Origin of the sequence: Paenibacillus sp. FSL K6-2524 (assembly GCF_038005525.1) — a bacterium.
Taxonomy (GTDB): domain Bacteria; phylum Bacillota; class Bacilli; order Paenibacillales; family Paenibacillaceae; genus Fontibacillus; species Fontibacillus anaericanus.
Genome location: NZ_JBBOSP010000001.1, coordinates 2,589,968 through 2,705,310, shown reverse-complemented (window position 1 = coordinate 2,705,310; position 115,343 = coordinate 2,589,968). Strand labels below are relative to the sequence as shown.

The window sequence follows — 115,343 nt, the reverse complement described above, 5'->3', positions numbered from 1 at the left end:
CAATAGTTCTGATAGGCCCGGTCCATCGACACCATACTCTAGTAACTTTGATGCAATCTCCATGACCTTAGGTGTTGTACTGGCATATCGAAATCCTCCAGTATCCGTCAATAATCCCGTATAAATTGCCGTAGCGATTTCTTTATTCATTTGAAGCTCAAGCACTCGAATAAGATCAAACAATATTTCTACGGTCGCAGCTGCATGAGGCACAATTAAGTTAGTAGTCCCATATCCATCATTTGTAGGGTGATGATCAATATTCAAAATTTGTGCATCCTCAGCGAAATACTCCCGAGTTTTCCCTACACGTGAGAAATCAGCACAGTCTACAGCTATTACATGCTTATACTTATGGTCTAAGGGTGTAACAGAAAGGTCAATGATCTGTTCACTTTCCCACAAATAGGCCATTCTCCGTGGAATAGGGCCTTCGTTTACCATAACATAATTTTTGCCCAGACATGAGAGAAGCCAGCCTACCGCAAGGGTAGAACTGACTGCATCTCCGTCCGGCTGTATATGCGACACTACGAGGAAATCATCATGTTCCGTCAGAAATTCAGTACACTGCCGGAACTCCCGTTCATTGGTCTGCATTGCCGTCTCCTTTAAATTCTCATTTTTCTTCATGCGTAATATCGACGAGGAGCTTCTCGATTCGGCTACCGTAGGCAACCGATTCATCGATTTTGAATATCAGTTCAGGCGTATGCCGCAACCGAATTCGTTTTCCAAGCTCTGTCCGCAGAAATCCATTTGCTTTGTCAATTCCCTTGAGCGACTCAGCTTTCTTCTCTTCGTCACCAAATATGCTCAAATATACTTTGGCTTGTGACAAATCATTTGTAACATCTACCCCGGTTACTGTGACAAATCCAATACGGGGATCTTTCATCTCACTTTGAATGAGTATGCTAAGTTCCTTCTTGATTTGTTCACTTACACGGCCGGTACGATTTTTTGCCATATATGACACCCCACCTTACTTCGGTTCAACAGTCTCCATGATGAACGCTTCGATGATGTCGCCCTCTTTAAGGTCACTAAAGTGGTCTAAAGTAATACCACATTCATAACCCTGAGCAACTTCTTTCACATCATCTTTGAAACGTTTGATTGAATCAATTTTGCCTTCGTATACTACAATGCCGCCACGAACGAGACGACTCTCTGCTGAACGTGTAATTTTACCTGATGTAACCATACAACCTGCGATGGCACCCACTTTAGTAACCTTAAACACGTTACGTACTTCAGCATGACCAATAATAACTTCTTTGAAGACAGGATCAAGCATTCCTTTCATCGCTTGTTCGATCTCTTCAATTGCGCTATAAATGACCCGGTGAAGACGAATATCAACTTTCTCTTGTTCAGCAGTCGCTTTCGTCTGAGGATCAGGACGAACATTAAATCCAATTACTATAGCGTTGGAAGCCGCTGCCAAAATAACATCCGATTCAGTTATCCCTCCAGCACCGCTATGAATAATTTTCACACGTACGCCTTCAACTTCAATCTTCTCAAGTGAACCTTTGAGTGCCTCGACTGAACCTTGAACATCACCTTTGATAATGACATTAAGTTCTTTCATCTCACCATCTTTGATGTGTTGGAACAAATCATCGAGTGTAACTCTTGTGTTAACACCTAGATCTGATTGACGCTGAGTAATAGCGCGTTTCTCTGCAATTGAACGGGCTTTGCGCTCGTCCTCAAACACCATGAATGGATCGCCGGCTTTTGGAACTTCTGTAAGTCCAGTAATTTCAACTGGTGTAGAAGGTCCAGCTTCTTTGAGGCGACGGCCTTTGTCACTCACCATAGCACGGATACGTCCGAAACAGTTACCTGCTACGAAGGCATCTCCAACTTTGAGAGTACCATGCTGCACTAGTACACGAGCTACCGGACCACGGCTCTTATCAAGCTCTGCCTCGATGACCAAACCGCGCGCGCGTTTGTTCGGATTAGCTTTATACTCGTTAACTTCCGCAACCAACAGAATCATCTCGAGCAGACCTTCCAGCCCAATTTTCTGTTTAGCTGAAACGTTAACGAAGATAGTATCTCCGCCCCACTCTTCTGGTACTAGTCCATGTTCTGTCAATTCTTGTTTTACTCTATCTGGATCAGCATCCGGCTTATCGATCTTGTTAACAGCCACGATAATAGGTAGACCTGCTGCTTTCGCATGGCTAACTGCTTCTACCGTCTGTGGCATAACACCGTCGTCTGCAGCAACCACGATAATCGTGATATCTGTTAACTGCGCTCCACGTGCCCGCATTGCGGTAAACGCTTCGTGACCTGGTGTATCAAGGAATGTGATTTTCTTACTATTGATTTCAACTTGGTATGCCCCGATATGCTGAGTAATACCACCTGCTTCGCCACTCGACACATTCGTAGAACGGATAGCATCAAGTAGTGTTGTCTTCCCGTGATCGACGTGACCCATAATGGTAACGACTGGAGGACGTTCAAGCAAATCAGCTTCTTCATCAACTTCCTCAATTGTTTCAAAACGGTCATCTTCCACCGCAATTTTCACTTCAACTTCTACGCCAAATTCACCCGCAAGCAGCAAAATGGTTTCGATATCGAGTTCCTGGTTGATAGTAGCCATTACACCAAGTGCAATTAACTTCTTAATAACCTCGGAAGCATCCTTATGAAGCAATTTCGCTGTTTCGCCAACCGTTGAATTACCACGAACGATAATTTTCTTCGGCGTATTATCGATTTTTTCGCGCGGAGGTTGTTGCCCACCTCTTCCGCCACGACCGCCCTTACCGCCACGGTTATTCTTGAAACCACCTGATCTATTGTCATCAAAACGTCTTTGTCCTGACTGACCAGGTCTGCTGCTGTTGCTATTGTTGTTACTGTTACCGTTGTTGTTGCTGTAGTTGCCTTTACGTTGTCCTTGACCTTGGCTTTGTCCTTGGCCACCAGTAGACGCAGTACGTGCCTGCGGCTGAGCGCTGCGATTCGGACCACTTGTTCCTTGACGGGAAGGTCCGGATTGTGAGCTGCTACCTTGACCTGGAGTCCTACTAGGTGCCGAGCTACGATTAGGTTGCCCACTTGAATTTTGTGCTGGGCGTGCGCCCTGTCCGCCACCGTTAGATGGACGATTGGTTCTTTCCTGTGTTGCCTGAGTGCCACTTGAAGAAGTGGCTTGGTTAGAGTTATTTGGTTTATTATTCATACTTACCTGCTTTTCTTGTTGATTTTTGTTAATTACTTGACTATTATTATTTCCTTGAACTTGACCTTGCTCTCCACGCTGGCCAGATCCCTCTCCGGCCGGAGTTTTCGGTGTCTGGCTTCCTCCTGCGGAAGCCGGAGCCGACGAATTAACGGGAGATTTTACAGGAGGTTTTACAGGCGTATCGTTACGTCCTGAATTTTCCCTCTTTGCAGCAGCATTATTCTTAATATCCTTGAAAAATTGTTCCACATGCGTAACGGCGTTATTCTCCATTACACTCATATGATTGTTAACTGGGATGTTTAAACGTTTTAGAATTGTAATAATTTCTTTACTACTCATATTGAGTGACTTAGCATATTCGTATACTCTGAGCTTATCCTTGTTTTCTTCTTTACTCAATATACTCCACCTCCGACGTTTTAACGATGGTTCTTCGAATCATGTCAGCAAATCCCTGATCCATGAGACCAATAACAATTCGTTCCGGTTTCCCTACACTGGCTCCAAGCCGTTCCCGGTCAAATCCGATGATTAAAGGAACTTTATAGGTTCCGCATTTGTCACGAAATTTCTTATGAGTATTAGCGGATGCATCGCCAGCAACGATAACTAGTTTAGCCTCAGCAGACCGAACGGCCTTCAAAACGCTCTCATCCCCGGTCACTACTTTACCTGCTCGCATAGCTAGGCCGAGTCCTGACAATACCTTACTCATCGTCTACCTCTTCCTTATCCCGCTCAGCGAGGAATGTTTCCTCAACTGCTAGAAAATCACGAGCTAGTTGTTCGTAAACCTCTGGACCTACCGTCGCTTTAAGTGCACGGTCGAGCGCTCGGTTCTTATGAGCCAACTTGAAACAAGACTCTTGTCCGCACAAGTAAGCTCCTCTCCCCGACTTTTTGCCAGTCAAATCAATGGATACTTCACCCTCCGGTGAACGGACAACCCGAATCAATGATTTCTTCGGCATCATCTCACCACAGGCAACACATTTTCTAAGCGGTATTTTTCTGGATTTCATCTTCAAGCCCCTCCGTCCCTTGTAATATTAATCGACGGAGATGGAATCTTGATCAAGTTCTCCTTGATGACTTTTTTCTCTTCCGAATTCCTCTTCCGCTTGTGTCTCACTCTTAATGTCGATTTTCCAACCTGTCAATTTAGCCGCCAATCGAGCGTTTTGCCCTTTAATCCCAATTGCAAGCGACAACTGATAATCAGGTACAATAACACGCGCTAATTTCTCTGCCTCGAATACTTGAACCTCAAGCACCTTAGAAGGACTTAACGCATTTGCTACGTATTCCTCAACATCTTCCGAATAACGGACGATGTCAATCTTCTCACCACGTAGTTCGTTTACGATCGTCTGTACACGGTTACCCTTTTGTCCGACACATGATCCAACTGGATCCACCTCATTATTACGTGAGAATACCGCAATTTTGGAACGGAATCCCGCTTCACGAGCAACGGAACGTATTTCAACAACACCATCAAATATTTCAGGAACTTCTAGCTCGAAGAGTCGTTTCAGAAGGCCCGGATGGGAGCGTGACAGCAAAATTTGTGGACCTTTAGTCGTGTTCTCAACCTTAGTGATATACGACTTAATTCGATCACCGTGTTTGAATTTCTCGTTTGGCATGAGCTCATTGATAGGGAGATGTGCTTCAACTTTACCAAGATCCACGTAAACATTGCGCAAATCCTGACGTTGAACAATACCAGTGACGATATCCTCTTCCTTCTCTACGAAGGCGTTATAAATGAGCCCACGCTCAGCTTCACGAATACGTTGTGTAACGACCTGTTTCGCCGTTTGTGCTGCAATACGTCCGAAATCACGAGGTGTTACTTCGATTTCCGCAACGTCCTCAAGCTGGAAATTCGGATTGATCTCACGAGCAGCTGGCAATGAAATCTCAGTGCGTGGATCAAGGACTTCCTCCACAACCAATTTGCGGGCATATACCTTAATCACACCAGTAAGTCGATTCATATCCACTCGCACGTTTTGTGCCGTGTTAAAATTACGTTTGTAGCTTGAGATCATCGCAGCTTCAATAGCCTCGAACAAAATATCTTTGCTGATCCCTTTTTCTCTTTCCAACTCATTCAAGGCATCGATAAAATCCATACTCATTTGCCTCGAGTTCCCCCCTTCAATATCCCGTCACAGGTTAAAAAATAATGGCCAGCCTAGCGGCCGCAACTTTACTATATGGAATGGCATGATTTTTCTTCCCTACTTGGATAACAAGCTCCTCGTTTTCAAAGGAAAGAAGGCGGCCTTCAAATTCTTTCAGGCCATCTACCGATTCATATGTAGTTACAAATACATTACTTCCAATGGCTTTGGTTACATCCTCAGCCTTTTTGAGCGGACGTTCCGCTCCAGGAGAAGATACTTCCAGGAAATAAGCTACAGGAATTGGATCATTCGCATCTAGCTTTTCACTAAGGTATTCGCTAATCCGACCGCAGTCATCAATTTCGATGCCCCCGTCCTTATCTACGAATACGCGTAAGAACCAATTGTTTCCCTCTTTTACATATTCCACGTCAACTAGTTCAAAGCCATTCTCCTCTAAAAAAGGCGTAACCATCTCTTCCACGGCCGCTTTGATCTTCGGTGTGCTCAAACGTACATACCTCCATACAATTCTTTCCTATATACCAAAGATAAAGAGTGGGTTTCCCCACTCTTTAAACAACGGTTCTATCTCCATGATTACCATAAAAATTATAACATAGTCCAGGTACAGTGACAAGTAAAAGACCTTTACCTGAGGGGAAGAGAGCCCCTTTGCATCCCCATTAGAGAAAAATCAAGCATTCACAGTATGAAAAACCACTGGAAATTTATTTTCCTAAAACAAGGAAAGTTGGTTACTTTCTGGGAGTCCATGGAAGCAGCCCATCGTACCTAAGAGTTCAATCACAGTTTTACTCGCCTTGGATTTCTGTTGGAAATCCTCAATAGAGAGAAACTCTCCTTGTTCCTTCGCTGCAGCAATATTACGAGCGGCATTATCACCGATACCCGCAAGTGAAGAAAACGGAGGAACCAAGGCATCTCCATCAATTGTGAATTTGGTCGCATCAGATTGGTACAAATCAATACCTTTGAAGCGGAACCCACGTGCCGTCAATTCTAATGCCATCTCTAGCACTGGCAACATGCCTTTTTCCTTCGGTAATGCTTGGAAACCCTTCTGTTCGATTTCCTCAATTTTACGATAAATAGCTTCATATCCCTGACAGCATAACTCAATATCGAAATCCTCTGCCCGTACTGTGAAGTAAGTAGCATAGTATTCTATCGGGTGATAAAGTTTGAAATAAGCTGTACGCACAGCAGAGATAACATAAGCTGCGGCGTGAGCTTTCGGGAACATGTACTGGATTTTTAGACAAGAATCAATATACCATCCTGGCACCTTACATCTCTTCATCTCGTCAATCCATTCCTGTGTTAAACCTTTCCCTTTACGCACACTCTCTGTAATCTTAAACGCTAACCCCGCATCCATACCTGCTTTGTAAATCAGGAACAACATGATATCATCACGACAGCCGATTACTGTCTTGATATTACATGTCCCCCCCTTGATCAAATCTTGTGCATTACCAAGCCATACCCCTGTACCATGAGATAACCCTGAAATCTGCAATAAGTCGGCAAAAGAACTTGGTTGTGCTTCTACTAACATCTGACGAACGAATTTTGTTCCCATTTCGGGTACCCCGAAAGTTGCGACTGCAGAACGTATCTGCTGTGGAGTAACTCCTAGCGCTTCCGTTGAGTTGAACATGCTCATAACTTTGGGGTCATTCATCGGAATAGTCGTTGGATCTACTCCCGTCAAATCTTGGAGCATCCGCATCATTGTCGGATCATCATGACCGAGAATATCGAGTTTAAGTAAGTTCGCATCAAAAGCATGGTAATCAAAGTGAGTCGTTTTCCATTCCGCATTGACATCATCAGCCGGAAATTGGACTGGTGTAATATCCTCAACTTCCATATAGTCCGGAACAACCACGATCCCGCCGGGATGCTGACCTGTACTTCTTTTCACGCCTGTACATCCAGATGCAAGTCGGTTAAGCTCAGCTCCCCGCCAGCGTTTCTGATGCTCTTCCTCGTACTTCTTCGCGTATCCGAATGCTGTTTTGTCCGCTATAGTTCCAATCGTTCCAGCACGGAATACACTCTTATCACCGAATATTTCTTTCGTATAGTTGTGAGCAGTCGGTTGATATTCTCCTGAGAAGTTAAGGTCAATATCGGGAACCTTATCCCCTTTAAATCCAAGGAACGTTTCAAATGGAATGTCTTGCCCTTCGCCCTTCAAGTTACCACCACAAGAGGGACAAGTTTTGTCTGGCAAGTCAAACCCACTAGGTACGCTCCCGTCAAGGAACCATTCACTATGCCTACATGCTGAATTTGTACAAATATAATGTGCTGGAAGTGGGTTAACCTCAGAAATACCAAGAAACATAGCAACAACAGAGGAGCCTACAGATCCCCGTGATCCAACCAGATAACCGTCTTGGTTTGACTTCTTAACCAAACGTTCGGAGATCAAATAGTTGGCCGAAAACCCATATTTTATAATCGGTTCTAGTTCCTTTTCTAATCTTGCGATAACAACCTCCGGCAGTTCCTCACCATAGATTGATTTAGCCGTATCGTAACAAGTCTGACGAATCTCTTCATCAGCCCCTTCGATGATCGGAGTGAACAATTTATCAGGGAACAATTCCAGCTCTTCAAAAGAATCTGCAAGTACCGAAGTATTAGTCACAACAACTTCATATGCTTTCTCTTTACCTAAAAACTCGAACTCAGCTAACATTTCCTCCGTCGTGCGAAAATGTGCATCAGGTTTCTTTTGATCTTTGAGTGGGCTAAATCCTGTAATCCCGTGAATCGTAATATCCCGGTATATTTTGTCCCGTGGTTCGAGATAATGAACATTCCCCGTTGCAACGACAGGTTTTCCGAGTTTAAAACCAATTTCGCAGATCTTAGTAACAGCCGTTTTTAACTCTTCAACGCTACCTACAAGGCCTTTGTCAACCAGATGCATATACATCGTAAGTGGCTGGATTTCCAAAATATCATAGAATTCAGCTACTGCTTCCGCTTCTTCAACCGATTTATTAAGCACTGTTTCGAAGAATTCACCCTTCTCGCAACCCGACAGAACCAATAGTCCTTCACGTAGTTCCGTTAGCTTCGATTTAGGAATACAAGCGACTCGTTTAAAATATTCCGTATGAGACATCGATATTAGCTTGAACAAGTTCTTCTTCCCGATCATATTCAGCGCATAAACACCACAATGAAAAGGACGCGTATTGGATATCTCTTTACCAACCTTATCGTTTAACCGCTCAAGTGTCTTAATACCTTCAATCTTAGCCGCATCTTCAATCAATCCATTCAGAATTTCTCCAAGTGCAAGCGTATCATCGATCGCTCGGTGATGATTTTCTAGAGATACTTTATATTTAGTCGCCAGTGTATTTAGGCGGTGGTTCTTCATTGTAGGGAATAACATCCGTGCTAACTCGAGCGTATCAAGAACTGGGTTCTCCAATGGAGGTCGACCAAACTCTTTCAATTTGGCATTGATAAAGCCAACGTCAAACCGAGCATTGTGGGCAACCAACACAGCGTCGCCAGCAAAATCAATAAACTGCTGTAATACAGTTTCCACTTCGGGCGCACCTTTGACCATATCATCCGTAATGTTAGTCAACTGCTGAATATTATAAGGAATGCGTACGTGAGGATCTACAAAAGTAGCATACCTATCTACTTCTTTGCCCTCAACCATTTTCACAGCAGCGACTTCAATAATCTTATTCTGAGTGACAGAAAGGCCCGTCGTTTCAATATCAAATACGATATATGTCGTTGTTTTGAGATCTTCTTCCCGGGGGTTAAGAACAACCGCAACATTATCATTTACAACATTGGCTTCAACACCATAGATCATCTTGATCCCGTGTTTCTTGGCTGCCTTAGCAGCATCGGGATAAGACTGAACACCACTATGATCGGTGACAGCAATTGCTTTATGTCCCCATTTTGCTGCTGTTTTGACGTATTCGCCTATAGGAGTAACCGCGTCCATCGTACTCATAGTGGTATGCAGATGGAACTCAACGCGTTTCTCAGCAGCTTGGTCCTTTCGTGCTGGGGGTGCAGGAACTTCACACAGATCAGACGGAATCATTACTAACTCAGGAATCGTCATAAAGCGATCCATCTCTACCCGACCTCGGGCTCTTACCCATTTCCCATTCGCAAGTTGACCCATGACCTTCAGGTCCTCTTTATTCTTAGCGAACATTTTCATTTGTAGAGAATCAGTAAAATCCGTCAGATAGAACATAAAGAGCGTATTTCCGTTACGCAATTCTTTACTGTCCAGACCAAATATCGTTCCTTGAACCGTTATCTTCTTCTCTTCATCCTGTATTTCTTGCATAGGAACTGCTTGTTCCTTAATATCATAGCCAATCTGGAGCTTAACAACTTCACCGTTATCATCTTCTTCAGGTAAAGCATCCACTGCATTACTCTCCATCAATTGCTGGATTACTTCGCGTTCTTCATCAACAATCTGTTGTTGAAACTCTTCAAACGCTTCTGCACTTTTTGCTCCTGTTAGCAGCTTGACCCGCAATTCAAGTGAGAAAAAACGCTCGAAATATGTTATTAGGGCTTGATCTATATTTTTCTTACGGGCTAGTTCCAGCGCCATTGAATCACTCAGCGTCACCGAAAGTAAATCGTTCTCCACTTCAATAGTCGCCCTCGCCATCCATCCATTAACCGAAGGTACTTCCTGTTGCACCCACTCGATGAATAACTTCCAGTATTCAGTCACGATATCATTCGTAGACAATTCTGTTCCATAGCGAAATTGAAAAGAAACTTGGGCAATATGCGCCATACGTTCCTGAACTCGAAGACAGAATGTACGATAAGCCTGTGCCGGTACAAGCTTGTCCTTGCGAATGGCGATTTTCCAATCCCGATTACTGCGGTTCACTTCCACTTGCTCAATGAACCCATCGAGAAAATATGGATCGATCAGAGATTCTGGGATTTCCGCCTGCTTCATCAACAGCTCAAACCTAGTTCTCTTATCCCCAATTTCGGTCATGTATTCCCCTCCTAGCTATAAGTGTGGTGTATTATTAGGGCAATCGGTGACAAAAACGAACGCTAGCATATAGCTCCTCCGGCTTCGAATCACACCTCTAACCCCTCTCTTACCACACTTCAAAATTTCTTTTTAACAGTGTAATGCTCGTCCTAAACTTGACTTCGCTTTATTAATTGTGGCTTGAAAACCAAAACTAGCGATTGACTATTAGTCGAAATGATTGCGAAATGGCGTTCCAGCCACATTTGCTGTTGGAATGGCTGAGAGTCTGTAACGGAACTCAGTGACCTTATTTGCGGTTTATTCCACTAGTCTGGATTGTAACGGAACCTGCAGACGTTATTCATCATTATTCATGCGTTAGAGCATCATTTGGAAGAAATAAGATCTTTCAGTTCCGTTAGAATTTTTTTTGACCCTCCAAACTCAAAATAAGGGCTTCTAATTCCCTTAGACCGATGTCTAACTGCGTCAAACAATGATTAGGGGCTTGAGCCTTAATTTTAAATTACTTGCAGCAATCCGTGCCGCAAGGGAAATTCATATAAGTCCATTATACGACCTGCTCTATATTACTGTACTTACATCTACAAAACTTACATCTGGTGAGTTAGGTCTAGATTTTATTATAGCGGCCGCAGGCATGCAAGGGCGCAATAATTTCCATTACCACTTTTTTATTGTTAGGTGAATAGATAGTGAAGCAGGACCGTTTGAATCTGGAGAAGCTAAAAGCTTTCTATTGGAAAGTTACTTCGGAAGCATTCGCTCCGTTCGCCTTTGTAGTTGGATTGTAACCTATAGGGTGTTATAAAATAAAGACAATCCAACTACAACAGCGATCGAAGGATCAAACGGTTTGCGTAGCGCGACTAATTCACAGTTCACTTAAAAAAGCTTCCGACAGATGGCCGACAGGCGTTAATACCCATCGACAACTCACTGCCGGAAGCCCTCCTTGTATCATATTCGCTTGCTCTTGCGTCCAACATACCAAGACTCAAAAACAGTCATTAATAGAGGTTGTTACTAATAGGCTCTGGCAAAAACAACGGTATCCGTAGCACTTTCTCCACAAACAAGACAAGTACTTTTCTTAACTGCCGGTTCAAACGGAATGTTACGGCTCGTTGCGCCTGTCTCATCCTTCACGTGACGCTCACAAGCATCAGAACCACACCAGCCAGCTAGCGTAAATCCACGTTTCTCTTCAATGCTAGCTTTCATTTCTTCAAGTGTATCTACAGAATAGAAATGATCTTCCCGGAATGCTTTCGCACGTTCGAACATTTCGTTATGCACCTGATCTAGCATAGCCTGAACTTCTTCTACCAACTGATCTTGTTGAACGATCTTCTTCTCGCCGCTCACTCTGGATACCAGTACGCAGACACCATTCTCCATATCACGAGGTCCCAGTTCTAAACGAATCGGTACTCCACGCATTTCATATTCGTTAAACTTCCAGCCCGGACGAACGTCAGAACGGTCATCGATTCCTACGCGAATTCCCGCTTTCTTAAGCTCAGCGAACAATTCATCACTACGTCCAACGACTGCATCCCGAGTCTTTGGAGGTCCAATCGGAATAATCATTACTTGCTTAGGAGCCACCTTTGGTGGAAGCACAAGTCCACGATCATCGCCATGAACCATAATAAGCGAACCAATTAGGCGCGTGCTCACTCCCCATGATGTTGTATGAGCATATTCTTGTACATTATCACGGTTCAGATATTGAATATCGAACGCCTCAGCAAATTTAGTGCCCAGATAATGAGAAGTTCCTGCTTGTACAGCACGACCATCTTTCATCATAGCTTCGATAGAATAAGTGTCGACTGCTCCCGCAAATCTCTCCGAAGGCGTCTTCTGTCCAACGATAACTGGAATCGCTAGATAATTCTCTACGAAATCACGATAGATCTCCAGCATCCGCATCGTTTCTTCACGTGCTTCTTGTTCGTTCTCATGCGCCGTATGACCTTCCTGCCATAGGAACTCACTTGTCCGCAAGAATGGCAATGTGCGTTTCTCCCAACGGACCACGTTTGCCCACTGATTAATCAGCATCGGCAAATCTCTGTAAGATTGAATCCATTTGGAGTACATATGACCAAACATCGTTTCCGAAGTCGGTCTAATGGCAAGGCGTTCCTCCAACTTCTCTCCAGCAGCTTCTGTAACAAAAGGAAGCTCAGGATTAAAACCTTCCACATGCTCCTTCTCTTTCTGGAAGAAACTTTCTGGAATAAGTAGCGGGAAGTAGGCATTACGATGTCCTGTTTCTTTGAAACGACGATCTAGCTCTTGTTGAATATGTTCCCAAATTTCATAACCGTCCGGTTTAAAAACGATACAACCCCGAACTGGTGAATAATCCATTAAATCTGCTTTTTTAATCACATCGATATACCAACGCGAGAAATCTTCTCCTTGCGGGGTAATCTCTGTTACGAATTGTTTATCCTCATTTGCCATTAGTACTCTTGTCCTCCCGTAAAAAACACAATATTATCCGTTAAATAATCGTAGTATATCATTATATGTTACGGCAATCATCAGCAAAAATAACATCGCGAACCCAATGAAATGCACCATACCCTCACGGTTTGGATCAATCGGTTTGCCGCGTACAGCCTCGACACCTAAGAATACGAGTCTACTTCCGTCCAAAGCTGGTATTGGGAACAAGTTGAAAATCCCCAAGTATAAGCTTAGAATAGCTGCCCAATAAGTAAGTTGAGCTATCCCCTGCTTAGCAATTTGACCAGTAACTTCGAAAGTACGAACAGGGCCTCCTAAATCATCCATCGAGAATTGATTAATAAGCTGCCCAAACCCTTGGAAAATAAGCTTGGTCGTGTTGACCATGTCTTTCCCTGCAAAGGTGAATGTCTCACCCAATGAGGCACTACGAGTTGGGAAAAACGTTATAATAGTACTACCTACTTTGGCAGTTCCTTGATCTTCTACGGCACGAGGGATGATAGAAAACGACAACGTTTGATCATCGCGCTTCACTGTCCAGATCATTTCTTTATCCTTGGATTCAGTGATTAATTCAATCATTCCGGCCGCATCTGTACCCACAGGTTTTCCGTTAATTTTCTCGATAATATCGCCTTGCTGCACGCCTGCCTCAGCAGCCGGCATTCCCTTCATCACTTCGCCAATTTGTAAATGGCTAGGTTTATCAAGAGCAATTCCTGCCATTTGTATGTGCAGGGCAAACAAGACAAATGCAAGAATAAAATTCATTACTGGTCCTGCAAGAATGGATATGAATCGTTGTCCAACCGTTTTACTGCCATATTGTCTGTCTCTTGGTGCAATTTGCGTTTCCTTACCTTTAGCTACGAGCATAGCCTGTGGATGAACAGGATACGTAATGCTCTCTCCATCCACATCCAACTTCACATGTAGATTATCGACCAAGTCAAAATCTAGTATTTCGCCACGAATGACATTCTTACGACTATCCAGGCGGTCTAGATAGAACTTCCGGACTTTTCCTTCTTCCAATCGAAGCGAAACGGTTTGTCCGTTCTGAATCGCAACGAGTTCTGGATCTTCTCCAGCCATACGGGCATATCCACCAAATGGCAGCAGTCGAAGCGTAAACTGCGTTTCATTTCGTTTATAAGAAAATATCTTAGGTCCAAAACCAATCGCAAATTCCCGCACCAGAATACCTGCCCGTTTGGCAAAGTAATAATGCCCCCATTCATGCACCGTCACAATGACGAAGAACATGAGTACTGTCAAAAATATAATTCTCAGCAATTCCAATCGAAAGCATCCTCCTTTTGGCCACAGATCGTCCAACGTTCTTATAGATTATCATTATTCTCCGATCTGACACAAGAGAATACCGGCGTGGAACTTTTCTTTGCAGCGACAAAATTTTACAATGATGCAGCGATTTCTCTGGCCCACTGGTCAGTAAATTGAATCGTTTCCAGATCAGGATTAGACACGGAAACATGTTTAGAAAGTACACTTTCAATGACATTTTCAATCTGCAAAAATGGAATCTCTCGGTTCAAGAAACGAGCAACAGCAATCTCATTAGCTGCATTGTACACTGTTGGCGCTGTACCACCTATTTTACCACACTCGTAAGCAAGTCTTAAACAAGGGAAGCGTTCGTAGTCCATTTCACGGAAATGTAACTTGCCAACCTCCGCCAAGGATAACCGTTTGGATGTTGATTTAAGTCTGCTAGGATAGGAAAGTGCATACTGAATAGGAATGCGCATATCGGGTGTACCTAGCTGTGCAATCACACTTCCGTCACGATATTCAACGAAAGAGTGGATGATGCTCTCAGGATGCAACAGAACTTCAATCTGTTCATACGGAAGTCCGAATAGCCAATGGGCTTCGATTACTTCCAATCCTTTGTTGACCATCGTGGCAGAGTCTATTGTTATTTTGGCGCCCATAGACCAATTTGGATGTTTTAATGCATCCTCAACGGTTACCTCACGCAACTGTTCGCGGGTAAGATCCCTGAAAGACCCCCCAGAAGCAGTTAGAGTAATCTGCTCAACCTCTTTGATATTCTCACCGTTTAGACACTGGAAAATAGCAGAATGCTCACTATCCACCGGAATCAAGGAAACACCTTTCTTCCTTGCAAGTTCAGTCACAAGATGACCTGCGGTGACAAGGGTCTCTTTATTAGCAAGACCGATCGTTTTCCCTTCGGAAATAGCTGCTAATGTAGACGGTAATCCCCTGCTTCCAACGATAGCAGTAACGACGATCTCCGCATCGGTACCTGCCGCGATTTCAACAAGTCCTTCTTCGCCATAATAAAGTTCTATCCCCGCAGGTAGATCTGACTTGATTTTATCGGCTAGTTCTTTATTTCCAATCGAAACCTTCTTGGGGCGAAAACGAGTTACCTGCTCCATGAACAGATCAATATTGGATCCAGCTGCCAGACCAACAATTTCAAATTGGTCAGGGTGCTGTAACGCGACATCTAATGTCTGAGTTCCAACCGACCCCGTGGATCCAATCACCGCTATCTTCTTCATAACGCACCTCTCATATCTTTAATGACTTCCTCATTTACCAATCAGTCTCTATCTAATAAGGAAGCAACATTAGAATATGTACGAACGGAAATACCGTAATCCAGCTATCACAGCGGTCCAATATACCACCATGCCCCGGTAACAACTTGCCGGAATCTTTGATCCCGTAAGTCCGTTTATAAGCAGACTGCACTAAATCACCAATCTGGCCAACAACAGCCGCAGAGCCACCTAATAACACGGCCCGTCCAATTGTAAGTAAGCCGCCCGATGCAAATGAGAATATCACAGCCGCAATAATAGCAAGCAGAATACCTCCGATCGCACCTTCCACCGTTTTGTTGGGGCTAATTGCTGGCCAAAGCTTATTTCGACCAAATCTCCGTCCCGTAAAATAAGCGCCGGCGTCACTGCTCCAAATAGAGGACAACATCAGAAATGTCCAGAAAAGCCCGTGCCCGTCTGGCGTATTTCTTGTTTCGATAATATAAGAAAATCCCACACCAATATATACCATACCCGCAAATAATAGGGATATTTGTCCGATGGGAATCTCGTTTTTTGTAAAAACTGTAACCGCAAGAAACAGCAACAGCAGCAACCATAAAAATTGCATTTGTTGCAATGGCATGGTAAGGCTTAGACTTTCCCACGGGAAAGTCAAGTAGAGAACACCCAAATATCCAAGGATCGCCGCTCCTCCCAAAGAGGGCAGTTTAATCATGCGTACGAACTCATAATATCCAATTAATGCCATGACCATAATCAGTGAGTGGTACCCAATTCCCCCGATCAAACACAGGCCCAGAAAAAAAGCGCCCGCGATTATACCTGTAATCAACCTTTGCTTCAAGCCTCTACACCTTCCATCATGCTAAGATAACCCACCATATCGGCGTGTACGCCGCTGGTACTCGGCGACGGCCTCTATTAGATGTTCACGTCCAAATTCCGGCCAGAATAAATCCGTGAACCACAACTCACTATAAGCCGTTTGCCAGAGCATAAAATTACTTAGTCTAAGCTCGCCTCCGGTACGAATCAGTAAATCAGGGTCTGGTAATTCGGCCGATAATAGAGCGGATTGTACCATATCTTCCGTAATATCTACTGAACTTACTTCACCAGCTTCTATCTTTCGGGCAATACCCTTTAAGCTCTCAGTAATCTCCCGCCGTCCACCATAATTTAGAGCAAAATTTAGAATAAGTCCTGTATTATCTTTCGTACGGAAAATCGCTTCTTCCATCGCTTTAATGGTATGTTCAGGAAGATCCTCAGTATGTCCCATCATGCGAACCTGAACACCTTTTTGAATTAATTCCTCAAGTTCCAACGCCAGAAACTCTTGGGGAAGTGACATCAGGAAATCTACTTCATCCTTAGGACGTTTCCAATTTTCCGTAGAAAATGCATATAAGGTTAAAATCCGGACACCCAGATCATCCGCTGCAATAGTTGCCCGCTTGACCGCTTTCATCCCATTACGATGACCAACGATCCGTGGCAAGCCAAGTCTGCGGGCCCAACGACCGTTACCGTCCATAATAATGGCCACATGTTCGGGAACATTATCAGGTGATAGTTCAGCAATTTGTGGGCTCTTCCCTTTTTTCCACCAGGATTGAAACAACTTAATCATTCCTTTTCCTCCAGCCGGTGATGAAAAGAGACAAAACCCCACCGTATTAGGAGGGGCCGCTTTATGTCTCTTAAACTTCCATAATCTCTTTTTCTTTCGCTGACAAAACTTTATCTACTTCAGCAATAAACTTGTCTGTCGCTTTCTGAATATCTTCTTGATATCTGTGAGATTCATCTTCAGAAATATCACTTTTCTCTAACTTTTTGATATCATCATTAGCATCACGACGAATGTTCCGAATAGCAACTTTTGACTCTTCCCCAAACTTCTTCGTCATTTTGACTAAATCAACCCGGCGCTCTTCCGTCAATGCTGGTATAGATAAACGAATCATAGTACCATCATTTGCTGGTGTCAGACCAAGATCCGACTTCTGGATCGCCCGCTCAATTTCCGATAAGGACGATTTATCCCATGGCTGAATCATCAAGGTGCGAGTATCTGGTGTATTGATGTTTGCAAGCTGATTAATTGGAGTTGGAGTTCCATAATAATCAACCTGAATACGATCGAGCAACGAAACGCTTGCTCTCCCTGCACGCAAACTTGCAAGATCTCTCTTCAACGCTTGAATAGCTTTGTCCATGCGCTCTTCGGCATTTTTCTTAACCGATTGTGGCATCAATCTACACTCCCTTTAACGATTGTTCCGATTTTTTCACCCAGAACAACTCGTTTAATATTACCTTGTTCGGTAATGGCGAATACAATGAGTGGAATGTCATTGTCCATACAAAGAGACGAAGCTGTAGAGTCCATGACACCCAGGTTTTTGTTCAGCACTTCCATATAAGTAAGAACTTCATACTTCTCAGCTGTTGGATCAACAAATGGGTCAGCAGAATACACACCATCTACTTTGTTCTTAGCCATCAAGATGACTTCTGCCTCGATTTCAGCGGCACGTAGTGCTGCAGTCGTATCGGTAGAGAAGAACGGATTACCTGTTCCTGCGGCGAAAATAACGACGCGCCCTTTTTCCAGGTGGCGAATCGCCCGTCTCCGGATATATGGTTCGGCAATTTGATGCATCGCAATCGAAGTTTGCACTCGCGTTGGAACTTCAATTTGCTCTAAAGCATCTTGTAATGCGAGTGAGTTCATGAGAGTAGCGAGCATACCCATGTAATCTGCTGTAGCACGGTCGATCCCCTTAGCACTACCCGCAATACCTCTCCAAATGTTTCCACCGCCACAAACTATTGCGACCTGGACGCCGAGCTCTACCACTTCCTTCACCTGCTGAGCGATAGACGAAATGGTATCCGCGTCGATCCCAAAGCCGTTCTGGCCGGAAAGCGACTCCCCGCTGACCTTTAAGACAACACGTTTAAAAACTGGCTGTTCCAAATTATACCCTCCACTTTGAATGCACCTTAAAACCATCATAAGGTTAAAAAAGAAGGAACACAACGTGTTCCAACTTTCTAACATTCAATTATAAGAAATCTTTTTTTGTTTTATTCATACGAAGCACTTAGTTGCTTATTATTGGTTAACTTGTGACATAACTTCTTCTACGAAATTATCTACTTTTTTCTCTAGACCTTCGCCAAGTTCGTAACGAACAAAACGACGGATAGAAATGTTTTCACCGATTGTGCTAATTTTCTCATTAAGCAATTGTGAGATTGTTTTATCTGGATCTTTAATAAAAGATTGCTCCATCAAGCAGAACTCTTCGTAGTATTTACCAATGCGACCTTCAACCATTTTTTCAACGATTTTCTCAGGTTTGCCTTCGTTCAAAGCTTGTGCTTTAAGAATTTCTTTTTCCTTCTCAATATCTGCTTGAGGCACTTCTTCACGGCTTACATAACGAGGGTTTGATGCAGCGATATGCATCGCAATGTCGCGAGCGAATTCTTTGAACTGATCTGTCAGAGCAACAAAGTCGGTTTCACAGTTAACTTCAACTAGAACGCCGATACGTCCTCCAGCGTGAATATAAGATTGAACTACACCTTCAGTAGCAATACGTCCAGCTTTGTTAGCTGCGGCACCAAGACCTTTTTCACGAAGAAATTCGATTGCCTTTGTAATATCATTATTAGTTTCTTCAAGTGCCTTTTTGCAGTCCAACATACCTGCACCAGTTCTTTCACGTAATTCTTTTACTGCTTTTGCATCAACTGCCATTGTTAAGTACCTCCATATCAATTATATGTTCTAGATATAGAATCATCTAAAGAGAACAGTCCCCGTCGATCCTTGGGGCATGGAAACTTTAGTCAGTCTATATAGTTTGTATGAATTTCCAGGTTTTATCCTTTAAAAAAAAGGGTAGTGAGAGGTTTGACACCTACCAACCACCCTTTCTCATTTAATTTATTCATAATAAGGCTTAATTACGCTGTTGTTTGTTCGCCTTGGTTTCCTTCGATTACGGCATCAGCCATCTTAGCAGTCAACAATTTAACCGCACGAATAGCATCATCGTTACCTGGGATAACATAGTCGATTTCGTCTGGATCGCAGTTTGTATCAACGATACCTACGATTGGAATACCCAATTTACGAGCTTCAGCAACCGCGATGCGCTCTTTACGAGGATCGATAATGAACAGGGCGCTTGGCAGACCTTTCATGTTCTTGATTCCGCCAAGGAATTTCTCAAGACGATCTTTCTCTTTGCGAAGAAGGATAACTTCTTTCTTCGGCAATACTGCGAAAGTGCCGTCTTCTTCCCATAGTTCCAACATTTTCAAACGATCAATACGTTTTTGAATAGTTTGGAAGTTAGTCAAAGTACCGCCGAGCCAGCGTTGGTTAATGTAGAATTGACCAGCACGTTCAGCTTCATCTTTAACTGAATCTTGAGCTTGTTTCTTAGTACCCACGAAGAGAATAGTACCATTGTCTTCTGCGATACTTTTAACGAAGTTATAAGCTTCGTCAACTTTCTTGACCGTTTTTTGTAGGTCAATAATATAAATTCCGTTTCTTTCAGTGAAGATATAACGATCCATTTTCGGGTTCCAACGACGTGTCTGGTGTCCGAAGTGTACGCCTGCCTCAAGCAGTTGTTTCATGGAGATTACAGCCATCTTCACGCACCTCCTATAGTTTGGTTTTTTTGATGCTTCCTCCGCAGTTTTCATCTTTCACTATGACTCCCTAATATAGAGAGCACCCATTGCGAAATCATCCTGCGTGCGTTATAACACCGTGAACTAATATACCATATATGAGAAGTCGATGCAACCAAAGTTGAACTAAAAAAAGCCCCATTAGGGCTTTTAATGTCCGTTCAAGTAATTCGAATTACTTTCCTGACGATTTAAGTGTAATTTTGGAAATTATAGAGTTAAAATCTTCCTCCTTCGTAAACTTGTAGGTTCCCACCTGCAATTTACGATTGATTCCTTTCGCAGAGGCTTTTTTAATAAAAGCAGTCTCATCACTTATGACTCCTGCTTTTTTCAAACCACTTGCAACACCAGCAAGCGTTGCTCCACTGCGAATTCTGTATTCCACCACTACCGGTTCCGGTACTTCTGGGGATTTAGGAGTATCAATTTGGATCTCTTCCTCTTTTTTTATACTCGAGGAATCGGTTTCAGTTTTTGGTTCAACTGGAGAATCTGGTGTGGTTGGGGAATCTGGAGAACTCGGTTGAACAGGGTCTTCAGTCGATCCTTTCTCGACGTCTCCATTGCTCAGGACATCTTCCGGATATTTCGCTCTCCACTCGTCCTCCGTGAGCAATTCCACTTTATTATCAACTACTTTGAGGTTTAACTCAGCTGCAGCTTGTTGCACCTCTTTGACAGTCGTTAGTGCCTTGTAACTCCCCTGACCAATCATCATGATCTGTAAAAGAAGCGCCCCAATAATCAAACCAATACCCAGGCCTAACATAAAATGTCGGTTTTTGATCATCGGGACTCCTCCCTTTTAGCCAACTGCAAAATCAATTGAACCTCACCACGCTGCATTCCGATAGACTTAGCAATCATATCAATCGACCTTCCACTTTCATACATAGCGAACAATTCCGCATATCTGTCATGGATTGTCTCCTTCGCCTCTGGATCAGGATCAGGAATATCTGATATCACTGGTGCTACTTCAGCCGCAACCTCGATCTCTGCCATTCTATTGATAAGCTGGTCCTCTTGTGTAGACAAATGAATTATCCCTGCAGACTCCGTGAAATTACGAGAACCCGTTTCGAGTATCCCGAGTCGGGACTCACTTTGATGTGTTGAATGCTCCACTTCCACCATACGACCTCGTAATTCAGCAACTTGCTCCTGTACTACTAACTGTTTGGTAGTAAAGTCTTGTTTCATCTGTGTCACTAGATCAATGAGTTCTTTGTTTTCTTTCTCTATTTCTGCCATATACTGTTCAAGCGTTGTCTCCAGCTCAATCGCAACATTGTTCCTTGTACCAGTAGCTGTGTTCCGCGCTGGTAGAAGAAAACTATAAATAACTGCAGCAATTCCAATGAGCACTATATAGAACCATGGATCTCCAAATGACAATGTTATCCTCACCTTTTGACTTCCTAGATTAAAGCGAAAAATCAATATGCCGTCCTTTATAAGGATGCTCCGCAGGATGCTTCTTGTCTCGCTCTTCCTGTTTCTCTTCTGTTTGTTCTCGTTCTTGCTCTTGGTTGAAGGAGGCATTTCCTTCTCGCCTTACGGTCGTATTATGGGCACTCTCGTCAACATTTGCGCTCCGCCGACGTTCAAGTTCACTGTCCTTTATATTCTGTCCCGCCAGCAGAGTCTGCTCATTTAGAGGTCGTTGTAGTTGATCCTGTTGAATACGGCCCGCTTCGCTAGTGCGCGGGATCGCGATTTGCATTTCTACGGATTTCATATTCATGAGACCACCTCATAATAGGAATTGAATACAAAACCATTTCCTTTCAGGCGCCAATTCTAGATATAAGACGACATAGAAATGTCCCCTTCACTATAGTAGAAAGACATATGCGAAATGGGCTCTTTAACATATTTCGTATACCGCCCAATAACGATTTTTGATCCACCATAGATCATTTTAAGAGCTTCCACTCTTGCTCTTCCGGTATCCTCCAGCGTCTTCTCGATGACAAGCATGCGTTCCTTCATTTCATTTAGTTCCTGCACATTCGACTTCTTGGTCGATCCGAGCTTGGAGCGCATCTCCACTTTATCTGGTGTCAATCTTCCAAGTGAAGCCAATTGATCCAGTAGTGTAAGCGCCTTCTCCGTTTTATCCATATTGGCCAATTGATCCTTGACTTGCTGACGTAAATCAAGCAGTTCATTACGCAGTTCCGGAAGAACCCCAACTTCAATAACTGTTGTTGTTGACATCGGATTTCCAATGATTCTAGCACTTACTCTCTCACCAGCCTGAATACTACCACCAACAATGAGACCTTTTGTACCATTACATATTACATCCCTACCAGCGCGGATATTAGAGTGCATGATACTCTGAGAGACGATCACATCTTCCCCAGCCTGGACATTTCCATCTTGGATGAAAGAACTTTTTACAACATGTCCGGCTTTAACAAGTCCTTTGTTATAGCCAATAATCCCTCCAGTGATTTCAATAGAGCCCTCTGCAAACAACTCAGCCCCTTCTACACCACCAATTACACGAATATCCCCTGCCGCAGTAACTTTGAATCCCGTCAGAACATTTCCTCGTATAACAACCGTACCTACAAAATCGATATTACCGGTGCCATAATCGACGTTACCGTTAATTTCATAAATAGGGAAAACATTCATCTTTCCTTTATCCGTCATCGTCACTAGACCATCAATTGCTGCATACATCGCAGTCTGTTCTGGATTCAATACGACATTTTTCCCGAGTTTGAATATGGCTGGTTTCCCGTCTTTACATGGAATGGCTACTCCAGTCACTGCCATTCCAGGGCGACCTGGAACAGCAGGAACTAGTTCCGCGATAATCTGTCCTCTGCGAACATTGTTCAATCGCGTAACATCCTTGTAATCCACTTTACCATCGTCATCTTCAGCTGGCTTATGTTGGTTATCATCCATTCGAACTGCATAACGAATACTCCCGTTTCTCCCATCCATAGGTTCGCTCCCAATGGCTATCGGTGTCCTACTGAAGAAGTATTCGCTTGGATTAATTGCAAATCGTTCTACGATGTCTTGTTGAATACCATGTTTAACACCATTTGCCTGAAGAAAATTGCGTAACACATCCGCTGTACAAGCGAAATTTTCTTCCTTCTTCAAGAATTGCAAGTAGGCAACTGTCTTATCTTCATTCAACGTTACACTTATAATCTCACCAATCGGTTCCATAATAAGTCCCCCTTTCATCCATAAAACTGTCCTACTAATCTTCCTGCATCAGTAAATCACGATGTTTCTCCAAACTACCCCGCAGACGCAAAATAGCTTTAGAATGAAGTTGTGAAATTCGAGATGGTGACAAAGACATCACTTCTGCAATTTCACTGAGCGATAAATCTTCGTAGTACAACAAGGAGACTACTGTACGTTCCTTTTCAGTCAGTTTCTCAATTCCTTTGGTAAGAGAATCTTTCAAATAAAACTCTCGGACCTTATGATCCGGGTTCTTCGCTTTTTCATCCACTAAAAGCGTGAGTCTCGTTTCCGATTCTTCTTCACGGATGGGATCTTCCAAAGAGCAAAGCGTCATCACGGCAACTTCCTGCAACATACTTTGAAACTCTCGCACACTAATATTCAAATACTCGCTCATCTCAGAGTCAGTTACTGAGCGAAGATATCGTTGCTCTAATTGTTGGTAGCCCTCTTCTAGCTTTTTGGATTTTTCTCTAACGGAACGAGGAACCCAATCCCCCTGCCGTAATCCATCCAATATAGCTCCCCTAACTCTCCATGAAGCGTAAGTCTCAAACTGCAGTCCTCGCTTATAGTCGAATTTCTCGACGGCATCAATGAGTCCCATAACACCGTTACTGGACAAATCATCTTTAGATACATTCTTCGGAAGACCTACAGCCAGCCGTCCCGAAACATAATCGACAATAGGTAAATACTTCTCGATAAGTTGTTTCTTGGCCTCAATATCACCATGCTCTTTCCACTTTTCCCAAATCTCAACGAAATTCAGAGTAGATCCCTTCCGTTCGTTCAATTGCCTTCACCCTCCTTATTTTTCTGTCAGGTGACGAACGACCTTAACCAGTTCTTCTGTATCTGTGTCGTCAGTTGTCTTAACCAATTTTGGTGGGTTTAATGGTGCAAAATCATTGATATGTGCTGAATTTGCCGGAGGATGCTTCAACAGATCATTTAATTCATCACTCTCATCCGGCGTGGTTAGATCAAAACTACCACCTTTACCTTGCTCTTCATCTGCAAATATTTCTTCCTCTTGTACCGAATTATTCGGTAATTCTTTGAGAGATCCAAATATCCAAAATGCAGCATAAAAGAGTACAAACCAAACCGCAAAAGCAATTAATCCACGAATCAAACTCGTCATAAACAAGTTATTACCCGAAGAAGAAGCAAATGTAATTAAAAATCCGATAAAACCAATTAACCAACAATATTTCAATTTTCCTGTCATGGCTACAATTCCTTTACACCCTTTTGTACGCTACGTATATATAAAATACCCGATTCACAATTCAATTCAATGGTTCGACCGTAATTTCCCCCCGTATCTTCTGCAAGCAGTGGGATACCTAAATCAGAAAGCTTCATTTTACAAGATTCCACATTTCGAGGGCCAATTCGCATTGAATCTCCTGTACCTGCAAACGAAAACATTTGTGAACCACCAGCCATCTTAGCAACAATACGACTTTTCGCTGCCCCGATACTGAGCAATTGCTCTAGTAATGCAGGTACAGCTGTGTCGGCATACTTAGCAATGTTGAGAACACCCTCACGCGCGATGTCCGAAGAGGGAAGCATCACATGCGCAAGGCCAGCCACTTTACTAAGCGGATCAAAAAGAGTCAATCCCACGCAAGATCCGAGTCCAGTTGTGCGAATCAATCCCTGCCCAGTAATAATGTTTAACTCGGCCATGCCGACCTTTACAATCCGCTGTTCATCAATCATGATTCATAGGCACTCCCAAGGCAATGAAGATTTTTCTGAAAGAATCGGGATCAGGTATAAGGAAAAACTGTCCTTCCACCTCATGATTTCCTTCGATAAATGTCGTATCAATTACGAGCGCGGAATCCCCCATCTCACCAAACTGCAGAAGTCCGTAGCCGAGTATCGCCCCTGCCATATCCATGGCAAGCGCAGGTACTGTTGGGATCATCGAGAGTGAAGTGAAATCAGCCAATGAAGATAAATAGGATCCTGCTAGAATATTGCCAATCTCTGAAAGGGCTGACCACTCCATTTCAGAGAATTCTTCCCCGCTTTCGACTTCGAGTCCTGCCAGACGATGCAGTAAATTCTTTGCCGCATCAGGGCTGAGGATGAAGAACAGGTTACCCGGCGCATCCCCCTCCACCCGGAAGAAGACAGCAAGTACAATATTCTCAGCCCCACCCACGCGGTCTGTAATTGCTTCAAAAGGTAGCATTTGCACTTTAGGAACTGCCATGTCAATAGGCTTGTCAAGTATTCTTGAAAGAGCTGTCGCGGCATTGCCAGCTCCAATATTACCGACTTCCTTCAGTACATCCATTTTGAAATCTTCCATGCCTTCAAACAGATTCACCACATTTACCCCTCTAAGCTTTCCAATTGAATGATTTCATTCCGATTAAGTACCTCGGATAAATTCAACATAACAAGAAGCCGCTCTTCTGAAATACGGGCCACACCTTGCAGATATTTCGCTTTGATTCCTCCAACAACATCCGGTGGTGAATCAATGATGTCTGTATTAAGATCAATAACATCATTAGCGGAATCTACAATGAAACCAACTTCCATTTCATTAGCAGAAACAATAATGATCCGTGTCTGATCGGTATGATCGGCCTCCGCTATGCCGAAGCGACCGCGAAGGTCAATCACTGGAATAACTACACCACGAAGATTAATTACCCCTTTTACAAATGCCAGTGTTTTGGGAACGCGTGTAATCGGCATCATACGCTCGATCGTTTGTACTTTATCCACTTCAATTCCGTATTCTTCTTGTCCCAACTTAAAAACGATGACTTTAATTTCAACTCCCATGAAATTCCCTCCTTAATGATCCCGTCAGACGTGATTTAAGCCTGTCCGAGTATAAATCGACCATCGACCTATTTAATGAAAGCATTCGAATCAATAATAAGTGCTACTTGCCCGTCTCCTAGAATTGTGGCACCAGCAATCCCCTGAATCGAAGGTAGATACTTACCAAGATGTTTTATGACAATTTCACTTTGTCCAATGAAATCCTCCACCGTCAATGCCGCCAATCTGTCACCTTTATGAATGACAATAATCTCTGTTTCCTCTTCACTGTCCTCATCAAAATCTTTCACTTGAAAAAGGTCAGCCAATGAAAGCAATGGGATATGAGTATCACGATATGGGATCATCGTATAACCATGGACATTACGGATTTGGTTCCGTTTGATTAGACCCGTCTCAATAATAGAGGACAATGGGATCGCGTATTTCTCAGAGCCAACCTTGATCAACATCGCAGAAATGATAGACAGCGTAAGTGGAAGTTGAACAGAGAATTTAGTACCTTTACCTAGCTTAGAAGTTACAGATACCACGCCACTAAGCGAGTTGATCTTTGTTTTGACAACGTCCAAGCCAACTCCACGACCAGAGATATCAGAAATGACTTCCGCTGTACTAAATCCAGCAGCGAACAGTAACATATAGACCTGTTCATCCGTCATTGCTGCTCCTTCACTCTCTGTAACAATGCCGTTCTTCAATGCTTTTGCCAAAATGATATCTCGGTCTATGCCGCTACCGTCATCCTCAATTTCGATGAAGACATGATTACCACTATGGAATGCCCGTAGTTCAATGATTCCTGTCTCCGGCTTACCAGCAGCAATACGTTTCGCTGTGGGTTCAACGCCATGGTCAACTGCATTACGTAGAAGGTGAACAAGTGGATCACCAATCTCGTCAATTACGGTACGATCTAGTTCCGTTTCAGCACCTATAACTACAAGATCAATTTTCTTGTCCAACGATTTCGCTAGGTCACGAACCATCCGAGGAAAACGATTAAATACGGTATCAACTGGTACCATCCGTAATTTTAATACGATATTCTGTAGATCACTGCCTACACGGCTCATATGCTCTACCGTTTCCGTTAAATCTGGTCGTCTTACTTCATCGGCTAATTGCTCAAGCCTTGAACGGTCAATAAGCAATTCACTAAGCAGATTCATCAGTACATCAAGTCGTTCAATATCAACTCGAATGGTACGTGAAGGAGCTGCTGCCGTTCCGCCTGTCGCACGAGCGCCATTTTTATTCTCTTCAGTCACCGCTAACTTCGAAGCAGGTTCCGCAACAATAGGTTGAGTAGTTGGCTCAATAGAAGGAGCCGACGTTGCACTAGCTTCTTTGTGTCCAAAAGACAGTTGACTTAATGTTTCTTGATCAAGTGCAACAACCTCAGCAGAATCAATTTCCGATAAATTTAGAATCATGCTCTTCATTTCTGAAGAATCTTTCTGAGTTATGTAATAGAGGGAAAAGCTCCGATCGAATTTCTCTTGTTCTATTTCCTGTACTGACGGATGGGATTTGACAACTTCCCCATAACGCTCTAGCAAGTCAAACACTAGATATGCGCGTGCAGCTTTAAGTTGACAATCCTGCCGAATTGCGACTTCAATGAACATCACCTTATGGCCCTCAGCAATGGATTGCTCCAATACTGAATATTGGTATTCATCAAGTTGAACGGCAGTGCCCTCATGAGATGAAGATGAAGTTACATTTGCTGGAGTACTGCTTGCTGCAGTAGTCATATCTCCATTCACAATTCCTTGTAAAGCGGACACGATCGAACTAACATCTGCCTTACCTTCTCCACCCTGAGTAATATCCTGTACCATCGATTGTAAGGCATCAAGACTTTGGAATAACGTATCAAAAATAATTTCCTGCATCTTCAACTTATCGTTACGTACTAAATCTAATACATTCTCCATTTGATGCGTCAAAGAAGCTAAGTCTTCAAAACCCATTGTTGCGGCCATCCCCTTAAGGGTATGGGCGGAACGAAAAATGACCTGAACGATACTAATATCGTCCGGATGCTGCTCTAGCCCCAGCATATTTTCATTTAATGACTGTAAGTGATCATTCGACTCATCGATAAACATGGATAAATATTGATTCATGTCCATGGTGAGGCACCTCCTTCAAGAGATTCCGTTATTTCACTACTTGTACCAGCTTAGGACCAATCTCATGTAACGGTAAAACGTGGGTGACGCATTTTAATTCAATCGCAGAGCGTGGCATTCCGTATACTACACAGGTTTCTTCACTCTCGGCAATGGTCGAGGTCACACCATCATCGTACAACTGTTTCATAACCTTCGCCCCATCACTACCCATACCGGTCAAAAGAACAATATGCCGTTTCAACGAGTGTAACGGTCTTAGTGATTCATACAAGACATCTACTGATGGCCTGTGCCCATTACGAAGTTCTTGCTTCGATAAAGTCAGCCTGTGCCTGCCTTCATGACCTTTTATGACATTTATATGAAAACCACCAGGGGCAATGTATGCCGTTCCGGTGAGCAATTCCATTCCTTCTTCCGCCTCCACTACGTTCAAAGAGCATAAACTATTTAAACGCTGAGCTAACGATTTCGTGAAATTTGCGGGCATATGTTGCACAATAACTATAGGAGCTGGGAAATCCGCAGGGATTCTCTCGAGCACTACTTTCAGCGCCTTAGGCCCACCTGTAGAGGTACCGATCGCTACCAAATCTGTGAAGCTTGTATGTGTACTAGGTCCAATCTCATTCCTTGCAACCATGTCCTTAGATTCTACTTTGGAAGTTAATAAGTCGCTAGGATTCATCTTCGTCGTAAGCTCTTGGCGCTTGCGCTGACTAATAGGATCAGGTTTGTCCTTCTTCGACGTTCTCCCGACGATTTGTCCGATGTAATCACGAAGTTCCTCTAGAACCGGATTTATCTTCGTAAGACTTTCATCCGGATTCCTCCGTGTCGAAGGCGACAATGGTTTATGAACTGAACCTTCCTGACTATCTACCTTTTTCGTCGTTCCACCATTTCGGACAATATCTGTCTTAACTGGCTTCTTGACTACTGAAGGTACATTCCTAGACTTTAATGGAGTCAAGGGCTTAAACAATTCCTGTGGAATTGGAGAAAGGAGTTCCTTTTCTATGATTTGGATAGCCTCTCGTGCTGCTCGTCTTTCTTTCATGAGCATTGCTGCCGCAATTTGTTCCCTAAGATCTCGTCCGACTTGCTCGATATCATGGGAACTGGTCGAAGAAGAAGGCTTACGGATGAAATCAAATGCACCAAGTTCCAGTGCCATAATGGTTTCTCTCGTGCCCTGCTCATTAATACCAGAGAGCATAATAACAGGAAGTGGGTGTCGCTCCATAATAATTTTGAGCGCCTCCAACCCATTCATATCCGGCATTTCCACGTCCATAGTCACCAGGTCTGGAGAGAATTCGGCAATTTTCTCCACGGCTTCAAACCCGTTTCTTGCTGTAGCCTCAACTTTAAATGATGGATCCTGTTCAATGAGATCCGACACAATTTTTCGCATGAACGCCGAATCGTCAACCACCATGATTCGATAAGGCCCCATTGTTCCACCCCTGTTCTTAGTTAGCAGAATCATTTCGTGCGTTTAAGCCATTTATGCATAAATCCTTTGATTCCCGACAAGGTTTCTCTTGGTTGAAACCGTGGAACATCTATATATTTCATTGCTACACTATATATATCTTGTGCAGCAGGACAACCAGGGAATGCAATAGAAAAGGGAACTTGCTTCTTTACTGCCTGCATTACATGAGCATCATCACTCATATAACCTAGCAAAGGGATGTTTATATCCAGAAACTTATTAGCAACCAAAGAAATTTTATCGGCAACTTGTCGTGCTTCACTCTGGTCAATAACTCTGTTGACTATCAATCGGAAGGATACGTCCTCCTCCAGCCCGTGAACCACTTTAATCAATGCATAAGCATCTGTGATCGAAGTAGGTTCTGGGGTTGTAACAACTAAGCACTCATCAGCAGCCGTTATGAACTTAAGTGTTTCTTTTGACAAACCGGCACCTGTATCAAAAATGATATAATCCATCTCTTCTGAAATCTGCTCAATTTGCGTGGTGAAATAATTTAGATCAGATTCAGATAAGGAGAATAAATCGGCCATACCGGAGCCCCCGGCAATAAAAGGTAAAGAATGAGTTCCGAGTTCAATAATCTCTGAAATATCTCTTTCTCCTTTTAATAAATGATACAAGCTGTACTTGGGTCTGACTCCCATAAGCACATCAATATTGGCCATTCCGATATCTGCATCAAACAAAAGAACTTTTTGACCTAATGATTTCAATGCAAGTGCAAAATTCAATGTAAAGTTAGATTTTCCTACCCCGCCTTTCCCACTACTCACCGTTATGATTCGCGCGGATTGTCGGACCAAAGGTTGTGAAGCAGGCTCGTCATGTGATGAAACAAGTTTTCTGAGCGATTGGGCTTGATCACTCATCATGATTTTTCGTCCAAGAGCAAGTTAGTTAACATTTTTAGATCAACAGAAAGTAGGTCATCAGGTACATTCTGCCCGTTTGTAATATATGAAGCTTTCAAAGGAAATTCATTTAACAGATTGTATAATGGACCGATGCTTTCAGTCTCATCAAGCTTTGTAAAGATCACCTTTTGCAGTCCATGTCTACTAAAATTCTCCGTTATTCTCTTCATATCCTGAATCTTAGATGTCAAGCTCAGTACCAGATAGGTTTCACTTTGTTCAGAAGGACTAAATAAACTGTGAAGCTCCGCGACAAACAATTCATTCAGGTAATTTCTACCCGCTGTATCCATTAGGATCAGATCACAACCTGCAAGACGTTGTCTTGCACGCTGCATATCCCCCGGCGATTGTACAACTTCCAACGGCACATTCAGGATTGAAGCATAGGTCCGAAGCTGTTCGATCGCTGAAATACGATATGTATCTGCAGTGATAAAACCGACCTTCTTATGCGCACGAAAGATTTGATCCGCTGCCAGCTTAGCAATTGTCGTCGTTTTACCTACACCTGTTGGTCCAGCAATATAAACAATTTTTGTCTGCTCACTTATCCCTGCACCGATGTTATCACTCAAAAACGACCCTACTTTAATTCGAATCAACTTATTAAGTTCTTCATCCGTCAATTTCTGATCAAGAGCTACCCATTCGTTATAAACAGCTTCAATCCATTCATCTGCTAATTCAGGAAGTATCTCATGCGATTGAAGTTGCTCCTGAAAAACGGATAATGCAGCAGGGAGTTCACGAACTCCTTCCTGCTGCCTAGCTAACTTGCTCATCATGGATTTCATTTGCTGAATCTCTTCAAATAATCGATCCTCTTTAGTCTCTCTATGGAGATGTGGAGCCGCAGTAGCCGAAGGTACGGTCTCCTTAGGTTGCGAATCGAGAAAGAGTGATAATCTTTCGTCTAACTTCTGCTGTTGTTGCTGTTGTGTATTATCCACAGTAGGCGAAGCTCTAGAGACCTGAACAACACGTTCTGAAGCCGTGGACATTTCGAGTGAAGCCTCTACCGGTCTCTCCTTCAGCCCGATTGCAGAGGAAGAGTTTGACATCATCTCAGAGGATTTGCGGTACGCCTGTGGTATGGCCTGCCTTGTAATAGGAGGAGATGCCGGTACCGAAGGACGCTTCATTTCGACCTTTGGCGCTACCTTTTCCGTGCTCTCTGATGCCGCAATAACTTCTATTTTCTTCTTCTGAAACATCCCTAGAAATCCGCCTATTCTCAACTCCTTCGTGCTGAGAATTACAGCGTCGGATCCCAGTTCTCCTCGTATCTTCTGCATTGCATCGGGCATTGTGTCAACGATATACCGCTTCACTCTCATAAGTTCACCACTCCGACACTTTGAATTTCAACATTGGGTTCAAGTTCACTATATGACAATACCGGAATATCCTGCATACTCCGCTCAATGACCTGCCGTAAATACATACGAATAGTCGGAGACGTTAATACGATCGGCTGTTGTCCTGATTGAATAAGTCGGTTGACCTGCTCATTCAACTTCTGAAACATGGTTTGAGTTGACTGAGGATCTAGTGCTAAATAACTCCCCTGATCACTCTGTTGAACGCTCTCAGCGATTTTCTTCTCTAGCATCGGCCCTACTGTGATTACTCGCATCGTCTCTCCCTGTTGTGTGAATTGTTGCGTAATTTGTCTTGAGAGTGCCTGTCTGACGTATTCCGTCAGAACATCAGGGTCCTTGGTATAGGTGCCATAATCTGCGAGAGTTTCGAAAATAGTGACCATATCCCGAATCGATATTTTTTCGCGAAGCAATTTAGCAAGAACTTTCTGAACCTCTCCGATCGATAGAACAGAAGGTATTAATTCGTCGACAAGAACCGCGTAATTGTCCTTGAGGTTGTCGACCAATGTCTTCGTTTCTTGACGACCAAGCAGTTCATGCGCATGTTTCTTGATCATTTCCGTCAAATGCGTTGCCACAACAGATGGCGGATCTACTACCGTATATCCTGATTGCTCGGCCCGATCTTTGGTAGATTCGTCTATCCATAGTGCTGGTAACCCAAATGCAGGTTCTTGGGTCTCGATTCCTGTAATGGAATCATCCTCCATCCCAGGACTCATTGCCAAATAGTGATTAAGTAGTAATTCACCGCCGCCTACGACATTTCCTTTAATTTTAATGACATATTCGTTCGGTTTTAGTTGAATATTGTCGCGAATTCGAATTACGGGAACAACAAGTCCCATTTCCAAGGCACATTGACGCCGGATCATTATAATTCGATCCAATAAATCTCCACCTTGACTAGTATCCGCTAATGGGATAAGTCCATATCCAAACTCGAACTCGATCGGATCTACTTGTAGTAGATTGATAACGCTCTCGGGACTCCGAACCTCCTCGATTTGCTGTTCCTCCTCTTGCTGTTCCTGTTCAACTTGTTTACGGTTCAAGTTCTTCTGCATTCTTAAGGCAGCAAACACCATTATTCCTGCGAATGGTAGAGTTGTCCAAGGACCGATAGGTGTAAATAGACCTAATAGAGTGATCGTTCCGGCAACGATATAGATGAGTTTAGGATATGTGAATAGTTGTGAAGTAATATCGTCAGCCAGATTCCCCTCTGACGAAGCACGTGTAACTATTAAACCCGCAGCTGTCGAAATAAGTAATGCCGGAATTTGACTGACGAGTCCATCGCCAATCGTAAGAATAGAATATGTAGATAGTGCATCTTGAAACGCCATCCCATGAATCGTCATACCGATAATGAAACCGCCGACTAAATTTATAACTAGGATGATAATACTAGCGATAGCATCGCCTTTAACGAACTTACTTGCCCCATCCATGGCTCCGTAGAAGTCCGCTTCTCTCTCAATCTTGCGGCGGCGATCCCGAGCCTGCTGTTCATTGATCAGACCCGCGTTAAGGTCAGCATCAATACTCATCTGCTTGCCGGGCATTGCGTCCAAGGTAAATCTGGCTGCAACTTCTGCTACCCGTTCCGAACCTTTGGTAATCACTATAAATTGAACGACCACCAAGATTAGGAAGACAACAAAGCCGATTACGGGTTCCCCTTGAGATACCCACTCCCCAAAGGTAGCTACAACATCACCGGCTTTTGCTTGTCCTAGAATCAACTTGGTGGTCGAAACGTTTAGCGCCAACCGGAATAGGGTTGTTATTAACAGCATCGCTGGAAAGATGGAAAACTGTAATGCTTCCTTCGTATTCATTGCTACCAACAATATCATCAACGATAGCGAGATATTGATAATTAATAGAATATCCAACAACCAAGTTGGGATCGGAAGAATCATTAACAGAACGATGCCGATTACACCCATTAGGATGAATAAATCTTTTGCCTTCTTCACTGGTCCGCCTCCGATTCCCATCAAGATTTACTCTTACCCTTCATTCTGTATACATAAGCCAATACTTCAGCCACGGCCTGGAACAAATCCGCAGGGATAACATCCCCAATTTCTGATCTTTGAAACAGCGCACGTGCTAGTGGCTTGTTTTCCATTGTTATAACGCCATGTTCTTTAGCAATCTCTCTGATTCGCAGAGCCACATAGTCTTGACCTTTTGCCACAACTTGAGGGGCATCCATTTGTGATCCATCATACTTCAGTGCTACAGCAAAATGTGTTGGGTTCGTAATAATTACATCCGCCTTTGGCACATCCTGCATCATCCGCTGAAGCGCCATGCGCCGTTGTCTTTCCCGAATTTTACCCTTGATGAGTGGATCGCCTTCCATCTTCTTGTACTCATCTTTGACATCTTGTTTCGACATTCTCATTTTTTTTGCATGATCATATTTCTGATAAATGTAATCTATTACCCCTAATACGAACAATGCAACGGCAATTTTTATGCCCAAACTCATCGTTAACTCAGCCGTAAAATTGAATGCCGCTTCTACTGTAACTTGACTGAGTGAGGAAATATATCCTCTTGCACCCCAGACTGTTGAAAATACGAGATATCCTATCACTGTCAATTTTAAGATAGACTTCAAGAATTCAACGACGGAGCGCATCGAAAAGATATTTTTAAAACCCTCTATCGGATTCAATTTACTGAATTTCATTTTGAGTGATTCGCCACTCATTATAAATCCTACTTGTGCGTAACTAGCAACAGCAGCAACTACTACTACTACTAGAAAAATCGGAGCAAGTACTAAAAGAATCTGGATTCCATAGCTTCTGAACATTGTCATTACATTCTCTGTCGTTACATCCATACTCAAACGGTGATAAAAAACATCCGAATACAAAAAAACGAGTCGAGTTTTTATGTAACCACCAAACGCCGACAGGCTAAGAAAGACGGACAAAAGTATAAGTGCTCCCGATACATCCTGACTCTTAGCGATTTGACCCTTTTTACGGGAATCTTGTTTCTTTTTTGGCGTAGCTTTCTCTGATTTCTCTCCAGAAAACAATTGCAAGTCTAGGCGATACCGTAACATCCTCTTGATTCCTCCGATCCCTACTTTGGCCGATCCCCAATGGTACCCAGTAATTCCTGCAACGATTTGAACAATACAGTGAACAAATGTTCAAACGTATAGGTGAAGGTGGTAACCAACAAGAGTAATACACTCAATCCAACAATTATCTTCAACGGCATACCGATCACGAAGACATTAAATTGAGGGGCCGAACGAGCCAGGAAACCGAGCGCAACGTCTGTGAGAAAGAGCGCAACGACAAGTGGCGCCGCCATTTGAAACGCGAGTAGAAATGATTGACTAAATGTCCTGATTAGAAATTCCGCCAAATTCCCACTGTAAATCCGTTGAAATAGATCATTTGATAAAGGAATCCAGTTATAGCTCCTAATCACAGCGTCCAGCAAATAATGATGCCCATTCATGCTTAAGAACAGCAACGTAGCAAACATATACTTTAGATTCCCCAGAACTGGTGCAGAAGCTCCGGTCATCGGGTCTACTACATTCGCGATCCCAAATCCTATTTGGATATCGATGAAAGAACCAGCAATTTGAATAACAGCAAACATTAGAGCTGCCACATAACCTATAAGTAATCCGATTAACACTTCTCGAATTATAAGTAGCACATACGTCAGATCCATCGGAATAGCTTGATCGCTTCCCTGAATTAAGAGAATCAGAAAGGCGACCATAGCGGAAAACCCGACTTTGAACGTATTAGGTACCGTTTTTGATGCAAATATGGGTGCTACTACAAAAAATGCTGTCATTCGACAAAAAATAAGCATAAAAACGGATAATCCTTGCATCATAGTCTCCATCATCACTTCAGCCTAACCGATAAAACTTGATAGATTGTTTAGTATTCCATAGGTAAAATCAACAAGTGTTGATAAAATCCATGGACCGAATAGTAACAGTGCCACCAATACAGCAATGATTTTTGGTACAAAGGCAAGCGTCTGCTCCTGAATTTGCGTTGTTGCCTGAAAGATACTAACCATTAAGCCGACAGCCAGACCAATTAAAAGCATCGGAGCGCTAACCTTCAGCACGGTAAAAACGGCTTGTCCGGCCAAACTAATAATAAATTCCGAACTCATCACCGTTCCCCCTCAAATAAGAAGTAAATAGCCTCGTCAAGTATTGAAGCTGACCAACAAAGATTTGACTATCAAATACCAGCCATCAACGAGTACAAACAACAAAATTTTAAACGGCAGTGAAATCATAACCGGAGGTAACATCATCATCCCCATAGCCATCAAAACACTGGCAACAACAATATCTATAATCAGGAACGGAATAAATATCATGAATCCCATTTGAAAAGCCGTTTTCAGTTCACTAATCGCAAATGCAGGGACCATCACTGATAGAGGAATATCCTGATAACTTGCCGGCTTCTCCGTTTTGGTGTAGCTCATAAACAATTGGATATCCTTCGGACGAGTATTGGTATACATGAACTCCTTCATCGGTACGGTTGCTTTATTCAGTGCTTCCGTCTGACTAATCTCCGCTTTAAGATAAGGTTGCAAAGCGACCTCATTTATCGTGGACAAGGTAGGACTCATAACAAATAGTGTCAGAAATAATGCCAATCCCACTAAAACCTGGTTAGGAGGCATCTGCTGGGTCCCTAATGAGCTACGAACAAACCCGAGTACAATAACTATTCTCGTAAAACTAGTCATCAACACAAGGATCGCTGGTGCGATACTAAGTACGGTGATAAGTAGAATGATGGACAAGGAGCTTGTACTCGGCTCCCCTCCTGAATCTCCGATTTGAATTCCGATATCCGGTATCGGATTCACTGTTGTTGCCGAGGCTACGGTAACTGCAAACATGCTCCATAACCCAATCAACAAGCCAACGATAATGAGCTTCTTCTTCATGAATCCCTCGACCGATCTATAGATTGTTCTTCTTCATCTTTCAACAGTTCTTCCATTTGCCTTGTCCGGCTCGGCATTCTTTGCAACTGTGATTGAAACACCTCATGGAAGGACGAACTCTCCAGTTCCTCCGCCTCCTGTGGTGCCTTGCGGAATCGTGAAATGAAGCCGGACACCAACGATGTTAAAGCAGGATACTCAGCGTTTTCTTCTTGAAATGCTTGATGAATCACGGCAACTTCATTCGGATCAGAAATTTTGTCAACAAGCGAGATGTTCTCACCTACTCCGACAAGATACACACTATCTCCTACTTGAATAACCTGCAGAGACTTGTTAGGCCCGAGACCGATAGCTCCCATCGTTTGGATCGATCGGCTCTGTGACATAAAACGACTTCTTTTCCCTAGGAAACGGACCAGCAATATGATTAGAACAACAATAATTGCTAACACGACGATGACCGTCACTAAGTTACCCCAAATATTTATATCATACGATGGTAGAGCATCCGGCTCAATCTCAGGCATGGACGTAACCTACAATCCAAGTGTCTTGTTAATAGCTTCGACAACCCGATCAGATTGGAAAGGTTTAACGATGAAGTCTTTAGCGCCTGCTTGAATCGCATCAATAACCATCGCTTGTTGCCCCATTGCAGAGCACATAATCACTTTTGCATTTGGATCGATCTTCTTGATTTCTTTTAGTGCAGTAATTCCATCCATTTCAGGCATCGTGATATCCATCGTAATGAGGTCTGGATGTAATTCTTTGAATTTCTCGATGGCCTGCGCACCGTCTTGCGCTTCACCCACAACTTCGAATCCGTTCTTCGATAAAATGTCGCGGATCATCATTCTCATAAAAGCAGCATCGTCTACGATTAGAATTCGGTTTGCCATTGATTAAAAATCCTCCCTAAACTTCTACTATTGTAATTTCTGTATGCGGTCCCATTGGCTAACAATATCAGTAACACGAACACCAAAATTTTCATCAATAACTACGACTTCACCTTTGGCGATAAGTTTATTGTTCACCAGTATATCCACAGGTTCACCTGCGAGCTTATCTAGTTCAATGATTGAACCTTGAGATAATTCCAAGATATCCTTAATTTGCTTCTGGGTCCTTCCTAATTCTACGGTGACTTTAAGGGGAATGTCCATCAATAAATTTAAATTATTGTCGTCTACATTCGCGAATCCTGGAGCACCCAAATTAGAAAACTGAACTGGTTGAATATTTAAGCTACGTCCTTGCATTCCACCATAGTGTTGAGGCTCGTTGTAAGGGCGCTCTACAGGGACATTGTAATGAGCCTGTTGTTGCATAGGTGGAGGCGATGAGTACGTTGGTGACTCATATACCGGCTGTGCTGGCGCAACTGGCGTCGCTGTAGCAGCGACTTCATTCTGTGATGAATCTGCAGAAGATCCATTAATAAGGCTATCTACCATATCTTTGGAGAACTTAACCGTAAGAAGCTGCATGATCGTCGAATCAATCAAATCTCCGATAATTAACCTGAACGATACCTTGATCAGCGTTTCATCGGGAGGAAGACTGCTTACCCCGTTTCCGTTGGACATATTAAGAATGTCGATTCCCGGTGGTGAAATATTTACAAACCGGTTGAAAATTGTCGACATCGATGTCGCGGAGGAACCCATCATTTGATTCATCGCTTCTTGAACGGCGCTGATATGAATTTCATTCAGTTCCTCATCTTCCGGATTCCCTTCTCCACCAAGCATAAGATCTGCAATTACTTGAGCATCTCTTGTCTTGATAACTAGTGAATTCATTCCTTCAAAGCCATCGACATATTGCACATGGATCGCCACATGGGGTTTGGGGAACTCCGTTTCAAATTTAGAGCGTGTAATAATAGATACTTTAGGGGTAGTAATATCCACCTTCTTGTTCAACAACGTTGAAAGAGCTGTTGCCGCACTGCCGAACGTGATGTTACCAATCTCCCCCAGGGCATCTTGTTCTAAAGCTGTTAAATAGTCATCTACCGTTGGTTCAGAAGGTGTATCATGATTCGCCTGCTTGAGCAGAGCGTCTATCTCCTCTTGAGACAAATAATCTTTACTCGTCAAATTCTTCAACTCCTTCGCTAACAATTTCATCGATTTGAATGGCGATTCGGTCTTTAATCGTGCCAGGGCTACCGATATATTTCAATCTATCTCCTATCATAATGGACAGTCCATCTTGAACAGGCTTATTCAAGGAAATTACATCACCTGGTGATAATCCCAAGAATTCTTGAATTGTAAGCTGTGATTCGCCAAGCTCAGCAATAATCGGTAATGTTGCTCTGTGTACACGATTTCGAAGTGCCTCTACCTCTTCAGGAATACGCGACTTCTTCTGGGATACAAACCAATGATGAACCGAAAGCTTCGGCATAATCGGCTCTATGACTACATGAGGGATACATAAATTTATCATCCCTGTTGTGTCTCCGATTTTGGTACTCAATGAAATGAGCGCAATCGTCTCATTCGGAGAGACAATCTGCATAAACTGAGGATTTGTCTCTAATGCTTCCATCCGCGGTTTAATGTCTATAATTGTCTTCCAGGCTTCTTGCAAACTCTCAAATGCCCGGCTAAATATACGTTCCATAATAATCGTTTCTATCTCGGTCAAAGATCCGATCTTGGAAGGAGCTGTACCAATTCCCCCAAGCAGCCTATCTAACATGGCATAAGCAACGTTGGGATGAACCTCAAGTACCATTCTTCCTTCTAAGGGTTCTGCTTCAAAAATATTAAGTATCGTCATCTTTGGTATGGAACGAATGAACTCGTCATAAGGGAGTTGCTCCACCTGCACTACGCTAATCTGCACAAAAGTACGAAGTTGCGCCGAGAAGTAGGTGGTGAGATAACGAGCAAAGTTCTCATGAATCCGGGTTAAGCTGCGGATATGATCTTTGGAAAATCTCACCGCTCTTTTGAAGTCGTATGCTCTTATTTTCTTTTGCGTTTCTTCCTTCTTAAGTTCTTCAGCATCCATTTCGCCAGAAGATAGCGCGGCGAGCAGAGCATCGATCTCGTTTTGCGATAATACATCTACCAAACATCTCACCCCCTCAAAGAATTTATTCTATCGATATCGTCTAGATCGTTGTAATAATGAAAGCAGTAATATCGATTTGAACAAGTTTTCCTTCTGGGAGCGACTTGTTGATAAGATTCATTAATTCGGAGCTTAAATTATCTTTACCTGTAGCTCCATTCAATTCCTCTGGCTTAGTGTCTGCAAGCGTCTTAATGATAAGTGGCTTAATCTTAAAGTCTTTGATTTTGTCAAAAGCTTCCTTAGAAGTTTTGCGATCCAATTGGAAAGCGAAATCTATTACTACTACATAGCTAGGATCCGACAAGTTCGTCTTGATCCCATCTATTGTTGAAGTTACTTCAACAATTTCATCCGCTGACAAACCTGATGGTACAGTTACATCCTGGACGGCGGCTCTAACCTCATTACCTGGACTAGGCTGTGTTAAAGGTCTTATCAGCAAGACGGCGGCCACTACGATCAGCGTAATTGATAATAAAATCGTAATTAACCATGGCAGCATTTTCTTCATGACCATTCCTCCGTTTGTTGCACTTTAATAGTTGCTGCATGTATACCAATTTCAATGGAATATTCCTTCACCCTCGCGATAACTTCAGCAGCCTTCTCGAGAACGATAATACGCTTGCCATTAACAAGGGTTACGTATGTATCCGGTGTTTCTTCAACGGTCTCGATCATCATTGCGTTCAACCACATTTGTGAGCCGTTTAAACGTGTTATAGAAATCATGATAACCCTCCCATCCTGGTAACGGGAAAATCCCGCTTCTTATCGAAAACACCGTTTGAATCGTCTTATAAAGGAGGCGAAGGAGGAGATAAATCCTCCCCCGCTGTTCCCTATCTTAACGTTTCAAATTGACAACTTCCTGCAATACTTCATCCGAAGTAGTGATAATACGTGAGTTCGCTTGGAAACCACGTTGTGCCACGATCATCTCAGTGAATTCACCAGTCAGGTCAACGTTAGACATTTCTAACTGACCAGAAATGATTGCACCTGTGCCAATTTCAGCATTATTCGCAGTTGTTGGCTCAAGTTCACCTTCAAGATTTGCGTTTAAAGTGATTCTGTACAAGTTACCACCAATTTTCTCTAGACCTTCGGGATTAGTTACTTTAGCTAAGCCGATTTGTTGGCCTTCTCCTGTTTCACCTGTGTTTAATTTCTGAATGATCATACCATTCTGCGCTACGGAGAAAGCAGTCACATCATCACCAATGATGACTGGCTCGCCTCCAGCATCACATACAAGTAGACCATCAGAGGTAACTAACTGCCGTGCTGCATCCAGATGAAAGTCACCAGCTCTCGTAAGGAAAGGAACTTCTTGATCCGCTGACAGCTTCACTAGAAAAAATCCATCTCCGTCGACACGTAAGTCAAGCGGGTTATTCGTGGTCATCGCACTTCCGCCCGTGTGCAACGTATCAACTGAACCGATGGAAACACCTAACCCGATTTGCTTCGCATTCGCACCTCCGGATTCTGCCTCTACTGGTGGGGTAACACCGGAAACCGTCTGACTCATAATATCCTTAAACATTACTCGACCAGATTTAAAACCTACTGTGTTTACGTTAGCAATATTGTTTCCGATTACGTCAAGTTTCGTTTGAAACCCGCGCATCCCAGAAACGCCCGAATACATTGATCTTAACATGCGTTCTCATTCCTCCCAGGAATTAAAATAATAGCTTGAGCCGCATCAGTCGATCCGCGACTCATGGCTTTCCGTCTCCGGGCCAGCCAATTATGAAATAATAACTGCACTATCGATTTTCGTAAAAACATTGTCTTTCATGCTATTACCATCCATCGCTGTAACAACTGTACGATTATCCACATTTACAATGAGGGCCATATCCTTCATCAGAATGAGAGAATCCTTCGCTCCCTTAGCAGCGGCATTATCAATAGCATTTTCGATCTGATTCAATTGTTCAGGCTTTAACTCAATACCTCTTTGTTCCAAGCGCTTGACCGCATGGTTACTGAAATATACGAGTCGATCTTGCAGCATTTCCTTGAAAGAGGTTCCTTGTCCAGCGTTAGCCTGACTGTTCTTTGTTGGTTGTAACGTATTCGGCTGAATTCTTCCGGGATATAACTGTCCTACTTTTATAGGATTCATGATTCTCCAACTCCGTTGGTATCACTTGGTACATCCGGTGCTGCTGGCTCTTCCGGTACTATTGGTTCTTCAACTTCAGTAGCATTGTCCACCTGTACAATCTCGTCGATCGGAATTTCCTTCTCACCAACTTTAACGTAGTGAACACCGCTTCGAACGACGATTGAATCCACAATTCCGCTTGCCTTCTCGGTAATCACTTCTGCTTTACCAGTTTCAATCGAATAGTCACCAGTCTTCGTTTGTATAGTCCAACTGACTTCCTTCCCGATCAACCCGGAATTATTCCCAAGCGACTGACTCATAACCGACAATTGATCATAAATCTTTACAAGTTGTTCAACTGAAGTAAACTGAGCCATTTGAGCAACCATTTGAGTGTTATCCATAGGTGATAACGGGTCCTGATTTTGCATTTGGGCCATCATCAACTTTAGAAAATCATCCTTACCTAAACTAGAACTCTTTGCACTAGCTTTGGCCACATTTCCTGCTGAGTAATTAGGCCACGATACATTGGTTGGTATTACATCCGCCATGAGGCTACCTCCTTTCAATTAGGCTTTTGCAACGAAGGAGCTACCATAGTTTACTTCTTTTGATCTTACTTCTGTGATCCATTCGTTCCATTCCTCACTCAAATCACTAATTAGCAAAGCATCTTCCTCTTGAATCTCACGACGCTTGCCTCCCTGCTGTTGCCCTGTCCCTGTACCATTACCAGGTTGACGCCCATCTTGGTACATGTGCGAAGACAACGAGGAATTCTGTGTTACTTCCAACTTAGTAACCTGAAGTCCCTGGGCTTGAAGTGCGGACCTGAGTTGACCCATCTGCTGCTCTAATGATTCCTTAGCGAGTGCAGTTTCGGTTACGAACTGGGCTATCATCTGGCCATCACGCATCGTAATCTTCACATCCACTTGTCCCAAATGCTCCGGATATAGGGAAATCTTAGCTTCGGAAATACCTTGAAGTTTAACAATATCCATTTTGCTGACTAGAAAACCGCTCATCTCTTTACTGAAGTTCTCAACAGGTACAGGTGCAGCAACCGTTTTTGGTGGTGTTGTTCCTGCTTGACGTAAGGTCAGTTCCCCTGCTGTAACAATATTTCCAGAATGTAAACGACTTTCGCCTTCAGAAGTAGCTTCACTATCTGTTGAATCGGAAGCTTGAGAAGTTACGCCTGTTACAGAAATGATGGTATCTTTACTCTGTACCGTCTGGGTACCGACAATATCTCGAACAGCTTGTTGGTTATTGCCTCCAGTTGTAGCTTCAGAACTCTTGCCAAGAGCGGCTGCTAAGACAGAGAAATTATTATTGTTAGACTCTTTCCCAACGGTAGGGTTCAGCTCAGTTTGAACGGATTTCAGTGAATTCAGTACGCTTTGAAGAGACTGAATAACCTCTCGCGCTTGACCTAGACTACTTGCTGCCGTCGATTGCTGACCATCTGCTGCGGATAGCATCTGTACTAAAGCATCTTGAATTGCGAAACGCATCGTCTCAGAGTGCTGTGCCAAAAGAGGTAACTCAGAACCCTCAACGCCTTCTTGGTCATTTTCAGTTGACCCATTTTGCGGAATTAAGGTTTGAATACCTTGAAGCCAGCCTTGCAAAACTTCTAGAAGTGAAGGATTTTCTGATAGCGCTTCGTCCATTTTATCAAGTTGCTGTAGTAAGTCTTCAAGCAAGGTATTTATCGTGTCACCTTCGCTCTCTGTGCCAGTACCTTCAACATCAACTGTTGAATTCAAACTAGCTAAAGTCAAAGCTTGAGCTGAAGTTTGACCCTCCGCAGACTGAGAATTACCCATCATCATCGATAAAAGTGTTTGATCAAAAGCTTGTACTGTGGCCTGACCTGATTCAACTTTACCACTTGCACCATACCAGAGTCCGTTCGTAGCAGTTCCAGTTGATACATTAGATAGTATTTGACTCATCTTTTTCACCTCCTTTCACGTTGTTATCAGTCACTCTATTTACTAACAAGCTTGTTAAGTATTTTAGTTGTTTGAGCATCGTCTACCTTAGTCATGGCTACTAAAATATTTGACCGGGTCGTGTCATCGACCGAATTTAATATTTTTAGCGCTTTATCCGGACTAATCTTGTAAGTTTGTAGAATCAGTGTTGCGGCGGAATCCGCCGACATGCTAGCAAATGTCCCGCTTAACTGTTGATCACTGAGGCCCGTGCTAACTTGTGTACTCGCCGCATCCGTTTCAGCGTCCTTCTTCAACCTTGACTGTAATGCAGCAATGGCTAGATCTTCTGAAGGTTGGACATCTTTGAGTTTAATAGAAATATCAGCTGCTTTTTGAGCGTCCATCTTCTCAAGAATAGCTACCTTACTTTCGTTATTCATCATACTGAGCATTTGAAGTGTCTCATCGGTCGTCAATTTTTCTAAAATAGCGGCCGCTTTCTTTGGGCTCATTTGCGCGTATAACTGCGAAAGCTTCTTAACCTCTTTCTGATAAGCAACTTGTTCATCAGCAAGTTCTTGATTAGCAGTTACCTGCTGATCCGCTTCTAACTCTGCTTGAAGATCCTTCAATTTACTCTCTTGCTCCACAACCTGAGCATTTGCTGCTTCAAGATCGGCTTCTTGCTTAGTTACTTGTTCTTTTAGCTGTTTAATCGTAGCATCCGTACTCGCTTGCTGTTTCTTATTATCTTCCTCTTTGTCCTTCGTAGTATCCTTTTTATCCGTTATCGCAACTTCAGGGTCAGGTACGAAATTTTTGATAATAGGTATTGAGTTCGCAAATTCCTGTAATGTTGCACGGAAAGGCATATTAAACAACGTCAGTAGAACGCCAAGCAAAACAACGGTAAACAGTATCGGTGTCACAAAGAATAAAAATCTTGAAAAACCACTTCCTGTTTCATAATCTTCTTCCAATTCTGTCTGTGCCATCCTATCCCCTCCTTCGCAAGCCCATTCTTATCGCCCGCTACAGCTTTAACGGGCTCTCATGGCAAACCGGACCGTAGCCATCTCGTCCAGTTCGTTTTGTTCCCGAAGAAGCATTTTGTGCTGAAATTTGTCTTGTTCCTTCTCTTTTGCCTTTAACCATACTTTCTCGTCTAGCATTTTACTGTTCAAGAAACTTTTTTTGTTCTCAACATGGATCTCAGCACGTTTTACATCTCTTAATTTGCTTGTAATACATTGCTCAAGATAATCCACATACCGTTGTAGCTCTTGTAGCTTAATTACGGAGGCTTTGTTCTCCATCTCCGATTGAATCACGCTAAAAGTAGCTCTCTTGTCCTCGAACAACCTATCTAATGATCTTTGCTCCGATTGCAAATGACCCACGGCTGCAGAAAGCATCCACTCTGCCTGAGTCTTCTCATTCGATTTCAAATCTACTACTTTTTGATAAACATAACGGAACCTCATTCTTTAAGGGTCAGCTCCTCGCAAATTCAGAAATCAAACGTTCTTGTACTTCTGTTAACGTTACTTTCTCATTCACTTTCTGTTTCGAGAAATCCCAAATGCTATGTATATAACTGATCGCTTCATCAATCTCAGCATTGGAACCTTGTTGATACGCTCCAATGTTAATCAAGTCCTCCGAGTCCTTATACACCGCGAGTAAACGTTTCAAGTTATCCGCTGCATCACTTTGCTCTTCCGTTACGATATCTTTCATCACACGGCTTATGCTTGCCAATATATCAATCGCCGGAAAATGTCCTTTGTTCGCTATATTTCGATTCAACACAATATGACCGTCTAGAATCCCCCGTACCGCATCGGCAATCGGTTCATTCATGTCGTCACCGTCGACAAGTACAGTGTAGAAAGCTGTAATCGAGCCCGTGGGCCCTGTTCCTGCTCGTTCCATTAACTTCGGTAATGCCGCGAACACCGAAGGGGTATAACCACGCATAGCAGGAGGTTCACCAACAGCTAGTCCCACTTCCCGTAGTGCCATCGCATATCTAGTGACGGAGTCCATCATCAGCATGACATTTAATCCTCGGTCACGGAAATACTCTGCGATACTAGTCGCAATTAGTGCTCCTTTTATCCGGATCAATGCTGGTTGATCCGAAGTTGCAACAATGACTACGGAACGCTCCAAACCTTCCGGCCCAAGATCGCGCTCAATAAAGTCAAGCACCTCACGACCACGTTCACCAACCAACGCGATGACGTTCACATCCGCCGCAGTGTTACGAGCGATCATCCCCATCAAAGTACTCTTACCTACACCTGAACCAGCAAAGATTCCGACACGCTGTCCTTTACCGATCGTAAGTAGACCGTCTATGGCCCTAACTCCTATACTTATCGGCTCAGCCACACGCGGCCGGTTCAACGGGTTCATCGGTTTGTTATAAGTAGAATAGTGATTCATACGCGATGGGATGATGGAACCATCTAGTGGTTGTCCAAGCCCATCGAGTACTTTACCTAGCAATTCCGATCCTACCTGAACGCTTAGAGGTTTACCTGTTCCAACCACATCACATCCAGGCCCAATCGCATGCAACTCTCCAAGGGGCATCAACAGCACTTTATTGTCACGGAATCCAACAACTTCGGCCTGAAGCGGCTGTGAAGATTTGCTAGGATAAATGTAACAAACATCACCTATACTAGCGTCCGGACCCTCTGACTCAACCATCAGCCCAATCACCTGCGTCACTTTCCCATTAATCCGTACAGGATCCAACTGCTTAAGGTGATCAATATATCGCTCCGGATCAATTCTCGTCATGTTGATGTCCTCGATCCTCAACCTGCAACGATATACGTAACAGTTCCTTTTTTATCTCCGACAATTGTGTATCCACTCTAGCATCCACACTACCAAACGATGATCGGATAACGCAGCCACGGTCCTTCACTGTAGGATCCGGTAAAATCTGCAATTCAGCCTGTGAGTCGATGGCTAAACTTAGTTCTTCTCTAGCCGCTTGAACAAAAGCAAAATGTGATGGTGAAACACAAAGCGTAAGAAGGCCCTGCTCACGTTTACGAGAAAGATTTCCCTTAATTAACTCCAGCGTGTACTCCGGTTCTAAATCCAGTTGCTTATCAATGATCTTCTCCGCAATAGCGCAGCTAAGCTCAACCAGAAAGGGCTCTGCTTCTTGAATGATTCGGCCTTTCTCGATATGCGCCTCTTCCAGCACAGCAGTCGCCTCGGCCATCATTACATTGATTTTGTTTTGTAACGTTTGTTCCGCCTGGACTTTGCCTTCTTCATACCCTTGACTGAAGCCTTCAGATTTGAGCGCTTCGATCAAATCTTCGTCCTGTACTCTTCGCTCTTGCCACCACGTCTCAATTTGCTCCTTAGCCTCAGCGAGCAAACGCTCGCTTTGTTCTGAAGCTTCTCTCACTTGACGTTCAGCAAAATCTTTGGCATCACTCAGCATTTGCCGTCTTGTTTCTTCAGCGGCCAAATCTTCGACCGTGACCGCAACCTCGGCAATGGCCGTTGATTCATCATCTAATTTTTGTTCATCAGGGGACAGGTAAGTCTTGCCCAAATTGAGTTGTTTCAGAATGTCCACCGGAACGTACTGGGACACCTTGATCAAATTAGACAATGATGTCATCTCCTCCGCCGCGTGCAATTATGATCTCTCCAGCCTCTTCCAATCTGCGGATTGTTGCTACGATACGTGTCTGAGCTTCTTCCACATCACGAAGCCGCACAGGTCCCATATATTCCATTTCTTCTTTGAAGGTCTCCGCCATCCGTTTAGACATATTGCGGAAGACTGCTTCGCGAACTTCTTCACTAGCCACTTTAAGCGCAAGTTGCAAATCTGCATTCTCAATATCACGGATAATCCGTTGAATATATCGATTATCCAAGTTAACAATATCTTCAAAGACAAACATGCGTTTCTTGATTTCTTCAGCCAACTCAGGATCCTGAATTTCCAAGGAATCGAGAATCGTTCGTTCTGTACCTCGGTCGACGCCATTCAGAATTTGAACAATCGACTCGAGTCCGCCAGCACTTGTATAATCCTGAGTTACTGTAGCAGACAATTTCTGTTCCAGCACCCGCTCCACTTGAGAAATAACTTCTGGAGACGTACTGTCCATCATCGCTATTCTTCTCGCTACTTCAGCTTGTTTATCTTGAGGGAGCGAGGACAAAATAATAGCCGCTTGTTCAAATTGAAGGTAAGACAGGACAAGAGCGATCGTCTGAGCATTCTCGTTCTGTATAAAGTTGAGAATCTGGTTAGGATCCGCTTTACGTGCAAAATCGAAAGGTCTAACCTGTAACGTTGCAGTCAAGCGATTAATAATGTCGAATGCCTTGGATACACCAAGTGCTTTCTCCAAAATTTCTTTGGCATAGTTAATGCCGCCTTGCGTGATATATTCTTGAGCGAGACAAATCTGGTGAAACTCCGCCATGATCATCTCTTTCTCGCTAGCGTCCACTTTTCGAACATTGGCGATTTCCAACGTTAACTGTTCAATCTCCTCATCGCGTAGATGTTTGAAGATTTCTGCTGAGACCTCTGGACCTAGTGTAATTAACAAGATCGCGGCTTTCTGTTTTCCGCTTAAACCTTGAGACGTTGCTACTTTCGACATTGCTATCACCTCTATTCCTCAGACAACCAGGTACGAAGCAAGTTGACGAATTCATCAGGTTTCTTCTTCGCCAGCGTTTCCAGTTGTTTGCGCACTTGGTTTTCGTTTGTAACACTTTCGAAGTTAATGGAAGGAAACTCTGAAAGAAGTGGTTGTGCAATTGCTTCTTCTTCAAACTCTTCCTTGTTCTTCCGACGACGGAACACCAGCATTCCAATACCTGCTCCGGCAAGAAGTATAGCTGCGCCAACTCCCCATAACCATGGGTTAGACAAACTCAATACGCTTTTATTCACGACATCACTATGAAAAGGTTGTGAGAAAACAGCAACTTTTTTAAGTAATTCAGCGTCTGTATATGTAGAACCTGAGTCAGCTAAGTATGAACCAACGATATTGCTAAGAATATTCTCAATTGCCGTTTGTGTAGTAGGATCTAAAGTTGCTTGTCCTAAAGGTGGTTCAACGGCCACATTAATGGTTAAATCTTTAATAACATATGGACTGGCCACAATATCTCTCGTAATTCGGTTAACCTCGTAATTAATTGTCGAGGACGATTTATCAGAAGTTGAACCGCCCTGTGTATCCGTTGTTGGATATCCCGGTACATCCTGGGTTCCAGTTCCCGGAACACCACCACTAGCATCACCTTCGCCAGTGTAACTTTCTTGGAGTTTCTGGGCACTAATTTCGATACCCTTCATATTCTCCAAGTCAACAGGAGTAACAAGATTATCTTTTTCACTGATTTGGTCGAAATTCAATTTCGATGCTACAAGCACTTCGATTTTATCTGGACCTGTCAGTTTGGATAGGAATTGTTTAACACTTTGTCGTACATCGCTCTCAAATTTTTTCTGCAGAGCCATATTCTCCTGTACTGCAGTTGTTAGCGAACCAGCTTGTCCGCCTCCTTGACCTGTTGGTAACAGAACAGTGTCATCACTAGCAGATATAGATATATTCTCTACAGGCAAGTTAGGAACAGATGTCTTCACCAGATTGAAGTAGCCATCAACTGCTTCCTGCGTGATTCGATAGCCTGGTTTGAACTTAATTACTATAGAGGCTGATGCTTTCTCCTGCTCTTCTACAGTTGCGAAAACGTTCTCTGAAGGAAGATTAATCAACACCTTCGCCTCGCTGACTCCCTGCATCCGTCCAAGTAACTGTTCGACTTCACCATTTAGAGCACTTTTGTATTTAACGTTGAACTCATTATCAGTTGTTCCAATCAATGATGAGCTTTCGTTAAATATCCCCCAACCGATCGAACCATTTTGAACGATCCCTTGAGATCCAACATCTACCTTAACACGAGCTGATTGTTTGCTCGGAACTGAAATACTTGTTCCATCAGGTCCTAATTTGTAAGGAACTCCACCAGTTTCGAGGTAGTTAATGATACCTGCAGCATCTGCAGAGTCCAAATTCGTAAAGGCTACTTCATACTCCGTCTTGGAGAATTGAACCGTCAGTAGGATTACTGCGATAAGTATAAATGCAAGCGATGATATCAAGAGCGTTCTCTGTTTTTTGCTAAAATTGTTCCAGTACCCGGTTATTCTCCCCAGATACTGGGTGATTCTCTCATTCACATTTTCACCTCATTCGAAGCTGCTATAGTCTATTAAATTTGCGTACGCATAATCTCTTGATAAGCTTCTATCACTTTATTTCGGACTTGCGTAGTAAGCTGCAAACTTAACAAGGCTTGCTCCGAAGCGATCATTACCTGTTCGATGTTGACTTGGCCTAGCTGAAATTGCCCATTTAATGCTTCTACATTTTTCTCTTGAGCGGCTACGCCATCTAGTGCATCGCTCAAATAAGAACTGAATCCCTTTATCGTCTCGGCTGGAGTTGGAGACGAAGATTTATTAAGTTGAGCAACTCCGTCTAGCGGCTTAATAGCATTAAAATTGATCGCTTGAATCAACAGACAACACCCCTATCAAAGTTATAGTATCTATTTCCCTATTTGTAATGCTTTTGTTATCATCGCTTTTGTGGCATTCAGTGCTGTCACGTTAGCATCATAAGAACGAGTTGCTGAAATCATATCTACCATTTCTTTTAATGTGTCGACATTAGGCATATAAACATAACCTTGGCTGTCTGCATCTGGATGAGTTGGATTATAAACCGGCTTGAATGCAGATGTATCATCTTCGATCGACGTTATCTTGACCCCTTGGCCAATTTGCCCTGAATTCATTGCAGCACCCAATGCACTGCTGAAGCTTTGTTGCTTAGGCTCCATAACTACTACCTTACGGCGATACGGTACCGCCTTGCCATCTACCACACTCGCTCTAGTTGTCTCCGCATTCGCGATGTTCGAGGAGATGACGTCCATTCTTAGACGTTGTGCAGTTAATGCAGAGGAACTGATATTGAAGCTATTACTAATATTCAATGCAATGATCTCCTCTCAATACAGTATTTTTACTTAGAAATTGCTGTTTGTTTCATCTTGATTTGATAATTAAGTAGTTCTATGTACGAGTTATATCGAAGCTGATTCTCAGCTAGCAAACTCATTTCACTATCAATGTCCACATTATTCAAGTTATTGTTCATCGATGTGGTCTCATCTGTGATCACCTGAGAATCAGGAATACTGCTGTTTGAAGGCCCTATGACAAAATGCCTAGGATTTGTCGTTCTACCACGTAGTGTTGGCATCTCGTTATTCATTTCATCTTGTAATAAACTCTCAAAAGATACGGATGAACGTTTAAAGTAGGGGGTATCCTCATTCGCAATGTTATTTGAAATAACACTCTGCCTAATATTAGCAGCGTCAATTGCGGCTTCAAGCCTTTGGAATCCCACACCACTCAGTATTTGCATTTACATCTCCCCCAATGTTTTCCCAAAATTGCCATCTCCACTTATTCAACAAAACAAGCCATAGTTCCTCTTTTATTCGACAAAAATTTCTTTTTTTTATTTCCACAAAGGTAAGTCTGTTGAAAAAAACACATTAATGTCGTATATCCTAAGTTTCTAGCAGATTCGACATTATTACAATAAGAAAAAAGCCCTATCTTTAAAAATCCTAATGAAATTCCATTCATTTTAAGTAAATATTTGGTTAAATTCTTTATAAAAAAATCAGATATTTTTAGGAAAGAAAATACAAAGGCCGTTAGACCAATTTCTATAGGTCTAACGGCCTTATTTTTTTGTACTGTGATTTTTCTAACAAGTCCCAATCTACAATATGAACTGGCTTAAGTCCCTGTCTTTAGCGATATCGCCTAACTTTTCACGCACATATTCCGGGGTGATAACCATGCTATCAAGCGTAAGCTCCGGCGCTTCAAATGATAAGTCCTCTAACAATTTTTCAAGGATTGTATGAAGTCTTCTCGCACCGATATTCTCCGTATTACTATTTACAGTGGCTGCAATTCCAGCGATCTCCCGTATTGCTTCCGTTGTGAATTGGATATCAATATTCTCGGTCCGCAGCAACTCAGTATATTGCTTAGTTAACGCATTCTTTGGCTCCGTAAGAATCGAAACAAAGTCATCTAGAGATAAGCTACTAAGTTCAACCCGAATCGGAAACCGCCCTTGGAGCTCCGGAATCAAATCGGAAGGCTTAGCAACATGGAAAGCACCTGCGGCGATAAACAAAATATAATCCGTCTTAACCGGTCCATATTTCGTCATCACGGTTGAGCCTTCAACAATAGGTAATATGTCGCGCTGTACCCCTTCACGTGATACATCCGGACCAGAACCTTGCCCCTTGCTGGCTACCTTATCTATTTCGTCGATAAAAATAATCCCCGACTGTTCAACCCGCTTCACTGCTTCTTGAGTTAGATCTTCTTGATCAATCAATTTTGCAGCTTCTTCTTGAGTGAGCACTTTCCGTGCTTCTTTGACACTAAGCTTGCGCTTCTTAGTACGACGTGGAAGTAGGCTGCCGAACATTTCTTGCATGTTCATGCCGAGTTGATCGTTACCTTGACCAGCAAACATGTCCATCATACTAGGTGCATTATCCTCGACTTCGACTTCTATCACATCATCCTCAAGTTGACCAGATAGTAATTTAAACCGAACTTGACGACGACGTTCGGTCAAGCTACTATCTTCTTCAGCCTCGTCATGTGTTGGAGTCGTAGTATTTTGATTATTGCCAAACAACATCTCAAAGGGATTTCGCCCGCTCTTTGACTTGCTATCCGAAGGAACAAGAATATGCACCAATCTTTCATTAGCCAGTTCTTCCGCCTTATCTTTTACATTCTCCGTACGTTCCAACTTAACAGATCTGATAGCAGTTTCAATCAGATCACGTACCATGGATTCGACATCTCTTCCAACGTAACCGACTTCGGTAAACTTAGTAGCCTCCACCTTAATGAACGGGGCCCCAACAAGCTTGGCGAGTCGACGGGCAATTTCTGTTTTACCAACCCCAGTTGGACCAATCATCAATATGTTCTTCGGTACGATCTCATCTCGTACATCTTCGCTTAAGAGACTACGTCGATACCGATTACGTAGTGCAACAGCGACTGATTTCTTGGCCTGCTTCTGTCCTACAATGTACTTATCTAATTCAGCAACAATTTGTCTCGGTGTTAAATTTTCGTTTGTCATGAGACGTCCCTCCTGAAAGGTTTATTGATTGAGATAAATTCTTTACTCTCTTTCACGCAATTAGAAACGGCTTCGTTGTCTTTATAAGTACGAGCTCGAGAAAATTAAGTTGCAATTACTTTGCAATCCCTCATTCAAAAAAAGTCCGGAAACCCGGACGGTCGATTGATAATCCCAGTCTACGCGAAAACAGTAATCGCTAGGTAGGAGCTTTATATCATAATTCTTCAACAATAATATTACTGTTAGTGTACACACAGAGCTCAGAGGCAACTTGTAGAGACTCACGGGCAATATCCTTAGCTTCTAGATGCACAGCATGACGTTTAAGAGCTCTAGCTGCTGAGAGGGCGAAATTCCCCCCTGAGCCTATTGCCAACAGATCATCATCAGGCTCAATGACCTCTCCTCCGCCGGAAATGAGCAACATACCAGAATGATCCATAACGATCAGTAGTGCTTCTAGCTTACGCAGTACCCGATCCTGTCTCCAATCTTTAGCAAGCTCCACTGCAGCTCTCTGCAGATTCCCATGATGCTCTTCTAGTTTCCCTTCAAACTTCTCAAACAACGTAATTGCATCACCCACTGAACCCGCAAAACCGGCAATAACTTGACCCCGGTACAATCTACGAACTTTCTTGGCTGTCTGCTTCATCACAACGCTTTCACCAAAGGTAACCTGCCCATCACCGGCAATCGCACCTTTGCCATTATGACGAACCGCACAAATCGTAGTGGCATGAAAAGTTGGAATCATAGAACATCGCTTCCTTCCATCTCTTGTATACTCTTAATCATATTCTATATTTAGAGAACCATTCAAATCAAATTGCTACGCGCGATAAAAGCAGACATACTATCCAACGCACGATGAGCAAGCGCTTCTTTCTTTTCTGCTTTCTTACGGTAGCGAGTATCTAGGTTAGGAAATAATCCAAAATTCGCATTCATTGGTTGAAAATTCTCAAAGTCGGCAGTAGTTATATATCTTGCCATACTTCCAAGCGTTGTATCCTCAGGGAAAACGATCCCTTCTTCTCCTAATGCAACCCGTGCTGCATTAATCCCTGCCACCAGACCAGAAGCCGCAGATTCTACATAGCCTTCAACACCGGTCATCTGACCAGCAAAAAACAGCTTAGGTTGACTCTTCAACTGATAAGTCGGCATTAACAATTTCGGCGAATTAAGGAACGTGTTACGGTGCATGACACCATACCGTACAAATTCAGCTTTTTCCAATCCAGGAATCATGGAGAAGACGCGGCTCTGTTCCCCCCATTTGAGGTGAGTCTGGAACCCAACCAAATTATATAACGTTGCTGCCGCATTGTCTTGACGAAGCTGAACGACAGCATGCGGAATTTTCCCTGTGCGTGGATCAGGTAAGCCTACCGGTTTCATCGGACCAAACAGCGCCGTTTGTTTTCCTCTGCGCATCATGATCTCGATCGGCATGCAGCCTTCAAAATAAACTTCTTTCTCAAATTCTTTGAGTTGAGCTACCTCAGCAGTGATGAGTGCTTCATAAAAAGCATCGAATTCTTCCTCATTCATCGGGCAGTTGAGGTATGCCGCTTCTCCTTTATCATAACGAGAAGCAAGATATACTTTATCCATATCGATAGATTCTTTGTCCACAATCGGAGCAGCGGCATCATAGAAGTAGAAATAATCCTGACCTGTTAGCCGTTGAATCTGTTCTGATAATGCAGGAGAAGTTAATGGACCCGTAGCGATGATGACAATTCCATCATGTGGGATTTCTCTGATCTCCTCTTTCACTACGGTAACCAGGGGATGCTCATGCAACATGCGGGTAATTTCACCTGAGAAGCCGTCGCGATCCACCGCAAGCGCACCACCTGCAGGTACGGCGTTGCGATCTGCCGCACCAAGCACGAGCGAATTCAGCATGCGCATTTCTTCTTTAAGTACACCAACTGCATTAGTTAAGCCATTCGCCCGCAGAGAATTACTGCAGACGAGTTCAGCAAATTTATCGGTATGATGCGCTGGGGTTTTTACAACCGGACGCATTTCATATAATGTCACAGGAATCCCTCGGCTCACAAGTTGCCAGGTAGCTTCGCTCCCCGCCAGACCAGCACCGATAACGGTAACCTTATTTATTGAATCTGTCATAATGAATAACCCCCAGTTGTAGTTTTTTATTCGTCGGAGGCGTCGTCGTTCTCTTCAATAAGCTCCACATGATCGCAGGCCGTACATTGTAACTTAGCGCCCTTCTTATTCCGCTTCTCTATAAGCATTGATTCGCATTTTGGACATGGCTTCGTTGAAGGTCTATCCCAAGATACAAAGTCACATTCAGGATAACGGTCACAACCATAGAAGACTCTACCCTTCTTACTACGACGCTCTACCACATGCCCGTCACTACATTTAGGACAAGGTACCCCAATATCCTTAATGATCGGCTTGGTATTCCGACAGTCCGGAAACCCTGAACAAGCTAGAAACTTACCAAAGCGTCCTAGTTTATAAACGAGATGTCGTCCACATTTCTCACAAATCTCGTCTGAAACCTCGTCCTCAATTTCAATTTCCTTCATTTCTTCTTCCGCAACCTCAAGTCGCTTTTCAAACGTTTCGTAGAAATCACTCAGGACCTTGACCCAATCCTCAGAACCCTCTTCCACATGGTCGAGATTTCCTTCCATGTTAGCAGTGAACTCAGCATTGAGAATTTCTGGGAAGAATTGTTCCATTTGCTCAATGACTAATTCACCAAGCTCTGTTGGCATAAACTTCTTCTCTTCTATTGCTACATAACCACGTTTCTGGATCGTCTCCAAAGTAGGGGCATACGTACTCGGACGACCTATTCCTAGCTCCTCCAACGTCTTCACCAGACGAGCCTCCGTATATCTTGGTGACGGTTGAGTGAAATGCTGCTTCGGATCAATAGCCTCAGTCTTGAGTTTATCTCCACTTTTTAGTGGTGGCAGGAATTTATCTTCATCCGTCGTTCCGTCGTCATTACCTTCTACGTAAACCTTCATAAACCCCGGAAAACGAATTTTGGAGCCAACCGCACGAAACGTCGTTTCTTCAGCTGCGATGTCAACGGATAAAGTATCAAGTATAGCTGAGGACATCTGACTAGCCATAAAACGTTCCCAGATGAGCTTGTATAAACGGAACTGGTCACGAGTAGTAACCGCCTTAACCGAATCAGGATCACGCAAAGCCGAAGTCGGACGTATAGCCTCATGCGCTTCCTGAGCATTAGCAGCTTTCTTAGAATATTGACGAGGTGTTTCTGGGGCATAGGTTTCACCGTATTTACCTACGATGAATTCCTTAGCTTCTTCTTGGGCAGAGACTGCAATCCGCGTCGAATCCGTACGCATATAAGTAATTAGACCGACCGTGCCTTCTTTCCCAAGATCCACACCTTCATATAATTGCTGAGCAACGGACATCGTCTTAGCCGCACGGAAGTTTAGCTTGCGAGCTGCCTCTTGTTGCAGTGAACTCGTAGTAAACGGTGCTGCTGGATGCCGGAGACGTTCCTTTTCTTTCACATTCGTTACATTAAACTTAGCGCCCTCAATCGACTTCAGAATTTCGTTAACCTGAGCTTCGTTTGTGAGCTCCAACTTTTCACCCTTATAATGATGAAACTTAGCTTCGAAAATAGATTCCTTAATTTTGAGCTTAGCTGTTATACTCCAATACTCTTCTGGAACGAACTCTGAAATTTCATTCTCCCGATCAAGGATGATCTTAACTGCTACCGATTGCACGCGACCGGCAGATAGACCCTTCTTAACCTTCTTCCAGAGCAACGGACTAATTTTGTAACCAACAAGACGATCTAATATCCGTCTGGCTTGTTGAGCATTAACAAGATCCATGTTGATTTTACGTGGAGTCTTGAATGCATCCTTAACGGCTTCTTTGGTAATTTCATTAAACACAACACGGCATGTTTCTGTCTCATCCATATCAAGCGCATGAGCCAGATGCCAAGCAATTGCCTCACCTTCACGGTCCGGGTCAGCTGCTAGATATATTTTCTTAACCTTTTTACTAGCATCTTTTAATTCCTTTAATATAGAACCCTTCCCACGGATAGTAATATACTTTGGATTGAAGTCATTTTCCACCTCAACCCCAATTTGACTCTTGGGCAAATCGCGAACATGACCCATGGAGGCTTTCACGATGAATTTGCTTCCTAGGTATTTACCTATCGTTTTCGCCTTGGCAGGCGATTCTACGATGACGAGAGAATCCGCCACTGGTTCATCCTCCTCTCAAACATATCAGATGTATTTATCTAAATATCATATAACCAAATTATTACGCAACTCTCAGTTGGAATGAACTATATTAGTTTATAAACAGAACCGGGTAGTTGAACCACCGCTTTTTTCATGATTAAAGATAACAGAACTGAATGTAAAAGTCCAAAATCCCATGCCGATAAATTCATCAGCTCATCAAAATTACGGATTCCCTGCTCCAACATATGGTATATGCGCTGCTCCTCATCTGTCAACTTGCAATCTGCCATACCGTCACTCGTATCTTCTTTCCCCCCTGACCAAAGACCATATTCTTCTAAAATATCTCTTGGTTCCGTTACGATTTTGGCACCTTGCTTAAGTAATTCAAGACTTCCTCGGCTTTTTGGAGAAGTAATTGGCCCTGGAACAGCGAAAACATCACGGTTTGCCTCAAGCGCGCGATCAGCAGTAATTAGGGAACCACTCCGTGAATCGGCTTCAACAATGACAGTTCCGCGAGATATCCCGGCAATGATTCGGTTTCGTTGTGGGAATAAACCTGGATGGCTCGCAGTACCCATAGGATATTGAGATAGAATCAGTCCATTTTCTGCAATTCGTTGGTATAAGGCTGTATGTTCAGATGGATAGGCAATGTCGATGGCTGTACCAAGTACAGCTATTGTGGATCCACCACAGTTCAGCGCGGCTTCATGACACACGCCATCAATTCCCCTAGCCATCCCACTCACAATGGTAACGCTATGAGCACAGAGCTCCGTAACAAGCATCTCACCAACCTTACGTCCATATGCGGTCGGAACACGAGTGCCTACCATCGCAATAGATAGCGTGGATAACAGTCTTATATTACCTTTAGCATACAGAATCCAGGGAGGTTGATCTGTTTCCTTCATTAGTATTGGGTATTCGTCATCAAAATAAGTAATCACTTGGATCCCCTTCTTACTCATCCTATCTAATCGCTCCTGAACCCAATGAGCAGTAAAACGTGTCGCCATCGTCTGTGCTAATTCCGCACTTAACCCCCTCTGCATCCAATCCTCAGGACTGAAATCAAAAGCATTCACCCAATCATCATCCCTAGTTAATATATTTGAAATTTTCTTCCACCCTAAACCTGGACTATCATCTAAACCTGCTAATATCCATTTCTTCTCCACTTCGTGTTCCTCCATTCATTCACATGGTTATATTGCACAATCAAAAATCCTATTTTGTAAAAAAAATCCTTTAAAAAACAAAAAAAGCAACCTTCTGGCCCGAATGGACCCAGAAGGTTGCTTACCTTTGCTTCATTATATCAGTCTTCTATTACTGTGTCGTGCACAAATTAAGGATTCCCCGCTCTTCAAGTACGCTAACTAGAGTAGAGCCCATCTCTGATGGTGTTGGAGCTACTCTAATTCCACATGATTCCAATTTTTTGATTTTCTCTTCGGCAGTTCCTTTGCCTCCTGAGATGATAGCACCTGCATGCCCCATCCTTTTACCCGGAGGTGCGGTTACACCACCAATAAATCCTACCACTGGTTTCGTCATGTTATCACGAATCCAATCAGCCGCCTCTTCTTCGGCTGTTCCCCCGATTTCTCCGATCATAATGACAGCCTTTGTTGCGTCATCTTCATTAAAACGACGTAGGATATCAATAAACTCCGAGCCTTTGACCGGATCACCACCGATACCAATCGCAGAGGACTGACCAATTCCGCGCGTAGTTAACTGATGAACCGCTTCATACGTTAGCGTTCCACTTCGCGATACTACGCCTACATGACCTGGTAAATGAATGTAACCAGGCATGATCCCTATCTTGCATTCTCCTGGTGTAATAACACCCGGACAGTTAGGCCCAATTAGAACTGTTTGCTTACCTTCCATATAACGCTTCACCCTAACCATATCTAACACCGGAATTCCTTCCGTGATACAAATGACAAGGTCGAACTCCGCTTCTACCGCTTCCAGTATAGAATCTGCAGCAAAGGCGGGAGGAACATAAATAACACTTGCGGTAGCTCCCGTCTTCTCTTTCGCTTCGCGCACGGTATTAAAAACAGGTAAACTAACTGTCTTGCCATTTTCTAGCGCAATATCAACTACAGTGCCACCTTTGCCCGGCGAAGTTCCGCCAACCATTTGTGTGCCGTAATCCAGGGCGCCCTTGGCGTGAAACAGTGCGGTTTTTCCTGTAATCCCCTGGGTGATGACTTTTGTATTTTTATCGACCAAAATACTCATGATAAGAGCCTCCACTTCATGGTTAAGGTGATTATATTATGACTGCCTAGACTGCCTCTACGAGAGATACGATCTTCTGGGCTCCATCAGCCATCGAATCTGCTGAAACAATAGCTAGACCTGAACCTGCTAGAATTCGCTTGCCGAATTCGACATTTGTACCTTCCAGCCTGACAACTAAAGGACGATCCAACCCAACTTGCTGAGCAGCTTCCACAATACCAGACGCAATCACGTCACATTTCATAATTCCTCCAAAAATGTTGACGAATATCCCTTTTACTTTAGCATCAGATAAGATGATCTTAAAAGCTTCTGTCACCTTCTCAGCCGTTGCACCGCCCCCTACATCTAGGAAGTTAGCCGGGTCGCCTCCATAGTATTTAATAATATCCATGGTTGCCATCGCTAGACCAGCCCCGTTAACCATGCATCCGATATTACCGTCCAAGGCGATATAGCTCAAATCGAACTTGGAAGCTTCAATCTCTTTCTCATCTTCTTCTTCTAAATCACGAAGCTCCAATATATCCTTATGACGGAACAAAGCATTGGAATCGAAATTCAGTTTTGCGTCCAGCGCCATAATGTCGCCGTCCCCTGTTACGACAAGTGGATTAATTTCAGCAATCGAACAATCCTTATCCACAAACGCTTCGTATAATGCCAACATAAACTTTGCAGCTTTGTTCACAAGTTCATTCGGAATATGAATAGCGTAAGCTAATCTACGAGCCTGATAGGCCTGAAGACCTATAGCAGGATCAATCACTTCTTTAAATATTTTCTCAGGTGTAGCTGCGGCAACCTCTTCAATCTCCGTTCCGCCCTCTTCCGAAGCCATCAGAACAACACAGCCAGTTCCCCTATCTACTACAATACCTACATAGTACTCTTTCTTGATGTCACATCCCTGCTCAACGAGCAGACGTTTAACTTGTTTGCCTTCTGGGCCCGTCTGATGTGTCACGAGCACCTTGCCTAGGATTTCCTCGGCATAGCTGCGTACTTCATCCAGATTTTTAGCCACTTTGACGCCACCGGCTTTTCCCCGGCCCCCAGCGTGAATCTGTGCCTTAACTACCACTACCGGGCTTCCCAACGCTACCGCTGCTTCCACAGCTTCATCCACCGTAAATGCTACTTGTCCTTTTGGTACGGCAACTCCATACTGCTTCAGTACTTCTTTTCCTTGATATTCGTGGATATTCATGATTATAATCCTCCGATCAACAGGCGGTTTTAGGGATAAATGATGAAACTCAGATCATTGTATCATGTTTTTAAAACGCTTTCCTTAAAAAGTTCATGATTTATACACAACTTTTTTGTATCATTCTCATCTAATATTGAGATCAATTCCTAACATCAGATGAAACTATTCATTTGTAGTAACCTTAGCATATCTATCAGCACTCCCTTTTAACTCCTGCAAATTTAAAATTCAACTCCAACTTCACCTTCATTTACATTCCTAGTTACTATATCTATTTGAGATGAATCGCTCATAAATTGTCTTATTATGACGAAATTAAATATTGTGAATTTTCCTCTTGCATTTTATTTCTACTTTAGAATTAACTCTGTTATTTTGGCTCAAAACCAAAAACAGCGGTTGGCAGACCCAATAGCGGGAAGCAACGTTATGTTTGGGAGGATGTTACCTTCACTGTTAAAGGAGCTGCAACTATCATTCTACTCTTGACTTTTAAGAGACAAAAACCTAGAATACGGTCAAAGACAATACTCATGAGGAAGCACCTCTGTATCTCTCGTTCGGTGAGTTCTAAATCACTATGAGCAGAATCAGAAGAAGGGGTGTTTTTTTGTTATGTATGGAAGATTATACAGTGCGTGTTTATATGGTATTGATGGGGTAATGATTGAAGTTGAAGTAGACTTGTCGAGTGGCATTCCCCAGACGAGTATCGTAGGATTACCAGATTCAGCTGTGAGAGAAGCCGTGGATAGAGTGCGAGCAGCCGTCAAAAATTGTGGGTATACTTTTCCCTTGCAACGGGTCACGATCAACCTAGCACCTGCTGATCTCCGGAAAGAGGGCTCAGCCTTCGACTTGGCAATAGCACTTGGTATTCTTGCTACTAGTGATCAAGTCATTCTTCCGCCCAGCGAACGACTTCTTATTATTGGGGAACTATCTCTCGATGGAGCATTACGTCCAGTTCGTGGTGTATTGCCGATGGTAGATCATGCTTTTCGCCAGGGGATTAACTCTGTGCTCTTGCCAGCTGACAATGCAGAAGAGGCATTGCTCATTGAGGGTATGAAGGTCTATGGACTACGACATTTAAATGATCTTCCGCCTTTACTTACTAACCAAACAACTCAAAAGATGTCCCCGCTTGTTCTAGATTCACTAGCCCATCTTGAAATCAACAGGACAAAGCATCCTCGTCCTTTCACGTGTGTAGAGGAATCTATTGAGGATTACAGTGATGTCCTTGGACAGCGCCATGTCAAAAGGGCTCTAACCATCGCTGCAGCTGGCATGCATAACATCATGCTGATTGGTCCACCAGGCACTGGAAAAACGATGCTCATCCGTCGGCTACCTTCTATTCTCCCCCCGCTCTCGCAAGAGGAATCACTCGAGGTCACCAAGATTTATAGCTCCGCAGGGAAATTCAAAGGATCCGAGAGTGGATTGATCACACGTCGTCCTTTTCGCTCACCTCATCATACGATTTCTGCTGGCGGGTTGATTGGTGGTGGGGGTATTCCAAAGCCCGGTGAGGTTAGTCTTGCCCATCAAGGTGTGTTGTTCCTAGACGAGTTGCCTGAATTTTCGCGAAATGTTCTCGAAGTGTTGCGTCAGCCGCTAGAGGAGCATAAGGTTACGATAAGCCGTTCACGGGCATCTTTTACCTTTCCAGCCCATTTTTTACTTGCTTCTTCATTAAATCCGTGTCCGTGCGGTTACTTGGGTTCAGAACCCCCGCTGCCTATGTGTACATGTAGCCCTTTTCGTATTGCTCAATACCGCGAACGCATCTCGGGTCCTCTATTAGATCGAATCGACATGCATGTAGAAGTTCCTCGCCCTGCCGATTGGCAGAACGATAGCAACCCGCTTACCAGTGCTGAAATGAGAAGCGAAGTATATGCAGCCGGAGAAATTCAATTGCAGCGATACAAAGGCCAGCCCTTCTCGCATAACAGCGAGTTATCTGGAAGCACACTCCGTAAATTTGCCAATCTGAGCCGGGAAGCAGAATTACTATTGAAATCATCCTTTGAAGCGCTGGGACTCAGCATGCGAGCCTACGACCGAATCATCAAACTATCCCGAACGATTGCTGACCTTGAAGGGAAGGACTTCATTGCAACGAATCATATAGCTGAGGCGATCCAATATCGTCAGCTTGATCGACGAAACAGGGATTTGGTGTAAGTGTAGGGGCAGGGGCAAGTTCATTCCATAAACATAGGCGGGTTTAATTCGGACCAAAAACATATTCAGCGCTGTATGGAAACAGTAGATGGTATAGATCGAAGTATAATTTAATCATCGTATATTGACTATTTACTATTAATAAAAGTCCGCTAAAATGCTGCAATAATATGTTCTAAGGTTAAGCTGTCATCTCGTTCAAAAGTAATAGCCATTACGTCAAAACGTATGTTAGCGTTACTTTTCCGAACACTATGTAAATACACGGCCGTGGTATCACGGACCTGCTTCATTTTACGAACCGTTATGGATTCAGACGGCGTGCCAAAAGACGACGCATAACTACTGCGGCTACGAACTTCCACAATAACTATTACGTCATCTTGTAGGGCGATTAGATCAATCTCACCAGAACGGCAACGCCAGTTTCTCTCAACGATCTCATATCCTTGAGCGATTAAGTAATCCGCCGCTGCTTGCTCGGCTAATTGCCCTCTGGCTTTGCGTCCATCTGGTATTGATGCATGCTTAAAATCATCCCTCACGAGACGCCCTTCTTTCCGCAAATTTGTCGGAACGATAGATGAAACTGAGGATTTCAGCTACCAAAGAATACAACTCAGGTGGAATTTGTTGATCCAAATCGAGCTTAGAGAGCACTTCAACTAGAGCGGGATCCTCTTGTACTGGAATCCCATGCTCCTTTGCCTTCTCCATGATCCTCTCCGCTAAAAGCCCACGACCCTTAGCGATAACAACAGGAGCTTCACTCTTCGAGGGCTCATATCTCAAAGCCACAGCTCTTTTGAAAGCGAGGGAACGTTCTTCCTTGTGCTCGCTCATACCCGGTAGTCCACCCCTTTATAAGGAGTCGGTGTATAAGAAACCGACAAACCTAATTCGCTTCCTACACTTTCTTCACTATCAGGCTGAATTAACGGTTCTGCTTTCATCGAAAGCAAACGATAGCCCGTGGCTTCAAGTGCACCCTCAATTTCGTCTTGTCTTGATTCAAGAAAGGCGCCGGTAGCTTCATGTTCACTGTATATTTTCAATAGAACCTTCTTATCAGCCACTTGTACATCGACCATAATTTGTCCCAATGCTTTCATTTGCAGGTCAAACCACAGCCGACAATTAGCAGGATCCATTTCCCCTTTATGGCCACGTCTCGATTCAATATGAACGGAAGCGGTTTGCTGTCCATCCGGTCCAAAAAAGGGCAGGAACATGGTCACTTGAGCAAAGGGCGAGGTTCGGTCTGTATTAAGAAGTAATTGCTGTCCAGTCAACTGATGAATCAATTGACGTGCTGCTTCTTGCAAGGGAGCTGGTATATCATCCGCTGCAGCAATCTGCAGCAGGAGTCCCTTCAGCGTCTCTTTGGCTGCACCTGTGCTTGCCACGACATCCGGCGCATTATCTAGTAGCGCCGGATTCAAAGCCGCTGTAGTGGCTGCGGCTTTGTCTGCACCGCCAAGCGGGAGCGTGGCGGCTGGCGTGTTTGGTGCCGCCACGCCATCGTCTGTGGCGGCGGCAGTGGCCCCGCCGGGCGCATTCGCGCCCCCGGCGGTGGCTTGAGGCGCCGCGCCTGCGGCAAGCGGCGCTGACCCCGTCGCCGGCGCGCTAGGCGCAGCCGCGCGCAGCGACTGCTGCTCGTGCTCCGCACCGAGCAGCTTCAGCACGCGTCCCACCCACGGCTCCGCCTCCGTGGTGGGACGCGTGCTTGGTGAAGCGGCCAACTGGCCCGCTTCACCTGGCGCCGCAGGCGCTGGTGCTGCCGCTGCTGCGCTGGCAGCGGCCTGGCTGCTTCCCGCCGGGGAATTCCCGGCGGCAGCACTACCTGCCGGACCCGTTGCTTGCGGGTCCGCCCCAGATCTTGTCATTCCAGCCTGCGGGTTTGTCATGTCTGCCTGCGAGTTCGCCCCCGGCTTTATTATTCCCGCTCCCTTTAGATCCGCACCAGATCTAGCTAAAGCTTCCTGTGGAACAGCCGCACGTAATTCAAGCAATACATTCTGTAATTTCACTAATAAACTTTCAGCGCTCTTCTCCCCACCTAACGCACCTTGAAGAAACAATGCATTTGCGCCAGCTGTTGATGAAGCATTCATTGAAGCACCATTAGCACCTGTAGCTGTCGCCGCTTTAGCCGAGGACGCTTCAGCTGAAATATTATTTTGAGTGAGCAGATTATCCCCATTCGGAGCTGTCAATGTATTCCCTACAGCTCCACGCCCTCCTGCTACATCTGCTTTTGCACCATTCATTACATCCTGACGTAATAAATTAGCTATCCCTTCTTCAAGGGAAGATAACAACTCATGAAGTGGTGGTCCAAATACTGCCTGATGCAATCCTGCCACGGTCTCTCCCGTTATAGGTAATCCTCTGCCATTAGCAATGCCTGCAGCTTGAATCCATTCCGAAAGTGGAACCTCCACCGGCTTGTGTACTAACGTCTGTAGAACTTGCGAGACACTCTCTTTCGTTAACGGTAACCCGTTAGCCTGCATCTGACTTATCATTTCCCGGTTAGAAGCGGTATTCTCCAGACCCAGCGTCTTCAGAACCTCACCTAAAGAAGTCGCCGACATTTGCGTCCCAGAAAGTGACCCCATCGGTTTCAGGACCGTCAATCCTTCTTCACTTGGTTGTTGTACTTGAAGTAGCGTCGTCTGTCCAGGTTGCAGCGGGGTTTCCAATGTTGCGTGAAGCTTCACACCCTGAACTTGAATAACCGCCTCCTGGCCGTCGTCAGAAACACTTAGCACGGTACCCCTAACGACTTGACCTGTCTTTAATTCCAAAGTCTTTGGTGTCCCAGCCTTGGTATCTCCCACCAGGCTACGGACCAGTGGTCCAATATTCATCAACTCACCCCTCACAGACAGATTTATATGAAAACCCGCCTTAACAATGGCGGGCTCTTAGAACAAAGTTTGCTCCTGAAGAAATAAATTAGTTAAAAAGCTTTTGCGATGCATAGGCGTCGCCCCAAAAGCTAAGATTTGTTCGCGATGTAACTTCGTAGCATACCCCTTATGTATGGCGATTCCATACTCTGGATAAAGCGCGTCCCATTCTCCTTCGCAAAGTCGATCCCTCGTTACTTTAGCGACTATCGAAGCGGCTGCAATCGATTGACTGTTTGCATCTCCTTTAATTACAGACAACTGTGGAATTTTCACATCCACCTTCTCTGCATCAATTAGCAAAAAATCAGGAGTAACCTTAAGTTGTTCTACTGCCTGCTTCATTGCCAGCCTTGCCGCTTGCTTGATATTGATTCGGTCTATCATTTCTGAGTCTACTAGCCCAACCCCCACTGCCAGGGCATGCTCCATAATCATATCGTATAATAAATCGCGTTTCTTCGGGCTTAATTTCTTAGAATCATTTACACCTTCTAGTATAAGACCCTCTGGCAAAATAACCGCAGCGGCTACAACATCTCCGAACAGGCATCCTCGCCCCACCTCATCAATACCAGCTATATTTGAATATAAGGGCCAATACTCCCTCTCATAAGTCAGCAAATCACTCATAGTTCCTCCTAAAAGTTTTGTTAGCTTTACTTCAATGATTCATCTTCGTACAAAACTTACATCGTAAGCATCCACTAGTTTTGTTAGCTTTACTTCAATGATTCATCTTCGTACAAAACTTACATCGTAAGCATTCGCTTAGTTTTGTTAGCTTTACTTCAACGACTCTTCTACGTACAAAACTTACTTCGTAAGTATTGGTATACCAAAAACCTCTTTAAATCTTACTTATCTTGAACAAAATTATCAAGTGGTAGAGTTCTTGTCTATAACCCTATTATCGGCATAACACCTTTATTCTTATAGAGTTTATCTTGATTAACTGAAACATTGGCATAACAGATGCGGTGAAAATGATTAAAAGGAATTTCTCCATCTAATATGAATTATTTCCTACCAAAAGTGACTTAACTGGAATATCTCCATCAAAATTAGTCTCTTTCATGAAAATGAGATGGAGATGGTTCAATTAACTGGAGCTATTCCATTTAATTGAAGAAAAAAATGGTTTCTTTAGCAATTTAGCAGTAGTAATTCCATCTAGATGAAATCTAGATGAAATTTCGATCAAATATTGAATATAGAATCTTCACCTTCGTAGATGCCGGATATGATCAACAGCTTTCAAACCGAATTTAAACAGCGCGCACCGATAAAATATCGACGCGCGCTGAATTTTTTTGATTGCCCCGTCTACTACAGCGGGAACATTCTTTAAGTTTGAATTAGCAGTAATATAATCGATGATAAACTGAGACAAGTACTAATTAACCAAAGAATCATGACTGTTTGCCGATGCGTCAATCCTGCGCGGAGTAACCGGTAATGCACTTGACTTGCATCTGCCACATAAATCGATTTTCCTTGTGAAAAACGCTTGATGATAACAAACAAATTATCAAAAATCGGAACACCTAGCGCAAGAACAGGAATAAACAGCGATAATACCGTGGCTTGCTTGAATGCTCCGTCCAGCGCGATAACAGCTAATATAAAACCGACAAACGTTGCCCCTGCATCACCCATAAAAATTTTTGCAGGTGCCTTGTTATATCGCAAGTAGGCAAGGGTTACACCGACGAGAATAATGGCCATAATCGCTGAATTTGATTGCCCTTTGGTTATGGCTACGATGAATAGCGTAATCGCCGAAATTGCAGAGAGCCCCCCAGCTAGTCCATCCAAACCATCTGAGAAATTTATAACCGTAGTTACACCGAAAATCCACAATATAGTTAATAAAAACTGTAATATCCCGGGAAGAAGTACATATTCGCCTGAAAATGGGTTAACAAATCCCGTAAATGAAATACCCGAAGCATATACAACTACTGCTGCCATAATTTGAACTACCAGTTTGGGAAGAGCCGGAAAATCTTTGCCTTTCGTCTTGTACCAGTCGTCAAGAGTACCAATAATGAGCAACATCATTCCACCAATAAATATAGCTAACGTTTCCATATTAAACTCTCTACCAATGATTAAATACGTAACAAAAAAACCAATAAAAATAACATAACTCGCTGTAAGTGGGATCGGTTCACGATGCAGCTTGCGCTCTACATCCTTCCGCGGCTTATCTACGAAATCAATCCGAAATGCCAATTTAGCAAAAGGTGGAATAAGTATATATACAATAAGAAACGACAACACGAACGAAATTAAATATAAAATAATAACACCCCATCATATATAATCAACACGATTATACATTCTCCTGAGAAAATTGTCGATATTCCCTATGAATGTCTCTCTGTAAAATAGAATGACCGCCCACTATCAGGTGGACGGTCAACATGATTTAAAATGGTGCTTCCATCGAAAAAGTTCCCATTTTACCTGCTCGTAATTCACGCAAGAACAATGAAGATGCTTTCTCTAGGTCGACACGCCCTCCGCTTACAATACAGCCACGTTTACGACCGATCGCTTCCATTATGGCTACGATCTCATCTGGCGTATCAAAATCTCGGGGTTGCTCCCCTAAATCGAACCGTTCTTGCATGCGTGGCCAATAATACTTGGACAAATACTTTACAGCAAAGAAGGCAATATCCTCAACATTAAGAATCTCTTCTTTGATTGCACCAGTAACAGCAAGTCGATAACCCACATTCTGGTCTTCAAACTTCGGCCACAAAATCCCTGGTGTATCCAGCAATTCCATGTCTGTGCCCACTTTAATCCACTGCTGCCCTTTCGTAACCCCAGGGCGATCGCCCGTAGCTGCAATATTGCGTCCAGCCAGCCGATTGATCAATGTGGATTTACCTACATTCGGAATTCCAACGATAAGCGCACGCACTGCCCGTGGGTTAATACCCTTCGCGATCTGTCTGTCGATCTTGTCCTTCAGCAGTTGTTTCGCAAGCTGAGAAATTTCCTTAATCCCTTGACCGCTTGAAGCATCCGCTGCAATCGTTAGATGCCCTTCATTCTTAAAGTACTCAATCCATTCGCGTGTTACAGAAGCATCTGCCAAGTCTGCTTTGTTCAACACAATTAAGCGTGGTTTGTTCTGTAAGATGTCGTCGATCATCGGATTTCTGCTGGACAATGGAAGACGAGCATCAAGCAGCTCGATTACCACATCAATAAGCTTCAGCTTATCCTGAATCTGACGGCGAGCTCTGGTCATATGCCCGGGAAACCATTGAATTGTCATATTTTTTCACCTCTAGTTCCCGTTTATGCTCTTCTTTCGAATTACATTAGTGTGAGACAAATTTCATATCTTTAAGGGGCCAGAAAACTAAATCCGCACGCCCAACAATATCTTCAAAAGGTACAAATCCAATACGTCTGCTATCCGTACTGTTAGAACGATTATCACCTAGTACAAATACGTGACCCTCAGGTACCTTGCCATCTTGAAACTGTTCATTCGGGAAGTTAGCTTCGGTATTGTACAGTTCATTATTATTATGCTTCTCATCTACGGCTTCTTTAATGTATGTCTCATCAACCACATTTCCATTAACCGTAATGGTATCGCCTTCGACTTTTACCGTATCACCAGGAACCCCGATGACCCGTTTTATAAAATCACGGCCTTCAGATGGTACATGAAAAACAATGACCTCTCCATGCTCTGGTTGTCTGACATCATACAGAATTTTGTTGACGATGATTCTTTCGCCGGTATGAAAATTCGGCTGCATCGACGGACCGTCTACTATAAATGGAGCGAAGAAAATCCAGCGAATCAGCAGAACCAACGCAACAGCGATTACGATGGCTTTCAACCACTCTATCGCCTCATTTTTCTGTTTCTTGGGCGGGTCTTGGGGAGTTCCCGAATGGCCCGAATGCTCCTGTTGAAATTGCTGCTCCATAGATCGGTAACCTCTCTTTGTCATAAAATATGTAACAAAATTCGGTTTCTAAAAATAATAAAGGAGCTTGAATAAATACAAGCTCCCCTTGATCGTTAATGAATTAACGACGCGCTTCTTTAATTCTTGCTGCTTTACCACGAAGTTCACGAAGATAGTACAACTTAGCACGACGCACTTTACCGCGACGAGATACTTCGATCTTTTCGATTTTTGGGGAATGGATTGGGAAAGCTCTTTCCACACCTACACCATTCGAAATTTTACGAACAGTAAAGGTTTCACTGATTCCACCGCCATGACGCTTGATAACGACACCTTCAAACAATTGGACACGTTCACGAGTTCCTTCAATAACCTTAACGAACACTTTCAAAGTGTCCCCAGGACGAAAACTCGGAATATCTTTGCGAAGTTGTTCTTGCGTAATCGCTTGTAAAATATTCATATATGACTTCCTCCTTCCACTCAGGTGTTCTTGCCTCTTCCAGAGAAACTCATGTTCTTCTCCTTCATTATCCGCAGCGGACCACCGAATTCACAACAAAAGCAATTTTACCATACTTTCATCAGCATATCAAGGCATTTGACTCATTATTGTCTTTTTACTGGACGAATTGTGCATGTTATGGCTACTCCTCTGAAGAAGTTACATTCAAATTTTGGGTAAATTTATGATATCAGCATCCGTCACTAATTTTAAGAAATATTTAGCTTAGTTATTTTGACCCGCATAATAATTCAGAATATCATCAACCGTTCTTATACGATCCTCTTCCTTGTGCCCGTTCTCTTGTGTTTGTTGCTCTTGTTGTTCCAAATGTTCCATTCGTTACTTCCTCCTACTCAACTTTAACAAATCACTTCAAGTAATTAGTTCAAGCCTTCATTAAGTTATTACCCAATAGGAGTCCATATGCACCTCATGAATTAATAAAGACAATATGTTATCTTATTCCCGAAGTATCAATAATGTGCTTATCCTCTTCAAAATAATAAAAAGAACCGCATATATCACGGTTCTTGAGTGTACGTATATAGACTAATTAATTCGGATCTACTTCATTCTCATGTTCTACTTCAAATTGCACCAGCCATTTTCGATCCTGTGGGGATAATTCCACATGATCTAGTAGATCAGGTCGACGCAGCCAAGTCCGTCGTAGCGCTTCTCTACGCCGCCATTCCTCGACATTAGCGTGATGTCCACTGAGCAGTATATCAGGTACTTTCCAGCCGCGAAATTCAGCAGGACGTGTATAATGTGGATATTCAAGTAAGCCAGTGCTAAAAGAATCACTTACGGCACTATTCTCATTACCAAGTACTCCAGGTAGCAAACGTGCGACACTGTCGATGATTACCATTGCAGGTAATTCGCCACCAGTCAAGACATAGTCACCAATCGACAATTCATCGGTCACAAGGTACTCACGAATCCGTTCATCATAACCTTCATAATGACCACAAATAAAGACAAGATGGTCTTCCTGCGCCAGCTCTTCTGCTTTCTTTTGAGTAAACTTCTCCCCTTGAGGACACATCAAGATGACTCGCGGGGGAGAGGATGATTCTATTGCCGAATCCAACTCCTCTTTCCTTCGGGATAGTACATCTTCCACAGCCGAAAAGATCGGCTCCGCCTTCAGTACCATCCCCCCGCCTCCACCGTATGGCGTGTCGTCCACCCTATTGTGCTTGTTCCCTGAATATTCTCGGAAATTAATCGCATTCAGAGATACAATGCCTTTCTCCTGTGCTTTACCAAGAATACTGCTATTGAATACGCCTTCAAACATCTCAGGAAACAAGGTCAGGACATCCATGCGCATTTTTATAACAGTCCTTCCATCAGGTGAACCTTCACGAGTTTATTCTGCACATCCACGTCAAGTACTACATCATCAATAACCGGAAGAAGAAGTTGCTTTCCAGAAGGTAACTTCACCACCCATACATCATTTGCCCCTGGACGCAGAATCTCCTCAATCACACCAAGATCCTCATCTTCATCGCTCACGACACGGCAACCGATAATTTCGTGGTAATAATATTCATTCTCCGACAACTCAACCGCCTGCTCTTTAGGAACTTTCAATTCGGTTCCCTTATACTTCTCTACATCGTTTATATTGTCGAAACCCTCAAACTTGACGATATATGTTCCATTATTGGAGCGTGCAGAAACTACAGTAACTTCAATTTTTGTTTTCTTCTCAGCATCAACTATTAAGAGGCGGCTTTTAGGCGCAAATCGCACTTCCGGAAAATCTGTATTTAAGAGCACTTTTAACTCGCCCCGGATTCCGTGTGTATTTACGATCTTTCCAACCGTCAGTAATGATTCAGACATAACACCCTCCTCCACCCTTCAATGTATTTTCAACGTATTTATAGTTTCTTATTATAGCCCGTTATATAACACATATTAGCGGCCAGGCTAATTGAATTCCTCTTAATCCGGTTGCTCCCTGCTTCAGCATGTACGAAAAAGGGCTAGGACAGCATCCTAACCCTCTTTCGTATATCATTAAGACATGATGTCCACGGTAACCCGTTTGTCCATCTTTACGGCTGCCGATGCCACAACCGTGCGGAGCGCCTTGGCGATTCTTCCCTGCTTGCCAATCACTTTACCCACATCATCAGGATGAACGGTCAGTTCATATACAATCAGGTGTTCTTTCTCCACTACTTCCACACGGACATCGTCCGGATGATCAACAAGAGCCTTCGCAATAACGCCGACTAATTGTTCCATAAGAGACCCTCCGAATCAGCAATTATTTTTGCTGTCTAAGCTCATGAAATTTCTTCATTACGCCTGCTTTGCTAAGCAAGTTGCGAACTGTATCAGATGCTTGCGCACCTTCTTGCAACCATTTCAACGCCTTCTCTTCATCGATGTTCACTACTGCCGGTTCTGCAACCGGGTTATAGTAACCAATTTCCTCGATAAAACGGCCGTCACGCGGGGAACGAGAATTCGATACCACGATACGGTAGAAAGGAGCTTTATGAGCACCAATACGTTTCAAACGAATACGAACTGCCACGAAATTCACCTCCTTCAAAGAATCAAAATTTTAATGCTATCATTTCATCCGGATTAACGGAATGGAAACTTCATACCTTTGCCAGCTTTACCTTGCAATTGCTTCATCATTTTGGAGCCTTTTCCTTTAGGGCCCATCATATCTGAGAATTGCTTCATCATCCGGCGCATTTCATCAAACTGTTTGATCAGACGATTTACATCCGCAAGTGTCGTACCGCTACCAGCAGCAATCCGCTTACGACGGCTCTGGTTGATCATGTCAGGATTTTGTTTCTCCTGTTTCGTCATAGAATGAACGATCGCCTCAACTCGGTCCATCTGTTTCTCATCAACCTTAACGTCCTTCATTTGCTTCATCTTACCCATACCAGGGATCATATCCATGATCTGATCGATCGGTCCAAGCTTCTTAACCTGAGCCATCTGCTCCAGGAAATCATCGAACGTAAATTCTGCATTACGCATCTTCCGTTCCATTTCCTTAGCTTTCTCAACGTCTATCCCCGCCTGAGCTTTCTCAATTAGGGAGAGCATATCGCCCATACCGAGAATTCGGGAGGCCATACGTTCAGGATGAAAAGGTTCAAGTGCATCGATCTTCTCACCAAGCGCTGCAAACTTAATCGGGCAACCGGTAACAGCTTTAACTGACAGTGCCGCACCACCGCGGGTATCACCATCTAGCTTGGTTAGGATCACACCGGTTAATTGAAGCTGCTGATTGAAGCTTTCAGCCACATTAACAGCATCTTGTCCAGTCATAGCATCTACCACAAGCAATACTTCATCAGGTTTAGTTACTTCATGAATTTGACGAAGTTCTTCCATTAACTCTTCATCAACATGCAAGCGACCTGCAGTATCGATAAGCAAGTAGTCATTACCGTGATCTTTAGCATGCTGGAGCGCCTGCCGTGCAATCTCTACCGGACTATTGCCTTCTGGCAAAGTAAATACCGGTACATTAATCTGCTCTCCAAGCACTTGCAACTGTTTGATTGCAGCTGGACGGTAAATATCACCTGCTACAAGCAGTGGTCTGTGATTACCTTTAAGGAGTAACTTGGCTAATTTAGCCGAAGTGGTCGTCTTACCAGCACCTTGTAGACCCGCCATCAGGACTACAGTCGGTGGACGGTTGTTCTTGGCCAACTTGGCTTGGCTACCACCCATCAGTTCGGTCAACTCTTTATTCACGATATCGATGATGACCATGCCTGGTGTGAAGCTGTCCATTACCTCACTGCCAACGGATTTTTCTTTCACTTTGGCGATAAAATCCTTGACCACTTTAAAGTTGACGTCCGCTTCAAGCAGCGCGAGGCGTACTTCCCGCATCGCTGCATTCACATCGTCTTCCGATACTTTGCCTTTTCCACGCAATTTGCTAAATACACCTTGCAACCGGCTCGTCAATCCTTCAAATGCCATTTATCCGTCACCTCCGTCTTAAAGTTAACTTCCCTAATAATTCATATTATAATTGCTCCGCCTGACGGAGCAGGTTCTTTATTGTTTCTTTATGTAAATGTGACATTTCGGTATTATTCAACAGTTCTTCTAACTTAGCAAGTAATACACACCGTTCTTCATGCTTCTGAAGTAATCCAAGCTTCTCTTCGTATACTTCAAGCATCCCTTCAGCACGTTTGATATGCTCGTAAACGGCCTGACGGCTGATTTCAAACTCTCCTGCAATTTCACCAAGCGAGAAATCATCATGAAAATAATATTTAAGGAACGTTTGCTGTTTTTCAGTCAGCAATGTCTCATAGAAATCAAACAACAGGTTGATCCGATTAGTCTTCTCAAGCTTATTCTCTTGACTCATATGGGCACTCCCTCCGTCAAGGAAAAACACTTTACAGCGTACCAACGACCCTTATCATAACCTATAGAAAAGTAGGATGTCAAGTGAAATCCCTTAACATCCTTTTAACCTCAAAAATTTTGTTTATTAGCTCGGCAACAGATACAGTATTATCGCAAAGAAATGAGTAATACTCGCCGCTAACACGAACAGATGCCACACCGCATGGTGGTATGGGAAAGCTCTCCAAACATAGAATACGGTACCCAATGAATATAGAATACCTCCCGTGATTAGCAATACAATTCCCTCAAAAGGTACCGACGCCGTTAACGGTCCCCATGCAATCACAATCAACCACCCCATAATGAGATAAAAGATTGTCGACATGAACAAGAACTTTTTAACGAAGAATGCTTTGAACAACACTCCAAAGATAGCAATCCCCCAAACAACTCCAAAGAGACTCCATCCTAGCGTTCCTCGAACAGCCACCAGCATAAAAGGTGTATATGTCCCAGCAATAAAAATATAAATGGAGGAATGATCGAAAAATTCAAACAAATCCTTCACTTTACCTTCCTTAAAGCTGTGAACCAATGTAGAGCTTGCATACAGTAGCAACATGCTGACTCCATAAATTGTAAAAGTAACAACATGCCACGCTGTTCCTTTGAGGCTGGAGAATACAATCAGCAGCACGAGACCTGCCAAACTAAGCACTGCACCAATTCCATGAGTAATTGCATTAGCAACTTCCTCTCTACGTGGATAAGTATGTGTATTGGCCATGCTATCACCTCCTAATTAGTGAAGAGAAGAAGAGAATTATTCCTCTTCCGCTACCTCATTGTCTCGAATCAGACCAGCAAACAGTCCATGGACGAATTGTTCTGAATCAAATGGTTGCAAATCATCCATCTTTTCACCAAGTCCAACAAATTTAACGGGTAGGCTTAGTTCCTGACGGATTGCGATGACAATACCACCCTTGGCCGTACCATCCAATTTGGTTAGAACCAGACCTGTCACACCGCTCTTCTCACCAAACATTTTGGCCTGACTTAGTGCATTTTGTCCCGTTGTAGCATCAAGTACCATCAGCACTTCGTGAGGTGCACCGGGAATTTCCCGCTGAATAACACGATAAATCTTGTTCAGTTCTTCCATAAGGTTCGACTTGTTCTGTAACCGGCCAGCCGTATCACATAACAGAATGTCTGCACCCCGCTGTTTGGCTGCCTGTACGGCATCAAACATAACTGCCGCTGGGTCAGATCCCGACTGTTGCTTAATGACATCAACACCAACTCGCTTACCCCATACTTCAAGTTGCTCAATCGCACCGGCACGGAACGTATCTCCAGCTGCCATAATAACTTTCTTACCTTGTTGTTTATAGAAATGAGCAAGTTTACCAATCGTTGTCGTTTTCCCGACTCCATTCACGCCGACGAATAGAATCACGGTAATACCGTCCGGATTCAGATTCAGTTCTCTGTCTTCGTCGCCACGTAGCAATTCTGTCAGTTTCTCAGAAAGAATCGGTTGTAACGCCGCTGCATCCTCAATTCGCTGACGTTTCACTTCTACACGCAAATCATCAATTAGCTTGAGTACAGTGTTTACACCGACATCAGCTCCGATTAAGATCTCTTCCAACTCTTCGAAAAATTCCTCGTCTATTTTTTTGTGGCGACTAATTAGATCCGTAACTTTTTCGACAAACCCTTTACGACTTTTTTCTAATCCATCTTTAAATTGTTTAGTGACTGACTCGGTTTTTGCTGCGATACTTTCTTTCAGTTTCTTGAAGAAACTCATGGTTTTCCTCCTTCGATTTTCCCATCCCTCCCAAACCCTCCCTTATCGTAAGGGAGGGCCCCCAAGGGCCTGCTGTCCTCTGGACTCCCGCTTTTAATGTGAATGTGGGAGGGAGAGAGGCGCTCCTGCACGCTGTCCCCTTTGGGGATGCGCTTTATGTTGGTACGAGGTACGCTTTTCCCCCTTCGGGTACGTCTTACTTTTGGCGCCCCCGTGTTACCAGTTAAACATGTTGGATAATCCTGCTGCTTTCGGCGCTCCCTTGACGGCTCTCTGCTATGAGTCGCTTGTCGCCCTTCGGGCACGCTTTACTACTGTGCTCCCGCAAGGGCAATTGCTACATTACCACTTCGTGCAATGTGTCGCTGTCCCCTTTGGGGGATACGCTTGAAGTTCTTAGAGCTTTTAGGGCAATCATAGCTACTTCGTGCAATGTAGCGCTGTCCCCTTCGGGGATACGCTTCAAGATACAACACGATCGTTAAGGCAATGTAGTTAACAACAATGCATGTAAGTAACTGCATAATATAATACAGCTACTCACATGCACATATGAATTTACTAAGTATGCGATATGCTGAGTCTATGTTGTATTAATTATGACAGACTCGAACGGGTCAGGCAATTTCCACGGTTTCTTCGTCTTCCAATCTGACAGAGACGAGTTTGGAGACTCCGCCCTCTTCCATGGTGACTCCGTAGAGAACGTCAGCTTCTTCCATCGTTCCTTTACGGTGAGTCACGACGATGAACTGGGTCTGCTCCGAGAATTCACGTAGGTACTGTGCGAAACGGATTACGTTCGCTTCATCAAGTGCTGCTTCAACTTCGTCAAGCACACAGAACGGAACGGGCTTAACTTGTAGGATGGCGAATAGCAATGCCATAGCGGTTAAAGCACGTTCTCCACCAGAAAGGAGCTGTAAGTTTTGCTGCTTCTTACCTGGAGGTTGGGCTACGATGTCAATCCCTGTCTCTAGCAGATTTTCCTGATCGAGCAGGATGAGATCTGCACTCCCACCACCAAATAGCTTCGAAAATACGATACCGAACTCACGGCGAATGGCATCAAAGGTCACTTTGAATCGTTTGGACATTTCCTCATCCATTTCACGAATCACTTGATACAATGTCGTCTTCGCTTCGATCAGGTCATCCTTCTGCTCGTTGAGGAATTCATACCGTTCAGATACACGTGCATACTCCTCTATAGCTCCCAGATTGACATCCCCAAGCGATGTGATACTTCGCTTCAATTCCTTCACGTCGGCCTGTACTTGTGGGATATCATCTGGTACCGCATAACGCTGTTTCGCTAATTCAAAACTCAGTTCATATTCCTCGCTGAGCTTACGCAGGATGTTATCGAGTTCCACATCCAGACGATTCGCTTGAATTTCGATTTGACGCAGCTTATCTTCCACAGCTTTTAATTCAAGCCGCTGCTCTTTGGTTTCACTTTCGCCATCTTCAAGCTTCTTAACCAGCACAATCCGAGAAGCACGCTCCATCTCGAGTTTTTCACTTGTCCGGTTTTTCTTTAGCTTAAGATCGTTCATATCTTCGCGTTGCTTAACGGTCTCAAGCTCATTATGCTTCAAATCAGCTTCGATGGATTGCAAAATTTTCTGATTCTGCTCCAACTCACCTTGTTGAATACCACAATCTTCTTCAGAACGACGTAATTGGTCACGAAGAGAGAAGCATTCTTGTTCTAGCTTGCCCTCACGGACCTTGAGTCCGGTCAATAGATCTTGAAGTTCTTCCTTGGCTGACTCATTCGCTTTGCGAGCAAATTCAGCCGCATGAATCGATTGATGGATCGCTTGTTCTTCTTTCTCCAGTTCAACCTGTTTGGCAGCAGCTGCTACCTTTGCTTTCTCGAGCTCTTCTAATTCTTTAAGGTAATGACCCTTTTCTTGACCATAAAGTTCAAATTGCTCCGAGACATGTCTCCATTCATGCTCCACTTGCTTCAGTTCGCTCGCCACCGTCTGTTCTTCCGACCGCTTAAGGTCACCGGCTGTACGCAAGTTTTCTAGTTCGCCTTCGGAACGCTCCATTTGCTCGCGCACATCAATCAAGCTCTTGCGCAACTTACCGAGCATGTCATCACTCTCAGCTATATCCGTCGCAAGTTGATCCAACTGACGTTTGCGCCCTAGCAAATTACTGTTCTTGCGATGCTGACTGCCTCCCGTCATGGAACCGCCTGCGTTAACGACATCCCCCTCTAACGTAACGATTCGGAATCGATACTGACAACGCGCAGCCATTTTGTTCGCACATTCCAGATCGCTAGCAAATACTACATTACCTAGCAAACTGCCTACAATATCAGCGTAACGAGCATCGTAATTAACCAATTCAGCCCCAATACCTACAAAGCCCTCTGCATCCTCCATGAGCTTCTTATCTGAAGCAGATATTTGCCGTGGCCGGATAACATCAAGTGGTAGGAAAGTAGCCCGACCCAGTTGGCGCTGCTTCAGAAATGCAATGGCTTGCCGAGAGACCGTCTCATTCTCCATTACGATATGTTGCATTGCTGCACCAAGAGCAGTCTCTACTGCTAATTCTAATTTCTCCGGTACACGAATTAACTCGGCCACAGCTCCATGAACACCACTAAGAGCCGATTTACGCGAAGCTTTCAAAACTTCTTTGACACCAAGTACAAAACCGTCAAAGTCATCTTCCATTTCCTTCATCGTATCACGACGAGATACTAGACCTTCACGCTTCTGCTCCCATTTACGAATTCCATTCTGATTATCTTCTGTAAGCTTCTGTAGCGACTGGTAACGTTCACTTTCTGATATATATTTACCACGCAGACTAGCAATTTCTTTACTGAGTACTTCGAGAACTTGCTCCAGTTCGCTTTTCTTTCCTTTTAAGCGCTCGAGTTCATCTCGCCATTTGGTGCCTTCTTCTTCCGAACGCGACATCCGGCGTAGAACGCCTTCCTTTTGCTGCTCGGTATAGTGGATCTCATTGCGGGCTTGTGCCATTTGATTCATAACTTCAAGTAATTGGCCTTTGAGAGCTTCTTCTTGCGCCTGGCTAATGCCTCCCGTTACTCCGAGAAGCTTTGCTTCCTCTGCTGAAAGCTCAGTCTGCAGTTCCTTCAACCGTTTCTCTGCTTCAGCAAATTTTTCGGCCAGCACATTCAATTCTTCATCACGCTGAGTATAACGCTCTTCACTCACAGATAAGGACTTCTGTAGTTGATCCCGGTTCTGAGTTAAGTTCTTGGCACGCTCTTTCAGTACCTCTCCATAACCTTCACTTTTCTCGAAACTCTCACTATATTCTAGCAATTGTCCTTGTAAAATCTCGATTTGATCTTCCAATTGACGCAATGCCAGCCGGTCACTCTCTAGCTTAGCATCATGTGCAGATACTACCGTAGACAATGCTAGCTGCTCTTCCTGTAACGTGGCCAACACGCCATTTGCTTCGCTCCAGGATTCGTGAATCTGCTCGATCTGATACACATATAGGGAAATTTCCTTATTCTTCAACTGCTCACGTAAATCTTTGTACCGCAATGCTTTCTCTGATTGTTCCTTGAGTGGATTAATTTGGTCTTCCAACTCACTGACAAGATCATGAATACGCAGCAAATTCGTTTCCGTTTCGTCTAATTTGCGTCGAGCATCCCGTTTGCGGCTCTTATATTTCACAATACCTGAAGCTTCCTCAAAAATACCCCGCCGATCTTCGGACCGCGTACTAAGAATCTCTTCAATTCGGCCTTGTCCGATAATCGAGTAGGCTTCTTTGCCGATACCCGTATCCATAAAAAGTTCGGTAATATCCTTAAGTCGACAGGATTGTTTATTGATCAAATATTCACTGTCACCACTTCGATGAACCCGTCTGGTCACCGTTACTTCATTAAAATCTAGCGGCAACACATGATCGGTATTATCAAGAGTAAGAGAGACCTCCCCATAATTCACCGCTTTACGAGCATCACTGCCCGCAAAAATAATGTCTTCCATTTTCCCGCCGCGTAGTGATTTCGCACTTTGTTCCCCAAGAACCCAGCGGATACCATCGGAAATGTTACTCTTACCACTACCATTGGGGCCAACTACGGCGGTTATACCGCGTACGAATTCCATTTCCGTCTTGTCGGCAAAAGATTTAAAACCTGATAGCTCAATCCGTTTCAAAAACATACGTTCACGATCACCTCTAAAGACTATTGTAACATACTAAAAGCACTATGGAACATGCTAAGAAATCACCTATACCTTACTTTTTCTACTCTATCGCCCTTGAAAACTATCTTCGGGTTTGCTAGTGTGGTAAACAACAAACTTGTAAGCCTTCCCACACTATTTTTTACATCAAAAGGAGCCCATGATAATGAACAAATTGCAGCATAACACCGTGCGTGTACTCTCTTCTGTATTATCGGCAGCAATGATATCGATTTGCACGATGTGGGTAGCTCCCGCTTCCGTCCAAGCCAGTCAAAGTCAAACCCAGTTGGCTAGAGAAATTCCAATAGAAGTGTCGATAGAAGGCAGCATCCCGGAATGGTCAACTACTCCTTTCGTACTTAACGGAACAACCTATGTCCCCCTGCGGGAAACTGCACAATTACTTGGAGCAACTATACGATGGAATACAGCAAATCGCGCGTCAGAATTGAACATTCATGGCGACATCATACTACATCGACCAGGAACAGCTGTCTTCGATGTAAATGGATATAAACTTCAAGCTCCCTCTGTTTCCCTAACTAGACAAGGAACCACGATGGTGCCTCTCAAGTCGTTAGCCGATGCGCTAAAGGCCACTGTCAAATATACAACTCAACCCGTTAAAACAATCGATATTTCACAGGATCCGGTTTCAATGTTAACTAAGGAAACCGAAGACGTGGACAATTATTTAAAAACACAAGGCTATTCAGGAATGGTACTCGTGGCCAAGAACGGCGAGGTTCTCCTACGCAAAGGTTATGGCTATGGGGATGAGAACAAACTGAACCGCCCCGACAAAGAAACGCGAATCGCTTCATTAACCAAATCTTTTACGGCTGCTGCGATCATGAAGTTAACTGAGGAAGGAAAATTACGACTAGACGATACTTTAGAGACTTATGTTCCTGGTTTCCCTGGTGGGAAAGAAATTACGTTACATATGCTACTCTCGCATACATCTGGTGCGCCAGCCAATTTCACACGAACAAAAGGTATGACTCTTCAACAGACCGTAGATGAGCTTAAGAAAAAAAATCTCAATTTCAAGCCAGGCACTGACTTCAAGTACAGCAATGGTGGTTATGTGCTACTTGCCTACATCATTGAGCATACATCCGGAACTAGCTATGGTGAATATCTGAATCAGTCATTTATAAGTCCACTTGGAATGACACACACGGGTGAAGCTACTCCAACTAAGAACATCACCAAAGGTTATGTGGAGTCAAAAGGACAATGGAAGCTAGCCGACTATTACGTCTCACAATCTGGAACCGGCACCCTATATTCTACGGTTGATGATCTTCTGAAGTGGGATAATGCGCTAAACACCGAGCAATTACTTAGTCAAGAATCTCTTGAGCAGATGTTCACTCCTTATTCAAGTAAAAATTATGGATACGGATGGATGATTAAAAACCTTGATGGCGATAAGATCGTCTTTCATAACGGTAGCGGAACAGGATACTCTACAGGCCTTTCAAGAGAACCTGATGGTGGCATTACCATCATTCTACTTGGTAACCATGCCGGTATGGATATGCTGAATCTACTCGACGGTGTGCGAGACAACGTTCACTAATTCCTAAACATACAAAGTCCCCGCCTCTAATTTGAACTCATTAGAGACGGGGACTTCGTATTTCATTGTTTGTTTTCTTGTGTTGTCTTCAACCGATCCAGCGCCACAGCAGCAGCCTGCTGTTCGGCTTCCTTCTTGGAACGTCCAGATCCCCGACCAAGTGCAAGACCTTCCATGAACACTTCCGAGACAAACTCTCGTTCATGAGCGGGTCCCCGCTCTTCGATAACACGATACTCAAGAATACCCATATTGTGATGTTGGGTTAACTCCTGTAATTCCGTCTTAAAATCAGTTGTCTGTAATCTACCATTTAAAGTGAACTGAGAAAAAACATAACTATGAAGGAAAGCGACGACCGCATCCAAACCTTGATCCAAATATAACGCACCTACAAATGATTCGAATACATCCGCCAACAGTGCGGGGCGAGTTCGCCCCCCTGTTAGCTCCTCACCTTTACCTAGCAGAACATATTGTCCAAACTGTAGGCTTTCCGCAAACTTGACCAGAGAGGGCTCACACACAATCGCAGCACGAAGCTTCGTCAGTTCACCTTCTGGTCGATCTGGGAATAGTTGATATAAATGCTCCGAGACCGTCAATTCAAGGACGGCGTCACCAAGAAATTCAAGACGCTCGTTATCCTCATTTTGACTGAATCGATGTTCGTTCACGTAAGATGCATGGGTAAAGGCCTGTTTCAATAGTCCTTTATTTTGGAATACAATTTGAAGTTTGTTCTGTAGTTGCTTCAGATCTCCACTCAACAGACTTACTCCCTTATGCTTCGAATTTCTTCAGAATGATCGTGGCATTATGCCCACCAAATCCGAAAGAGTTAGACATCGCAACTTTAACATCACTGTGTCTGGCTTCATTTGGAACATAATCCAAATCGCAATCAGGATCCGGATTCTCCAGATTAATAGTTGGAGCAATAATTCCATTCTGAAGTGTAAGCCCACAAATAACAGCCTCTACACCGCCTGCAGCTCCAAGCAAATGACCTGTCATTGATTTCGTTGAGCTTACAGCTAGCTTATAAGCATGATCGCCAAAGGTCCACTTAATTGCTGTCGTCTCCGAACGATCCCCTGGAGGTGTAGATGTACCATGAGCATTAATGTAATCTACTTCCTCTGGCTCAATCCCTGCAGAACGAAGGGCCATTTTCATTGCACGTGAAGCCCCATCCGGATCAGGATCCGTCATATGGTGAGCATCTGCACTTAACCCATAACCGATGACTTCAGCGTAAATCTTGGCACCACGTTTTTGTGCATGTTCGAGTGACTCTAGAATTAGAATTCCGGCACCTTCGCCCATAACGAAACCATCGCGCTCCGAATCAAATGGACGGCTTGCTCTCTCCGGTTCGTCATTACGTGTTGACATAGCTCTCATAGAGCAAAAACCAGCCACCCCGGTCGGACGAATCGTCGCTTCCGCACCGCCGCAAATCATTACGTCGGCATCACCATTCATAATCGTTCTGTACGAATCGCCGATGGAATGAGTTCCGGTCGCGCAGGCCGTAACTGTTGTACTATTAGGGCCTTTTGCCCCTGTAAGAATCGACACATGACCGGAAGCCATATTTGCAATCATCATCGGAATGAAGAAAGGGCTGACCCGTCTAGGTCCTTTTTCTAACAAAATACTGTGTTGATCTTCTAAAGTTCCAAGACCACCGATACCTGAACCAATCATCACGCCTACGCGTTCTGGATCGGTTTGCTCGGCGATATTTAAACCGCTATCTTTCAGAGCGCTGAATGCAGCTGTAGTTGCAAACTGCACAAAACGGTCCATTTTTCGCGCTTCTTTACGATCAATGTAATCATCAGGGTTAAAATCTTTAACCTCTGCCGCAATTCGAGTAGTGTACCCACTAACATCGAATGCATCAATAAGCGACACACCTGATTTACCTTGTACTAGGTTATCCCAGAACGTATCTAAATCATTTCCAAGGGAAGTTACAACCCCCATACCAGTTACCACTACTCTATGCTTCAAACACATTCACCTCATATAGACTTCATGTGTAATATTAAAAATAAACTGTGTCAACAACAACAAAAATTCTTTGCCTAGATGAGGAGAAGTCCCGCCTGCTTATATGGAGGTACGGGACTCGAAATGACTTTAGGTATGAGATTGTATGTAGTTAACAACTTCACCTACGGTCGTAATCTTCTCTGCATCTTCATCTGAAATTTCCAGATCAAATTCATCTTCCAATTCCATTACTAATTCTACAACATCGAGCGAATCAGCTCCCAAGTCATCTTTGAAAGACGCTTCAAGGGTAACTTCGGCTTCATCAGCGCCGAGGCGATCCACAACAATGCGTTTTACACGCTCTAATACATCGGACATCCGGTTCACCTCCTCCATGGTATTATACGAGAATTAAAGTTAAAATGCCAGAAGCGAGATTCAATTTCACATATACATCCCGCCATCAACATGCAATGTCTGGCCTGTCATATAAGATGCACTGTCAGACGCTAGGAACAGAGCAACCTTGGCAATTTCTTCAGGTCGGCCTAGCCGAGCCAATGGAATACCGCTTAGTAGACCCTGCCGCAGCTCTTCAGGCAGTTCATCCGTCATATCCGTCTCGATAAATCCGGGAGCAATACAATTGACAGTAATATTACGTGAAGCCAGCTCGCGTGCAGAGGCTTTAGTTAGCCCAATCACTCCTGCTTTAGCCGCAACATAGTTCGCTTGTCCTGCATTACCTAGCACACCAACAACCGATGAAATGTTAATAATTCGACCAGAACGTTGTTTCATCATGGGACGGGTCACAGCTTTGATACCGTTAAACACGCCTTTGAGATTCGTCTCAATGACATCATCAAATTCTGCTTCTTTCATCCGCATAATTAGATTATCCCTTGTAATGCCAGCGTTATTCACTAGAATGTCAATTCGACCCCAATTATCGATGATCCCCTTCACCATGTCATCAAATTGCTCGCTGTTTCCGACATGTGCCTTAACAGCATAAGCTTTGACTCCAAGCGCCTCAATTTCACTCACAACTTGCGCTGCAGCTGCTTCATTTCCTGCATAATTCACGCAAACATCAGCACCAGCTTCAGCAAGCGCAAGGGCAATACCACGCCCAATGCCTCGTGATGCTCCAGTTACTAATGCCGTTTGACCTTGTAGTGGTTTCGTCATAATTTCCCCTCCTTTCCTAAAGTCAACTTTAAGCTAACTGTTAAAATAGTTTAACTATTCATTTTGATTGCTACGATAGCGAAATCACTTTCATTAATTTAACTTATATTTCCAGTGCTGCTGCGGTTGCTTCCAGACTTTCCAGGCCGTTTACATTGAAGATACGAACACTCTTGTCAATTTTCTTGATCAGACCGGATAACACGCTACCAGGGCCAATCTCGACAAAGGTATCCACACCTTGCTCGATAAGCCAAGAAACGCTGTCATGCCACAATACAGGAGAATACACTTGTTCAACAAGCAATCGCGATATATCGGCTCCACTATGAACTGGGCGGGCTGTAACATTCGCTACGACTGGGAGGACGGAATCTTTGATTGTAACACTCTCGAGTTTCTCCGCTAAACGCTCCGCTGCAGATTTCATCAAGGACGAATGGAATGGACCACTAACTTCAAGTAGGATCGCACGTTTCGCTCCGATCTCCTTGACGCGTTCAACAACCTGATCGACGCCTTCCTTACTACCAGAGACAACGATTTGACCAGGACAATTAATATTAGCTAGTTCGACCGGATTACCGCCAGCAGTAATATCAGCGCATAAACCAGCAAGCGCTTCACGCTCTCCACCAAGAACAGCCGCCATAGCACCCTTTCCACCAGGAACTGCTTGCTCCATGAACTGGCCGCGAGCACGTACGATGGATACTGCATCCTCGAACGAAAGTACTCCAGCCGCTGTCAGAGCGCTGTATTCGCCCAAGCTATGACCCGCTACATAATCAGGTGCAAAGCCCTTTGCAGCAAATGCCTCATATAACGCCACACTAGTTGTTAATAAAGCTGGCTGTGTATTGGCCGTTTGCTTCAATTCGCTCTCTGGTCCTTCAAAGATCAGACGGGTAAGCGGCAGGCCGGTAACCTCGTCAGCTATGTCAAACAACCGCCGCGATGACGGCAAAGCTTCATAAAGATCTTTGCCCATTCCTACACTTTGAGAACCCTGTCCAGGAAAAACAAAAGCTATTTTACTCATCCGATATTTGACTCCTTATCCTGTCGTAGATTTTACTACTAATCCGTGTTAAAAAAGTCAGCTTTTCAGCACCAAGAGCCTATGCTTCCGAAGAAGCGTTTTTTCAAAACTCCTCAGTTGAATGAAGCTTGAGGCCGAGGAGCGGAATATATCTCTTGATATCCTTCATGATCAAAAGATGACTTTTTAAACAACCTCTACCAGACGAGCACAGAGGCTCCCCAGGTAAGACCACCGCCGAAGCCAACAAGCAAGACAGTATCGCCTTCCTTAATGCGACCCCCTTGCGCAGCCTCAACAAGCGCTAATGGGATGGACGCTGCTGATGTGTTAGCATATTTGTCCACGTTGACAACACATTTCTCTTCCGGCAAATTAAGCCGTTGCATAGCAGACTGAATGATACGAATATTAGCTTGGTGAGGAACGAATAAATCGATTTCCTCCTTGGTCTTACCCGCCTTGCGTAGTACTTCCTCAGTCGCTGTTCCCATAATACGAACCGCAAACTTAAACACTTCTCTACCGTTCATATAAATAAAATGTTTACCTTCTTGAACAGTTTCCGTTGAGGCAGGTAAGCGTGAACCGCCACCTTCGAGTTTAAGAAGCGGTCCACCTGCTCCTTCAGCACCGAGATCAAAAGAGAGGAAGCCACGACCTTCAGGAACTTCGCCGAGAACTACAGCTCCAGCTCCATCGCCGAACAAAACGCATGTGTTACGATCCGTATAATCAGTAATTCGGGATAAAGTATCAGCCCCGATAATGAGTGCGTTGTTATACATTCCCGTCTGAATGAATCCATTTGCCGTAGCTAAGCTGTAGACAAACCCTGAACAAGCAGCAGACAAATCGAACGCAGCTGCTTTCTTAGCCCCAAGTTTTTCTTGTAAGATGCAAGCTGTCGAAGGAAAAGTTGTATCTGGCGTAACCGTCGCCACGATAATTAGTTCCAAATCTTCAGCTGCAAGTCCAGCAGATTTCAGCGCCTGAATAGCGGCTTCATACGCTAGATCAGAGGTCGCTTGTTCGGGTGCAGCAATATGTCGTTCCCGAATTCCCGTCCGCGATACTATCCATTCGTCATTGGTATCCACAATCGTTTCCAATTCCGCGTTCGTTAACACCTTTTCGGGAACGTACATACCTGTCCCAACTATACCCACCGAACGTAATTTCATCATTCTGTCACTCTCTTCCCGCTAATTTCATTTGATATACTCTCTGTTAAACGTCCTTGAATCGCGGTTCTAGCCTGCCGTACTGCATTCTTAATGGCACCGCCGTCCGAGGAACCATGTCCCTTAACAACAAGACCACTAAGTCCAAGGAGTGGAGCTCCGCCATGTTCTTTATAATCAAGAGTTTTCTTCATATTACGTAATGAAGGCATCAATACCGCAGCGGCCAGCTTATTCTTTAATGATTTGCTGAATTCTTTTTTTAGAAGTGAGAATATCGTTCCCGCTGTACCCTCAAGTGATTTCAACAAGATATTACCAGCAAAACCATCGCACACGAGTACATCGCAAGCCCCAGTTAATACATCACGAGCCTCTACGTTACCAACGAAGTTGATCGGCATCTCCTGAATAAGCGGATAAGCAACCTTTGTCAGTTCGTTGCCCTTCCCTGGTTCCGTTCCAACATTCAACAGTCCTACACGTGGGTTCGCAATACCGTGAACTTTCTGGCGATAAATACTCCCCATTAATGCGTACTGGGCCAAATGCTCGGGCTTCGCATCCATGTTCGCCCCAAGATCAAGTGCCAACACACCACGTTCATCCACCGTAGGTATCATTGGCGCAAGTGCGGGACGCTCGATCCCTTCCATCCGCCCAACGACAAGTAAGCCAGTCGTCATCAATGCCCCAGTGTTGCCTGCGGAGATCATTGCGTCGGCCTTACCCTCTCTGACCAGACGTCCGGCTACAACCATGGAAGCATCCTTCTTCCGGCGAACAGCTTTGACCGGCTCATCCTCAGGTTCAATCACTTCCCCCGCATGATGAATCCGCAAATTAGGCGGCGCATCCAGAATTAATGGTTCCAATGCTTCCTTGTCCCCCACCAGAATGACCTCTATATCGCTCCATTCCTTGGCCGCAGCTAATGCACCCTCCACAGTACTCTTTGGAGCGTGATCTCCGCCCATGGCATCAATGGCGATCCGCATGATGACTTCCTCCTTCGTGATTCTCTTCTCCGGTTGATCGGTAGATAACAAAGTTTCCTTGGAACACCATTTCCTCACCAACATAGGTAAAGACCTCAACCTTGGCTTTTCCCCGATTGCCGGATACAGGACGAACATATGCTTTTGCTATACATTTCTCTCCCAGATGAACAGATCTCACGAAGCGGATATCCGCTGAAAAAGTCAATGCGATTTCGTCGTTAATGACAGCTACCGCCAAGGAGTTAGCTTGTGCAAACACATGATGTCCACGCGCGATTCCTGTACGAGAGAAAACATGTTCTTTGGAGATTTCAAATATTGAAATCCCGCTCTTATCCAACTGAAGGTCAACGATATCCCCGATTACTTCATGCAAAGGAAGGGAACGAACCTGATCATAAGAGCGTTCAGCCATAAGCTTCATTCGTTCTCTTAGCTCTGGTATCCCAAGCTCCATCCGATCAAGTCGGATCGTCTGAATACTAACCTTTAATTGCCGGGTTAATTCCTGATCCGTCACAAAGGGATTTTCTTCAATCATTTTGACGAGCTGCTGCTGTCTCGCCCTTTTGGGCAAACGTTCGATGGATATCACCTCCGGATGAATAAGTTATTTATATAAACAATTTTATCATTTTTAAGTTTTACATATTAGAACCTGGTACTAAAAATTAGTATAAAACATCTGTCCACAAAAAGAAAGCACAATCGTTCTGAGACAAAAAAAAGTAGCACCTCACCGAAGATGAAGTACTACTTTGAGTTTAAACATATCTCAAGACTATTGCTTGATGATTTCTCTTGCTTTGTATGTTCCGCAAACTTTGCATACGTGGTGAGCAAGCTTCATTTCTCCGCATTGTTCACATTTTACCATGCCCGGCACAGCCAATTTAAAATGCGTGCGGCGTTTGTCGCGGCGCGTTTTGGACGTTCTCCGTTGAGGTACTGCCATGGTTCCCACCTCCTTATTCAAATAAACCTATTCGGTAATTTTTTCATCTCATTTTTTGAAAAAATCGCTTAGCGCTGCTAATCTCGGATCTATACGATCTTTATTACAGTCGCATTCCCGTTCGTTTAAGTCAACCCCACAATTTGCGCAAAGCCCCTTGCAAGAATCGCTACATACGGCGACAAACGGAAGATTTAGAACAAAGGATTCTTCGATATATGGAGTCAAGTCCACACTGTCTTCGGTAACATACCGGAGTTCCTCTTCTTCATCCTGCAATTTTGTCACGGGAGTGTCGCTATGTTTGAAGCTTTCTTCAAATTCGATATCGACTTCGCGTTTCAAAGGCTTCAGACATCGGGAACAAGACATATCAAGTTCCACAGACAAGGTGCCGCTGACATCCACAATGCCACCTTCCGCAGATTTTGCCTGCAGATCGGCTTGAAGCGGTCCCATACCAATAATGTCCTTACGCTCTTCGACTAAACTGCTAACATCCAAAGCCTGATGGAGTTCCACCGGTCCTTCAGATGTAGCTACTTGACGAAAATTAAAATTCACGAATATCACTCCAAACAAACAAAATTTATTATACCGATTTTTAGCCAGTTTTGTCAACAACAAAGCATAGTTTTCTATCCAGATTCAGAAATCTTACTTCTTCGTGTTATATTACTATTATTGCACAAATCGGGCGAAGAGTAACAATCTCTGTCGCAAAAAGGTGGAAGTTGTTTTGAATATCACGGGATTGATTGTTGAATATAATCCACTACATAACGGACATGCCTATCATTTCGCAGAAGCAAAACGTCTCACAAATGCCGATGGCGTCATCGCTGTCATGAGCGGCGATTTTCTACAACGTGGCGAGCCAGCACTCGTAAATAAATGGGCGCGAGCAGAAATGGCGCTGCACTTAGGTGTGGATCTCGTGCTTGAGCTTCCAGTTGCCTTTGCGGCGCAGCCGGCAGAGTGGTTCGCTTACGGCGCAGTTGCCTTACTAGAGGCCACTGGCATCGTCACAGATCTGTGCTTCGGTAGTGAAGCTGGCCAGCTTGAAGCGCTGCTACCGCTCGCAGAGCAGTTAGCAGACGAGAGCGATGCACTAAGGGCCGCTCTCGCCGAGCAGCTCGCCACTGGGGCGAGTTATCCCGCTGCGTACGCCGCTGCGGCCGCAGCCACACTTACCGCAGCTGGAGGAGATACCTCCAGCGAAGCCATAGTAGCGTTGTTAGCACAGCCTAACAATAGCTTAGGCCTGCAATATCTTATCGCGCTACGAAGACTGAGAAGCCGCATCTCGCCCGTTACGGTACTGCGAAACAGCTCGAACTATGGCGATGTCCTGCCAGGAAATGCGAACATCGCTAGTGCCACCGCCGTGCGGAGGCTCATCGAAAGTGATGGACTGGCCGCCATTGCCCCCTACGTTCCGCATTTTACTGCAGAAATTCTCGCGCGAGAATTTGCAGCTGGACGCGGACCAGTAACATGGGAAAGCTTCACAAGGCCGTTATTTCACCGTCTTCTACTGAGTTCACCGCAAGAATTAGCCGGACATCACGAAATGACCGAAGGCCTGCAATATCGCATCAAAAAAACGCTATATGAGCTCGAGAAGCCCACCGTCAGCGCGCTCCTCCAACAACTCAAAACAAAACGCTATACACTAACTAAGCTACAGCGCACGCTACTTCATGTACTATTGCAGAATGAGCGCTCAGAGCTATCCAGGCCCGCTCTTGCGGAGGGTCCAGGTTATCTTCGTGTCCTCGGATTCAGCGCCAAAGGACGCAAGCTACTCAAGACCATGCGAAAAAGCGCGTCGCTTCCCATCGTCACAAGAGCTGCTGACTTAACTCATCCCCATTTGGAACTTGACCTCAAGGCCTCCTCCGTCTACGCTAACGCCATGCGGGAGAGAGATCAAGACTCCATATTTCGCGATTATCGTCAGCCGCCGATCATGCTTTAGGTGTCAGTTCCTCTAAATATTTTAGCGCATCATCCACATTTTTAACTGGCACAAGTGTCATCTTACTTCCGATTGCTTCTGCTTTCGCTTTGGCATCATTATAGTTCGACTCTGGCACAAAAAATATTTCAGCGTGTTCTCGGTCCGATGCAACGATTTTGAACTGGACTCCACCAATCGGTCCAACCGTTCCATCTACTGACATCGTACCGGTCCCCGCGATGCGGTAACCTTTACTAAGATCACCAGGAGTCAACTGATTATAGATTTCGAGCGTAAACATCAGCCCAGCGGATGGCCCGCCGATTCTGGTATTAGCGAATTCGACTTCTTTACCACTTTCTTTAGGCATAACTTTACGAACTTCTCCTATGCTGACACCAAGCCCCGCTTTAGTAGTTCCACTATCCCCACCGATCTCCACTAATTCAACCTGCTGATTCAAAATTTTTCCATCTCGCTTGAGCTCCACAGAAACAGTTTCTCCCACTTTTTTTCCTTTTAATAAAGATGCTAAATCCTCTAAACGGCCTACAGATGACCCATTTACTTTAGTGAAAATATCTCCAGGAAGAAAATCCCCCTTAGTTTGAATCGTCTTGGACAACCCCACGATAAATACATATTCAGGCACTATTTCATATGGAACATCCGCTTGATTATAGGCTGCAACAATCGCATTGGACTGTGAGCTGCTCATATAATATTTCTGTTCTGTTGCATACTCCTTTTCATCTCGATCAGGTTCTTTACGGATGATCTCAGCGTGAGTATTAAATTGAGACGTAACTAACATCGCTAAATTGGCGTAACTGACGGACACCGTCGTGAGCATAAAGGTCCCTTTTTCCTCAGGATCTGCATCCTGCACAGTGACCATTGGCTTGATCTCCTCTGCAGTCCCCGGCTGGTTAATCATATAAGGGGTCGGCATATAAACAACCACATAAACTAGGATGATAATTGTGAGCACATAAAGTCCGGATTTAATTATTCTTGATCTGGATTGGCGCATTGTATGTTCATCTCCTTCATGCAGGTAGAGTATCCCTTGGTCTGTTAAATCCGAGTTAAGCATAAGCATGTACTAATAGAGGTCGTACTTATAGCTTACGTTTACATATACGAAAAATGTCTGTACAAAAGAGGGGAATTACACATGAATCGTGATAACTCCGTAACTGGTAGCCACCGCTTAGCCTTAGCGATGACGATTGGACTTGGGGCCATCGCTGCACTGCTTGTCTTCAGTATCGTCTACGCGCCAGCCGCGGCCTTCCAAGCATCTGGACAAGGACTGACCATTTGGTGGAGAATCGTATTTCCGGCTATGCTGCCATTTCTCGTTATATCTCAAATATTGCTCGCTGGCGGTTTTGCGCAAGGCCTCGGGACGCTACTAGATCCTTTTACAAGGAAGGCACTCGGTTTACCTGGTATCGCCGGTTGGGTTCTTCCCCTTGGTATGACTGCGGGATTTCCAGCAGCCGCAGAAGCTACAGCAACGCTCTACAAGCAAGGGAAAATCTCCACCTTAGAGGCAGAGAAATTAGCTGGTGCGGCGCACTTTTGCAGCCCTGTGTTACTCATTGTTGTTGTCGGAACGGGATTTCTAGGTGTTCCTGGACTTGGGCTACTCCTACTGATTGTGCATTGGGCTGCAGGCCTTGCTGCTGGAATGACGCTACACTTCCTCACGCCTTCAAAGCAAAAAAAAACTACAACAAAAGAACTTAAAACTCAAGAACAAAGCAAACGAGCATCATCCAGGCTCAAACTTGCTATACGAAATATGGAAGAGGTTCGTAGAGAAGACGGTCGTGGCTTCGGTAAACTATTAGGCGACTCCGTCACCTCAGCCGTGCAAACCATGATGGTCACCGGTGGGTTTATGCTTATTTTTGCGGTCGTTATCCAAGTGATCTCTTCATTTCTCCCTACAGAAATACTAGCATTCCCTATTGCAGGATTATTAGAGGTCCACCTCGGAGCTTATAGTGCTACCAAGTTGGATTTGACACCCGCTTTACAATCAGCCTTACTGGGTGCAGCGCTTGGGTGGAGCGGTTTGTGTGCTACCCTTCAAGTCCGTGCCATTCTTGGACCTATCGGAATCAAAGGACGTTATTTCCTAATCAACCGTATGCTCCATGGGATCTATGCCTATATTTTCACATTACTCCTTTGGAAGCCCCTAACCTTACTCACAGGAGTGCTACCCGTAAATAAAGAGATCGAACGTAGCGGTGTCTTGACCAAAAGTATCGAAGCCATACTGCCAAATTGGAATCAAGTCATGGCTATATTCGAATGGCAAGTTTGGTTACTTGGTTTGCTTGTTGGTTTATTTCTCTTGTTGGGTCTCTTCTGGCGAAGACATATGGATACGTAACTTAACTTAATTAATTATTAGTTAGTTGATTTCCGTCATACTTATCCTTCAGCGCTTTCTCTACCACAGCCGGAACTAAATCACTAACATTCCCTTGAAAGCTCGCAATTTCCTTCACCATGCTGGAGCTAAGATAAGAATATGTAGGATTCGTCATCATAAAGATCGTCTCTACCTCACTGTTTAACTTGTGATTAGTTGAAGCAATTTGGAGTTCATATTCGAAATCTGTTACCGAGCGAATACCTCTGACAATAACATCCGCTTGTTTATAAACCATATAATTGACCAAAAGATCGCGAAAACTGTCAATCTCCACATTCTCGAGATGACTAGTAGCAGAGGTGAGAAGCTCTTTCCTCTCCTCAACAGTAAACAGCGGACTTTTACTCGTATTATTCAGAACAGCCACAATTAATTTATCAAACTGCCGGGAAGCCCGCTGGATGATGTCCATATGCCCTTTGGTTACCGGATCAAAACTACCAGGATATACCGCCACTCGTATCTCATTATTTTGCTTCTTCATGTTGAAACTCCCCCTTGCTCGGTCAAGACCGACTCTTTCTCTTGTTCGTATGCATAAATTGAAATAGCCACTTCGCCATACTCAGCTTTACGCCATATCGCAAATTTTCCGAAAGTATCCGGATATACAAATGACGACTCATGTTCGAGCACGATCGTTGCTTGATCTTCTAACAAACCAAGACTATCCATCTGCTCCATAAGCTTGTCCCCATGTTTCAATCGATACGGCGGGTCTAGAAACACTAGATCAAAAGTGATCTCTCGCTTAGCTAATGCTTTCAGAGCTCTTTCCGCGTCATTCTTATAGACTTCAGAGCATTCTTCGAACTTGGTTGCCTTTAAATTTGTACGGATAATATCAATACTTTTGTACTCCATGTCAACGAAGACTGCCCGTTCCATCCCACGACTAAGCGCCTCAATCCCAAGGCCACCTGTACCCGCAAATAAATCAAGTACCGCTCCACCTTCAAAATAAGGACCTATCATGCTGAACAATGCCTCTTTGACCTTATCGGTTGTCGGACGAGTCCCCGTACCTGGAACAGCCTTTAATGTCCTGCCCCGAGCACTTCCTGAAATAACTCTCATTTCTAATCACACCCTTTTTGAACACACACTTTTTAAAATACCTAACCTACACCAACACAACTGTCGATATCGTACCATAATCCAAAGCGGATTTAAAAACGCAATCATTATAACATTATTTAGGCTCTGAAGGTATAAATCAGCACAGTGCGGACACACTTAAACTATCGACATCACCAAATGTCGTAGACAACCGCGGAGAAGACTTACGTTTCCCCATAAGCTCTTCATCCGGTTTCTCCTCTCCCATGAGGGCGCTCTGCAAAGGGCGCCCAATTTTTTAATTCAACAAACCCTTTATTCATAAGGTTTTCTTCTGATAATATCGACAATATCCTGGAACAATAGATATATGGGCGTTCGAGAGCTTGAGGAGCTATGCGAAGCGGGTGAGTTGTATTTAAAAGAACACGGATACGAAATATAGCAGGTATCATCCCCTTCAAGTAAAAACTCTAGTTAAACTCAAACAGGGCCGTTCATGGATGGAAAGTAGAGGAAGATAAAATACTACGTTTAACTACTAACTCGTGGGTAAGCTGTGGGTAAATGAACCAAAAACAGACCGTAGAGGCATAACGCCAAAGCGGTCTGTTTTTATTTTGTATATTCTTTTACTCTGCATTAACAACCGCCATTATATCTATAAACGGCACTTTATGTATCTCGCCTATTACATCGGCTATGTGTACGCTCTGAGTAAGTGAGTCCATATTAGTTATCGTACCTTTCAAGTCGTCCTCCCAACGCCAAATAGAAAACGTCAGGACCGTGTTACTCTCTTTCGCCTCCGTAAGTCTTTCGGCTAATTCCTCTAGCTCCAGATAATCCCTCTTAGGTCTTGATTCCTTATACTTCTTACTGGGTTTTGGAACAGAATACATGTGATCGCCTCCTGGTTGTATTTACAATTGCCCTTTTAGGTATCTAGCCAACTCGGATATATATTGAGATAGCTTTAAACTGATCTCTGATTTCATAGCATCGCGCGTTATCCCAAATACGTCCTGATATCCCCTACAGTGGTAGTGGTGATTTATTACAAAGTCCTCGTACTTGATTTCTAAAATTCTTATGTCTCGCTGCTTTAACTCCCTTTTTAAATTACGTGAGTCTTTAATAATCTGATCAAGTATCCTTTGCCCAGCCATCAGATACAGACGTTTTAAAATGTTGGTTGAATACTCGATATCATCTAAACTCTTCTGTACCATACTTTGCAGATGCGGTAACAAAATATAATCGCGAATCATCGTGCGTTCCTCGGCTGTTATGATATTGGCAATCTTACTCATTACATACGCCTCCAATAATACGAACATCTGTTTGTATTATATGCGAATGTACGTTCTTTATTCAAGAAGAAAATCTACCCTGTCACCATTATTTCATACAAATCATATCCTAGTATTGACACCTTCAACCACCTACCCGTCAACCTCCAAAGAGTATTGTTAGACCCTCCAGCGAGCAACAGCTGGGGGTTCTACCTATGATCTTTCCATTGCGCTATTGTGTCCCGTTAGTGCAACAGTCAATCCATTAGAACATTATTAATATCAATACACAGTTACAATCACCCAATCAAAGGGAGAGCAGCGTTCATAACATAACGTGTACTTATAATTAGGGAGGTGCTTATATGTCCGGTATAGTTGGTGGAGCTTTTACAAACACAGGTACAATCCTTGTATTGTTCATCTTATTAGTAATCGTCTCTTGCGCTTGTGTAGGTTTCGGTGGTGTTGGTGGTCTCGGTGTTGGCTGTTAATGCCGATAAAGCGTTTTAACGTCTAATGTGGATAATGAAATAAAGAACAACCCCACTAGCCTATACCTGTGGGGTTATGTCAGTTTATAAATTAAACCCAGAACTATTCGGCTTCGTTGGGTTCGACACGATCCCCAAGGTTGTTAATAGGCCAAGAACAACGTTTACTATCGTCATAATGTCTTGTTGCATAATATCCGAAACTTCAAACGTTTCTGTCAGGTGCCCAACAAGTTGGACTAATAGCAAAGCTTGAGATACAACACTTACCCATAGGGCATAGTTGCGCCATCTTTTCTTATTCATGATTATTTAGCCCCTTTCTTTAAAAGCCCGAGATTATGAAGCATTTGAATAATATTTAAATCGATTTTCGATTTATCCGACGAAGTGGTAATAGCACCGGATTTCTTGGCTGCCTCAACCGCTTCTGCATAGCCGGATGCATATGTTTCTTTGCCTGTTATATTCAGTCTCTTCTCTAGCGCTGCAATTTGCTTTGCTTGTTCCTTTACCGTAGTTTGTAAGGCTGTGGACACATCTTTTTCTGCTGCTGTCATCTCTTCATCCTCCTTCGTAATATCAAGCTTTAAATCAGTACCGTATCCTTTGTAATTAAATTGTAAATGAGGGCTATCCCAACCCCAATCGCCACCCCACTCAAACCCCAACCTCTTAGCCTCTGCTATTGCCTTTTTAATGCCCGCGGCTCCATACCCGTTATAATCTGTAGCGCCTGTAGCAAGGACAGGCACAAAGTCCAGCGCTTGACCTACTATGTGATAACTCTTAAGCGTCTTATTGTGTACATCTATCGGGTGCTAAGAAGTGTTTTTCTCAGAACCGTTGAGTGGAAGGTAATAAAAGAAAGTCCTATGGACGGCGTGAAAAAACCTAAGGAGATACCAACTAAAGAGATTCAGGTTTATGATGAAAATGACGTCAAACTTTTATTTAAAGCTCTAGATGATGAACCATTTTTATTCCGAATGTTAATCACTTTGGCTATCTCTACAGGCATGCGGCGTGGCGAATTAATTGCTTTAGAGTGGAGTCACATTGATTTAATCGAGGGTACTTTAAGAGTCGTACAATCCATTTCAATTAAAGACAATGGGAAACCAGTTATAAAACCTCCTAAGACAAAAAAATCAATTCGCACTATATCATTACCATCTTCCAACTTAGAGATGCTGAAAAAGTATCGTATGCATTACCTCCAAGAAAAAATGAGAATTATGGATCGTTGGAAAGAGAAAGAACATGAATTTGATTTTCCAAACGCGTACGGAGGCGCATTATACTTCAACCGACCAACTAAGTGGTGGATTGAATTCCTTGATTATAACGGCCTTAAAAAAATAAGGTTTCACGACCTCAGACACACCTCAGCGACTTTGTTAATTAATCAAGGTGTCCATGCAAAGATTATTTCTGAGCGATTAGGTCACGCAGATATCACTACCACCATGAATGTTTATGGACATGCTCTACAATCGGCAGATAAGAGCGCAGCCGACAAACTGGATACATTATTCAAGTCATCTTTATAAGTTGTAGACTGATTGTAGACCAAATGTATAATAAAGGTTCAGAAAACACGAAAATGTTTAACAGTATTCAATAATCGAAGCGTAATAAAACATATCTATTATCACTGTTTTGCAAAGCCTTATAACTGAGTCCTCTCTTCTCCCATGAGGGCGCTCTGCAAAGGGCGCCCAATTTTTTTGTGTGAAAATACCATATAAACCAAGGCTTTATTGGATTTATTTTAGTTAAAACTCATTCAGGGTGGCAATTAGGTGGCATTTGTCATCGTTTCCGTATGCCTGTAATCATTTTGTATAATACTGCTCTAACAAAAAAAACGCAGTCCTTAAGGGCAATGTCATTAAGTTAAAGCATAGGTCCAAAAATTAAGAAAAGAGCAGGTTATCGAAAAGATAGCCTGCTCTTTTTTTTGCGCGAAACTGAGAAATAGAACTTGACAAGTAGATTGAAATGTGTGGCGTAGCCCCTTGAAAAAACGAGGAGGTTACGCCAATGAATGAGTATGCGAATTCACTAAAAGAAACGCTGACATCCCTTCTACGAGAAATGTCAGCCGCACCAGCACCTTATGTCAAAAACCCTGAAAAAGACTTTACCCGAAAGAAAAAGCTACCCTTTGAAACGGTTATGCAACTCTTGATCTCCATGGGTGGGAACAGCATGTATAAGGAACTCTTAGAATCGCAAGGCTATGACGTAAACACCGCGACCACTTCTGCTTTTGTCCAGCAGAGAAATAAAATCCTGCCTTCAGCTCTGGAATTCTTGTTTCACAAATTTACGCAAACCTATACGGATATCAAGCACTACCGAGGGTATCGATTACTTGCTGTTGACGGTTCCGATTTGCATATCGCAACAGACTCTGCGGATACGGACACCTATTTTCAAAGTCAGCCGAACACGAAAGGCTATAACCTTCTGCATTTGAATGCAGCCTATGATTTGTGCAGCAGACTTTACGTGGATGCCATTGTTCAGCCACGAAGGTTGTGTAACGAGAGAAGAGCACTAGCAGATATGGTTGACCGTTCCTCCATTAAAGACAAAACCATTGTTACTGCCGATAGAGGTTATGAAAGTTACAACAATTTTGCGCATATTGAACGCAAAGGGTGGAACTATGTTATTCGGGTAAAGGATTTAGATTCTAATGGTATTCTTTCAGGCTTGCGTTTGCCCTCTGGTGGAACGTTTGATATGGACGTTTATCTGACACTCACCAAAAAACAAACCAAAGAGATCAAGGCTCATCCCGAAATTTACAAGTTCGTCCCTTCCACGTCTACTTTTGATTTTTTGGATTTGCATGAGAACTTGTTTTATCCCATTTTTTTTCGGGTTGTTCGTTTCGTCCTGCCGAGTGGCGCTTATGAAACCGTCATTACGAATCTTTCTAGCACTGATTTCCCACCCGATGAACTCAGGTCTATTTATAACATGCGATGGGGTATAGAAACCTCTTTCAGGGCATTAAAATACACAGTCGGTCTGACGAGTTTTCACGCAAAGAAGCGAGAGTCCATCACCCAAGAGATTTTCGCAAGAATGATCATGTACAATTTCACTGAAATGATTACCTCGCACGTAGTCATTTCTCAAATGAATAAACGGCATCAATACCAAGTCAACTTCACGGTCGCCGTTCACGTTTGTAGACATTTCCTGCACTCAAGAGACAATGGATCCCCGCCCGATGTTGAAGGACTGATTCGCAAAAACATTTTGCCGATTCGACCCATTCGCCCAGGGCAGAAGAATACGCGCAAAATTCGCTATAAATCAGCTGTTAGCTTCGTTTACAGAGTAGCATAATTCGTTTCACATGAACATTTTTTAAGCGGGTATTTCATCCGCTTTGTTTGCTGTACGCTTTTTTTCTTGCTTGCGCAAAAAAAAACGGCACAGTTCTTTTACCCATGCCGTTTCGGATTTCATTTTTATTCTCGGTTTCGTTTTGAGCTTATCTTAATGACATTGTCCTTAAGGGTCTGCGTTTTTTGATGCCGCCTAATTATTCAGTCATCAATCTAAGGGAACTAGTAGCCCATATTTTGAGTTTTGAGCGCCGAAAAAAATCTAACCGATTGAATGACCTTATTCCTTCCAATTGATGCCCCAATGCATGAATAATGACGAAATAACGTCTACTGGTTCCGTTACAATCCAGAACAGTGGAATAAACCGCTAATTACTAATCACAACATCGTTTTACATATTTTATCTTATAAGGAGGATATTTGTCTTAATTTGCCGAAATTCATAATACCACATTTGATTCCGGTGCGGACGGGACAATGCTGGGTTTCCGCTTTACGGTCGTGGTGCACAGCGAACGTCTAATATAGATATATAAATATTAGGGGCTGTTCGATTTGTGTGAACTTTACAACAAAATTGAAGAACTCCGCTTGGAGTTAAATAAACTCGCTGTGTATGGACGCCTAGCTGACCAAGAGTTAGTAATTCTTAGCCAAAAACTTGATAGATTGTTAAATGAGCTCCAAAGAGGTAAACAAGCAAAATGAAATAAGGGAGTCGCGGATGCGGCTCCTATATTATAGAAATAACACGCTCATAATGCGCAGAAAAAAAGAGGAATTGAACAAAAATATCCCACAGCTGGATTGGTAGTATGGACTTTTTTCTTTAACAAAGACCACTAGGGGCCACTAGCGCTCCTTCCTCATAATATTTGCAGGAAGAATACGATTACTTGTCGAATTGAAAGTTGGTGAGAGTAAAGTTGCTACTATTTTTATGTTTTTATTTTCATTTTCAGGTTTCATATTTTTGATTTATGACTTACTTTGGTGAAAAAAAACATTCCCAAACATTCTGACGAAAAAAAGACCACTTAGGATATTGGTTAAACCCCAATACTGTATACAATGAAAAAAAATAAAAGCCCTATTAACTGAACTATTTAATGAAAAAGCGGCAGACCAAGAATAAAATCCTGGTCTGCCGCTTCAATGATTCCACTATCGTTTCTCGTTAGTTTAATCATACCCTTAATTATGTTCAAGCTTTCGCTAGTTCCTGTTTGTAGTAAAGAATGAGCTAATTTCTATTTAGACATTTGATTAAGGTAGCATAAATTGACTGTGAGAAATTATTATGGAATCATGAGTAGGGTGATGAGATGAGGAAATTAATAAGTAAAGAAAATACGGATTGCTCAGCTGGTAATAGAGGAGGTAAGCGAAAAGGGGCAGGTCGCAAACCAATAGGAACAACTCGAAAAATTTCATTAACTTTACCGCAGGAATGCTGGGAAGAAATAGACCGCTACTGTCACAGAGGGGATTATTCTGTTTCCGAAATACTAAGGTCCATTATAGAAGATAACCTTAATAACGCCGATTTCTTATGAGTAAGTAAGTGTGGGAGGCTCATGTTATGCTAGAAGGCAATTTAAACTTAGATGATGGAGTGCTTTTTTACGCAGTTTCAGGGAATGGCGATCCTGTTGTTCTGATACATGGAAATTTTAATGATCATCAAATTTGGAATGAACAAGTTGATTCATTTTCCACACATTATAAATTAATTCGATATGATTTAAGGGGATATGGCCTTTCCAGTACACCAAAATCCTCTTTCTCCAATAAAGATGATTTAAAAGCACTGATTGATACCTTGAAACTTCATAACGTTACTTTAGTAGGTTCCTCCATGGGTGGCGCCATTGCTATCGACTTTACTCTTACTTATCCTCATCTAGTCAAAGCTCTTATTTTGGTTTCACCCTCCATAAACGGCAATCCTTACCCTATGAATATGATGTGGCAAGGAACAAAAAATTATATCAATCTTCGTTTGAAAGGACGTAAGAAAGCCATTGAGTCATTCATAACGAATCGTTTCTGGCAGTACTTCATTCCTTCCATAAAAAAAGAAGAAGCTCGAACAAAATTGATCAATAATATTGAGAACCCTAACAATTTCTGCAGATTCTCTCCGAGTCTCTCAGTGGCTGTTAAACCATATGCTTTTAATAGATTACACGAGATTAATAAACCGACCCTTATTATAATATCTGATCAAGATCATTCATTTAACAAAAAAACTGCGGAAACCTTACATAAAAGTATAGTATTGTCATCTAAAATAATCATGCAAGACTGTGGCCATCTCCCGTTTATCGAGGCGCCGCGTGAATTTAATCAAGTAGTTCTTGATTTCCTATCGAAAAGAATATGATCATAATGATTCTACTAGGACATTCCAAAAATGATTTGAATGTCAAACGAAAACGTAGCACAAATGTTCGTATAATCCGAATAATAATGGTATAATAGTGGCATAATATTGATAAATTAAACATCAAGGAGTTTTGCCAAATGAGTCAAAGAGTTCCCTACTATGAAGTTGCACCTGATGCAATGAAAATTATGATGGACATGGAGATGTACACCAAAAAGTCTACAATTAATCGAACTACAAGAGAACTTATCAAAATTAGAGTCTCTCAGATTAACGGTTGTGCCTTCTGTATAGATATGCATACATCCGAAGCTCGTAAAATGGGTGAAACGGAACAACGAATTTATTGTTTAAATGTTTGGAATGAATGTACTTTTTATACACCTGAAGAGAAGGTTGCTCTCGAACTATCTGAGCATATTACTTTAATCCCTACAAAAAGAGTTCCTGATGACCTATATAAACGAGTACGTGAACAATATGACGAGAAACAATATGTTGACCTTGTTCTGATTATCAATCAAATCAACAGTTGGAATAGAATTTCTATTGCAATGGGCAATACAGCAACTGAAAAATAATTACTCTCAATGAACACCTTAGGGTGTTCATTTTTTTCTTCTTTTGCTACACCTATGTCTCTACTTCGCCTTTGACTTTTCTACGATCCGACCGAATCCGCTTAGTGAAACGTTAGCCGTAAAGGTAGGCTTATCAGAACATCGGCTATTAGTGGATATTTGTAGCTACAAGGCTAATTACATTTTTACAGGGGAGGAGCAACTACGCTTCTTCCCCTCTTTTGGTTGTATACCATATTTAAACCTTCGAAATCATTATTTTAGCAGAGACAAATCCATCGTTGCCAAGGTAACCATACGCTCCGTAGTCCGTGAAGGTGGCTGTAAATCCACCAATCTGTTTGAGACTACCGTTTTTGAGAACACCTTTAACCGCAATAATGACTGTATTGGTTTTATTCCAAGTACTATCAGGGTATGCCATATTAAAATCAGTTATATTAACTACATCGGCCTTCACTTCGAGCATGGCCGGCACTGTCTTACCCATGAGAGTCATATGGCCATCATCGGATATCGCCGCAATATCAGCCCAATTCTCGACTTTCGGATCCGTGTTTTTATTCAGTTTACGCCATACCCATGCGGTTCCAGGTCCTTCGAGTTTTGCTCGTCCAGAATTTGGATTGAAATAACCCCCGTCGTACCAATCTAGCGGACTGATCATCCCCCAATAAAATGAGTTATAACCTCGTTCATCCATGTTCCACATGCCGTGTTGCGCATTCCACATCGTACCATTGTAAGCATATCCATAGTCTGTATATTTCTTGGTTGCATCCTTGCTGCCACCGGAAAACTTCCCGAAAGAAACCCTTTTAAACGGTGATGTACCACTTCCATCAATCTCAAATCCAGATCCACCTATCGTCATACCACCATAAGCATCGCACATGAAATGGTTATTCCAACCTAGCATGATACCGAACTCACGCCATGAACCGTCTGGTTGGAGCGCTCCTATATCCTCACCCGTTTTCTCTCTAGCAGGATCATTTGGACCGTAAGCTTTCTTACCGTTGGCCTTCCACAGGTTCATTCCCTGATTGACAGTATCACCAATAGACTCTTCCCCCGGATACGTACCACCTGCCTGGTATTGCCATCCAAAACTAAAATTATCAACATTAATTCGCTTAAATCTTTTGGTTGTGTAATCATACCGAGCATTCACTAAGATCCACATCTCTGAAAACGCCACTCCACCCCGAACACCTGTAATGACAGCAAAGTTATAGGGTGAATAAGCCTGGTCAGACCACTCTGGAAATATAGATAACCCTTGGTTTATACGCATGCCTGTTTCCGTTTCTGAAGCGATCACCATGCCTTCTGTCATATTTGAAGATGAAAAGGCGACGACGACGTGGTCGTTTACATTGGGCGACAAATGTGAAGCAAAGGGAAGTTCCATCGAAACGGAATGATCATTTGGAAACGTGATCTTTACTTTATGCAGAGCTGTATTAATAGAACTGACATAACCCTTTTTAAGCATCAATACACCTCCATCGGTTCGCCACGGATTGATTACCCGCATATTATAGTAATGATTACTCATTTAATAGAGTATGGATAGTGAAACCATAACGTGCATTTATCTGTTCCGTAAACTTCATAAACAGACATTACCCCGCCCTTAGTAAATCAAACATTAGTGATTTTCGTTACACGTTGGAATTCCTTCACTTTTTGTAATCAAATTTATATTTTAAACTCTCTTAGGTACATAGCCGTTACCCCTAGTCCGTTTCTCCATAAATTAATAAGTAAAAGGAGGAATGTCTTAGTGGAAGCCTATTATAATTGCTTACGTTGTATGAATAGAAGGGTACGTATTTTGACGATACACGGTGAGCAACATGAAGGAGTTATCACAAAAGTAGACCGAAATAATGTTTATTTAAGAACGGGTCCAAGAGGCGACGTGCAAACTTCAGCTTTCTTCCCATTTGGTGGCGCCAATGATATTTTGACGTTAAGTCTGTTCACCTTACTTGCAATAGCTTTGATTTAATTCTCAATATCATCACCATCTGACAAAAGCACTTGTGAAGATCTCTTCACAAGTGCTTTAACACGTCCACTCTTAGATTTTTTTACTTAAAATGGGCTATTGCCGTGAGCACTATGGGTTAAAAACCATAAACTGAAATTAAGTTACATTCACCTAGGAGGTTATCCATGGACGCAAATTATTATCAACAAGTCAGTTGGAGTTGCATGAACAAATATGTAGGCATTCAAACAACCGATGGCAAGTCACATGATGGATTTATTGCTCACGTAGATCAGGATTATGTGACCCTTGCCATTCCAACCGATGAAATGGTAGATCGGTTGACAGGAATGCCCGCTGAGGAATCTACTTATAGACAGTTTGGTTTCCATCCAGGTTTTTTCCCTAGACGCAGATTCTTCCATCGCCGCATTCCATTTTTCGGAATTAGAGATTTATTCTTACTTCCCTTCTTCTTTTAGATAAAAGGGAATTTACCGCTTTTCTTATTGACAAAAGCACTTGTGGAAAAGTATTCCCAAGTGCTTTTGTCATAAATTCACCTCTTTGCGGGAAGGATATAGATAACCCACAAGGAGGTAACAGGAATGGAAGATCTTAAGCAACTACTCCTACAGATAGAGCAATTACGCCAACAATTAAATAATTTGAACACTAACAATAACTTAACAGATCCCGAGATCGTAGTTGCTAGTCAAATGTTAGACGCTGTACTGAATGAGTACTATGGTCTAATGAAGAAGAAATCTAAAGACAAATCTAACTAGGAATATCCAAAATTAGATTACTTACTGAATCAATAAAAAATACCCTATCTATTACAGAAAGGGTATTTGCAAATAATATATTCAAAAAGGGGGGTACCTCTATAATAGATTCATAATATTAAAATAAGATTACCGCTATATTAAAATATAATAAAAAAGTGTTAACAGTATATTATTAACCGATCCCAGAACTATCATCCAACTTTAGGTTTATTTATTGAATAGTCCCAAACGGTACAACACTGTAATCAAACGGTAAAAATGAACACTTCCCTTCGCGGGCGTGTTAATAAGCGGATTCTTGATATCGAATTTAACAGCGGCCGCAATTGCCTCAGTAGCCCATTCTGGAGTACTCATATTACTTCTATTCTCTAACTGGGCGATACGATCTGCTTGTTTTGTCACCATATCCTGCAAAGCCTGAAACTGCTTCTTCTCCTCCGCCGTCATCGGCTCATCCCCCTCCTTCACATCATACGAATAAAGGTTATACTTATCCATCATGGCGATCAGCTTATTCGCATAATATGGGTCCGTAGCATACCCAGCGGCTGCAACTGCCTTTGCTGCTTCTTTACCACCTTTACGAAGGACATTAATATAACGCTTATTCTTTAACAACCGAGTATGATCTGCCACTGACTCATCCCAAGAGTTATACTTGCGGAAAGCGGCATTAACCTTATAGGGTTTCCCACCACGATATTCGGTCGTAGACATGATCACACTACCAGCAGAACCACTGCCTTTAATTCCGAACAGATTGTTAGCTTGCAAGGTAAGGCCGCTAGCACCCCAGTTTGATTCCAGAGCGCCCTGAGCGATAGTTAAAGCGGCCGAAACACCACTATCATGCCAATCCCTCACTGCAGCCGGTGCTATTTTGGCGATAAAAGCGTCACTATTCATCTCATCACCTCCATTATATTAAATGAAGATACGAGAATTAGGGTTTGTACATCTCTCCCTATTTTTTTACTATTCTAATATATTATCTGGATGGGCTACTTGCTCTAATTTATGTTGAATATGTTGTTCACTACCAAGATAGTACTTTTCGAGTGGTCGTAGTTGTTCATCTAACGTATATACTAATGGAATTCCAGTTGGAATATTAAGATCGGTAATCTCTTCATTACTTAAATTGTCCAGATACTTAATTAACGCACGCAAACTGTTACCATGCGCTGCAATAATGACATGTTTGCCCTGCTTTATCTGGGGTGCAATCTCCTTCTCCCAATAATCCTCCACCCTAACAACCGTATCCTTAAGGCTCTCGGCAAGTGGAATCAACTGATCGGGCACATCTCGGTATTTATCTTCATGACGAGGAAACCGATCGTCGTCCTTGGTAAGTGCCGGAGGTTGGATATCATAACTTCTCCGCCAGAGCATGACTTGTTCTTCTCCGTACTTTTGGGCAGTCTTCAGCTTGCTAAGTCCTTGTAAAGCACCATAATGGCGTTCATTGAGCTGCCAGGTTTTATGAGTTGGTATCCATAACAAATTCATAGGTTCGAGAATGAAATGTAACGTTTTGATAGCACGTTTTAAGTAAGATGTATACGCAACATCAAATACTAAATTTTCATCTTTGAGTAATTTCCCTGCTGCCGTGGCTTCTGCGACCCCTTTATCGGACAAGTCTACATCCGTCCAGCCTGTAAACAGATTCAATTTGTTCCATTCACTTTCTCCGTGTCTTACCAGCACCAGTTTATACATTTCCTCTTCATTCCCTTCCCTTATCTGATTTGCTCGTATAATAAAAGCGCACCCTTCAGCCATCCATTTACTCTGCTAAATATCCTTTTGCAACAGCATCTCCAACAAGCCAGACAGCATAATCATAGAGCGCCGGAACAGAGATAGCCATTTTAGTAATACGCGCAAGTACTTGAGAACTCCTAACACCATGTCTTTGCCATGCGGCACCAGAAGTATAGTAATTATGTAACAAAGGTTGTAGACGATCGATCGAAGCAGCATAACGAGATTCCATCGTATCCCCGGCTTCAAATTCAAGCCAAAGTGAAATCAATTCATCCCTTTGATCATCGGGGAGTAAGCCGAATAATCGATTTGCCGCTAACTGCTCACGCTGAAACTTATCGACGTGCCCGGATTCGTCATATGCGAATGTATCACCTGCGTCAATTTCAACAATGTCATGAATAAGCAACATTTTTAATACTACCGTTAAGTCTAGTCCAGGCTCCGCTGCATGCTCCAACATAATCATCCCCATCATGGCTATATGCCATGTATGCTCCGCATCATTCTCTTGCCTAGAAGCATCCATTAACAGAGATTGCCGCAACACATGCTTAAGTTTGTCAATTTCCCTTATAAATTCAATTTGTCGATGCAAGCGGTTTGATTCGTTCACTAGTAATCTCTCCCTTTGTATAAATATCATTCGAATATATCACAGATCCCATTCCGCTACGAAAGAAATCATGAATATATCCCCCTAATTTAGGCTGTGCTATAATGATAAATAATAATGAAAAGTGGAGGATAAAATGAGTAAGTTCATGGTTCTAGTTTTTTTATCCTGGCTAACAGGTAGCCCTTTGCTTGCACTGGTTATTGTACTCGTAATTGTGTATTTTATTGATCGGCGTTTTATTGGCTTACTACCCAGCATTTCCAAGCCATTCCGTCGTTCCCGAAACATATCACGACTACGCCAACAAATAACTCTAAATCAGTTTGACGTCTCCTCCAAACGCGAACTCGCCAGACTTCTGCTCGAACGGCGTAAATTTGCAGAAGCGTACGATCTTTTACAAGCGGTGCAAGCGTCCTCCGAATCGTCGGCGGAATATTGGAATGATCTTGGAACGGCATCCCTCGGTTTGGGACGCATCGAAGAAGGCGAGACACATATTCTTCGTGCACTCCAGTTGAATGAGCGGGTTAAATATGGTGAGCCTTATTTACATCTTGCTTCGGCTTACCGTACTGTCGATCCCCAGAAGGCGTTGCAGTATGCAGCCAAATTCGGCGAAATTCAATCCTCATCTAGTGAAGCCTTTTATTTGCTTGGTGTGCTGTATCAATCACTTGACCAAAAGGTCGAAGCAAAACGCGCACTGGATGAATCCATTGCCATCTACCGAACTCTCCCGAAATATAAGAAACGCCACGAACGGAAATGGGCCTTACGTAGCTTCTTTAAACGTTCGTCCTTATAAAAATAGACCGTCAATTCCATTAACGGAGATTGACGGTCTATTTTATTCTTCGCCGCATCGTTTAAATGATACTGCACGAGAGTTAATTAGCTATCCCGCCCACTCTGGTCTGGAATTAATCTTCACTCTCTTCATCAACCTCATAGAGACAACGGAACTGTTCTAAGCCGTTGTCAGCAAGGGTTGAACTCATAACCTGAAATCCCACATTACGGAAGAACTCGGCTCCCTCTTCATCAGTAACCGTAAAGACTGCCGAAGGTTTCTTTTCAAATATAATCTCTAAGATCAGGCCACGACCATAACCTTTCAACCGATCTTCTGGCTGAACAGCAAGATGAATAATTTCCAGCTCACGTGCACTATTCATGCAGCCACCAATGAGGCCCACATACTCATCCTCATCAACAAACGCATACAATTCATAATCTTCGTTCGAACCATATAGTTTTAATGCTTGCTCCAAAGCTTCCGGATCAGAGAAAACAGCAGATTCCAAGAGCTCCCTAACAGGCAATTCACCAATCTTCGAAGTAACTAGAGTTAGCAATGTATCCCTCCTTCCTATATCAGGTATTTCTTAAACTCAATACGTTCGCATGACACTTTATCATAAATGAGCTTTAAACTCCACCTATTATGTAATTAACTCTTGCATTTTATTTATATCCGACTATAATAATCGGTATACAGTGATAATAGCGTAAAGGTGATGATACCATGAATCAAACACTCCATAGTAACACTGAGCAAATTAATGATTATTTAGATTTATTAAATTACGCCAAACAAATAGGCGATACATCATGGCAAGCGGAAATTGTAGCGACTCTGAGCAAGCTAAATACGCCGAAGACATTTCAGGAAACGTCCGACGCAAATGAACTGCTCTGGAGACGATTTGATCAAATCAATACTTCATTGGTAGAGTTGTTTAATTCCATACGCGAAACACAAGATAATGTTTATAAACAGCAATTAGTAGAAAAAATGTGGGGATTGAAGTTGGAGAGGATCTCTATATCTCGTCAAATCAAAAGTGATTATTTTCAGACAGAGGATTTATGGTTTGAGGAATAGAAAAAGGCATGCAGTTGACTGCTCTGCCCGATGAAATCGTTTCTAGCAATTTAACGGATTGCCATGAAACATAGAAGATTCTATGAATATATAAATTTATGACAAATTAGCATGTGTTATTACACGGAAGTTTGTTTCATTTCGCGCATCATCTTCATCATCATAGTCATCATTTCATCGCAGTCTTGCATTTTGTCCATCATCATGTCCATGTCCATTTCCATGTCCATCATGCTCATTTCAGAACAGCATTCCATCATCATCTTCATACTGTTCATTTTACACATCATTTCGTCCATAGTCATGGTCATCATCATTTGCATACACATTTTATCCATCGTTTCCCCTCCCTTCTGTATTATTATTCCAACAATTTAAAATTACTATATTCCCATCCAAAACTCAACATAAAGTTGGATGAACTATTGATTTTTTTGTGAACCCATAGTATAATACCAACTTTTCTCATAATTCCAGTGTGTTTTATGTTAATTACATATAAAAAAAACAGTATAATGAGATCCCCTCACTATACTGTTCAAGAGCTTATTATTTTTCATTAATCTCTGTACGTCCGTCTTCAAAACCGATAATAACCGTATCCGTAATTCCCACGAATAAACCATGCTCAACAACACCCGTTATCGCCTTGAGTTCCTCAGCGAGTGTCGCCGGGGATTCGATCACGCCAAAAGCAGCGTCTACAATGTAATTCCCGTTATCCGTTACATATAGGTCGTCGCCATTTTTCCGCATTTCAAAAGGAACATCATATCGGTTTCTCAGTAACTTTAACGTCCATTCATAGGTGAAGGGGACAATTTCAATCGGTAATTTGAATTGTCCTAGAGAAGCAACCACCTTACTACTATCCGCAATGACAATAAATTTGTCACTATGCATGGCTACCAGCTTCTCACGAAGCAAAGCTCCACCCCCGCCTTTGATCAGTTCCATTTGTGGGTTAACTTCATCTGCACCATCAATTGCCAAATCCAAATGATCGACTTCCGAGGCGCTTATAAGCGGTATATTATATTTCTTAGCTAGCTCTTCCGAAGCATTTGAAGTAGCAATAGCACGGACTTGAAGACCCCCATTCACCATTTCCCCAATCTTTTCGATCGCATAATAAGCTGTAGATCCTGTTCCGAGACCAATTGTCATCCCGTCTTTAACAAACTCAGCAGCACGGTATCCCGCCACTTGTTTTGCATTCATATTTTACCCCTCCTATATGTATTATCACTATTTTTGTATTCGAGGTGTTTCAACGTCTATCATATCAAATTACAAGTATAAAAAGAACAGCATGTCCAGTTACGGACATGCCCCCAATGATTATTGTTTCTCAATAACTGCCTTGATTCCTTCAAAACTGTCATCTTCCACCGGGTTCCCATTTACAAATATTGTTGGTGTCCCTCCAACTTGTGAATCATCCGCAATTTTGATATCAGCGTTGATATTGTCGATATATTTCAGGCTATCCAAATCTTGCTCAAACTGCTTCAAGTCGACACCCGGGATATTCTGCTTCACCAAATCCATTATAAATTCCTTAGTAGCCCATGTGTCATTCTTATTGCCCTGTTGCTCCATCATTAGTTTATAATATGTCCAGAAATAATCTACATTCTGTTGGTATAGCGACTCACCAGCAAGTGCCGCAGCTGTGGAATCCGGGGCTAGGAAAGGAAGATCCACAAAATAAAATACTGCTTTACCTGTATCTAGATAGGCTTTCTTTAACTGAGGGAAAACGTCCTCCGTCCAGTGTTTGCAAGACGGACATTTGTAGTCAGCAAACTCTACGATTACGACAGGAGCCTTTTGATCTCCAATATAAGGTTGATTTGAAGTCTCAAATCCGTTCAACACCTGCTCTTGCACGCTGGCAGGGGTAAGAATTTCGCCTTCTCCTTTGTCATAGGTCAATTTAATGACTAACAGGACGGCAACCAGTAGTACGACTACTCCCCCTAACAAGAAAAACGACCATTTACTACTTTTTTTACTACTTTTCACAATTCTCCTCCTCACCACTCATAAAAATACAATTTGCCTTGATTATAAGTGTTGAAGAGGTTATATACTAGAAGCAATTGAGGCGAAAACAGACCACATTTTGACAATATTGTGTTTTTATATAATCAAGTTTGATGTATAGGTTTCGGTGTTTTGGCGACTACACCTCCATCTTTACCTTTTCCTGACTCAGGTTTAACCATTAGTAGCAACAATATTACCGCAATCAGAGAGACACCTGCAAAAACGAAGAACAACGTCATATGACCTGCAGGGATCAGGAGAGAAATGACCGGTGGCCCTAACGAAACGCCAATAAACCGCATACTGCTATATATTGAAGTGATGGTACCTCGAAGTTCTTTGTCAATACCTTCGGTAATTAGAGCATCTGAACTTGGAAGAACAATACCGATGCCTGCTCCACACACCACAAGACAAGCAATAACGAAAAAAATATTGTTAAAGAAACCAATCCCGAATAAAGCTGCGGTAGACATTACTAATCCAACCACACCGCACCATTTCATCAAATTCTTGTTCTTACCCATCTTCTTACCTGTGATGTAAGAGGATAGGCACAGGGCTGCCAGGGGTATGGCCAGTACCAACCCTTTAACAACCCCCTTCAAACCATGCTTCATTTCTAGCTGCTCTGATAAATAAAACAGCACTCCAAATAGTAAAAACATGCAGATACACCCTATAGCAAATATAGCGTATAACCAACGTCCCTTCTCCTTAAAGACACCTTTCACCGAATTCATGAATTCCTTAAGAGATTTTAACTTCCCTTTTTTCTTCGGCTCCTTAACTAAGAATAGAACCAGCAATAAAGAAATTAAACAAAGTACCGGGATAGCAAGAAACGGGATGTACCAAATCCATGCACCTAAAAGCGCCCCCAGAATCGGGCTAAGTACCTTACCAAATGTATTCGATGTCTCAATGAGACCGAGGCCCTGACTAACTTTATCGTCATCATCGAACATATCCCCAACGAGCGGTATCACAATGGGAAAAGCTCCAGCCGCTCCAATTCCCTGCAGGAATCGCCCCGCCAAGATGATCCAGTATACCGTCATTCCATCCCCAATCCACGAGGCCGCTCCCGAGACGCCCCCACCAATGCCTGCAATAATCAGACTTGGGATAATGATGACTCTGCGGCCATACTTGTCCGAAAGATAACCTGCAATCGGTATCAGCAGAATAGCTACAACGGCATACACCGTAATAAGCATACTGACCTGAAAAGAAGAGATATGCAGTTCACGGGCAATTTGTGGTAGGATCGGAATCAACATCGAATTACCCAAAGTCATAATAAGCGGAATGGATGCAAGTGCAAACAAACCGCCTTTCTTATTATCCATTGTCAGCCACCTTTCCCAACGTGTAAACATGAGATACCCGTTAGTGTGGTTGAAATGAAATAAAATATTCTGCCTTTAATTATCTCCGCGAATTAACAACGGACGTAAGTCGAAGGATCTGCCTCCAGAATGAATCGACTAGGCTCACCAACTGAATAAATGTGCAACAGATGCATAGCTCTTGTACAAGCAGTATAGAATAGCTTCCTCTCAGCTTCCCTCGTGTATTTCAGATTAGAACCGTCATAAATAAGTACTGCGTCAAATTCCACACCTTTTGCCAAATACGCCGGGATGATGTGGATTCCCTTTTCAAACGAAAGAGTTGTCTTTTTGATCAACTTGACAGGTAGTTCAGGGGACAGAATTTCAAAAGCCCCTAAGCTTTCAGCAGCCGTCTTACAGATGACTGCTATAGTCTCATATCCTTCGGCACGAAGTGATTCTATATCATCTTGAATACGAGCATTCAGGGCCTCAGTACCCGATACAATCCGTATTTCCGGCTTCTCACCAGCTCGGTCAAACGGGATGATGGACTCACCACCATGAATCATCCCCTTAGTGAGTTCAACGATTTCACGGGTAGATCGATAACTTTGATGGAAGGTGATTAATTCACTCTCATCTTCACCATAAAGATCACTCAGCACTGTTGATTGCTGTAGCACCGAAGCATGCGCATAAATCGCCTGGTTAAGATCTCCTAGCGCTGTCATCCGAGCACGAGGAAACAATCTTTTTAAGAAGAAAAGCTGGAACGGAGAATAGTCCTGTGCCTCATCAATAATGACATGCCTTATATCCGTATTTGAGCGGAAACCTAGAATTAGCTCCTTCAGATAGAGGAATGGTGTGGCGTCTTCATAAAAAAGTTCACCTTCGCCAAGCTT

General features: G+C 43.3%; 120 protein-coding genes and 1 pseudogene (2 of these 121 running past the window's edge). 15 read left to right on the top strand and 106 right to left on the bottom strand.

Annotated elements, in window-relative coordinates; genetic code table 11:
- The 62 genes from NST85_RS12170 to sucC form a co-directional block, all read right to left on the bottom strand.
- Positions 1-600, bottom strand: partial view of a DHH family phosphoesterase gene (locus NST85_RS12170; protein WP_127191743.1) — the 5' portion only. Its footprint begins 378 nt before the window's first position; only the first 600 of its 978 coding nucleotides appear in the window; it begins with the start codon at positions 598-600; its stop codon lies off the left edge, out of view.
- A 19-nt stretch (positions 601-619) separates the two neighbouring features.
- Positions 620-970, bottom strand: coding sequence for a 30S ribosome-binding factor RbfA (rbfA, locus tag NST85_RS12165; protein WP_127191744.1), 351 nt, complete (start codon positions 968-970; stop codon positions 620-622).
- Between the two features lie 15 nt (positions 971-985).
- A complete protein-coding gene (gene infB / locus NST85_RS12160; protein WP_127191745.1) occupies positions 986-3,622 on the bottom strand; it encodes a translation initiation factor IF-2 in 2,637 nt (878 codons plus the stop codon).
- A complete protein-coding gene (locus tag NST85_RS12155; RefSeq protein WP_127191746.1) occupies positions 3,615-3,938 on the bottom strand; it encodes a L7Ae/L30e/S12e/Gadd45 family ribosomal protein in 324 nt (107 codons plus the stop codon). The genes infB and NST85_RS12155 overlap by 8 nt, the downstream gene beginning before the upstream one ends.
- Entirely contained in the window at positions 3,931-4,245 is a 315-nt protein-coding gene (rnpM, locus tag NST85_RS12150; RefSeq protein ID WP_127191747.1) for an RNase P modulator RnpM, read from the bottom strand. Before rnpM ends, NST85_RS12155 begins: the two co-directional genes overlap by 8 nt.
- 27 nt (positions 4,246-4,272) lie before the next feature.
- On the bottom strand, positions 4,273-5,370 hold the full coding sequence (gene nusA, locus NST85_RS12145) for a transcription termination factor NusA (protein ID WP_127191748.1): 1,098 nt from the start codon (positions 5,368-5,370) through the stop codon (positions 4,273-4,275).
- A 37-nt stretch (positions 5,371-5,407) separates the two neighbouring features.
- Positions 5,408-5,869, bottom strand: a complete 462-nt coding sequence (gene rimP, locus NST85_RS12140) for a ribosome maturation factor RimP (RefSeq protein WP_127191749.1) — start codon at positions 5,867-5,869, stop codon at positions 5,408-5,410.
- 228 nt (positions 5,870-6,097) lie between these two features.
- A complete protein-coding gene (locus NST85_RS12135; RefSeq protein ID WP_127191750.1) occupies positions 6,098-10,417 on the bottom strand; it encodes a PolC-type DNA polymerase III in 4,320 nt (1,439 codons plus the stop codon).
- Positions 10,418-11,449: 1,032 nt separating this feature from the next.
- Positions 11,450-12,901 carry a proline--tRNA ligase gene (gene proS / locus NST85_RS12130; protein ID WP_127191751.1) on the bottom strand — a complete coding sequence of 484 codons (1,452 nt, stop codon included), beginning with the start codon at positions 12,899-12,901 and terminating at the stop codon, positions 11,450-11,452.
- Between the two features lie 33 nt (positions 12,902-12,934).
- Entirely contained in the window at positions 12,935-14,212 is a 1,278-nt protein-coding gene (gene rseP, locus NST85_RS12125; RefSeq protein WP_127191752.1) for an RIP metalloprotease RseP, read from the bottom strand.
- A gap of 116 nt (positions 14,213-14,328) precedes the next feature.
- Positions 14,329-15,468 carry a 1-deoxy-D-xylulose-5-phosphate reductoisomerase gene (locus tag NST85_RS12120; RefSeq protein ID WP_127191753.1) on the bottom strand — a complete coding sequence of 380 codons (1,140 nt, stop codon included), beginning with the start codon at positions 15,466-15,468 and terminating at the stop codon, positions 14,329-14,331.
- Between the two features lie 52 nt (positions 15,469-15,520).
- Positions 15,521-16,321: a phosphatidate cytidylyltransferase gene (locus NST85_RS12115; RefSeq protein ID WP_127191754.1), complete on the bottom strand. Its 801-nt coding sequence runs from the start codon at positions 16,319-16,321 to the stop codon at positions 15,521-15,523.
- Positions 16,322-16,342: 21 nt separating this feature from the next.
- A complete protein-coding gene (locus tag NST85_RS12110; RefSeq protein ID WP_127191755.1) occupies positions 16,343-17,110 on the bottom strand; it encodes an isoprenyl transferase in 768 nt (255 codons plus the stop codon).
- Between the two features lie 70 nt (positions 17,111-17,180).
- Positions 17,181-17,735 (bottom strand): ribosome recycling factor, encoded by a 555-nt coding sequence (frr, locus tag NST85_RS12105; RefSeq protein ID WP_127191756.1) that lies wholly within the window; start codon positions 17,733-17,735, stop codon positions 17,181-17,183.
- The gene (gene pyrH, locus NST85_RS12100) at positions 17,735-18,463 is read right to left on the bottom strand and encodes a UMP kinase (RefSeq protein WP_127191757.1); all 729 of its coding nucleotides are present in this window, start codon (positions 18,461-18,463) and stop codon (positions 17,735-17,737) included. Before pyrH ends, frr begins: the two co-directional genes overlap by 1 nt.
- Positions 18,464-18,601: 138 nt before the next feature.
- Entirely contained in the window at positions 18,602-19,252 is a 651-nt protein-coding gene (gene tsf, locus NST85_RS12095; RefSeq protein WP_127191758.1) for a translation elongation factor Ts, read from the bottom strand.
- Positions 19,253-19,461: 209 nt separating this feature from the next.
- Positions 19,462-20,160, bottom strand: coding sequence for a 30S ribosomal protein S2 (gene rpsB / locus NST85_RS12090; protein ID WP_127191759.1), 699 nt, complete (start codon positions 20,158-20,160; stop codon positions 19,462-19,464).
- A gap of 217 nt (positions 20,161-20,377) precedes the next feature.
- Positions 20,378-20,995 carry an endolytic transglycosylase MltG gene (locus tag NST85_RS12085; RefSeq protein WP_127191760.1) on the bottom strand — a complete coding sequence of 206 codons (618 nt, stop codon included), beginning with the start codon at positions 20,993-20,995 and terminating at the stop codon, positions 20,378-20,380.
- Positions 20,992-21,615 (bottom strand): hypothetical protein, encoded by a 624-nt coding sequence (locus NST85_RS12080; RefSeq protein WP_246054024.1) that lies wholly within the window; start codon positions 21,613-21,615, stop codon positions 20,992-20,994. Before NST85_RS12080 ends, NST85_RS12085 begins: the two co-directional genes overlap by 4 nt.
- 16 nt (positions 21,616-21,631) lie before the next feature.
- The gene (locus NST85_RS12075) at positions 21,632-21,946 is read right to left on the bottom strand and encodes a hypothetical protein (protein WP_307399793.1); all 315 of its coding nucleotides are present in this window, start codon (positions 21,944-21,946) and stop codon (positions 21,632-21,634) included.
- Between the two features lie 62 nt (positions 21,947-22,008).
- Entirely contained in the window at positions 22,009-23,406 is a 1,398-nt protein-coding gene (locus NST85_RS12070) for a DUF342 domain-containing protein (RefSeq protein ID WP_127191762.1), read from the bottom strand.
- 34 nt (positions 23,407-23,440) lie between these two features.
- Positions 23,441-24,229 carry a FliA/WhiG family RNA polymerase sigma factor gene (locus NST85_RS12065; protein WP_127191763.1) on the bottom strand — a complete coding sequence of 263 codons (789 nt, stop codon included), beginning with the start codon at positions 24,227-24,229 and terminating at the stop codon, positions 23,441-23,443.
- Positions 24,230-24,244: 15 nt separating this feature from the next.
- Complete coding sequence (locus NST85_RS12060) at positions 24,245-24,667, bottom strand: hypothetical protein (protein ID WP_127191764.1); 423 nt, start codon at positions 24,665-24,667, stop codon at positions 24,245-24,247.
- A 2-nt stretch (positions 24,668-24,669) separates the two neighbouring features.
- On the bottom strand, positions 24,670-25,167 hold the full coding sequence (locus NST85_RS12055; RefSeq protein ID WP_127191765.1) for a chemotaxis protein CheD: 498 nt from the start codon (positions 25,165-25,167) through the stop codon (positions 24,670-24,672).
- Positions 25,160-25,768, bottom strand: coding sequence for a chemotaxis protein CheC (locus NST85_RS12050; protein WP_370877725.1), 609 nt, complete (start codon positions 25,766-25,768; stop codon positions 25,160-25,162). The genes NST85_RS12055 and NST85_RS12050 overlap by 8 nt, the downstream gene beginning before the upstream one ends.
- A 23-nt stretch (positions 25,769-25,791) precedes the next feature.
- Positions 25,792-26,253 (bottom strand): chemotaxis protein CheW, encoded by a 462-nt coding sequence (locus NST85_RS12045; RefSeq protein WP_127191767.1) that lies wholly within the window; start codon positions 26,251-26,253, stop codon positions 25,792-25,794.
- 68 nt (positions 26,254-26,321) lie between these two features.
- Positions 26,322-28,397, bottom strand: coding sequence for a chemotaxis protein CheA (locus NST85_RS12040; protein WP_127191768.1), 2,076 nt, complete (start codon positions 28,395-28,397; stop codon positions 26,322-26,324).
- A gap of 28 nt (positions 28,398-28,425) precedes the next feature.
- Positions 28,426-29,859 carry a protein-glutamate methylesterase/protein-glutamine glutaminase gene (locus NST85_RS12035; protein WP_127191769.1) on the bottom strand — a complete coding sequence of 478 codons (1,434 nt, stop codon included), beginning with the start codon at positions 29,857-29,859 and terminating at the stop codon, positions 28,426-28,428.
- Between the two features lie 29 nt (positions 29,860-29,888).
- On the bottom strand, positions 29,889-30,776 hold the full coding sequence (locus tag NST85_RS12030; protein ID WP_127191938.1) for a MinD/ParA family protein: 888 nt from the start codon (positions 30,774-30,776) through the stop codon (positions 29,889-29,891).
- Complete coding sequence (gene flhF, locus NST85_RS12025; protein ID WP_341189415.1) at positions 30,776-32,161, bottom strand: flagellar biosynthesis protein FlhF; 1,386 nt, start codon at positions 32,159-32,161, stop codon at positions 30,776-30,778. Before flhF ends, NST85_RS12030 begins: the two co-directional genes overlap by 1 nt.
- Complete coding sequence (gene flhA / locus NST85_RS12020; RefSeq protein ID WP_341189414.1) at positions 32,158-34,215, bottom strand: flagellar biosynthesis protein FlhA; 2,058 nt, start codon at positions 34,213-34,215, stop codon at positions 32,158-32,160. Before flhA ends, flhF begins: the two co-directional genes overlap by 4 nt.
- Positions 34,215-35,303: a flagellar biosynthesis protein FlhB gene (gene flhB, locus NST85_RS12015; RefSeq protein WP_341189413.1), complete on the bottom strand. Its 1,089-nt coding sequence runs from the start codon at positions 35,301-35,303 to the stop codon at positions 34,215-34,217. The genes flhA and flhB overlap by 1 nt, the downstream gene beginning before the upstream one ends.
- A gap of 20 nt (positions 35,304-35,323) precedes the next feature.
- Positions 35,324-36,112, bottom strand: a complete 789-nt coding sequence (gene fliR / locus NST85_RS12010) for a flagellar biosynthetic protein FliR (protein WP_307399875.1) — start codon at positions 36,110-36,112, stop codon at positions 35,324-35,326.
- A gap of 12 nt (positions 36,113-36,124) precedes the next feature.
- Positions 36,125-36,394, bottom strand: a complete 270-nt coding sequence (gene fliQ, locus NST85_RS12005) for a flagellar biosynthesis protein FliQ (RefSeq protein WP_127191773.1) — start codon at positions 36,392-36,394, stop codon at positions 36,125-36,127.
- A 36-nt stretch (positions 36,395-36,430) separates the two neighbouring features.
- Complete coding sequence (gene fliP / locus NST85_RS12000; protein WP_127191774.1) at positions 36,431-37,192, bottom strand: flagellar type III secretion system pore protein FliP; 762 nt, start codon at positions 37,190-37,192, stop codon at positions 36,431-36,433.
- Positions 37,189-37,722 (bottom strand): flagellar biosynthetic protein FliO, encoded by a 534-nt coding sequence (locus tag NST85_RS11995; protein WP_127191775.1) that lies wholly within the window; start codon positions 37,720-37,722, stop codon positions 37,189-37,191. Before NST85_RS11995 ends, fliP begins: the two co-directional genes overlap by 4 nt.
- A gap of 9 nt (positions 37,723-37,731) precedes the next feature.
- Entirely contained in the window at positions 37,732-38,097 is a 366-nt protein-coding gene (locus NST85_RS11990; RefSeq protein ID WP_127191776.1) for a response regulator, read from the bottom strand.
- A gap of 27 nt (positions 38,098-38,124) precedes the next feature.
- Complete coding sequence (gene fliY, locus NST85_RS11985; RefSeq protein ID WP_127191777.1) at positions 38,125-39,303, bottom strand: flagellar motor switch phosphatase FliY; 1,179 nt, start codon at positions 39,301-39,303, stop codon at positions 38,125-38,127.
- Positions 39,293-40,291, bottom strand: a complete 999-nt coding sequence (gene fliM, locus NST85_RS11980; RefSeq protein WP_127191778.1) for a flagellar motor switch protein FliM — start codon at positions 40,289-40,291, stop codon at positions 39,293-39,295. The genes fliY and fliM overlap by 11 nt, the downstream gene beginning before the upstream one ends.
- A 40-nt stretch (positions 40,292-40,331) precedes the next feature.
- A complete protein-coding gene (locus tag NST85_RS11975; RefSeq protein WP_127191779.1) occupies positions 40,332-40,805 on the bottom strand; it encodes a flagellar basal body-associated FliL family protein in 474 nt (157 codons plus the stop codon).
- Positions 40,802-41,026, bottom strand: a complete 225-nt coding sequence (locus tag NST85_RS11970; protein ID WP_127191780.1) for a flagellar FlbD family protein — start codon at positions 41,024-41,026, stop codon at positions 40,802-40,804. Before NST85_RS11970 ends, NST85_RS11975 begins: the two co-directional genes overlap by 4 nt.
- Before the next feature lie 115 nt (positions 41,027-41,141).
- The gene (flgG, locus tag NST85_RS11965) at positions 41,142-41,960 is read right to left on the bottom strand and encodes a flagellar basal body rod protein FlgG (protein WP_341189412.1); all 819 of its coding nucleotides are present in this window, start codon (positions 41,958-41,960) and stop codon (positions 41,142-41,144) included.
- 90 nt (positions 41,961-42,050) lie between these two features.
- Positions 42,051-42,431, bottom strand: a complete 381-nt coding sequence (locus NST85_RS11960) for a TIGR02530 family flagellar biosynthesis protein (protein WP_211350071.1) — start codon at positions 42,429-42,431, stop codon at positions 42,051-42,053.
- Positions 42,428-42,970 (bottom strand): flagellar hook assembly protein FlgD, encoded by a 543-nt coding sequence (locus NST85_RS11955; protein ID WP_341189411.1) that lies wholly within the window; start codon positions 42,968-42,970, stop codon positions 42,428-42,430. Before NST85_RS11955 ends, NST85_RS11960 begins: the two co-directional genes overlap by 4 nt.
- 18 nt (positions 42,971-42,988) lie before the next feature.
- Positions 42,989-44,383: a flagellar hook-length control protein FliK gene (locus NST85_RS11950; protein ID WP_341189410.1), complete on the bottom strand. Its 1,395-nt coding sequence runs from the start codon at positions 44,381-44,383 to the stop codon at positions 42,989-42,991.
- Positions 44,384-44,418: 35 nt separating this feature from the next.
- Positions 44,419-45,363 (bottom strand): MotE family protein, encoded by a 945-nt coding sequence (locus NST85_RS11945; protein WP_307399823.1) that lies wholly within the window; start codon positions 45,361-45,363, stop codon positions 44,419-44,421.
- 45 nt (positions 45,364-45,408) lie between these two features.
- Complete coding sequence (fliJ, locus tag NST85_RS11940; RefSeq protein ID WP_341189409.1) at positions 45,409-45,852, bottom strand: flagellar export protein FliJ; 444 nt, start codon at positions 45,850-45,852, stop codon at positions 45,409-45,411.
- Positions 45,853-45,862: 10 nt separating this feature from the next.
- Positions 45,863-47,182 carry a flagellar protein export ATPase FliI gene (gene fliI, locus NST85_RS11935; protein WP_127191787.1) on the bottom strand — a complete coding sequence of 440 codons (1,320 nt, stop codon included), beginning with the start codon at positions 47,180-47,182 and terminating at the stop codon, positions 45,863-45,865.
- On the bottom strand, positions 47,169-48,020 hold the full coding sequence (locus NST85_RS11930; RefSeq protein ID WP_341189408.1) for a FliH/SctL family protein: 852 nt from the start codon (positions 48,018-48,020) through the stop codon (positions 47,169-47,171). Before NST85_RS11930 ends, fliI begins: the two co-directional genes overlap by 14 nt.
- Complete coding sequence (gene fliG, locus NST85_RS11925; RefSeq protein ID WP_127191789.1) at positions 48,013-49,032, bottom strand: flagellar motor switch protein FliG; 1,020 nt, start codon at positions 49,030-49,032, stop codon at positions 48,013-48,015. Before fliG ends, NST85_RS11930 begins: the two co-directional genes overlap by 8 nt.
- An 11-nt stretch (positions 49,033-49,043) precedes the next feature.
- Positions 49,044-50,633, bottom strand: coding sequence for a flagellar basal-body MS-ring/collar protein FliF (fliF, locus tag NST85_RS11920; protein ID WP_127191790.1), 1,590 nt, complete (start codon positions 50,631-50,633; stop codon positions 49,044-49,046).
- A 32-nt stretch (positions 50,634-50,665) separates the two neighbouring features.
- Positions 50,666-50,974: a flagellar hook-basal body complex protein FliE gene (fliE, locus tag NST85_RS11915; protein WP_127191791.1), complete on the bottom strand. Its 309-nt coding sequence runs from the start codon at positions 50,972-50,974 to the stop codon at positions 50,666-50,668.
- Between the two features lie 30 nt (positions 50,975-51,004).
- Positions 51,005-51,454 carry a flagellar basal body rod protein FlgC gene (gene flgC, locus NST85_RS11910; RefSeq protein ID WP_127191792.1) on the bottom strand — a complete coding sequence of 150 codons (450 nt, stop codon included), beginning with the start codon at positions 51,452-51,454 and terminating at the stop codon, positions 51,005-51,007.
- A gap of 29 nt (positions 51,455-51,483) precedes the next feature.
- Complete coding sequence (gene flgB / locus NST85_RS11905) at positions 51,484-51,891, bottom strand: flagellar basal body rod protein FlgB (protein ID WP_341189407.1); 408 nt, start codon at positions 51,889-51,891, stop codon at positions 51,484-51,486.
- 41 nt (positions 51,892-51,932) lie between these two features.
- The gene (locus NST85_RS11900; RefSeq protein ID WP_341189406.1) at positions 51,933-52,256 is read right to left on the bottom strand and encodes a hypothetical protein; all 324 of its coding nucleotides are present in this window, start codon (positions 52,254-52,256) and stop codon (positions 51,933-51,935) included.
- A 1-nt stretch (position 52,257) separates the two neighbouring features.
- The gene (gene hslU, locus NST85_RS11895) at positions 52,258-53,661 is read right to left on the bottom strand and encodes an ATP-dependent protease ATPase subunit HslU (protein WP_127191794.1); all 1,404 of its coding nucleotides are present in this window, start codon (positions 53,659-53,661) and stop codon (positions 52,258-52,260) included.
- Positions 53,662-53,878: 217 nt separating this feature from the next.
- On the bottom strand, positions 53,879-54,421 hold the full coding sequence (hslV, locus tag NST85_RS11890; protein ID WP_127191795.1) for an ATP-dependent protease subunit HslV: 543 nt from the start codon (positions 54,419-54,421) through the stop codon (positions 53,879-53,881).
- Positions 54,422-54,483: 62 nt separating this feature from the next.
- Positions 54,484-55,809 (bottom strand): methylenetetrahydrofolate--tRNA-(uracil(54)-C(5))-methyltransferase (FADH(2)-oxidizing) TrmFO, encoded by a 1,326-nt coding sequence (trmFO, locus tag NST85_RS11885; protein ID WP_341189405.1) that lies wholly within the window; start codon positions 55,807-55,809, stop codon positions 54,484-54,486.
- 26 nt (positions 55,810-55,835) lie between these two features.
- Positions 55,836-57,935, bottom strand: a complete 2,100-nt coding sequence (gene topA / locus NST85_RS11880; protein ID WP_341189404.1) for a type I DNA topoisomerase — start codon at positions 57,933-57,935, stop codon at positions 55,836-55,838.
- Positions 57,936-58,021: 86 nt separating this feature from the next.
- Entirely contained in the window at positions 58,022-59,107 is a 1,086-nt protein-coding gene (gene dprA, locus NST85_RS11875) for a DNA-processing protein DprA (protein WP_341189403.1), read from the bottom strand.
- A 151-nt stretch (positions 59,108-59,258) separates the two neighbouring features.
- Positions 59,259-60,188 carry a succinate--CoA ligase subunit alpha gene (gene sucD / locus NST85_RS11870; protein ID WP_341189402.1) on the bottom strand — a complete coding sequence of 310 codons (930 nt, stop codon included), beginning with the start codon at positions 60,186-60,188 and terminating at the stop codon, positions 59,259-59,261.
- 46 nt (positions 60,189-60,234) lie between these two features.
- Positions 60,235-61,401, bottom strand: a complete 1,167-nt coding sequence (gene sucC / locus NST85_RS11865; protein ID WP_127191800.1) for an ADP-forming succinate--CoA ligase subunit beta — start codon at positions 61,399-61,401, stop codon at positions 60,235-60,237.
- 618 nt (positions 61,402-62,019) lie between these two features.
- Here sucC and NST85_RS11860 point away from each other — a divergent pair.
- Positions 62,020-63,600: a YifB family Mg chelatase-like AAA ATPase gene (locus NST85_RS11860; RefSeq protein ID WP_341189401.1), complete on the top strand. Its 1,581-nt coding sequence runs from the start codon at positions 62,020-62,022 to the stop codon at positions 63,598-63,600.
- 152 nt (positions 63,601-63,752) lie between these two features.
- On the opposite strand, the gene NST85_RS11855 is transcribed toward NST85_RS11860, so the two are convergent.
- The 17 genes from NST85_RS11855 to smc form a co-directional block, all read right to left on the bottom strand.
- Positions 63,753-64,145 carry a YraN family protein gene (locus NST85_RS11855; RefSeq protein ID WP_341189400.1) on the bottom strand — a complete coding sequence of 131 codons (393 nt, stop codon included), beginning with the start codon at positions 64,143-64,145 and terminating at the stop codon, positions 63,753-63,755.
- Complete coding sequence (locus NST85_RS11850; RefSeq protein ID WP_127191802.1) at positions 64,135-64,443, bottom strand: EscU/YscU/HrcU family type III secretion system export apparatus switch protein; 309 nt, start codon at positions 64,441-64,443, stop codon at positions 64,135-64,137. Before NST85_RS11850 ends, NST85_RS11855 begins: the two co-directional genes overlap by 11 nt.
- Entirely contained in the window at positions 64,440-66,473 is a 2,034-nt protein-coding gene (locus NST85_RS11845; RefSeq protein ID WP_341189399.1) for a flagellar hook-length control protein FliK, read from the bottom strand. Before NST85_RS11845 ends, NST85_RS11850 begins: the two co-directional genes overlap by 4 nt.
- Before the next feature lie 57 nt (positions 66,474-66,530).
- Positions 66,531-67,148: a ribonuclease HII gene (locus NST85_RS11840; protein WP_127191804.1), complete on the bottom strand. Its 618-nt coding sequence runs from the start codon at positions 67,146-67,148 to the stop codon at positions 66,531-66,533.
- A 714-nt stretch (positions 67,149-67,862) separates the two neighbouring features.
- The gene (locus NST85_RS11835) at positions 67,863-68,801 is read right to left on the bottom strand and encodes an MraY family glycosyltransferase (RefSeq protein ID WP_370877744.1); all 939 of its coding nucleotides are present in this window, start codon (positions 68,799-68,801) and stop codon (positions 67,863-67,865) included.
- A 148-nt stretch (positions 68,802-68,949) separates the two neighbouring features.
- The gene (gene ylqF, locus NST85_RS11830) at positions 68,950-69,813 is read right to left on the bottom strand and encodes a ribosome biogenesis GTPase YlqF (protein ID WP_127191806.1); all 864 of its coding nucleotides are present in this window, start codon (positions 69,811-69,813) and stop codon (positions 68,950-68,952) included.
- Between the two features lie 46 nt (positions 69,814-69,859).
- Positions 69,860-70,483, bottom strand: a complete 624-nt coding sequence (gene lepB, locus NST85_RS11825; RefSeq protein ID WP_341189398.1) for a signal peptidase I — start codon at positions 70,481-70,483, stop codon at positions 69,860-69,862.
- A 103-nt stretch (positions 70,484-70,586) separates the two neighbouring features.
- Positions 70,587-70,931: a 50S ribosomal protein L19 gene (rplS, locus tag NST85_RS11820; protein WP_341189397.1), complete on the bottom strand. Its 345-nt coding sequence runs from the start codon at positions 70,929-70,931 to the stop codon at positions 70,587-70,589.
- A 598-nt stretch (positions 70,932-71,529) separates the two neighbouring features.
- Positions 71,530-72,315 (bottom strand): tRNA (guanosine(37)-N1)-methyltransferase TrmD, encoded by a 786-nt coding sequence (trmD, locus tag NST85_RS11815; protein WP_341189396.1) that lies wholly within the window; start codon positions 72,313-72,315, stop codon positions 71,530-71,532.
- Positions 72,316-72,317: 2 nt separating this feature from the next.
- On the bottom strand, positions 72,318-72,836 hold the full coding sequence (gene rimM, locus NST85_RS11810; RefSeq protein WP_341189395.1) for a ribosome maturation factor RimM: 519 nt from the start codon (positions 72,834-72,836) through the stop codon (positions 72,318-72,320).
- A gap of 177 nt (positions 72,837-73,013) precedes the next feature.
- Positions 73,014-73,244: a KH domain-containing protein gene (locus tag NST85_RS11805; RefSeq protein WP_127191811.1), complete on the bottom strand. Its 231-nt coding sequence runs from the start codon at positions 73,242-73,244 to the stop codon at positions 73,014-73,016.
- A gap of 22 nt (positions 73,245-73,266) precedes the next feature.
- Positions 73,267-73,539 carry a 30S ribosomal protein S16 gene (gene rpsP, locus NST85_RS11800; protein WP_127191812.1) on the bottom strand — a complete coding sequence of 91 codons (273 nt, stop codon included), beginning with the start codon at positions 73,537-73,539 and terminating at the stop codon, positions 73,267-73,269.
- A 53-nt stretch (positions 73,540-73,592) separates the two neighbouring features.
- Positions 73,593-74,972 (bottom strand): signal recognition particle protein, encoded by a 1,380-nt coding sequence (gene ffh / locus NST85_RS11795; protein WP_127191813.1) that lies wholly within the window; start codon positions 74,970-74,972, stop codon positions 73,593-73,595.
- Between the two features lie 46 nt (positions 74,973-75,018).
- On the bottom strand, positions 75,019-75,372 hold the full coding sequence (locus NST85_RS11790) for a putative DNA-binding protein (protein WP_127191814.1): 354 nt from the start codon (positions 75,370-75,372) through the stop codon (positions 75,019-75,021).
- A 126-nt stretch (positions 75,373-75,498) separates the two neighbouring features.
- A complete protein-coding gene (gene trhA / locus NST85_RS11785; protein WP_127191815.1) occupies positions 75,499-76,143 on the bottom strand; it encodes a PAQR family membrane homeostasis protein TrhA in 645 nt (214 codons plus the stop codon).
- A gap of 36 nt (positions 76,144-76,179) precedes the next feature.
- Positions 76,180-77,175, bottom strand: coding sequence for a signal recognition particle-docking protein FtsY (gene ftsY, locus NST85_RS11780; RefSeq protein WP_127191816.1), 996 nt, complete (start codon positions 77,173-77,175; stop codon positions 76,180-76,182).
- A 617-nt stretch (positions 77,176-77,792) separates the two neighbouring features.
- Positions 77,793-81,365, bottom strand: coding sequence for a chromosome segregation protein SMC (smc, locus tag NST85_RS11775; RefSeq protein ID WP_127191817.1), 3,573 nt, complete (start codon positions 81,363-81,365; stop codon positions 77,793-77,795).
- A gap of 190 nt (positions 81,366-81,555) precedes the next feature.
- Between smc and NST85_RS11770 the strand changes: the two genes are divergently transcribed.
- Entirely contained in the window at positions 81,556-82,980 is a 1,425-nt protein-coding gene (locus NST85_RS11770; RefSeq protein WP_341189394.1) for a serine hydrolase, read from the top strand.
- 62 nt (positions 82,981-83,042) lie between these two features.
- Here NST85_RS11770 and rnc read toward each other — a convergent pair whose 3' ends face one another.
- The 10 genes from rnc to NST85_RS11720 form a co-directional block, all read right to left on the bottom strand.
- On the bottom strand, positions 83,043-83,750 hold the full coding sequence (rnc, locus tag NST85_RS11765; protein ID WP_127191819.1) for a ribonuclease III: 708 nt from the start codon (positions 83,748-83,750) through the stop codon (positions 83,043-83,045).
- A 13-nt stretch (positions 83,751-83,763) separates the two neighbouring features.
- On the bottom strand, positions 83,764-85,002 hold the full coding sequence (gene fabF / locus NST85_RS11760; RefSeq protein WP_341189393.1) for a beta-ketoacyl-ACP synthase II: 1,239 nt from the start codon (positions 85,000-85,002) through the stop codon (positions 83,764-83,766).
- Between the two features lie 129 nt (positions 85,003-85,131).
- Positions 85,132-85,365: an acyl carrier protein gene (gene acpP, locus NST85_RS11755; protein ID WP_019638123.1), complete on the bottom strand. Its 234-nt coding sequence runs from the start codon at positions 85,363-85,365 to the stop codon at positions 85,132-85,134.
- 66 nt (positions 85,366-85,431) lie between these two features.
- Positions 85,432-86,181: a 3-oxoacyl-[acyl-carrier-protein] reductase gene (gene fabG / locus NST85_RS11750; RefSeq protein ID WP_307402146.1), complete on the bottom strand. Its 750-nt coding sequence runs from the start codon at positions 86,179-86,181 to the stop codon at positions 85,432-85,434.
- Between the two features lie 103 nt (positions 86,182-86,284).
- Positions 86,285-87,223: an ACP S-malonyltransferase gene (fabD, locus tag NST85_RS11745; RefSeq protein WP_341189392.1), complete on the bottom strand. Its 939-nt coding sequence runs from the start codon at positions 87,221-87,223 to the stop codon at positions 86,285-86,287.
- 197 nt (positions 87,224-87,420) lie between these two features.
- A complete protein-coding gene (locus tag NST85_RS11740) occupies positions 87,421-88,410 on the bottom strand; it encodes a beta-ketoacyl-ACP synthase III (RefSeq protein WP_127191823.1) in 990 nt (329 codons plus the stop codon).
- Positions 88,407-89,405: a phosphate acyltransferase PlsX gene (plsX, locus tag NST85_RS11735; RefSeq protein WP_127191824.1), complete on the bottom strand. Its 999-nt coding sequence runs from the start codon at positions 89,403-89,405 to the stop codon at positions 88,407-88,409. Before plsX ends, NST85_RS11740 begins: the two co-directional genes overlap by 4 nt.
- Positions 89,389-89,985, bottom strand: a complete 597-nt coding sequence (gene fapR / locus NST85_RS11730; protein ID WP_127191825.1) for a transcription factor FapR — start codon at positions 89,983-89,985, stop codon at positions 89,389-89,391. The genes plsX and fapR overlap by 17 nt, the downstream gene beginning before the upstream one ends.
- A gap of 204 nt (positions 89,986-90,189) precedes the next feature.
- Positions 90,190-90,363, bottom strand: a complete 174-nt coding sequence (gene rpmF, locus NST85_RS11725; RefSeq protein ID WP_127191826.1) for a 50S ribosomal protein L32 — start codon at positions 90,361-90,363, stop codon at positions 90,190-90,192.
- A 48-nt stretch (positions 90,364-90,411) separates the two neighbouring features.
- Positions 90,412-90,927: a YceD family protein gene (locus NST85_RS11720; RefSeq protein WP_127191827.1), complete on the bottom strand. Its 516-nt coding sequence runs from the start codon at positions 90,925-90,927 to the stop codon at positions 90,412-90,414.
- A 175-nt stretch (positions 90,928-91,102) separates the two neighbouring features.
- On the opposite strand from NST85_RS11720, the gene NST85_RS11715 reads away from it, so the two are divergent.
- Positions 91,103-92,344: a nucleotidyltransferase gene (locus NST85_RS11715; RefSeq protein ID WP_341189391.1), complete on the top strand. Its 1,242-nt coding sequence runs from the start codon at positions 91,103-91,105 to the stop codon at positions 92,342-92,344.
- Here NST85_RS11715 and NST85_RS11710 read toward each other — a convergent pair.
- Positions 92,334-93,359, bottom strand: a complete 1,026-nt coding sequence (locus NST85_RS11710; RefSeq protein ID WP_341189390.1) for a SepM family pheromone-processing serine protease — start codon at positions 93,357-93,359, stop codon at positions 92,334-92,336. The genes NST85_RS11715 and NST85_RS11710 overlap by 11 nt on opposite strands.
- Positions 93,360-93,503: 144 nt before the next feature.
- Here NST85_RS11710 and NST85_RS11705 point away from each other — a divergent pair, with 144 nt between their 5' ends.
- Positions 93,504-94,736, top strand: a complete 1,233-nt coding sequence (locus tag NST85_RS11705; protein WP_341189389.1) for a nucleoside recognition domain-containing protein — start codon at positions 93,504-93,506, stop codon at positions 94,734-94,736.
- A gap of 10 nt (positions 94,737-94,746) precedes the next feature.
- Here NST85_RS11705 and coaD read toward each other — a convergent pair whose 3' ends face one another.
- The 4 genes from coaD to NST85_RS11685 all read right to left on the bottom strand — a co-directional run bounded on the left by coaD (position 94,747) and on the right by NST85_RS11685 (position 97,153).
- Entirely contained in the window at positions 94,747-95,265 is a 519-nt protein-coding gene (gene coaD / locus NST85_RS11700) for a pantetheine-phosphate adenylyltransferase (protein WP_127191831.1), read from the bottom strand.
- The gene (gene rsmD / locus NST85_RS11695; protein WP_341189388.1) at positions 95,262-95,858 is read right to left on the bottom strand and encodes a 16S rRNA (guanine(966)-N(2))-methyltransferase RsmD; all 597 of its coding nucleotides are present in this window, start codon (positions 95,856-95,858) and stop codon (positions 95,262-95,264) included. Before rsmD ends, coaD begins: the two co-directional genes overlap by 4 nt.
- A gap of 614 nt (positions 95,859-96,472) precedes the next feature.
- A complete protein-coding gene (locus NST85_RS11690; RefSeq protein ID WP_341189387.1) occupies positions 96,473-96,742 on the bottom strand; it encodes a YolD-like family protein in 270 nt (89 codons plus the stop codon).
- A 21-nt stretch (positions 96,743-96,763) separates the two neighbouring features.
- Entirely contained in the window at positions 96,764-97,153 is a 390-nt protein-coding gene (locus NST85_RS11685) for a hypothetical protein (RefSeq protein WP_127191834.1), read from the bottom strand.
- A gap of 347 nt (positions 97,154-97,500) precedes the next feature.
- Between NST85_RS11685 and NST85_RS11680 the strand changes: the two genes are divergently transcribed.
- The gene (locus tag NST85_RS11680) at positions 97,501-97,629 is read left to right on the top strand and encodes a YjcZ family sporulation protein (RefSeq protein WP_211350072.1); all 129 of its coding nucleotides are present in this window, start codon (positions 97,501-97,503) and stop codon (positions 97,627-97,629) included.
- An 84-nt stretch (positions 97,630-97,713) separates the two neighbouring features.
- Here the strand turns inward: NST85_RS11680 and NST85_RS11675 are convergent, their stop codons facing one another.
- The gene (locus NST85_RS11675) at positions 97,714-97,935 is read right to left on the bottom strand and encodes a phage holin (RefSeq protein WP_127191835.1); all 222 of its coding nucleotides are present in this window, start codon (positions 97,933-97,935) and stop codon (positions 97,714-97,716) included.
- 287 nt (positions 97,936-98,222) lie between these two features.
- Positions 98,223-98,432 (bottom strand): annotated as a pseudogene (locus NST85_RS11670) (M15 family metallopeptidase); the annotation flags it as partial.
- A gap of 72 nt (positions 98,433-98,504) precedes the next feature.
- Between NST85_RS11670 and NST85_RS11665 the strand changes: the two are divergent.
- The 5 genes from NST85_RS11665 to NST85_RS11645 all read left to right on the top strand — a co-directional run bounded on the left by NST85_RS11665 (position 98,505) and on the right by NST85_RS11645 (position 103,973).
- Positions 98,505-99,182, top strand: coding sequence for a site-specific integrase (locus tag NST85_RS11665; protein ID WP_127191837.1), 678 nt, complete (start codon positions 98,505-98,507; stop codon positions 99,180-99,182).
- 493 nt (positions 99,183-99,675) lie between these two features.
- Complete coding sequence (locus NST85_RS11660) at positions 99,676-100,998, top strand: IS4 family transposase (protein ID WP_341188262.1); 1,323 nt, start codon at positions 99,676-99,678, stop codon at positions 100,996-100,998.
- Between the two features lie 560 nt (positions 100,999-101,558).
- Positions 101,559-101,711: an aspartyl-phosphate phosphatase Spo0E family protein gene (locus NST85_RS11655; protein WP_127191838.1), complete on the top strand. Its 153-nt coding sequence runs from the start codon at positions 101,559-101,561 to the stop codon at positions 101,709-101,711.
- A gap of 874 nt (positions 101,712-102,585) precedes the next feature.
- Positions 102,586-103,389, top strand: a complete 804-nt coding sequence (locus NST85_RS11650; protein WP_341189386.1) for an alpha/beta fold hydrolase — start codon at positions 102,586-102,588, stop codon at positions 103,387-103,389.
- Positions 103,390-103,529: 140 nt separating this feature from the next.
- Positions 103,530-103,973: a carboxymuconolactone decarboxylase family protein gene (locus NST85_RS11645; protein ID WP_127191841.1), complete on the top strand. Its 444-nt coding sequence runs from the start codon at positions 103,530-103,532 to the stop codon at positions 103,971-103,973.
- A gap of 238 nt (positions 103,974-104,211) precedes the next feature.
- Here the strand turns inward: NST85_RS11645 and NST85_RS11640 are convergent, their stop codons facing one another.
- Positions 104,212-105,471, bottom strand: a complete 1,260-nt coding sequence (locus NST85_RS11640) for a hypothetical protein (protein WP_341189385.1) — start codon at positions 105,469-105,471, stop codon at positions 104,212-104,214.
- 291 nt (positions 105,472-105,762) lie between these two features.
- Here NST85_RS11640 and NST85_RS11635 point away from each other — a divergent pair, with 291 nt between their 5' ends.
- The 3 genes from NST85_RS11635 (at position 105,763) to NST85_RS11625 (ending at position 106,760) form a co-directional block, all read left to right on the top strand.
- On the top strand, positions 105,763-105,990 hold the full coding sequence (locus NST85_RS11635) for a hypothetical protein (RefSeq protein ID WP_127191842.1): 228 nt from the start codon (positions 105,763-105,765) through the stop codon (positions 105,988-105,990).
- 167 nt (positions 105,991-106,157) lie between these two features.
- Positions 106,158-106,454: a phosphatidylinositol kinase gene (locus NST85_RS11630; protein WP_127191843.1), complete on the top strand. Its 297-nt coding sequence runs from the start codon at positions 106,158-106,160 to the stop codon at positions 106,452-106,454.
- 126 nt (positions 106,455-106,580) lie between these two features.
- Positions 106,581-106,760 carry an aspartyl-phosphate phosphatase Spo0E family protein gene (locus NST85_RS11625; RefSeq protein ID WP_127191844.1) on the top strand — a complete coding sequence of 60 codons (180 nt, stop codon included), beginning with the start codon at positions 106,581-106,583 and terminating at the stop codon, positions 106,758-106,760.
- Positions 106,761-106,970: 210 nt separating this feature from the next.
- Here the strand turns inward: NST85_RS11625 and NST85_RS11620 are convergent, their stop codons facing one another.
- From NST85_RS11620 to NST85_RS11610, 3 genes are all read right to left on the bottom strand, one after another.
- Positions 106,971-107,672, bottom strand: a complete 702-nt coding sequence (locus tag NST85_RS11620) for a glycoside hydrolase family 73 protein (protein WP_341189384.1) — start codon at positions 107,670-107,672, stop codon at positions 106,971-106,973.
- Between the two features lie 69 nt (positions 107,673-107,741).
- Positions 107,742-108,491, bottom strand: a complete 750-nt coding sequence (gene gpmA, locus NST85_RS11615) for a 2,3-diphosphoglycerate-dependent phosphoglycerate mutase (protein WP_341191101.1) — start codon at positions 108,489-108,491, stop codon at positions 107,742-107,744.
- A 67-nt stretch (positions 108,492-108,558) separates the two neighbouring features.
- Positions 108,559-109,155, bottom strand: coding sequence for an HD domain-containing protein (locus tag NST85_RS11610; protein ID WP_341189383.1), 597 nt, complete (start codon positions 109,153-109,155; stop codon positions 108,559-108,561).
- Between the two features lie 136 nt (positions 109,156-109,291).
- Here NST85_RS11610 and NST85_RS11605 point away from each other — a divergent pair, with 136 nt between their 5' ends.
- Entirely contained in the window at positions 109,292-109,966 is a 675-nt protein-coding gene (locus NST85_RS11605; RefSeq protein WP_307392926.1) for a hypothetical protein, read from the top strand.
- Positions 109,967-110,081: 115 nt separating this feature from the next.
- Here NST85_RS11605 and NST85_RS11600 read toward each other — a convergent pair whose 3' ends face one another.
- On the bottom strand, positions 110,082-110,516 hold the full coding sequence (locus NST85_RS11600; protein ID WP_341189382.1) for a GNAT family N-acetyltransferase: 435 nt from the start codon (positions 110,514-110,516) through the stop codon (positions 110,082-110,084).
- A 170-nt stretch (positions 110,517-110,686) separates the two neighbouring features.
- Here NST85_RS11600 and NST85_RS11595 point away from each other — a divergent pair, with 170 nt between their 5' ends.
- Positions 110,687-111,046 (top strand): hypothetical protein, encoded by a 360-nt coding sequence (locus NST85_RS11595; protein ID WP_307392933.1) that lies wholly within the window; start codon positions 110,687-110,689, stop codon positions 111,044-111,046.
- Between the two features lie 119 nt (positions 111,047-111,165).
- On the opposite strand, the gene NST85_RS11590 is transcribed toward NST85_RS11595, so the two are convergent.
- The 5 genes from NST85_RS11590 to helD all read right to left on the bottom strand — a co-directional run.
- Positions 111,166-111,384: a hypothetical protein gene (locus NST85_RS11590; protein WP_127191850.1), complete on the bottom strand. Its 219-nt coding sequence runs from the start codon at positions 111,382-111,384 to the stop codon at positions 111,166-111,168.
- Between the two features lie 211 nt (positions 111,385-111,595).
- Entirely contained in the window at positions 111,596-112,267 is a 672-nt protein-coding gene (gene rpiA, locus NST85_RS11585; protein WP_341189381.1) for a ribose-5-phosphate isomerase RpiA, read from the bottom strand.
- Between the two features lie 120 nt (positions 112,268-112,387).
- Positions 112,388-113,074 carry a DsbA family protein gene (locus NST85_RS11580; RefSeq protein ID WP_341189380.1) on the bottom strand — a complete coding sequence of 229 codons (687 nt, stop codon included), beginning with the start codon at positions 113,072-113,074 and terminating at the stop codon, positions 112,388-112,390.
- A 125-nt stretch (positions 113,075-113,199) separates the two neighbouring features.
- A complete protein-coding gene (locus NST85_RS11575) occupies positions 113,200-114,450 on the bottom strand; it encodes an MFS transporter (protein ID WP_307392943.1) in 1,251 nt (416 codons plus the stop codon).
- Between the two features lie 92 nt (positions 114,451-114,542).
- Positions 114,543-115,343: the 3' end of an RNA polymerase recycling motor HelD gene (helD, locus tag NST85_RS11570; protein ID WP_341189379.1), read on the bottom strand. 1,545 nt of this gene lie beyond the right edge of the window; 801 of the gene's 2,346 nt are visible here — the last part of the coding sequence; the start codon falls outside the window, past its right edge — the gene reads right to left on this strand; its stop codon occupies positions 114,543-114,545.

Excerpts from the sequence above, each read along its gene's own strand:
- rbfA (WP_127191744.1), bottom strand. The coding sequence starts at position 970 with ATGGCAAAAAATCGTACCGGCCGTGTAAGTGAACAAATCAAGAAGGAA.
- NST85_RS12155 (WP_127191746.1), bottom strand. The coding sequence starts at position 3,938 with ATGAGTAAGGTATTGTCAGGACTCGGCCTAGCTATGCGAGCAGGTAAA.
- rnpM (WP_127191747.1), bottom strand. The coding sequence starts at position 4,245 with ATGAAATCCAGAAAAATACCGCTTAGAAAATGTGTTGCCTGTGGTGAG.
- nusA (WP_127191748.1), bottom strand. The coding sequence starts at position 5,370 with ATGAGTATGGATTTTATCGATGCCTTGAATGAGTTGGAAAGAGAAAAA.
- NST85_RS12135 (WP_127191750.1), bottom strand. The coding sequence starts at position 10,417 with ATGACCGAAATTGGGGATAAGAGAACTAGGTTTGAGCTGTTGATGAAG.
- proS (WP_127191751.1), bottom strand. The coding sequence starts at position 12,901 with ATGGCAAATGAGGATAAACAATTCGTAACAGAGATTACCCCGCAAGGA.
- NST85_RS12120 (WP_127191753.1), bottom strand. The coding sequence starts at position 15,468 with ATGAAGAAGATAGCGGTGATTGGATCCACGGGGTCGGTTGGAACTCAG.
- NST85_RS12110 (WP_127191755.1), bottom strand. The coding sequence starts at position 17,110 with ATGATTAAGTTGTTTCAATCCTGGTGGAAAAAAGGGAAGAGCCCACAA.
- frr (WP_127191756.1), bottom strand. The coding sequence starts at position 17,735 with ATGCCACAATCGGTTAAGAAAAATGCCGAAGAGCGCATGGACAAAGCT.
- tsf (WP_127191758.1), bottom strand. The coding sequence starts at position 19,252 with ATGGCAGTTGATGCAAAAGCAGTAAAAGAATTACGTGAAAGAACTGGT.
- rpsB (WP_127191759.1), bottom strand. The coding sequence starts at position 20,160 with ATGGCTGTAATCTCCATGAAACAACTGCTTGAGGCAGGCGTACACTTC.
- NST85_RS12085 (WP_127191760.1), bottom strand. The coding sequence starts at position 20,995 with ATGATCAAAAACCGACATTTTATGTTAGGCCTGGGTATTGGTTTGATT.
- NST85_RS12075 (WP_307399793.1), bottom strand. The coding sequence starts at position 21,946 with ATGAAATCCGTAGAAATGCAAATCGCGATCCCGCGCACTAGCGAAGCG.
- NST85_RS12070 (WP_127191762.1), bottom strand. The coding sequence starts at position 23,406 with ATGGAACCGATTGGTGAGATTATAAGTGTAACGTTGAATGAAGATAAG.
- NST85_RS12060 (WP_127191764.1), bottom strand. The coding sequence starts at position 24,667 with ATGACAGGAAAATTGAAATATTGTTGGTTAATTGGTTTTATCGGATTT.
- NST85_RS12055 (WP_127191765.1), bottom strand. The coding sequence starts at position 25,167 with ATGATTGATGAACAGCGGATTGTAAAGGTCGGCATGGCCGAGTTAAAC.
- NST85_RS12050 (WP_370877725.1), bottom strand. The coding sequence starts at position 25,768 with ATGGAAGATTTCAAAATGGATGTACTGAAGGAAGTCGGTAATATTGGA.
- NST85_RS12045 (WP_127191767.1), bottom strand. The coding sequence starts at position 26,253 with ATGGGAGTTGAAATTAAAGTCATCGTTTTTAAGTTGGGACAAGAAGAA.
- NST85_RS12040 (WP_127191768.1), bottom strand. The coding sequence starts at position 28,397 with ATGGACATGAATCAATATTTATCCATGTTTATCGATGAGTCGAATGAT.
- NST85_RS12035 (WP_127191769.1), bottom strand. The coding sequence starts at position 29,859 with ATGGGGCCTTATCGAATCATGGTGGTTGACGATTCGGCGTTCATGCGA.
- NST85_RS12030 (WP_127191938.1), bottom strand. The coding sequence starts at position 30,776 with ATGAGTGATCAAGCCCAATCGCTCAGAAAACTTGTTTCATCACATGAC.
- flhF (WP_341189415.1), bottom strand. The coding sequence starts at position 32,161 with ATGAGAGTGAAGCGGTATATCGTTGACACAATGCCCGATGCAATGCAG.
- flhA (WP_341189414.1), bottom strand. The coding sequence starts at position 34,215 with ATGGGAATCGGAGGCGGACCAGTGAAGAAGGCAAAAGATTTATTCATC.
- flhB (WP_341189413.1), bottom strand. The coding sequence starts at position 35,303 with ATGTTACGGTATCGCCTAGACTTGCAATTGTTTTCTGGAGAGAAATCA.
- fliR (WP_307399875.1), bottom strand. The coding sequence starts at position 36,112 with ATGGAGACTATGATGCAAGGATTATCCGTTTTTATGCTTATTTTTTGT.
- fliQ (WP_127191773.1), bottom strand. The coding sequence starts at position 36,394 with ATGAGTTCGGAATTTATTATTAGTTTGGCCGGACAAGCCGTTTTTACC.
- fliP (WP_127191774.1), bottom strand. The coding sequence starts at position 37,192 with ATGAAGAAGAAGCTCATTATCGTTGGCTTGTTGATTGGGTTATGGAGC.
- NST85_RS11995 (WP_127191775.1), bottom strand. The coding sequence starts at position 37,722 with ATGCCTGAGATTGAGCCGGATGCTCTACCATCGTATGATATAAATATT.
- NST85_RS11990 (WP_127191776.1), bottom strand. The coding sequence starts at position 38,097 with ATGGCAAACCGAATTCTAATCGTAGACGATGCTGCTTTTATGAGAATG.
- NST85_RS11975 (WP_127191779.1), bottom strand. The coding sequence starts at position 40,805 with ATGAAGAAAATGCTGCCATGGTTAATTACGATTTTATTATCAATTACG.
- NST85_RS11970 (WP_127191780.1), bottom strand. The coding sequence starts at position 41,026 with ATGATTTCTATAACACGTTTAAACGGCTCACAAATGTGGTTGAACGCA.
- flgG (WP_341189412.1), bottom strand. The coding sequence starts at position 41,960 with ATGTTAAGATCAATGTATTCGGGCGTTTCTGGGATGCGCGGGTTTCAA.
- NST85_RS11960 (WP_211350071.1), bottom strand. The coding sequence starts at position 42,431 with ATGAATCCTATAAAAGTAGGACAGTTATATCCCGGAAGAATTCAGCCG.
- NST85_RS11955 (WP_341189411.1), bottom strand. The coding sequence starts at position 42,970 with ATGGCGGATGTAATACCAACCAATGTATCGTGGCCTAATTACTCAGCA.
- NST85_RS11950 (WP_341189410.1), bottom strand. The coding sequence starts at position 44,383 with ATGAGTCAAATACTATCTAATGTATCAACTGGAACTGCTACGAACGGA.
- NST85_RS11945 (WP_307399823.1), bottom strand. The coding sequence starts at position 45,363 with ATGGCACAGACAGAATTGGAAGAAGATTATGAAACAGGAAGTGGTTTT.
- fliJ (WP_341189409.1), bottom strand. The coding sequence starts at position 45,852 with ATGAGGTTCCGTTATGTTTATCAAAAAGTAGTAGATTTGAAATCGAAT.
- fliI (WP_127191787.1), bottom strand. The coding sequence starts at position 47,182 with ATGACGAGAATTGATCCGGAGCGATATATTGATCACCTTAAGCAGTTG.
- fliG (WP_127191789.1), bottom strand. The coding sequence starts at position 49,032 with ATGTCGAAAGTAGCAACGTCTCAAGGTTTAAGCGGAAAACAGAAAGCC.
- flgB (WP_341189407.1), bottom strand. The coding sequence starts at position 51,891 with ATGCAAATACTGAGTGGTGTGGGATTCCAAAGGCTTGAAGCCGCAATT.
- hslU (WP_127191794.1), bottom strand. The coding sequence starts at position 53,661 with ATGACAAACGAAAATTTAACACCGAGACAAATTGTTGCTGAATTAGAT.
- hslV (WP_127191795.1), bottom strand. The coding sequence starts at position 54,421 with ATGATTCCAACTTTTCATGCCACTACGATTTGTGCGGTTCGTCATAAT.
- trmFO (WP_341189405.1), bottom strand. The coding sequence starts at position 55,809 with ATGACAGATTCAATAAATAAGGTTACCGTTATCGGTGCTGGTCTGGCG.
- sucD (WP_341189402.1), bottom strand. The coding sequence starts at position 60,188 with ATGAGTATTTTGGTCGATAAAAATACAAAAGTCATCACCCAGGGGATT.
- sucC (WP_127191800.1), bottom strand. The coding sequence starts at position 61,401 with ATGAATATCCACGAATATCAAGGAAAAGAAGTACTGAAGCAGTATGGA.
- NST85_RS11860 (WP_341189401.1), top strand. The coding sequence starts at position 62,020 with ATGTATGGAAGATTATACAGTGCGTGTTTATATGGTATTGATGGGGTA.
- NST85_RS11850 (WP_127191802.1), bottom strand. The coding sequence starts at position 64,443 with ATGAGCGAGCACAAGGAAGAACGTTCCCTCGCTTTCAAAAGAGCTGTG.
- NST85_RS11845 (WP_341189399.1), bottom strand. The coding sequence starts at position 66,473 with ATGAATATTGGACCACTGGTCCGTAGCCTGGTGGGAGATACCAAGGCT.
- NST85_RS11840 (WP_127191804.1), bottom strand. The coding sequence starts at position 67,148 with ATGAGTGATTTGCTGACTTATGAGAGGGAGTATTGGCCCTTATATTCA.
- ylqF (WP_127191806.1), bottom strand. The coding sequence starts at position 69,813 with ATGACAATTCAATGGTTTCCCGGGCATATGACCAGAGCTCGCCGTCAG.
- lepB (WP_341189398.1), bottom strand. The coding sequence starts at position 70,483 with ATGGAGCAGCAATTTCAACAGGAGCATTCGGGCCATTCGGGAACTCCC.
- rplS (WP_341189397.1), bottom strand. The coding sequence starts at position 70,931 with ATGAATATTTTACAAGCGATTACGCAAGAACAACTTCGCAAAGATATT.
- trmD (WP_341189396.1), bottom strand. The coding sequence starts at position 72,315 with ATGCGCATGGATGTCCTGACCTTGTTTCCTGAGATGTTTGAAGGCGTA.
- rimM (WP_341189395.1), bottom strand. The coding sequence starts at position 72,836 with ATGTCTGAATCATTACTGACGGTTGGAAAGATCGTAAATACACACGGA.
- NST85_RS11805 (WP_127191811.1), bottom strand. The coding sequence starts at position 73,244 with ATGGAACAATTAGTCGGCGTTATTGCGAAGGCTCTTGTTGATCATCCG.
- ffh (WP_127191813.1), bottom strand. The coding sequence starts at position 74,972 with ATGGCATTTGAAGGATTGACGAGCCGGTTGCAAGGTGTATTTAGCAAA.
- NST85_RS11790 (WP_127191814.1), bottom strand. The coding sequence starts at position 75,372 with ATGAGTCAAGAGAATAAGCTTGAGAAGACTAATCGGATCAACCTGTTG.
- trhA (WP_127191815.1), bottom strand. The coding sequence starts at position 76,143 with ATGGCCAATACACATACTTATCCACGTAGAGAGGAAGTTGCTAATGCA.
- ftsY (WP_127191816.1), bottom strand. The coding sequence starts at position 77,175 with ATGAGTTTCTTCAAGAAACTGAAAGAAAGTATCGCAGCAAAAACCGAG.
- smc (WP_127191817.1), bottom strand. The coding sequence starts at position 81,365 with ATGTTTTTGAAACGGATTGAGCTATCAGGTTTTAAATCTTTTGCCGAC.
- NST85_RS11770 (WP_341189394.1), top strand. The coding sequence starts at position 81,556 with ATGAACAAATTGCAGCATAACACCGTGCGTGTACTCTCTTCTGTATTA.
- acpP (WP_019638123.1), bottom strand. The coding sequence starts at position 85,365 with ATGTCCGATGTATTAGAGCGTGTAAAACGCATTGTTGTGGATCGCCTC.
- fabG (WP_307402146.1), bottom strand. The coding sequence starts at position 86,181 with ATGACGAAACCACTACAAGGTCAAACGGCATTAGTAACTGGAGCATCA.
- fabD (WP_341189392.1), bottom strand. The coding sequence starts at position 87,223 with ATGAGTAAAATAGCTTTTGTTTTTCCTGGACAGGGTTCTCAAAGTGTA.
- NST85_RS11740 (WP_127191823.1), bottom strand. The coding sequence starts at position 88,410 with ATGATGAAATTACGTTCGGTGGGTATAGTTGGGACAGGTATGTACGTT.
- plsX (WP_127191824.1), bottom strand. The coding sequence starts at position 89,405 with ATGCGGATCGCCATTGATGCCATGGGCGGAGATCACGCTCCAAAGAGT.
- rpmF (WP_127191826.1), bottom strand. The coding sequence starts at position 90,363 with ATGGCAGTACCTCAACGGAGAACGTCCAAAACGCGCCGCGACAAACGC.
- NST85_RS11710 (WP_341189390.1), bottom strand. The coding sequence starts at position 93,359 with ATGCGCCAATCCAGATCAAGAATAATTAAATCCGGACTTTATGTGCTC.
- NST85_RS11705 (WP_341189389.1), top strand. The coding sequence starts at position 93,504 with ATGAATCGTGATAACTCCGTAACTGGTAGCCACCGCTTAGCCTTAGCG.
- coaD (WP_127191831.1), bottom strand. The coding sequence starts at position 95,265 with ATGAAGAAGCAAAATAATGAGATACGAGTGGCGGTATATCCTGGTAGT.
- rsmD (WP_341189388.1), bottom strand. The coding sequence starts at position 95,858 with ATGAGAGTTATTTCAGGAAGTGCTCGGGGCAGGACATTAAAGGCTGTT.
- NST85_RS11690 (WP_341189387.1), bottom strand. The coding sequence starts at position 96,742 with ATGTATTCTGTTCCAAAACCCAGTAAGAAGTATAAGGAATCAAGACCT.
- NST85_RS11685 (WP_127191834.1), bottom strand. The coding sequence starts at position 97,153 with ATGAGTAAGATTGCCAATATCATAACAGCCGAGGAACGCACGATGATT.
- NST85_RS11680 (WP_211350072.1), top strand. The coding sequence starts at position 97,501 with ATGTCCGGTATAGTTGGTGGAGCTTTTACAAACACAGGTACAATCCTT.
- NST85_RS11675 (WP_127191835.1), bottom strand. The coding sequence starts at position 97,935 with ATGAATAAGAAAAGATGGCGCAACTATGCCCTATGGGTAAGTGTTGTA.
- NST85_RS11665 (WP_127191837.1), top strand. The coding sequence starts at position 98,505 with ATGGACGGCGTGAAAAAACCTAAGGAGATACCAACTAAAGAGATTCAG.
- NST85_RS11660 (WP_341188262.1), top strand. The coding sequence starts at position 99,676 with ATGAATGAGTATGCGAATTCACTAAAAGAAACGCTGACATCCCTTCTA.
- NST85_RS11650 (WP_341189386.1), top strand. The coding sequence starts at position 102,586 with ATGCTAGAAGGCAATTTAAACTTAGATGATGGAGTGCTTTTTTACGCA.
- NST85_RS11645 (WP_127191841.1), top strand. The coding sequence starts at position 103,530 with ATGAGTCAAAGAGTTCCCTACTATGAAGTTGCACCTGATGCAATGAAA.
- NST85_RS11640 (WP_341189385.1), bottom strand. The coding sequence starts at position 105,471 with ATGCTTAAAAAGGGTTATGTCAGTTCTATTAATACAGCTCTGCATAAA.
- NST85_RS11630 (WP_127191843.1), top strand. The coding sequence starts at position 106,158 with ATGGACGCAAATTATTATCAACAAGTCAGTTGGAGTTGCATGAACAAA.
- NST85_RS11625 (WP_127191844.1), top strand. The coding sequence starts at position 106,581 with ATGGAAGATCTTAAGCAACTACTCCTACAGATAGAGCAATTACGCCAA.
- NST85_RS11620 (WP_341189384.1), bottom strand. The coding sequence starts at position 107,672 with ATGAATAGTGACGCTTTTATCGCCAAAATAGCACCGGCTGCAGTGAGG.
- gpmA (WP_341191101.1), bottom strand. The coding sequence starts at position 108,491 with ATGTATAAACTGGTGCTGGTAAGACACGGAGAAAGTGAATGGAACAAA.
- NST85_RS11605 (WP_307392926.1), top strand. The coding sequence starts at position 109,292 with ATGAGTAAGTTCATGGTTCTAGTTTTTTTATCCTGGCTAACAGGTAGC.
- NST85_RS11595 (WP_307392933.1), top strand. The coding sequence starts at position 110,687 with ATGAATCAAACACTCCATAGTAACACTGAGCAAATTAATGATTATTTA.
- NST85_RS11590 (WP_127191850.1), bottom strand. The coding sequence starts at position 111,384 with ATGGATAAAATGTGTATGCAAATGATGATGACCATGACTATGGACGAA.
- rpiA (WP_341189381.1), bottom strand. The coding sequence starts at position 112,267 with ATGAATGCAAAACAAGTGGCGGGATACCGTGCTGCTGAGTTTGTTAAA.
- NST85_RS11575 (WP_307392943.1), bottom strand. The coding sequence starts at position 114,450 with ATGGATAATAAGAAAGGCGGTTTGTTTGCACTTGCATCCATTCCGCTT.